This window comes from Pseudomonas sp. C7.1, from assembly GCF_056312395.1.
Window position 1 is genome coordinate 1 of sequence record NZ_JBWDTL010000001.1, and the last position, 111867, is coordinate 111867.

Annotated in this window: 116 protein-coding genes and 6 pseudogenes (1 of these 122 only partly in view); 63 read left to right on the top strand and 59 right to left on the bottom strand. The window is 54.6% G+C overall.

Going from position 1 to position 111867, the window contains the following annotated elements; translation table 11 throughout:
* Nucleotides 1-112 precede the first annotated feature (112 nt).
* From istA (AC0T4W_RS00005) to AC0T4W_RS00015, 3 genes are all read left to right on the top strand, one after another.
* The gene (istA, locus tag AC0T4W_RS00005) at nt 113-1612 is read left to right on the top strand and encodes an IS21 family transposase (RefSeq protein WP_476315011.1); all 1500 of its coding nucleotides are present in this window, start codon (nt 113-115) and stop codon (nt 1610-1612) included.
* Nucleotides 1605-2408, top strand: a complete 804-nt coding sequence (istB, locus tag AC0T4W_RS00010) for an IS21-like element ISPst3 family helper ATPase IstB (protein WP_476314408.1) — start codon at nt 1605-1607, stop codon at nt 2406-2408. Before istA (AC0T4W_RS00005) ends, istB (AC0T4W_RS00010) begins: the two co-directional genes overlap by 8 nt.
* A 433-nt stretch (nt 2409-2841) precedes the next feature.
* Nucleotides 2842-4383: a sigma-70 family RNA polymerase sigma factor gene (locus tag AC0T4W_RS00015; RefSeq protein WP_476314410.1), complete on the top strand. Its 1542-nt coding sequence runs from the start codon at nt 2842-2844 to the stop codon at nt 4381-4383.
* A 67-nt stretch (nt 4384-4450) separates the two neighbouring features.
* Here the strand turns inward: AC0T4W_RS00015 and AC0T4W_RS00020 are convergent, their stop codons facing one another.
* Nucleotides 4451-4912, bottom strand: a complete 462-nt coding sequence (locus AC0T4W_RS00020) for a hypothetical protein (protein ID WP_476314413.1) — start codon at nt 4910-4912, stop codon at nt 4451-4453.
* A gap of 82 nt (nt 4913-4994) precedes the next feature.
* On the opposite strand from AC0T4W_RS00020, the gene AC0T4W_RS00025 reads away from it, so the two are divergent.
* Nucleotides 4995-5534 (top strand): hypothetical protein, encoded by a 540-nt coding sequence (locus AC0T4W_RS00025; protein WP_476314415.1) that lies wholly within the window; start codon nt 4995-4997, stop codon nt 5532-5534.
* 60 nt (nt 5535-5594) lie between these two features.
* Nucleotides 5595-6599, top strand: a complete 1005-nt coding sequence (locus AC0T4W_RS00030; protein WP_476314418.1) for a twin-arginine translocation signal domain-containing protein — start codon at nt 5595-5597, stop codon at nt 6597-6599.
* A gap of 437 nt (nt 6600-7036) precedes the next feature.
* On the opposite strand, the gene AC0T4W_RS00035 is transcribed toward AC0T4W_RS00030, so the two are convergent.
* The 7 genes from AC0T4W_RS00035 to AC0T4W_RS00065 are packed head-to-tail and all read right to left on the bottom strand — an operon-like array spanning nt 7037 to nt 17500.
* Entirely contained in the window at nt 7037-7927 is an 891-nt protein-coding gene (locus tag AC0T4W_RS00035) for a chemotaxis protein CheB (protein ID WP_476314420.1), read from the bottom strand.
* A 47-nt stretch (nt 7928-7974) separates the two neighbouring features.
* Nucleotides 7975-12045, bottom strand: a complete 4071-nt coding sequence (locus AC0T4W_RS00040; RefSeq protein ID WP_476314423.1) for a hybrid sensor histidine kinase/response regulator — start codon at nt 12043-12045, stop codon at nt 7975-7977.
* Nucleotides 12014-13678: a FimL-related protein gene (locus AC0T4W_RS00045; protein WP_476314426.1), complete on the bottom strand. Its 1665-nt coding sequence runs from the start codon at nt 13676-13678 to the stop codon at nt 12014-12016. The genes AC0T4W_RS00040 and AC0T4W_RS00045 overlap by 32 nt, the downstream gene beginning before the upstream one ends.
* A 1-nt stretch (nt 13679) precedes the next feature.
* Nucleotides 13680-14405, bottom strand: a complete 726-nt coding sequence (locus AC0T4W_RS00050) for a CheR family methyltransferase (protein WP_476314429.1) — start codon at nt 14403-14405, stop codon at nt 13680-13682.
* A gap of 47 nt (nt 14406-14452) precedes the next feature.
* Nucleotides 14453-16450 carry a methyl-accepting chemotaxis protein gene (locus AC0T4W_RS00055; RefSeq protein ID WP_476314432.1) on the bottom strand — a complete coding sequence of 666 codons (1998 nt, stop codon included), beginning with the start codon at nt 16448-16450 and terminating at the stop codon, nt 14453-14455.
* 11 nt (nt 16451-16461) lie between these two features.
* Nucleotides 16462-16953 carry a chemotaxis protein CheW gene (locus tag AC0T4W_RS00060; RefSeq protein ID WP_476314434.1) on the bottom strand — a complete coding sequence of 164 codons (492 nt, stop codon included), beginning with the start codon at nt 16951-16953 and terminating at the stop codon, nt 16462-16464.
* On the bottom strand, nt 16943-17500 hold the full coding sequence (locus AC0T4W_RS00065; RefSeq protein ID WP_476314436.1) for a response regulator: 558 nt from the start codon (nt 17498-17500) through the stop codon (nt 16943-16945). The genes AC0T4W_RS00060 and AC0T4W_RS00065 overlap by 11 nt, the downstream gene beginning before the upstream one ends.
* Here AC0T4W_RS00065 and AC0T4W_RS00070 point away from each other — a divergent pair.
* The 7 genes and pseudogenes from AC0T4W_RS00070 to AC0T4W_RS00100 all read left to right on the top strand — a co-directional run bounded on the left by AC0T4W_RS00070 (nt 17499) and on the right by AC0T4W_RS00100 (nt 23521).
* On the top strand, nt 17499-18134 hold the full coding sequence (locus AC0T4W_RS00070; protein WP_476314439.1) for a hypothetical protein: 636 nt from the start codon (nt 17499-17501) through the stop codon (nt 18132-18134). The genes AC0T4W_RS00065 and AC0T4W_RS00070 overlap by 2 nt on opposite strands.
* 99 nt (nt 18135-18233) lie before the next feature.
* Nucleotides 18234-18623, top strand: a pseudogene (locus tag AC0T4W_RS00075) (ParB/RepB/Spo0J family partition protein); the annotation flags it as partial.
* Nucleotides 18624-18633: 10 nt separating this feature from the next.
* A pseudogene (locus AC0T4W_RS00080) lies at nt 18634-18828 on the top strand (ParB/RepB/Spo0J family partition protein); the annotation flags it as partial.
* A gap of 33 nt (nt 18829-18861) precedes the next feature.
* Entirely contained in the window at nt 18862-19101 is a 240-nt protein-coding gene (locus tag AC0T4W_RS00085) for a hypothetical protein (protein ID WP_476315020.1), read from the top strand.
* A gap of 93 nt (nt 19102-19194) precedes the next feature.
* Nucleotides 19195-21225: a coiled-coil domain-containing protein gene (locus tag AC0T4W_RS00090; RefSeq protein WP_476314442.1), complete on the top strand. Its 2031-nt coding sequence runs from the start codon at nt 19195-19197 to the stop codon at nt 21223-21225.
* 216 nt (nt 21226-21441) lie between these two features.
* Complete coding sequence (locus AC0T4W_RS00095; protein ID WP_476314444.1) at nt 21442-22305, top strand: ParA family protein; 864 nt, start codon at nt 21442-21444, stop codon at nt 22303-22305.
* A complete protein-coding gene (locus tag AC0T4W_RS00100; protein ID WP_476314447.1) occupies nt 22295-23521 on the top strand; it encodes a ParB/RepB/Spo0J family partition protein in 1227 nt (408 codons plus the stop codon). The genes AC0T4W_RS00095 and AC0T4W_RS00100 overlap by 11 nt, the downstream gene beginning before the upstream one ends.
* A gap of 310 nt (nt 23522-23831) precedes the next feature.
* Here AC0T4W_RS00100 and AC0T4W_RS00105 read toward each other — a convergent pair whose 3' ends face one another.
* Nucleotides 23832-24170 (bottom strand): hypothetical protein, encoded by a 339-nt coding sequence (locus AC0T4W_RS00105; protein WP_476314450.1) that lies wholly within the window; start codon nt 24168-24170, stop codon nt 23832-23834.
* A 257-nt stretch (nt 24171-24427) separates the two neighbouring features.
* Here AC0T4W_RS00105 and istA (AC0T4W_RS00110) point away from each other — a divergent pair.
* Nucleotides 24428-25165 (top strand): annotated as a pseudogene (gene istA, locus AC0T4W_RS00110) (IS21 family transposase); the annotation flags it as partial.
* Between the two features lie 194 nt (nt 25166-25359).
* Here the strand turns inward: istA (AC0T4W_RS00110) and istB (AC0T4W_RS00115) are convergent.
* Both istB (AC0T4W_RS00115) and istA (AC0T4W_RS00120) read right to left on the bottom strand, forming a co-directional pair.
* The gene (gene istB / locus AC0T4W_RS00115; protein ID WP_476314408.1) at nt 25360-26163 is read right to left on the bottom strand and encodes an IS21-like element ISPst3 family helper ATPase IstB; all 804 of its coding nucleotides are present in this window, start codon (nt 26161-26163) and stop codon (nt 25360-25362) included.
* A pseudogene (gene istA, locus AC0T4W_RS00120) lies at nt 26156-27654 on the bottom strand (IS21 family transposase). The gene istB (AC0T4W_RS00115) and the pseudogene istA (AC0T4W_RS00120) overlap by 8 nt, the downstream one beginning before the upstream one ends.
* A 113-nt stretch (nt 27655-27767) precedes the next feature.
* On the opposite strand from istA (AC0T4W_RS00120), the pseudogene AC0T4W_RS00125 reads away from it, so the two are divergent.
* From AC0T4W_RS00125 to istB (AC0T4W_RS00175), 11 genes and pseudogenes are all read left to right on the top strand, one after another.
* Nucleotides 27768-28538: pseudogene (locus AC0T4W_RS00125) on the top strand (Mu transposase domain-containing protein); the annotation flags it as partial.
* Nucleotides 28531-29334: an IS21-like element ISPst3 family helper ATPase IstB gene (gene istB, locus AC0T4W_RS00130; protein ID WP_476314408.1), complete on the top strand. Its 804-nt coding sequence runs from the start codon at nt 28531-28533 to the stop codon at nt 29332-29334. The pseudogene AC0T4W_RS00125 and the gene istB (AC0T4W_RS00130), both read left to right, overlap by 8 nt.
* A gap of 650 nt (nt 29335-29984) precedes the next feature.
* Nucleotides 29985-31205, top strand: a complete 1221-nt coding sequence (locus AC0T4W_RS00135) for a DUF7146 domain-containing protein (RefSeq protein ID WP_476314453.1) — start codon at nt 29985-29987, stop codon at nt 31203-31205.
* Nucleotides 31206-31640: 435 nt separating this feature from the next.
* The gene (locus AC0T4W_RS00140) at nt 31641-31781 is read left to right on the top strand and encodes a hypothetical protein (RefSeq protein WP_476314456.1); all 141 of its coding nucleotides are present in this window, start codon (nt 31641-31643) and stop codon (nt 31779-31781) included.
* Nucleotides 31782-31850: 69 nt separating this feature from the next.
* Entirely contained in the window at nt 31851-32786 is a 936-nt protein-coding gene (locus tag AC0T4W_RS00145) for a PD-(D/E)XK nuclease family protein (RefSeq protein WP_476314459.1), read from the top strand.
* A gap of 70 nt (nt 32787-32856) precedes the next feature.
* Nucleotides 32857-33399 (top strand): hypothetical protein, encoded by a 543-nt coding sequence (locus tag AC0T4W_RS00150; protein ID WP_476314462.1) that lies wholly within the window; start codon nt 32857-32859, stop codon nt 33397-33399.
* A gap of 136 nt (nt 33400-33535) precedes the next feature.
* Nucleotides 33536-33787 (top strand): hypothetical protein, encoded by a 252-nt coding sequence (locus AC0T4W_RS00155; protein WP_476314465.1) that lies wholly within the window; start codon nt 33536-33538, stop codon nt 33785-33787.
* Between the two features lie 221 nt (nt 33788-34008).
* Nucleotides 34009-34407, top strand: a complete 399-nt coding sequence (locus tag AC0T4W_RS00160) for a hypothetical protein (RefSeq protein ID WP_476314468.1) — start codon at nt 34009-34011, stop codon at nt 34405-34407.
* 166 nt (nt 34408-34573) lie between these two features.
* On the top strand, nt 34574-35674 hold the full coding sequence (locus AC0T4W_RS00165; protein WP_476314471.1) for an AAA family ATPase: 1101 nt from the start codon (nt 34574-34576) through the stop codon (nt 35672-35674).
* A 92-nt stretch (nt 35675-35766) separates the two neighbouring features.
* A complete protein-coding gene (gene istA / locus AC0T4W_RS00170; protein ID WP_476315011.1) occupies nt 35767-37266 on the top strand; it encodes an IS21 family transposase in 1500 nt (499 codons plus the stop codon).
* Nucleotides 37259-38062: an IS21-like element ISPst3 family helper ATPase IstB gene (gene istB / locus AC0T4W_RS00175; protein WP_476314408.1), complete on the top strand. Its 804-nt coding sequence runs from the start codon at nt 37259-37261 to the stop codon at nt 38060-38062. The genes istA (AC0T4W_RS00170) and istB (AC0T4W_RS00175) overlap by 8 nt, the downstream gene beginning before the upstream one ends.
* A 350-nt stretch (nt 38063-38412) precedes the next feature.
* Here the strand turns inward: istB (AC0T4W_RS00175) and AC0T4W_RS00180 are convergent, their stop codons facing one another.
* Both AC0T4W_RS00180 and AC0T4W_RS00185 read right to left on the bottom strand, forming a co-directional pair.
* Nucleotides 38413-38766, bottom strand: coding sequence for a hypothetical protein (locus AC0T4W_RS00180; RefSeq protein WP_476314474.1), 354 nt, complete (start codon nt 38764-38766; stop codon nt 38413-38415).
* An 8-nt stretch (nt 38767-38774) separates the two neighbouring features.
* A complete protein-coding gene (locus tag AC0T4W_RS00185; protein WP_476314477.1) occupies nt 38775-39905 on the bottom strand; it encodes an HD domain-containing protein in 1131 nt (376 codons plus the stop codon).
* Between the two features lie 133 nt (nt 39906-40038).
* On the opposite strand from AC0T4W_RS00185, the gene AC0T4W_RS00190 reads away from it, so the two are divergent.
* The 10 genes from AC0T4W_RS00190 to AC0T4W_RS00235 all read left to right on the top strand — a co-directional run bounded on the left by AC0T4W_RS00190 (nt 40039) and on the right by AC0T4W_RS00235 (nt 49884).
* Nucleotides 40039-40974: a hypothetical protein gene (locus tag AC0T4W_RS00190; protein ID WP_476314480.1), complete on the top strand. Its 936-nt coding sequence runs from the start codon at nt 40039-40041 to the stop codon at nt 40972-40974.
* A gap of 11 nt (nt 40975-40985) precedes the next feature.
* Nucleotides 40986-42680 carry a type II secretion system protein GspD gene (locus tag AC0T4W_RS00195; protein WP_476314483.1) on the top strand — a complete coding sequence of 565 codons (1695 nt, stop codon included), beginning with the start codon at nt 40986-40988 and terminating at the stop codon, nt 42678-42680.
* Nucleotides 42680-43624: a hypothetical protein gene (locus AC0T4W_RS00200; RefSeq protein ID WP_476314486.1), complete on the top strand. Its 945-nt coding sequence runs from the start codon at nt 42680-42682 to the stop codon at nt 43622-43624. Before AC0T4W_RS00195 ends, AC0T4W_RS00200 begins: the two co-directional genes overlap by 1 nt.
* Nucleotides 43611-44099, top strand: a complete 489-nt coding sequence (locus tag AC0T4W_RS00205; protein ID WP_476314489.1) for a hypothetical protein — start codon at nt 43611-43613, stop codon at nt 44097-44099. The genes AC0T4W_RS00200 and AC0T4W_RS00205 overlap by 14 nt, the downstream gene beginning before the upstream one ends.
* Before the next feature lie 4 nt (nt 44100-44103).
* Nucleotides 44104-44742, top strand: a complete 639-nt coding sequence (locus AC0T4W_RS00210; protein ID WP_476314491.1) for a hypothetical protein — start codon at nt 44104-44106, stop codon at nt 44740-44742.
* 2 nt (nt 44743-44744) lie between these two features.
* Nucleotides 44745-46559, top strand: coding sequence for a GspE/PulE family protein (locus tag AC0T4W_RS00215; RefSeq protein WP_476314494.1), 1815 nt, complete (start codon nt 44745-44747; stop codon nt 46557-46559).
* 15 nt (nt 46560-46574) lie between these two features.
* On the top strand, nt 46575-47033 hold the full coding sequence (locus AC0T4W_RS00220; RefSeq protein WP_476314497.1) for a prepilin-type N-terminal cleavage/methylation domain-containing protein: 459 nt from the start codon (nt 46575-46577) through the stop codon (nt 47031-47033).
* Between the two features lie 15 nt (nt 47034-47048).
* On the top strand, nt 47049-48209 hold the full coding sequence (locus tag AC0T4W_RS00225; RefSeq protein ID WP_476314500.1) for a type II secretion system F family protein: 1161 nt from the start codon (nt 47049-47051) through the stop codon (nt 48207-48209).
* A 5-nt stretch (nt 48210-48214) separates the two neighbouring features.
* The gene (locus tag AC0T4W_RS00230) at nt 48215-48739 is read left to right on the top strand and encodes a type II secretion system protein (RefSeq protein ID WP_476314503.1); all 525 of its coding nucleotides are present in this window, start codon (nt 48215-48217) and stop codon (nt 48737-48739) included.
* Between the two features lie 134 nt (nt 48740-48873).
* Entirely contained in the window at nt 48874-49884 is a 1011-nt protein-coding gene (locus tag AC0T4W_RS00235; protein ID WP_476315014.1) for an ATPase, T2SS/T4P/T4SS family, read from the top strand.
* Nucleotides 49885-50636: 752 nt separating this feature from the next.
* Here AC0T4W_RS00235 and AC0T4W_RS00240 read toward each other — a convergent pair.
* Entirely contained in the window at nt 50637-51407 is a 771-nt protein-coding gene (locus tag AC0T4W_RS00240; RefSeq protein WP_476314506.1) for an EAL domain-containing protein, read from the bottom strand.
* A gap of 186 nt (nt 51408-51593) precedes the next feature.
* Between AC0T4W_RS00240 and AC0T4W_RS00245 the strand changes: the two genes are divergently transcribed.
* The 4 genes and pseudogenes from AC0T4W_RS00245 (at nt 51594) to AC0T4W_RS00260 (ending at nt 59372) form a co-directional block, all read left to right on the top strand.
* Nucleotides 51594-54281 carry a PD-(D/E)XK nuclease family protein gene (locus AC0T4W_RS00245; protein WP_476314509.1) on the top strand — a complete coding sequence of 896 codons (2688 nt, stop codon included), beginning with the start codon at nt 51594-51596 and terminating at the stop codon, nt 54279-54281.
* A gap of 113 nt (nt 54282-54394) precedes the next feature.
* Entirely contained in the window at nt 54395-57730 is a 3336-nt protein-coding gene (locus tag AC0T4W_RS00250; RefSeq protein ID WP_476314512.1) for a UvrD-helicase domain-containing protein, read from the top strand.
* Nucleotides 57731-57861: 131 nt separating this feature from the next.
* Nucleotides 57862-58897, top strand: a pseudogene (gene recA, locus AC0T4W_RS00255) (recombinase RecA).
* A 91-nt stretch (nt 58898-58988) separates the two neighbouring features.
* On the top strand, nt 58989-59372 hold the full coding sequence (locus tag AC0T4W_RS00260) for a DUF6283 family protein (RefSeq protein ID WP_476314515.1): 384 nt from the start codon (nt 58989-58991) through the stop codon (nt 59370-59372).
* On the opposite strand, the gene AC0T4W_RS00265 is transcribed toward AC0T4W_RS00260, so the two are convergent.
* From AC0T4W_RS00265 to AC0T4W_RS00275, 3 genes are all read right to left on the bottom strand, one after another.
* Complete coding sequence (locus tag AC0T4W_RS00265; RefSeq protein ID WP_476314518.1) at nt 59373-59897, bottom strand: hypothetical protein; 525 nt, start codon at nt 59895-59897, stop codon at nt 59373-59375.
* 211 nt (nt 59898-60108) lie between these two features.
* Complete coding sequence (locus tag AC0T4W_RS00270; RefSeq protein WP_476314521.1) at nt 60109-60783, bottom strand: cyclic nucleotide-binding domain-containing protein; 675 nt, start codon at nt 60781-60783, stop codon at nt 60109-60111.
* Nucleotides 60780-61196 (bottom strand): 30S ribosomal protein S10, encoded by a 417-nt coding sequence (locus tag AC0T4W_RS00275; RefSeq protein ID WP_476314524.1) that lies wholly within the window; start codon nt 61194-61196, stop codon nt 60780-60782. The genes AC0T4W_RS00270 and AC0T4W_RS00275 overlap by 4 nt, the downstream gene beginning before the upstream one ends.
* A gap of 544 nt (nt 61197-61740) precedes the next feature.
* On the opposite strand from AC0T4W_RS00275, the gene AC0T4W_RS00280 reads away from it, so the two are divergent.
* Entirely contained in the window at nt 61741-62109 is a 369-nt protein-coding gene (locus tag AC0T4W_RS00280) for a PilZ domain-containing protein (RefSeq protein ID WP_476314527.1), read from the top strand.
* 248 nt (nt 62110-62357) lie between these two features.
* Here the strand turns inward: AC0T4W_RS00280 and AC0T4W_RS00285 are convergent, their stop codons facing one another.
* The 6 genes from AC0T4W_RS00285 to AC0T4W_RS00310 all read right to left on the bottom strand — a co-directional run bounded on the left by AC0T4W_RS00285 (nt 62358) and on the right by AC0T4W_RS00310 (nt 66740).
* Nucleotides 62358-63296 (bottom strand): hypothetical protein, encoded by a 939-nt coding sequence (locus tag AC0T4W_RS00285; RefSeq protein WP_476314529.1) that lies wholly within the window; start codon nt 63294-63296, stop codon nt 62358-62360.
* Nucleotides 63256-63630: a hypothetical protein gene (locus AC0T4W_RS00290; protein ID WP_476314532.1), complete on the bottom strand. Its 375-nt coding sequence runs from the start codon at nt 63628-63630 to the stop codon at nt 63256-63258. Before AC0T4W_RS00290 ends, AC0T4W_RS00285 begins: the two co-directional genes overlap by 41 nt.
* A gap of 1 nt (nt 63631) precedes the next feature.
* The gene (locus tag AC0T4W_RS00295; protein ID WP_476314535.1) at nt 63632-64762 is read right to left on the bottom strand and encodes a hypothetical protein; all 1131 of its coding nucleotides are present in this window, start codon (nt 64760-64762) and stop codon (nt 63632-63634) included.
* Between the two features lie 2 nt (nt 64763-64764).
* Nucleotides 64765-65316, bottom strand: coding sequence for an SEL1-like repeat protein (locus tag AC0T4W_RS00300; protein ID WP_476314537.1), 552 nt, complete (start codon nt 65314-65316; stop codon nt 64765-64767).
* Nucleotides 65309-66307 carry a DNA replication terminus site-binding protein gene (locus tag AC0T4W_RS00305; protein WP_476314540.1) on the bottom strand — a complete coding sequence of 333 codons (999 nt, stop codon included), beginning with the start codon at nt 66305-66307 and terminating at the stop codon, nt 65309-65311. The genes AC0T4W_RS00300 and AC0T4W_RS00305 overlap by 8 nt, the downstream gene beginning before the upstream one ends.
* A gap of 97 nt (nt 66308-66404) precedes the next feature.
* A complete protein-coding gene (locus AC0T4W_RS00310) occupies nt 66405-66740 on the bottom strand; it encodes a hypothetical protein (RefSeq protein WP_476314542.1) in 336 nt (111 codons plus the stop codon).
* Between the two features lie 285 nt (nt 66741-67025).
* On the opposite strand from AC0T4W_RS00310, the gene AC0T4W_RS00315 reads away from it, so the two are divergent.
* The 8 genes from AC0T4W_RS00315 (at nt 67026) to AC0T4W_RS00350 (ending at nt 73200) form a co-directional block, all read left to right on the top strand.
* Nucleotides 67026-67385, top strand: a complete 360-nt coding sequence (locus AC0T4W_RS00315; protein ID WP_476314545.1) for a hypothetical protein — start codon at nt 67026-67028, stop codon at nt 67383-67385.
* A gap of 300 nt (nt 67386-67685) precedes the next feature.
* Complete coding sequence (locus tag AC0T4W_RS00320; protein ID WP_476314548.1) at nt 67686-68165, top strand: hypothetical protein; 480 nt, start codon at nt 67686-67688, stop codon at nt 68163-68165.
* 100 nt (nt 68166-68265) lie between these two features.
* A complete protein-coding gene (locus AC0T4W_RS00325; protein WP_476314550.1) occupies nt 68266-69927 on the top strand; it encodes a tetratricopeptide repeat protein in 1662 nt (553 codons plus the stop codon).
* Nucleotides 69920-70507, top strand: coding sequence for a DUF922 domain-containing protein (locus AC0T4W_RS00330; RefSeq protein WP_476314553.1), 588 nt, complete (start codon nt 69920-69922; stop codon nt 70505-70507). Before AC0T4W_RS00325 ends, AC0T4W_RS00330 begins: the two co-directional genes overlap by 8 nt.
* 21 nt (nt 70508-70528) lie before the next feature.
* Nucleotides 70529-71650 (top strand): endonuclease/exonuclease/phosphatase family protein, encoded by a 1122-nt coding sequence (locus AC0T4W_RS00335; RefSeq protein ID WP_476314556.1) that lies wholly within the window; start codon nt 70529-70531, stop codon nt 71648-71650.
* A gap of 18 nt (nt 71651-71668) precedes the next feature.
* Entirely contained in the window at nt 71669-72487 is an 819-nt protein-coding gene (locus tag AC0T4W_RS00340; protein WP_476314559.1) for a hypothetical protein, read from the top strand.
* A gap of 132 nt (nt 72488-72619) precedes the next feature.
* Nucleotides 72620-72928 carry a hypothetical protein gene (locus AC0T4W_RS00345; protein ID WP_476314562.1) on the top strand — a complete coding sequence of 103 codons (309 nt, stop codon included), beginning with the start codon at nt 72620-72622 and terminating at the stop codon, nt 72926-72928.
* Nucleotides 72929-72936: 8 nt separating this feature from the next.
* Nucleotides 72937-73200, top strand: coding sequence for a hypothetical protein (locus AC0T4W_RS00350; RefSeq protein WP_476314565.1), 264 nt, complete (start codon nt 72937-72939; stop codon nt 73198-73200).
* 283 nt (nt 73201-73483) lie between these two features.
* Here the strand turns inward: AC0T4W_RS00350 and AC0T4W_RS00355 are convergent, their stop codons facing one another.
* The gene (locus AC0T4W_RS00355) at nt 73484-73759 is read right to left on the bottom strand and encodes a hypothetical protein (protein ID WP_476314568.1); all 276 of its coding nucleotides are present in this window, start codon (nt 73757-73759) and stop codon (nt 73484-73486) included.
* A gap of 7 nt (nt 73760-73766) precedes the next feature.
* Entirely contained in the window at nt 73767-74411 is a 645-nt protein-coding gene (locus tag AC0T4W_RS00360; protein WP_476314571.1) for a cyclic nucleotide-binding domain-containing protein, read from the bottom strand.
* Nucleotides 74412-74721: 310 nt separating this feature from the next.
* Between AC0T4W_RS00360 and AC0T4W_RS00365 the strand changes: the two genes are divergently transcribed.
* The 4 genes from AC0T4W_RS00365 (at nt 74722) to AC0T4W_RS00380 (ending at nt 80052) form a co-directional block, all read left to right on the top strand.
* On the top strand, nt 74722-77166 hold the full coding sequence (locus tag AC0T4W_RS00365; protein WP_476314574.1) for a DEAD/DEAH box helicase: 2445 nt from the start codon (nt 74722-74724) through the stop codon (nt 77164-77166).
* Nucleotides 77163-77435, top strand: a complete 273-nt coding sequence (locus AC0T4W_RS00370; RefSeq protein ID WP_476314577.1) for a hypothetical protein — start codon at nt 77163-77165, stop codon at nt 77433-77435. The genes AC0T4W_RS00365 and AC0T4W_RS00370 overlap by 4 nt, the downstream gene beginning before the upstream one ends.
* Before the next feature lie 468 nt (nt 77436-77903).
* The gene (locus AC0T4W_RS00375) at nt 77904-78425 is read left to right on the top strand and encodes a hypothetical protein (RefSeq protein ID WP_476314580.1); all 522 of its coding nucleotides are present in this window, start codon (nt 77904-77906) and stop codon (nt 78423-78425) included.
* A gap of 907 nt (nt 78426-79332) precedes the next feature.
* A complete protein-coding gene (locus tag AC0T4W_RS00380) occupies nt 79333-80052 on the top strand; it encodes a DUF1353 domain-containing protein (RefSeq protein WP_476314583.1) in 720 nt (239 codons plus the stop codon).
* Nucleotides 80053-80486: 434 nt separating this feature from the next.
* On the opposite strand, the gene AC0T4W_RS00385 is transcribed toward AC0T4W_RS00380, so the two are convergent.
* The 9 genes from AC0T4W_RS00385 to AC0T4W_RS00425 form a co-directional block, all read right to left on the bottom strand.
* Nucleotides 80487-81221 carry an NYN domain-containing protein gene (locus AC0T4W_RS00385; protein WP_476314586.1) on the bottom strand — a complete coding sequence of 245 codons (735 nt, stop codon included), beginning with the start codon at nt 81219-81221 and terminating at the stop codon, nt 80487-80489.
* A gap of 62 nt (nt 81222-81283) precedes the next feature.
* Nucleotides 81284-82108, bottom strand: coding sequence for an alpha/beta hydrolase (locus AC0T4W_RS00390; RefSeq protein WP_476314589.1), 825 nt, complete (start codon nt 82106-82108; stop codon nt 81284-81286).
* 77 nt (nt 82109-82185) lie between these two features.
* The gene (locus tag AC0T4W_RS00395) at nt 82186-84747 is read right to left on the bottom strand and encodes an autotransporter family protein (RefSeq protein WP_476314592.1); all 2562 of its coding nucleotides are present in this window, start codon (nt 84745-84747) and stop codon (nt 82186-82188) included.
* A gap of 260 nt (nt 84748-85007) precedes the next feature.
* Entirely contained in the window at nt 85008-85211 is a 204-nt protein-coding gene (locus AC0T4W_RS00400) for a hypothetical protein (RefSeq protein ID WP_476314595.1), read from the bottom strand.
* Nucleotides 85212-85690: 479 nt separating this feature from the next.
* Nucleotides 85691-86005, bottom strand: coding sequence for a hypothetical protein (locus AC0T4W_RS00405; protein WP_476314598.1), 315 nt, complete (start codon nt 86003-86005; stop codon nt 85691-85693).
* Entirely contained in the window at nt 86002-86565 is a 564-nt protein-coding gene (locus tag AC0T4W_RS00410; protein WP_476314600.1) for a DnaB-like helicase N-terminal domain-containing protein, read from the bottom strand. The genes AC0T4W_RS00405 and AC0T4W_RS00410 overlap by 4 nt, the downstream gene beginning before the upstream one ends.
* 70 nt (nt 86566-86635) lie before the next feature.
* Complete coding sequence (locus AC0T4W_RS00415) at nt 86636-87202, bottom strand: Arc family DNA-binding protein (RefSeq protein WP_476314603.1); 567 nt, start codon at nt 87200-87202, stop codon at nt 86636-86638.
* Complete coding sequence (locus tag AC0T4W_RS00420) at nt 87199-87912, bottom strand: ERCC4 domain-containing protein (protein WP_476314606.1); 714 nt, start codon at nt 87910-87912, stop codon at nt 87199-87201. Before AC0T4W_RS00420 ends, AC0T4W_RS00415 begins: the two co-directional genes overlap by 4 nt.
* Before the next feature lie 322 nt (nt 87913-88234).
* Nucleotides 88235-88567 (bottom strand): hypothetical protein, encoded by a 333-nt coding sequence (locus tag AC0T4W_RS00425; protein ID WP_476314609.1) that lies wholly within the window; start codon nt 88565-88567, stop codon nt 88235-88237.
* 177 nt (nt 88568-88744) lie between these two features.
* Here AC0T4W_RS00425 and AC0T4W_RS00430 point away from each other — a divergent pair, with 177 nt between their 5' ends.
* The 10 genes from AC0T4W_RS00430 (at nt 88745) to AC0T4W_RS00475 (ending at nt 93721) form a co-directional block, all read left to right on the top strand.
* On the top strand, nt 88745-89335 hold the full coding sequence (locus tag AC0T4W_RS00430; RefSeq protein WP_476314612.1) for a GNAT family N-acetyltransferase: 591 nt from the start codon (nt 88745-88747) through the stop codon (nt 89333-89335).
* Between the two features lie 72 nt (nt 89336-89407).
* A complete protein-coding gene (locus AC0T4W_RS00435) occupies nt 89408-89938 on the top strand; it encodes an N-acetyltransferase (RefSeq protein WP_476314615.1) in 531 nt (176 codons plus the stop codon).
* A 34-nt stretch (nt 89939-89972) separates the two neighbouring features.
* Complete coding sequence (locus AC0T4W_RS00440) at nt 89973-90149, top strand: hypothetical protein (protein ID WP_476314618.1); 177 nt, start codon at nt 89973-89975, stop codon at nt 90147-90149.
* Nucleotides 90150-91053: 904 nt separating this feature from the next.
* Nucleotides 91054-91233, top strand: coding sequence for a hypothetical protein (locus AC0T4W_RS00445; RefSeq protein ID WP_476314621.1), 180 nt, complete (start codon nt 91054-91056; stop codon nt 91231-91233).
* Nucleotides 91234-91241: 8 nt separating this feature from the next.
* Complete coding sequence (locus tag AC0T4W_RS00450; RefSeq protein WP_476314624.1) at nt 91242-91625, top strand: hypothetical protein; 384 nt, start codon at nt 91242-91244, stop codon at nt 91623-91625.
* A gap of 20 nt (nt 91626-91645) precedes the next feature.
* Entirely contained in the window at nt 91646-91840 is a 195-nt protein-coding gene (locus tag AC0T4W_RS00455; protein ID WP_476314627.1) for a hypothetical protein, read from the top strand.
* Nucleotides 91841-91849: 9 nt separating this feature from the next.
* Nucleotides 91850-92056: a hypothetical protein gene (locus AC0T4W_RS00460; RefSeq protein ID WP_476314630.1), complete on the top strand. Its 207-nt coding sequence runs from the start codon at nt 91850-91852 to the stop codon at nt 92054-92056.
* A gap of 8 nt (nt 92057-92064) precedes the next feature.
* Nucleotides 92065-92925 carry a hypothetical protein gene (locus AC0T4W_RS00465; RefSeq protein ID WP_476314632.1) on the top strand — a complete coding sequence of 287 codons (861 nt, stop codon included), beginning with the start codon at nt 92065-92067 and terminating at the stop codon, nt 92923-92925.
* A gap of 86 nt (nt 92926-93011) precedes the next feature.
* Nucleotides 93012-93437 (top strand): hypothetical protein, encoded by a 426-nt coding sequence (locus AC0T4W_RS00470; protein WP_476314635.1) that lies wholly within the window; start codon nt 93012-93014, stop codon nt 93435-93437.
* 11 nt (nt 93438-93448) lie between these two features.
* Nucleotides 93449-93721: a hypothetical protein gene (locus AC0T4W_RS00475; RefSeq protein WP_476314638.1), complete on the top strand. Its 273-nt coding sequence runs from the start codon at nt 93449-93451 to the stop codon at nt 93719-93721.
* A 183-nt stretch (nt 93722-93904) separates the two neighbouring features.
* Here the strand turns inward: AC0T4W_RS00475 and istB (AC0T4W_RS00480) are convergent, their stop codons facing one another.
* The 3 genes from istB (AC0T4W_RS00480) to AC0T4W_RS00490 all read right to left on the bottom strand — a co-directional run bounded on the left by istB (AC0T4W_RS00480) (nt 93905) and on the right by AC0T4W_RS00490 (nt 97477).
* Entirely contained in the window at nt 93905-94708 is an 804-nt protein-coding gene (gene istB / locus AC0T4W_RS00480) for an IS21-like element ISPst3 family helper ATPase IstB (protein WP_476314408.1), read from the bottom strand.
* Nucleotides 94701-96200 carry an IS21 family transposase gene (gene istA / locus AC0T4W_RS00485; protein ID WP_476315011.1) on the bottom strand — a complete coding sequence of 500 codons (1500 nt, stop codon included), beginning with the start codon at nt 96198-96200 and terminating at the stop codon, nt 94701-94703. Before istA (AC0T4W_RS00485) ends, istB (AC0T4W_RS00480) begins: the two co-directional genes overlap by 8 nt.
* A gap of 641 nt (nt 96201-96841) precedes the next feature.
* Entirely contained in the window at nt 96842-97477 is a 636-nt protein-coding gene (locus tag AC0T4W_RS00490) for a hypothetical protein (RefSeq protein ID WP_476314641.1), read from the bottom strand.
* A gap of 658 nt (nt 97478-98135) precedes the next feature.
* On the opposite strand from AC0T4W_RS00490, the gene AC0T4W_RS00495 reads away from it, so the two are divergent.
* On the top strand, nt 98136-98399 hold the full coding sequence (locus tag AC0T4W_RS00495; protein ID WP_476314644.1) for a hypothetical protein: 264 nt from the start codon (nt 98136-98138) through the stop codon (nt 98397-98399).
* Nucleotides 98400-98736: 337 nt separating this feature from the next.
* On the opposite strand, the gene AC0T4W_RS00500 is transcribed toward AC0T4W_RS00495, so the two are convergent.
* From AC0T4W_RS00500 to AC0T4W_RS00510, 3 genes are all read right to left on the bottom strand, one after another.
* Nucleotides 98737-99120: a hypothetical protein gene (locus AC0T4W_RS00500; protein WP_476314647.1), complete on the bottom strand. Its 384-nt coding sequence runs from the start codon at nt 99118-99120 to the stop codon at nt 98737-98739.
* Between the two features lie 1122 nt (nt 99121-100242).
* Nucleotides 100243-101439, bottom strand: coding sequence for a replication protein (locus AC0T4W_RS00505; RefSeq protein WP_476314650.1), 1197 nt, complete (start codon nt 101437-101439; stop codon nt 100243-100245).
* A gap of 171 nt (nt 101440-101610) precedes the next feature.
* Complete coding sequence (locus AC0T4W_RS00510; RefSeq protein WP_476314653.1) at nt 101611-102030, bottom strand: hypothetical protein; 420 nt, start codon at nt 102028-102030, stop codon at nt 101611-101613.
* A gap of 168 nt (nt 102031-102198) precedes the next feature.
* Here AC0T4W_RS00510 and AC0T4W_RS00515 point away from each other — a divergent pair, with 168 nt between their 5' ends.
* Nucleotides 102199-102555, top strand: a complete 357-nt coding sequence (locus AC0T4W_RS00515) for a hypothetical protein (RefSeq protein ID WP_476314656.1) — start codon at nt 102199-102201, stop codon at nt 102553-102555.
* 41 nt (nt 102556-102596) lie between these two features.
* Here AC0T4W_RS00515 and AC0T4W_RS00520 read toward each other — a convergent pair whose 3' ends face one another.
* The 19 genes from AC0T4W_RS00520 to istB (AC0T4W_RS00610) all read right to left on the bottom strand — a co-directional run.
* Nucleotides 102597-103103 (bottom strand): hypothetical protein, encoded by a 507-nt coding sequence (locus AC0T4W_RS00520; RefSeq protein WP_476314659.1) that lies wholly within the window; start codon nt 103101-103103, stop codon nt 102597-102599.
* A gap of 178 nt (nt 103104-103281) precedes the next feature.
* Nucleotides 103282-103764, bottom strand: coding sequence for a hypothetical protein (locus AC0T4W_RS00525; RefSeq protein ID WP_476314662.1), 483 nt, complete (start codon nt 103762-103764; stop codon nt 103282-103284).
* Nucleotides 103765-103771: 7 nt separating this feature from the next.
* Nucleotides 103772-104383, bottom strand: coding sequence for a hypothetical protein (locus AC0T4W_RS00530; protein ID WP_476314665.1), 612 nt, complete (start codon nt 104381-104383; stop codon nt 103772-103774).
* Complete coding sequence (locus AC0T4W_RS00535; protein WP_476314668.1) at nt 104383-104634, bottom strand: hypothetical protein; 252 nt, start codon at nt 104632-104634, stop codon at nt 104383-104385. The genes AC0T4W_RS00530 and AC0T4W_RS00535 overlap by 1 nt, the downstream gene beginning before the upstream one ends.
* Before the next feature lie 95 nt (nt 104635-104729).
* Complete coding sequence (locus AC0T4W_RS00540) at nt 104730-104930, bottom strand: hypothetical protein (RefSeq protein WP_476314671.1); 201 nt, start codon at nt 104928-104930, stop codon at nt 104730-104732.
* Between the two features lie 23 nt (nt 104931-104953).
* On the bottom strand, nt 104954-105331 hold the full coding sequence (locus AC0T4W_RS00545) for a helix-turn-helix domain-containing protein (protein WP_476314674.1): 378 nt from the start codon (nt 105329-105331) through the stop codon (nt 104954-104956).
* On the bottom strand, nt 105328-105450 hold the full coding sequence (locus AC0T4W_RS00550; RefSeq protein ID WP_476314677.1) for a hypothetical protein: 123 nt from the start codon (nt 105448-105450) through the stop codon (nt 105328-105330). The genes AC0T4W_RS00545 and AC0T4W_RS00550 overlap by 4 nt, the downstream gene beginning before the upstream one ends.
* The gene (locus tag AC0T4W_RS00555) at nt 105447-106127 is read right to left on the bottom strand and encodes a hypothetical protein (protein WP_476314680.1); all 681 of its coding nucleotides are present in this window, start codon (nt 106125-106127) and stop codon (nt 105447-105449) included. Before AC0T4W_RS00555 ends, AC0T4W_RS00550 begins: the two co-directional genes overlap by 4 nt.
* 133 nt (nt 106128-106260) lie before the next feature.
* Complete coding sequence (locus tag AC0T4W_RS00560; RefSeq protein ID WP_476314683.1) at nt 106261-106638, bottom strand: hypothetical protein; 378 nt, start codon at nt 106636-106638, stop codon at nt 106261-106263.
* A gap of 114 nt (nt 106639-106752) precedes the next feature.
* A complete protein-coding gene (locus AC0T4W_RS00565) occupies nt 106753-107331 on the bottom strand; it encodes a hypothetical protein (RefSeq protein WP_476314686.1) in 579 nt (192 codons plus the stop codon).
* A 32-nt stretch (nt 107332-107363) separates the two neighbouring features.
* Nucleotides 107364-107741, bottom strand: a complete 378-nt coding sequence (locus tag AC0T4W_RS00570; RefSeq protein ID WP_476314689.1) for a response regulator — start codon at nt 107739-107741, stop codon at nt 107364-107366.
* A gap of 88 nt (nt 107742-107829) precedes the next feature.
* A complete protein-coding gene (locus AC0T4W_RS00575; protein ID WP_476314692.1) occupies nt 107830-108105 on the bottom strand; it encodes a DUF7740 domain-containing protein in 276 nt (91 codons plus the stop codon).
* 19 nt (nt 108106-108124) lie between these two features.
* Nucleotides 108125-108469, bottom strand: coding sequence for a hypothetical protein (locus AC0T4W_RS00580; RefSeq protein ID WP_476314695.1), 345 nt, complete (start codon nt 108467-108469; stop codon nt 108125-108127).
* 61 nt (nt 108470-108530) lie between these two features.
* Nucleotides 108531-109298 (bottom strand): tetratricopeptide repeat protein, encoded by a 768-nt coding sequence (locus tag AC0T4W_RS00585; RefSeq protein WP_476314698.1) that lies wholly within the window; start codon nt 109296-109298, stop codon nt 108531-108533.
* A gap of 444 nt (nt 109299-109742) precedes the next feature.
* Nucleotides 109743-110060: a hypothetical protein gene (locus AC0T4W_RS00590; protein ID WP_476314701.1), complete on the bottom strand. Its 318-nt coding sequence runs from the start codon at nt 110058-110060 to the stop codon at nt 109743-109745.
* Between the two features lie 214 nt (nt 110061-110274).
* On the bottom strand, nt 110275-110430 hold the full coding sequence (locus AC0T4W_RS00595) for a hypothetical protein (RefSeq protein WP_476314703.1): 156 nt from the start codon (nt 110428-110430) through the stop codon (nt 110275-110277).
* A gap of 41 nt (nt 110431-110471) precedes the next feature.
* Nucleotides 110472-110720, bottom strand: coding sequence for a YheU family protein (locus AC0T4W_RS00600; protein ID WP_476314706.1), 249 nt, complete (start codon nt 110718-110720; stop codon nt 110472-110474).
* A gap of 56 nt (nt 110721-110776) precedes the next feature.
* The gene (locus tag AC0T4W_RS00605; RefSeq protein WP_476314709.1) at nt 110777-111127 is read right to left on the bottom strand and encodes a hypothetical protein; all 351 of its coding nucleotides are present in this window, start codon (nt 111125-111127) and stop codon (nt 110777-110779) included.
* A 234-nt stretch (nt 111128-111361) separates the two neighbouring features.
* Nucleotides 111362-111867, bottom strand: partial view of an IS21-like element ISPst3 family helper ATPase IstB gene (gene istB / locus AC0T4W_RS00610; RefSeq protein ID WP_476314408.1) — the 3' portion only. 298 nt of this gene lie beyond the right edge of the window; the window shows 506 of its 804 coding nt (coding positions 299-804); its start codon lies off the right edge, out of view; its stop codon occupies nt 111362-111364.

Below are 111867 nucleotides of genomic sequence, written 5' to 3' on the forward strand. Positions count from 1 at the left end.
TGCCGCTGACCGAAAACTGACCCAGTAGAGGCTGTTCTGCCGACTGAAAACTGACCCAGGTGTTCAACTGCTTCTGCTCAATTTCTGAGCAGGAGAACACAGGGTGATCAGTATGGAAATGATGGGCAAAATTCGCCGGATGTATTTTCGCGACAAGCTGTCGCTGCATGAGATAACCAAGCGCACCGGGTTGGCGCGCAACACCATTCGCAAATGGGTCAGAGCACCCGAGGCGAAGCAGCCGGCGTACCAGCGCCGGGCGGTATTCAACAAGCTCAGTGCTTTTCACGCCACGCTGGAGCAGGCGCTGAAGGCCGACTCGCTGCGTTCCAAGCAACAGCGGCGCAGTGCCAAGGCGCTGTTGGCGCAAATCAAGGCCGAGGGGTACGACGGTGGCTACAGCCAGCTCACCGCGTTTATCCGTGCCTGGCGCGGGGAGCAGGGCAAGGCGTTGCACGCCTTTGTGCCGCTGACCTTTGCGCTGGGCGAGGCGTTTCAGTTCGACTGGAGCGAAGAGGGTTTGCTGATCGGCGGCATTTACCGGCGTATGCAGGTGGCGCACCTGAAGCTCTGCGCCAGCCGTGCATTCTGGCTGGTGGCTTATCCGAGCCAAGGCCACGAGATGTTGTTCGACGCGCATACGCGCTCGTTCAGCGCCTTGGGCGGCGTGCCGCGCCGGGGTATTTACGACAACATGAAGACGGCCGTCGACAAGGTCAATAAGGGCAAAGGCCGCACGGTGAATGCGCGTTTCGCGGTGATGTGTGCGCACTACCTGTTCGACCCGGACTTCTGCAACGTCGCCTCGGGCTGGGAAAAGGGCATCGTCGAGAAGAACGTGCAAGACAGCCGGCGACGCATCTGGCTCGACGCCCAGGACGGCCAATTTCACTCCTTCGAAGAACTCAATGCCTGGCTCGGCCAGCGCTGCCGCGCACTCTGGAGCGAGCTGGCGCACCCGCAGTACGGCGGGCTCAGTGTGGCCGAGGTGCTGGAGTTGGAGCGGGCCGAAATGATGCCCATGCCCACGGCCTTCGACGGTTACGTCGAGCGTGCGGCGCGGGTTTCCAGTACCTGCCTGGTCAGCGTGGGGCGCAACCGCTACTCGGTGCCCTGTGAGCGCGCCGGCCGGTGGGTCAGCAGCCGCCTGTATCCGACCCGGATTGAGGTGGTGGCCGATGACCTGTTGATTGCCAGCCATGCGCGTTTACTGGATCGCGACCAGGTCAGCTATGACTGGCAGCACTACATCCCGCTGATTGAGCGCAAGCCCGGCGCGCTGCGCAACGGCGCGCCCTTTGCCGATCTGCCAGCGCCGCTGCGTCGGCTCAGGCACGGCCTGGGGCGGCATGCCGGCGGTGACCGGATCATGGCGCAAGTCCTGGCCGCCGTACCGGTCGCCGGGCTCGATGCGGTGCTGGTGGCTGTTGAGCTGGTGCTTGAGAGCGGCAGCCTGAGCGCCGAACACATCCTCAATGTCGTGGCGCGGCTGACATCGAGCGAACCGCCGCCCACCGTCGAAACCCACTTGCCGCTCAAGGAAGCCCCCGTCGCCAACACGGCGCGCTACGACCTCCTGCGTAGCCATGCCGAGGAAATCGGTCATGCGTGATCTTATGGCTGAACTCAAGGAACTGCGCCTGCACGGCATGGCCACTGCCTGGGCGGAGTTGATCGCCCAGGGCGAGTCGGCAACGGCGTCCTCCAGATGGTTGCTCGAACACCTGCTGCAACAGGAGCACACAGATCGCGCCATGCGCTCGGTGAGCCACCAGATGAACATGGCCAAGCTGCCGATGCACCGCGATCTGGCCGGCTTCGACTTCAGCTCCTCCAGCGCCGACGCACGCCTGATCAAAGAGCTGGCCAGCCTGGCCTTTACCGACACCGCCCAGAACCTGGTGCTGATCGGCGGACCGGGCACCGGCAAGACCCACCTGGCCACCGCGCTGGCCGTGTCCGGCATCACCCTGCACGGCAAGCGCGTGCGCTTCTACTCCACGGTTGACCTAGTCAATCTGCTGGAGCGCGAGAAGCACGACGGCAAGGCCGGGCGCATCGCCCAGGCACTGCTGCGCATGGATCTGATCATCCTCGACGAGCTAGGGTATCTGCCCTTCAGCCAGGCCGGTGGTGCTCTGCTGTTTCACCTGCTGTCCAAGCTGTACGAACACACCAGCGTGGTGATCACCACCAACCTGAGCTTCGCCGAATGGTCGAGTGTGTTCGGCGACGCCAAGATGACCACAGCCCTGCTGGATCGGCTGACCCACCACTGCCACATCGTCGAAACGGGCAACGAGTCCTACCGCTTGCAACACAGCAGCTTGGCGGCCCAGGCGAAGATCAAAGCACGCGAACGAAAACCTAAGGGCGACCAGCGGCCGGAGGACGACGAGCCGTTCTGAGCATGTCGAGAGGGTGACCTGCTGCATGACTGCATGTGGCAGGTCTTAAACAACTGAACTGGGCTATCGACGGAGGGGGGATTAAGAGCAGCTGCGCTGATAGACTTATCCACAGTTGCTGATGCAGAAATCAGCAATCCGCCCTGGGTCAAATTTCAATCGGCAGGGTGGGTCAATTTTCCATCAGCGCCAACATTATGCACACCATTTGTGGATAACTCTGTGCGTAGGTTCCCACCCACTGCCCCCCATCTAGCCTCAACTGAAATGATCATTCTTTAACCAGGTTTTGTTTTCGCATGCGAAAACAAAACCTGGGTTTGCTCGGCCCGGAAAAGCTACAGATTTCTGCGAAGCGAGGCATCTGACACCGCCTAAAGGGAATGAAGATAGGCCCATCGAATTCATTCCCGGATTGTCAGAGGGTTTCCAGATGAGCACTCAAGCACAAGCTTTTCAGCATCAGACTGATGCAGCAGCCAACCTCAAGCCTGTTGGTTTTGAAATGCCAGGCAGCATCCCTGGGCTGCCAGTCCTGGACCCAGCTCGGCCGCTCTTGAACCATGAACAAGAGATTGCGCTTGGATTCCGGATCAAGATGCTCAGCCTACGCCTACTTGGTGCAATGGCAGCGGATTGCGGCGTTGTAGAGCGACTGGCTCATAACATTCTGGCGGCGATCACCTCTTCCGATAATGCGGAACGATCGGCCCAGATGATTAACATGAACGGCCGCTGGATTCGGATCGGAACCGTTCCGAATCATGAGTTCGCAGCCGGCATTCGCGACAAGGTGAATAACATCCTTGCTTGCCTGGCTGACGTTCGAGCAAATGCCTCGTGCAACGCAGAAACCGATCTGTTTAATACATGCGCTATAGAGGCGCTGCGTTCAGCACTATGCGAAATTTTGCCTTACGACTACCTGTTGAACCAAGCATCCTCGGAGTTCAAGGCCCGTTGCGAAGAGATGAACAAGCGTTGCCGAGATTTGGTGCGATTCGTTGCCTCAGAACTACGAATCAAGCCTCGTGCTGCACATCGAGTGGTATGTTGGAACTGGGTCTCCCCTACCCTCTATGCGGCCTGCCTGCACGCTGGTGGCTATGAGGCTAGCCTGTTCCCCGCAAAAGCTCGCAAGGCCTTCCGCGAAGCGCTTATTGACCACCAGAAGGGACTCATTGAGCTAGCCAGCAATGCTGATGTGCCAGTGACTCAAATGCTCCAGTCTTGGGATGATTTCTGGCTGACGAATCGTGACCTGGATGCCAGTGTTGCGTCCTTTGCCGCCGCGAACGTCCGGATGGTTGAGACTATCGCTCGTGACTATCGTTTTGCTGATGATATGTCCGCAGTGCGATCTGCTGGGCAATTCGGGTTGATGAGGGCAATACAGCGATTTGCGCCCGACATGGGATTGCGATTCTCAACCTTCTCCACGACCTGGATTCGCCAAAGCATTTTGCGTGATCTGGCGAAACAAGACCTAATTCGCCTACCTGAGGGGTCGCATTCCCAGTTGGCGGCGATCAGGAGCTTGCTGCGAGAAACACCTAACGCGTCGCATGAAACCCTTTCAGCTGCCACCGGGCTCGGCTTGGAAGATGTCGCGAACCTGGTGTACTTCGTGAATTATCGAAATGCTGTGTCGATGGACAGTGCGTTCACTTCGGAATCAGGCGAAGCCGAAGGTATCCATGATCATGTCGCGGACGAGAATGGGGATTTTGTAGAAGACCTGATTGTTGAAGATACGGCTGCGTTTGTGAGCGATGCCATTGGTAAGGTGCTGAACGATCGCGAGAAAACGGTGTTGCTGCATCGCTACGGTATTGGTGGTGCTGAGCAGAAGACGCTCGTGGAGCTGTCAGAACAGTTCAGCGTCAGTATTGAGCGGGTCCGCCAGATCGAGTTGAAAGCCATCCAGAAACTACGGGAGAGCGATCTGGCCGACGCATTAGCGGACCTGTGGTAACTGCTTACACAAGCTGAGTGGTCTGCCACCTGGTTGAATGTACTCTGAGGGATAGCATGAGTTCTGATTACGCAGCTGTTGTCTGTCGAACCAGCTCTTTAGCTTTGATCTTTTGCCTCAAAGACGCCAGAGGGGATTCGAGCACAAGAGCAGCCACCTCCGTAACACCCTCGAAATCACCGACCATTGCCAGGTCTTGTGCAATAGAGAGATTCACTCCCGCCATTGGACAATCTTCCAATGGCGCCTCCAGAGTGGCAGGTGTTTCGGCACTGGCAGAAGAGGACTCAATTTCGTCTTGTAAATCTTCGATTGGTTCTTGAACCCGCCGAATAGCTGAGTCGGGGGCCCCAAGCTTCAAGTTATAGGGATTGAAGGCAAGACCTTCATTTTGGCCGGCATCCGGTTCGTTTGCCCCCTCATGATGGACCGCAATATTCGCTCGCTCTTGAAGCCGGCCAAACCAGAGAAGAAAAACTGCCCCAATGATGATAACGGCACCCAGCAGGCCCATCGTTACAGAACTCACTTGATCACTCCGGAAAAGAGAATCGGTGCTCTGACACAGACACCGAGAAATTATCTTATGACCATCTTAAAGGAGTTTGCAGATGGCTAACGCTCAAACGAGTGGCACTTTTAGTGTGCCCATAAATCTCAATGGTGTTCTTCAATTTGAACATATTCCAGGCTTATCGGTAGCAGATGCTCAGAGCCTCGTAATGCGAGCGTTCGAAATGGTGTTGAGCACTGGGCATCTGATCTCGGATTCCAGCGAGGCCAGGTTCCAGTTTCAGGGCGAACTCTGGCAGGACCAAGGCGCGGCAAATGTAGGTGATCTTCGTATCGAGGTTCAGCACAACCATTACGAGAGCATTTCAGGGGCATCGGTAGCAATTGCCCCTCCAGTTTCCGACATCGAGCACGCCAGTAAGCGCTGCCGGCTTACGGCATACGTAAGCCCAGATGGCGCCTACATCACTGCAAGATCACCGATCAACGAGAGTGAGCGGGTTGTTTGCATGGTGAACATTTCTGATGGAGACCTTGCTTGCCACGTGATGGACCCTACAACCCATGAGGGGCTGGCCGATGCGATGGAGCCGGCTATCAGTATCGCTTACCCCAATATGTGCATTTCGCTGAACTAACGCTAGTTTTGATGCCTTGCGCAGCACTATTAGGAGTATCAGGCCTTTAGGAATCACCACATGCAACTCAACTTGACTCGCCGTGGCTTCATGAAGCTATCCACGGCAGCTGCTATTGCCAGCGGGGCAGGCCTCGGCGTCAAAAGTGAGAAGGCAAGAGCCTTTGACGCCAGTATCGCGACCCTCTTGTCGATTGATCCTGCAACACTCGAATACAAAGTATTCAGCTCCTGTTGCTACTACTGCACCGACTATTACATTGTTTCCCACTATCAGCCGGTGGTCCTGTGCGAGGTCATTAAGGGCGGAGGTGATGCGGCGATGGGCAGCGACACGGGCAGCATTCTTTCTACAGGCACGGACAACAACGACTACACATCGATGCAGGTCAGGCTTTGGGAGATACCTGACTGGGCCGTGGATATGGCAATGATGTATCAGGGCTGCAAAATGTGCGGTGTTGATGCTGCGCGCCAAGAAGCGAATCCGAGTATGGATAGCAAGGGCGTCTGCGGCCAAGCGACAGACCAGATGATGCAGAAGGCCACGGACCAGCTTAACGAGAATCTTCCGGACTGTTTCCCCAAGCTGTTGTACACAACAGAAACTGATCCCACATGGAGCACGGGCTGTCGCGATATCACAAGAGCGTCCCAGCTATCAGCGGTCCAATGCAGTTCCTTTGCCTCTATGTTTCAAATGGACGGAAGCGAGACGTGTGTGGGCACAGAGTGGGGGCCGTTGTATCCGCGCCAGATGGCACACCACAACGACAACGCAGCAATCGCGGCCGGGGTAGCAGCCTACCGGGCTCTCCATGTCTCCCGCTTCGCAGTTGGAAGCCTGCCATTCGATGCGTCAATTTCAATTGGCAAGTTGCAGCAGACATCACCTCACGTCACAGTTGGTTTTGGCGCAGGGAGCGCAATGCTCAACAGCGGTGTTCGCATGGGAAACATGTCATTGGAGGAAATCTACACCTACGTCTGGTGGGTTCCTGTCGTTTGCTGCAAGACCTATGACGAAATCATGGGTATGTGTGAGCCGAGCATGCCTTGCTCTTGATGATTCCCCAAACGAAGAAAGGGCGCAATGCGCCCTTTTTCTTTGCATGGGTTTTCGCATGCGAAAACTTTTTAGGCCTCTGACACCAGTCAATCAGCAATATGATTTAACTGGTCTTCAAGAGGGTGAACCATGAGCAGCGTCCAAGTCTCAACGACAAATCTAATTCGTCAGTTCGCAACAACACTTGGCAATGGCTTGATAGAAGTAACCACCAAGCTCGGGCCTTCAACAGTTGGGCGGGCCTCATTTCATGAGGTTGAGTTCCCCAGAGACGAGGTGGCGCAAGCAAGATTCTTACGAGACCTGATGGATCGCAATTGCCCTGGGGCCTACGGAGTTCTCAGGGATAGCGCTGACAAATGCTTTATAGATCAGGCTGTTGCGGTGGCCAAGGCTATAGCAGAGTAGGGCAGGGCGCGGCCCTACCCGGTCTGTTACTTACTGCCATGACCATACATTCTGGCTAGCTCAGCTGCCAGTGCAACAGGGCTGCCTGACAGATTAACGCAACCGGTCGCCCGAGCTGCGTTAGGCATTGATGGTACAGCCGATGTTTCTGCATCTTGCGCCATCACAAAGGTAAGCTTGCTCTGGAGCTCCTTAACAGCAGCAGCTCCGTCATCTCCCATACCTGTGAGGATCATGACGCCAATCTTAGATTTGGTAGTTTTGTACAAGGTGCGGATCGTTGCATTTATCGAGGGATTGACGCTTTGTTGACTCGAATTGGGCATGGTGACTAACCGTCCGCCTACAACGCCGACCTGCATGTCTTGGGGTACAACAATGATGTTTCTCAGGTTGACCGCAATGCCTTCCTCCGCTGGCACCACCGTCCAAACAGAGGTAGCTTCACTCGTTCTGGCAACCAGAGAAGGAAAGGCAGCTAAGGCCATGTGCTGGACGAGGATGATGGTTATTGGCAATGACGGTAAATGCTCCAACAGTTCGCGCACAGCCTTTGGACCACCTGAGCTCGCACCGACAACCCAGATGTCATTCTTTCCAGCTTTAGAGTTGTCATCATCAGGCGAAGCAATCTTCTCAGCGAAGTCTGGAACGGCTTTGCGTATTTCTTCGACAATTTTCCTACGCCAACCACGTCTAGACCCTTCGCACATTGGTTGAAGCAGTTTGTCATTGAATATGCATACTGGCTCTTCCTGGCCGATGACCTCAGTGACTTCATCGGACTCCAATACAGCTGGATCGCAAAAATCCACAATGAGAATGTGAACCCTTGTTTTACTGAGCTCGCCACTCTCAATATGGCTCTCATCGTATGCAAGAACGTCCCCGAAAACAGGTTCAAGCAACGCAACCATAAGGTCTCGCTGACCGCTATTTGTGCTGATCACCCCAACGCGGACCTTCATACTGCTGCATCCAGGATGCGGCCGGGCAATGCTTTTGATACTGCTTCATCCAAGGCCTTAGAGTTGTAGGGCTTATTCAAGAAATAACTGACTCCAGCGTTGTAGGCACGTTCTTCCAACCCGGTTCTCGTCGTGAGCATGATGATGGGTACGATGTCGAATTCACGGCGTGCTCGAAGGGCTGTTGTAAGGCCAAACCCATCTAAGCGGGGCATTTCGAGATCGACGATTACCACGTCCGGCATGCGCTCCAGGGGCAGCATATCGAGGGCATTCTGACCATCTCGCGCAAGTGCCACGTTGAATCCACGGGCCTCAAAATGCTGAGAAAGCAATGTGCGGTAGCTGCTCGCATCATCAACAATGAACGCCAGGGGCTTCTGTTCACGACGCTGGCTCCTGATCCTGTTCAAGCGGACTTCGTATCCCTTGTCAGTCATCGTGAGGTTGTAGCGGGCCATCTCCATGACATCAAGGACCAGCACTGGCGAGCCGTCATGGATTTCAGTCTCGCCGATAACACCTTTCAGGCGCGAAAGGATACCGCCGAGCTTCTTCACATGAATCTCTGGCATCGAGCAGTCTTTATCAACTTCGATCGCGATCCGGGTATCACCATGTGAACAAAGCAGCAAAGTCGTAGAACCTGATGGCACGGACTGTAGTTTGAGATCGGGCATAGCGATCAAATCAGCCAGACTCACTACATTGTAGCCTTCACCGTCGTAATCAATGATGGCATGCCCTTTTTGGCGACGCTGTGCGTCAAGCGCGGAGCGATCCGAACTGATGATTTGAGTAATGGTGTAGCAAGGGATTGCAAACCACTGTGTGCCTGCCTTGCAGACCATCGCGCGGTTCGCCCCAATGGTGAATGGCAGTTCCATTGTAAATGTACTGCCCTTACCGACCACGGATTCGATTCGAAGTTGGCCGCCTACTTGTTCCACTGCGGCTTTGACGATATCCATGCCCACACCACGGCCACTGATCTGAGAAACTATCGTAGTGGTAGTGAAGCCACTCAAAGTGATCATATGAACCAGCTCACGATCGGTGTACTTGTCGTCGGGGCTAATCAGACCTTTCTCAAGTGCCTTCGCTCGGATTTTCTGAGGATCAATACCACGCCCGTCATCAGTAACTGTAATGCTCACAGTCTTGGCGCGGCGCAGAACCGACACTTCCAAACAACCTTGGGCTGGTTTACCAGCAGCCAGGCGTTCACTTTGAGTTTCAAACCCATGGTCGATAGCGTTCTTGAGCACATGGGTAAGCGGGTCACTTACGCGCTCCAACAGCACCTTGTCCATGATGGTGTCTGAGCCGTGGAACTCAATCTGCAATGGCTTACGGAGGGCTTGGGACGTGGTGTCAACCACCTTCTGTAATGCCTGCCGGATGTTCTTGAATGGTACGAGGCGTGAGTCCATAAGATCGCGCTGCAAGTTACCAACCAGCTGAGCCTGGTGCTTGAAGGAAGCAAGGATTGTTTGCCCTTGTTCGATAACCTCTTCGACTTCTTGAAGAATGGTTTCGATTTGAACCCCGTTCTGCACGTTCATGGCACTGAGGTGGTTGAAGCGCTCAAGCTGCAATTCCTCGCCATCGTTTTCCTGGCTAACAGTGGGGCGGTTGATGTAGCCACGCAGGGAAGAGGTGAACTTCTTCTGGCTCAGGTGGTGCAGCGATAGGCGCTCACGAATCGCCCATAGTGAAAGCATCAACTCTTCGTGCTGTGCCTGTTGCCGATGTCGAGTCGCACTTAACTCGCTTGCCATCTCAATGGAGTTTTCAAGAAGGCGTTGGTCAACTTTGATTTTCTCAGTTGTTACTCGCCGGCGTTGTGAGCTGCTTTCCTGCGTTGCATTTGCCTCTATGCGGGCAAGCATCGAGAGAACAGACGAACTGGTGATGTCTCGACGCTCTACCGAACTTTCTCGGTTCAACTGCTCTGCCAGGGTTATATTCTCTGCATTGAGCCCCGGCTTTGCCTCTGGCTCTTGGCGCTGACGTAACTCAACAACCTGGACTTTTGGCAGATCGATTGCCTTCGTGCTTACAGCTACAGGTTCTGGAGTGACTGGTACAGTTGCCTCGGGTTCAATGGCCATCGTTTCGATGTGAGGTTTTGCAACCGCTGCATTTTCCGGCAATGCCACTACATCCAAGGTTTGGCTAATTTCATCAGTAGTTTCAACTGATTCGCCGTCAGCTTGTGCCGCTCCAAGGGCTGCTTGATGCGCTTTGCGCAGGGCCTTACGGCGGCCACCTCGCGAACCTCTACGAACACCTGAACCAGTGCTCTCAGTACCGTCAGGCTGCGGATTCTCTGGCAGTGCCTTCTGCACCGTTTCTACGACCCGCGCACCAGGTGCGGCTGAGTTCGCCGCATCAAACTCAACATCTGGCTCAGATGCAGATGGGGCGGTAGGCATAGCGATTACTTCGTCTTCCTTGGAATGGCGAGCGTGAAGGTCGGTCAGATCAATCCGATTCAACTCGCAACATTCTTCGACGAAATCAATCAATACCGCAGGCCTGTTGTAGCCCCGATTAATACGGATATCTGCGGTCATGTGCTCAATCGCACTCAGGACCACACCAAGCAGGGTTGCGCAATCAGGGCCGGCCTCAATCAAGCCCGCCATTACCGCGTCAAACAACGATTCCATGTGGTGTGTCAGATCACGAATGGCATGTGCTTCTGCGATGCTCGCGGCCCCTTTGAGGGTATGCATGGAGCGCTTGATGCTTGCCAGTAACTCGGAGTCATCCAAGTTATCAAGGAATGATGCCGCGTTTGTGGAGAGGACAGGCAACACCTCACTTGCGTCATCGAGATAGTAGGTAGCCATCTCCAAGTCGTATTCAATTTCTGGCTCAGGTGCTACCGCCATGTGTGTCGGTTTAGGTGTGCTGACAAGCTGCTGAGAAGGCACCTGAGTGTTGGCATAACCAAGATCGGGCTCAGAAATTGTTTTCGCATGCGAAAACTGAGCTGCTTCCATTGGGGGTACATCTTCAACGTCCACATCAGTGCTGAAAGACGCCACGTTTGCATCCAGGCTGATACCTTGCTGGAGCATCGCCGGTGTCTTGCTAACGCCTATTGTTGAGGCTATCTGAACCCACGCATCCCCAAGCTCTGTTTCGGTAACCCAAGGGAATTCCTCCTGGTAGGCCTTAGTCTCCAAAAGTAGTTCGTGGAGCAGGGCTACATCGGCTGAGCTAAGGTGACTTTCGTTCGCCTTGTGGGCGAAAAGGTTCTGCTCAAGTGCACCAAAGACGCGGTGAAGAACTGAGCACTTCGTATAGCCTGAAACCCCGGTGAGCGTATGGACTGCAATGCATAGGGGCTCTGTCACGCAATGATCTGTGCCCACGCAGAAGTTGATCAGCGTTGCGAAGTGCTCGTCATAGTCCATTCGGGCTATGTTCATTAGCACAGGATCGCAACCTTCTGGATATTCTCGAACCGCTGGTTCCTCGATCAGGACAGATGCTTCAACCGGATCATCACGTTGGGTCGAAACCAAGGGGCCACAGACTTTAAGCAATTCATCAGTGACCGTCTTAGTGAACAGTGTGATGTCGCCTCGCGAGGCATATTCGTCCATGCAGCGCAAAACCATCTGGCACGCTTCACGAATAAGCTCTTGGGATTCGTGTTGGTTGAAGGACGGGTCGTTGACGTTGTTTGGGGCGACTTTGGCGTAGGCAGCCAAGGCTAGGCATAGCTTTACGAAATTTTGGAAGCCAACCAGTTCTGCGGCCATGGCAAGACGGGTTGAAGCTGTATGTAGGGCCTCATAGCGAGGGCGGTTATGCAGGTCAAGATTGCTCAGCACTGCATCAAAACTAGGCCGGAGCTCAAAAATCTCAATCAGAAGAGGTTCGCGAATGTCCTCTGTCTTTTGTTCCTGGGCCTGGTTGAATTTCGCCAGCAGCTCATGAGTGCTTACCTGCTGTACACGTTCAACAGTGACGCCCATATCGTGTAAAGCGGCCTCAGCCCTTTCTAGTAAGCCGGCATCAGGCGTCAGTTTTCTGATCCAGAGCGTCAAAGTACATTTCAATGGTTACAAGCGCACGAGCCGCAAGTTGCAATTGGTCGGTCTCTGCAAGCCGACCATTATCGACCAGGCCAACAAGCCCGTATGCCACACCAGAAATGAGATTCGCGATGTACTTGTTTCCCGCGAAATCGAAGGCGGAGGCTGTAGCGCTCAGGGCTTCAATACTGGTTTTCAACTGTAAATCGTTTGAGCCGCTACCAACGTGAATTGCAATCTGCTTGCGAACACCGATCAGTTCTTTCAGTGATTCCTTAACAACCGCCGTGATCACATCGGCTGACACACCCTGGATAGACAAAACGCGCGCAGCGTCATTTGCCTCCAACGAATCCAGGCGCTGATCAAGAAAAAGGATTTGGTTCTTCACTTTCTCCGTCAGATCAGTGGTGATGTCATTAGACGAATCCACAGATTTGAGTAGAGACAGCGTAAGGTTTGCGGCGGCAGCGAGTTCGTCTTCTTGAACCATTGAGAAGACATTGCCAATGACCCTCAAGGCAGTTCGACAGGCCGTAACTTGAGTGTCGAAACCGGCTGGGGTCTTAGCGCTCAAGGCTCGACCGAAGCTGATCATTGCGGTATCAAGCTGCGGTTTAAGCTCCGGTATCACATCACCCAGGTTTGCAGCATGTGTCGCATCCAGGCGCTCTTGAAGAGCTTTCAAGGCGTCTGAATCCACGTTCCTCCCAACGCCAAAGACTTTAAGTGCCGCTGTAACCGCCGCAGAGGACTGCGTAGTGATACTTAGGGCGTAGAGAATGGTACGGAAGCGTTCTACGCCAAGCGCGTCATGAGCAGCCTTCTCGCCGGCCGTAGCTTGCTTTTGAATAGCAACAGACAGCATTCGGATGTTGGACAGCGTAGTGCCGCTACTTCTGATCCCGCCCATGCCTATCACTTCAAGTAGGCACTCACCGACCCACCACGCGCAGCCGACCTCGATGTCACGAGTGACCTCTTGGAGGGAGCGGAGGGCTTTGCGCATTCGCGAAAGTGCATCTGGGCTTTGGCTACTGAGGTATTCGGCAAACCCTTGTTGGAATTCGGTAGAGGCGTTCGCAGTAATTCCGCTTACATCGAGGTCGGAGACATCGCGAAGTTGATGGGGCGGCGTGACGTATGCGAACGCGACGCTTGCAGGCAGAAGGTCTTCCCCCGCAAGCAAGGGTACTTTGCGCAGCTCGCGGATTTCGTTGATGTATTTCGCAAGGATACCTGGGCTATCTGGGGCGCCCCCAATCACCATGCCTAGATACCCAGGCAACATCATCAAGCCGCTTTGAACCGCGATTAGAGCTTGATCCTCAACTTCCGGACCAATAATCCCTTGGCGCATGTTTGAACAGACAATTTGCAGTTCCAAGGAAAGAGCAGAGCCACCAGGCGACTCTACGGTTGATAGCGCACAGTGGATTTGGTCGATGATGCCGGCCATTGCTTCGAAAGCTTCGACAGCATCATGCTTCCGATTTACAACCCACGATATTTCAGCCCCGGCCGGAGGATTGGCGTGCTCATGCCGTTTGGTTACATATGTCTCCATGGCCAGCTTTGCTTGGTCAACGGATTTGGCGATTGGAGGCCGAATCCAGGATATGTGGGCAATTCGTTGCTGGGCCATTTCAAACCTTCTGGAAAAGCGAAGCGTAGGGATTAGGAACGCGGTTGATACCGTGGGCCTTCCAGCCGGCGTCCTCTACAGGGCCAGTGATCAGGAAGCCACCAACCGGCAGCATGCTCGCGAGTCGAAAGAGGATCAGGTGCCTGGTTGGAACCTGGTAGTAAATGAGCATGTTCTGAGTAACGATAATGTCTGGCCGCGTAAAATCGAACGGGGCCTCACCAACGACATTGTGCTGCTCAAATGAAACCTTCTGGAGAATGTCGTCTCGGAATTTCACTTTACCGCCGCCTATGCAGACAGCTACGTCACTGCCAATCTCAGGATGTGGGGAATAAATACCGGCCTTCCCGTGCTGAATGCAGGTCTCTGAGATATCGGTGCCGTGAACAGCAAACCGGTCAATCCCAGCTCGTTTAAGCGATGTTGCAATGCTGTATGGCTCTTCGCCGGTAGAGCAACCGACTGAGACAATACGAGGTTCAGGCAGCACGGCGGCCAGGCTGACAATCAGGTTAATGGCGGGAATGTAGCGGAAGAACTTGGTTTCATGATTCGTTGCCAGATGCAGAAGCCGCCCCCAGGACGCCGCTGGAAGCTGCTGGCGAACCGCAAGCGCCATCAACGATTCGCTAGTCTCGCCTATTGACTTGGCAAAACTGCCAACCGCCATCTCAAAAGCATCGACACGACTTGCGTCGATTTCTATGAGGTAGCGGGCAGCCATAATGCCGGCCCAACCAGCTCGACGTTCAAGTTCAGCTACCAACGCCATTAGTTATGCAACTTCCACTGTGCAATGACGCGCGAGAGGTCTTGTGCGGTTTTGTTAACACCCTGAATTGCCGCTGCTGTTTGTTCGCTGGCAGCTGAGTTTTCGACGGCATACCGCTGAATCGTATTCATCGTGTTGTTCACCTCTTGAGACTGCTGGCGCAGGTCTTGGGTGTGATTACTTACCTCTTCAACACTGTTGTTCAGGGTCTGGGTTATCAGATTGATACTGCCCAGGGATTCTTGTGCTGTGTTCGAGCGATTGAGAAGGCTTTCGATCTCTCGCTGCGAATTATCAACAGCATGTTGAGTATCGCGGGCGGCGTCATTCATCGTGCGTAGAAGCAGTGCGATGTCGTTAACGGCGACCTTACTTTCGTTCGCAAGGCTGCTCATGGCCTCGGCAGATCGTGTGATACGTCGAGAGACCTCTGGATTGTCGATCTGCTCGGCAACCAAGTAGGCATTGTAAGAAACCAATCCCGACTTCTCGGCCACCGAGGAAACTACTTTGGCAATTCCCTCAAGGGCCTGGAAGCTTTCAATGAGGGCCTTACTCTGGTGTTGAATGCCCGAGTTATGCTGGTTGAGCAAGATGATGCCTTCGTGCACCTGGCTTACCGATTCGGTGCCGGACTGGACCTTGTGGGCCACCTCTAGAGAAACACCTTTGGTCTTGCTGATTAGGGTTTCAACATCAGAGGTGAATTGGCCAAGTTTCGTGAGCAGATCAACTACGTGCTCGATCGCCTGAAACTGTTCCGCCCTGCCACGGCCAACATCCTGGGCGGTCATTAGGGTCTGCTCAGCAGCAGCGGCCAAACCAACGATTGTGCTGTTTGCTTCATAAAGAATTTCGCGAATCCGGCCGAAAGCCGTGTTCAATTCAGAAGCAATTTCTTTGGTGGACTCCCGGTCATCCGTAAGCACTGTGGTGAGGTCACCTTTAGCCACGTGACGGATTTCGGTAACCAGTGTTTGTAGGGCATGGGTTCGATCACGCTGACTTGCCTGAATCGAATTTCCCTGGCTGTCGATGTTTTTTGCCCGTGAATCAGTCGCACGGATCACAACCACAAAGCTCATTAGCGCAACAATGATGGTGAGCAAGCCGGCACCGGCAACAACCAGAACAGAAATTGGTCGAGACTCCGACAGTGCGGTCACCGAAACTTGTAGTGCAGTTGATGCTGCGGTGATGCGATCCCGCATCTTCCAAATTTCACGTGCATGAGGGAGGTTTTCGACAGTGTTCGTTGACGACTCCAGGGTCTTCGCCAGCGCACGTTGTGTTGCCTGGGCAGCCCTATAGCTTTTCAGTAGGGGCTCTAGAATTGAGTTGTCACGAGGCAGGCTATTGCCAACGGCCGTCATGGTGCCGAGGTATTGGCCTATTGCAGTTTCAGCGGTACGAAGGCTGTCTGCGTTAACAGGTCCATTTCGGCTTATCAGATCAACTGCCTCAGACAAATCAGAATATGCCTCGCTGAGTTGTTCCTTGGCAGATTTGCTAACGCCAGAGTGCATCTGCACCAGGCGTTGGGCGTCAGTACCGTTAGCCATTGCAGTGGCAGCCTGACGCACGGTCTCTTGTACGTTCCTGGTGAAAACCTCTGTGTTGCTTTTGCTACCGGCGATTTTGGCAATGTTGGGAGTAACACTGTCCCATGACTCCTGGAACGTGCGCAAAGCGCCCTGAGCGGTCTCAGGCAGGCCAGGGATGCCTTTGACGCTATCCCCAGACCTCAACAAAGCCAGGCGTTTTTCTACTTCATCTTCAAATCCCACCATTTCCCGTGTGTACGAAGAATCTGTAGCCGCACGCTCTGATACATAAACGGCTTGTATAGCGGCTGAGTTCAGGGCGGCTGCTTCGGCCAGGTAGAAACGGTCGGCTTTCTCACCCTTGTAGTAGCTGTAACCGGCCCAACCGGAACCTGCCGCGCAAACCGCAAGAAGAATGGCCGTGATGGAAACAAATGTATTTTGGTTGCTCATTGTCAGTCCGATCAGGTCAGGTCGATTTTGTGAAGGTTTTGGTCGTTTGTAAGGGTGTACAGGTCAATCAGTGCCCAAACTCGATCAAGGGCTCGAACTGTCCCGCATAGACAAGAGCCAAATCCAAGGGGAACTGAAAACTCGGGGTCTTCCACATCACTGATGTCGCTGGTAGCAACAAACTTGACGATCTCATCGACCATCAACGCGATGCTGCCAACCTCCGGCACCTCCCGCAGAATAAGGACTGGAGCCTGTTTCTTGTTCTGGCTTTGAGTAGCAAGATTCGGAAGATTCAAGAAATGGGGGAGGTTGATATACGGGGTGAGTTCCTTGCCCAGCTTTGCAACACCCATGACCCAAGCCTTGGTTCCTGGGAGTTGAACAAGGTTGGTGGGAAGCTCAACAACCGCCTGGAGCGATGAAGAGGGGCTTAGGCAATAGGTGGCGCCGACCCTGTAGCCAACAAACCAGTTGTTTCCCAAGCTGGCATTATTCTGCATGCAATTCCTCCAGCTCGGAGATGGCCTCGGCCAGGATGTTTTGCTTGAAGGGTTTCGTCAGGTAAAGATTGGCGCCGGCAAGCAATCCTTTCTCGCGGTCAAAGGGTGAGCTCGCACTACTAAGTACAGCTATGGGCATGGTTTTGAACTTGGAGTTAGCCCGCAAAATGCTGACCAACTTTAGGCCGTCCAGCTCAGGCATTTCGATGTCAATGAAGCACGCATCAGGCTGATTGGTCTGGATTACACGAAGCGCTTCGTATCCATTGCTCGCAACGTGGACTGTCAAGCCGAGCGCTTCGAGCAGTGTCTTGCCGAGTTTCTGCATGCCCTTGGCGTCGTCTACAAGGCAGACGCTCTGGATTCGGTACATAGGGATTCCTCTTGAATAACCTAATAGTGAGAGCCGGGGCGGTGTTTTCGGCACTATTTCGAGAGGGGAGAAATTTTTATTTGGATCGTTATCTCTTTCAGCATGCGAAAACAGGAGCTGCTGCATGAGTAGGTCAAACCATCGTTCTGCATTTTCGAGCGATCCACGATTCATGGCTCGTATCGAGGCCCAGCAGCCTGACGAAGCTGGCCGGAACAAGTTGAAGCTTCCAAGCCCAGAACTGGCAAAACCTCAACCGAAGCAACCATCCAAGGCTATGACCCGACTCAAGAAGGTCCAGGCGAGGAACATGGAAAGTCGCTCCGACTCCCTTAGCTACGATGAGAAGACCGGAGCGCTAACTGTTGTACTGACAGGAGCATCATTGCTGGGTCTGAATGTAATGCTGAGAGTCTTTGACGCGAAGACAACTGGTTTGAAGAAGACCTGGCAAAAGCGGATTGAAGCTCTTCGATTGGAGAATCGCAGTACCTTTGCAGCGTGGAAGGGAGCCACAACGTGGCCGGTTTATGTTGAAGAGGTCTACGTGACCACTGAAAACCTTCTTTTAGATAACGAAAGCGTCGCGGCAGCGTGCAAACCGATTATCGACGCTTGTGTCAGGTCGGGTTTTTTACCGGACGATGATCCATCACACTTAGCTCACCCGGTGCCATTTACTGTCCGTGGAAAGGAGGGGGGCTTGATCCTCAGGTTCGTTCCCTGCAAAGAACACGGGCTGATCTCTAAGGAGGCATTGGAGTCAGCTACAACGCTCGGGCTTCAATTGCGTAGCGCATCTACTTGAACTGACTGCTTATTCCGTTAAGGTGTCGTGTATCCGATACACACCTCGGGTAATGATTCACGTGTATCCGTTTCGGGGAGCCGACCTTCTATGACATCAATGACCTTTACCCCAGAGAATGCACCGCTCCCTTGGACGGTCTTTAGCATTGACGAGGTTAAAACCGAGCTTCGTACTCTGGGCGTTGACCAGCTTGAGCCAGGCATTTGGCAGCACCGCAAACTGTTCAATAAAAGGGGCATGGACCAACTTGGCGCGAGCATGCGCAAGTCAAGGATCAATGCGATCCCGCTTGTCGTTGTCGCTAAACGTGATGGTACTGGCTACATGATCATCGCTGGAGAGCGGCGATGGCGAGCGGCCCAGAAGGCAGGTATTCACCAGCTGCGCTGCATCGTTGGTGACTACACACCTGAGCAAGCACGTTTTATTGCTGCGGCCGAAAACCTCCAACGTGAGGGGTTGAATCCCATAGAAGAGGCGAACTCTTACTTTGAAATTGCAAGAGACTGGGCTGACTCACGACCAAATTGCCGACCAATTTTCGAAATCACGTGGGCACATCAGCAATACAATTCGGCTACTTTCACTTGGCTTTGCAGTCCGCGAACTTATCGCCAATGGGAAACTATCCGGCACTCAAGCCCGGCCACTTTGCTCTCTTACCTGCACTGCGACACAACTCAAAATCGGCAGCGAGGCAGTTAAAAAGAACTGGAGCGTTCGTGTGATAGCCGCCGAGGTTGCTAAGCGCACGAAGAAGACAGTCCCGACAGTTTCCATCCCCAAAGACGATGCAGACGTTCGCCGGTTGAGTGATCTCATCTCAACGACTACGGGCTATCCATGTGTAATCCAGCGGAAGCCTAATGGCTCCTGGCAAATGGGCTTTGCAATGTCCAATGCTGACGAATTTGAAGGGATGCTTGCCCGTCTTGGTGTGAAAGTTAACGAGGGTATCGACTAAAGGGCTGATTTTGAGGGTGCCCTGCACACTATTTAGGCATAACCGCACTAGATGCCTTGAGAATCGGCCTTGGGCACCACTGGAATACTTCGTATGCGTAACCCATTTATCCCTAGCTTGCTGGCAATCGCGATAGCGCTTTCCGGGTGTGCGTCATCCACACCAGATGTACCGCTGCTGCCCAGCCAGAGCCAATACGATGATCGTATGCTCGATTCACTGGGTTCACAGCGTTACTCAGAATCTCAAATCATTTACAAACGGCAGCTGAACGAGTTCGAGGAACGCGTTCAGGACCTGGAAGAACAACGCCGGGCGCTAGAAGCCTCACTATCAGCCAATGCTCACGAACAGGGTATCGGGGGGCAATCGGGTGACGAGGCTGGCCGAATTGAAGCGTTTCAAGCCGCAACCTTGGCCTCCCAGGCCCGCGTCGCAGAGGAAGCTGCCCAGGCAGAAGCCAGAAGGTCATTGATTGAGAATCAACGGGACATGGCCTTGCTGCAAGCAGAAAGGAAGGCTGCGGACAGATTGTCTTTGGCTGAGCAGGCCTACATCAAACAGGAGGCCGAAGCCAAAAGTGCACAAGATCGTGCAGCTGCGGAAGCGGAGCGGGAGCGGGTTAAACGTGCCGTTGAGATTGAAAACGAACAGGACCGCCGAATAGCTGAGGCAGAAGCTAAAGCAGCACTGAGAATTGCAGATGTAAATGGTGCGGCCGCAATCGAACTCGGCCAGGTTGAAAGTAGTGCTCAGCAGGCTATTGCTGCAAAAAAGTCCTCAGACGCCCTCAGTCAGGAATTTCAAGCTACTGAGGCGTCACGTGTCCGCTCAGAAGAGTCCCGCATACTGGATGAGCAGCGCATGACGGTTGCGTTGGCAAGCGCTGATGCCGAGCGCAGAAACGCTGATGACATTGCCGAGCAACAATCCAAAATAGAGTCGTTTAGAGCGGAAACAGGCACGATACTCGCGGCTTTCGATGGCGAGATTGAAGCGAGGCAGCAACAGATTTCTGAACTTAATCGTCAGATCATGGTGTTTCAGGCTAAAGCTACAACTGCATCAATCGAGCGAGAAGCGCTTCTCGCCCCGCAGCTAGCTAAACTTGAACAGCTCAATGCGAACGCCATTCGCCTTGCAGATGTAACCCAAAAGCTAAAGTCAACCTCATTGACGCCCGTGCTATCCGTTCAGCATTCCGGACCTTCCTCAGATGCACTGCAATTCATTGCTCAGCAGGAATCCCAACTCACAATTTCTCGCGCCAATGTAGCTGTTCGCAAGGAACAACAGATTGCGGGCATCAAGAGCCAGCTTGCAACGGAGCTTGCCGCAATTCGATCATCCGCCAGAACCCAACTTGGGGCTTTAGAGCAAGCAGCAATAGCTAGCCACTCACCAGTAATAGACCCGAAGCTTGCAGCCGCAACAGAAATTTCGAAAAACAGGGATCAGGCGAGCATTAAGGCCGAACTCGATGCACAAAAGACGCACATCGTTGCGAAGGCGAGAACCGATTTAGCAGAAGTATCCGCCAAAGCAGAGATAACAAAAGCTGCGGTGGTCGGCCCAGTCGTGACTGGCAGGGAAGTCTACGCAGGCACCTTTGGAAAGAACCCAACGCCATATGCAAAACAGGTGCGGCCTACTGATAAGCCCCAGGTGCTGGTTGCAGCGAAGCCAGAGCAGAGGGTCAAGGCAGTTGATCCCAAGGTTCAAAGCGAAGGTGTCGCCGCACCACTCCAGATAGTTTCGACCTTTAAGCCGAAGTTGCCAGCTCCCAATTCCGGTTCCCCAGGCGAAATTGGCAGCGTTGTCATATCGACCTCGGCGCAATCAGCCGGTGGGTTACAGCCAATTGTGGTAGCCCCGCAAACCCGCACTGTCTTCAACGTCGTTTATGTCTACAAGGACAAGGCAAGCTTCGACCAATTCCAGAACTACCTCAAGGCCTATGGCATCAACGACTTTTCTGCAATTCACGTCGAAAAGAATGGCGAATACCACATTTATGCAGGCAAGTATTACGACAAGGCGAAAGCAGCTACTCGCGTCTCTTATCTGAACAAAACAACCCGTACAACCCACGCTAAGGTAATTCCGCAGGAGGTTCGTCTGTAGTACAGCCTGGCCTGGAATCTTTTCGCATGCGAAAACATTTGGCGGCGTATGCAAAACGGCTCGACACAACTTGGCGCCTTTGGGGGCGCTTTTTTTTGATGCTTAAAACGTACATGTGGCTCCACTAGGTGATCTTATTTCCGCATTGCGGGTAAAGTTTCTTGAAATGCCCCGCAATGCGGTTAAAGTGGGGTAGGTCTTCAAAGGAGCTTGCCCATGACCATTTCCGCACCAAGCAAAAAGAAACGTGACTGCACCGTGGTAACCATCACCAACCAGAAGGGGGGCGTCGGTAAAACCACTATCACCTTCCACCTCAGCGTTTTCCTTGCTGAGCTGGGCTACAAAACCTTGGTCATTGATCTTGACGGCCAGGGAAATATTTCAGGCCTGCTGTGTCCTGATCGCGGTGAAGGCCTGCACACACCAATGCTTTTCGAACATATGGCCACCCTTCCCAAACCACTTTCCTCTGAGTTCGGGGTTGATCTCGCTTATTGCGATGAAGGCGGGGACATGGCTGTCTATGAAATCGAAATGAAGCCAGAGGGTATCAATCAGGTTCAGCCGTTCTACCAACACATCAGTGCCTTGAGTGAGGAATACGACTTCATCATCTGTGACACGCCGCCAACGTATGGCGTGAAGATGATGGCTGCATGTATTTCGGCAAACTGCATTTTTGCACCTGTGGAACTGGCCGGCTTTGCTGTTGACGGCGTAAAAGCGCTCGATCGTTGCTTGCAGACGATCAGCAAGGTGGTAGGGACAGATATCACCCTTGATGGCTTGATCTGCAACAAGTTCGACATGCGCAACTCTGAACACGTCAATGCTCTGGAAATCATTCGCAGCCAGGCAGGAAAGATTGTGCTCAAGACTGTGCTGCGGGACGCCGCCCCGATTGACGCAGCCATCCTCAACCGGACGCCAGCCTGGCGCCGAAAGAAGACTGGGCACCAACGTGAATCCGCCAAGATGATGCTGGAGCTGATGACCGAGCTTTCTCTGCGGATCGGCGTGCCTAAGACAGCCATCAAATCATTTGAGGCAAAAAAGGGGACACGTCATGGCAGTTAAGAAACGCCCACCGCTGGACCTGTCGCAGCTGGCAAACAGAACATTGACCGGAATGGAAGCAAAAGCCTTAGAAGGGCAGGTGCTGCTGCTTCACCCTGATGAAATCGAAACCCCTAAACAGGTTCGAACTGTCTTCCGTAACATCGAGGCCCTTCGCGCAACCATTGATTCTGATGGCCAGGATTCGCCAGTAACAGTTGGCCCCAAAAACTCGCGCGGCAAATACCCTCTTTACAAGGGGGGGCGCCGGCACAAGGCGGCGTCGCTTGAGCCTAAAATTTTGCTGAAAGCGCTGATCGATCCAGACGCGAAGCCGGCAGACAAAGCCATTCTCTCCCAGGTAATCGAGAATGAGCAGCATGATGATCTTCTACCGCACGAGAAGGGTCGGGCTTATCTGGATGCAAAGGAGGCAGCAAAGGCAGAGGGCAAGACTCTAACGAATCGAGAGATTGCCCAATATACGGGTAAGTCTGACGCCTTCATTTCGATGCACATTGCTATTGCGGCAATTCCTGATTCGCTTGTAGAGCTCATCGAAACCGATATTACGCGCGATGCTGACCTGCTGAACTCAATGCGCATCTTGCACAGCACTAATATTCAGCTTTACGACATCTTGGTGGCCGAAGCTAAAGAGGCTGGCTCACTGGATCGTAAGGCTGTTCGTGAAGCAGTACGGGCCACAAAGAACCGGAACGACCAGGATGCACCGGGCGATCCGTCTAAGAACCAACAGGCATCCGGTGCGGCGGGGCAACAAGCCGGGGCTAGCTCAGGGGCGCCTGAGAGTTCATCAGCCCAGGCCCAGCCAGTCGCAGTAAGCCAGACAGCTGTGGCAGGAAACAGCACTGGGGCAGGCAGCGAAGAAAGCCAACTTGAAAAAGGGGGCGCAGAGTTTTCGCATGCTGAAACCTCAACTCAGAAGCCAGGCAATGACGCTCAACCACCTTCAAATGAAGGCGCGGCTCCAGCCAGTGACCTTCTTGATAAGGGCGCTCAGAAAAAGACAACACTGGTTTCTCCAGCTGACTTGATGATCTTTGTTGAAGTGGCATTCGATCAAGACGTTCGAAGCGGGCTTTTGATGATCGATCGGGTTTGCCCAGATGCCAGCAAACTGTGGGTAAACCTAGTTGACGGGAATGGTAACCAGAGCCCGAAACTGGTACAGGCTGACCAGGTTCAAATTGTGTCGATCAGCAAACGATCTTAAATGCATTTTGGTTGCAAAAGGGGAGCCCTAAAAAGCTCCCCTTTTTTTATTGTTTTGGGGACATCGTGGTCTTGTTTTTGGGGAGAGGAAAGGGCAATTTGGGGGCGTTTCAATGTGATCGCCTGTCCTGGATATCTTTTCCCTGACTGATCACGCCCCTTTCCAGATTGCTAATTTGCAGTTTGTTTTGGGTGTTGTTAGAGCTGTTGAACTTCAACTTCTCTTTCAGCTTCGTTTTACCGTTGTTTTGGAATGACGTACTTCGCCATTTCCAACTCAACATTCGTTGTTTTGGACTTGCCGGCTTGCCTCATTTCCGATCCAGCGATTGTTTTACCGTCCTGCGATTGCTTGCTCTATTGCTTTCGTCTGACGTTTTTTCGTCTTTCGACTGCCGATGCTTCTGAGCCTTGCTCTTTGACTGACCGCTTTCGATTGACCGCAATACCCCGTCCTGAATGCCACCGCATTTTTGACGAAAAGCTTTATTGCAATGCAGCTCTTTTACAACCTGGGACTCTTTGCTCTGCCGTCTTTCTTGACGACCGCGACCCTTCGCGTTTTGCCTGTAATTCACTTCGGTGATTTGCTTGTTAAATGTGTGCTGCCCCTCGGCTATGTCGTTGTTGTCTTGTGGATTGCTGTTCAAAGCGTTTCCTGACCCTTCTGGGCGACATTTATTGCCGCCCGCTGGGATGGGTAATGTGTCGCTTCATTCTCATGTCTGGAGTGACTTAAATGCGTAATTACCTTGTTCTCGTTGTGTTTTTTGCAGCTCTTGGCCTCTACCTTGTTGCCGCTGACCGAAAACTGACCCAGTAGAGGCTGTTCTGCCGACTGAAAACTGACCCAGGTGTTCAACTGCTTCTGCTCAATTTCTGAGCAGGAGAACACAGGGTGATCAGTATGGAAATGATGGGCAAAATTCGCCGGATGTATTTTCGCGACAAGCTGTCGCTGCATGAGATAACCAAGCGCACCGGGTTGGCGCGCAACACCATTCGCAAATGGGTCAGAGCACCCGAGGCGAAGCAGCCGGCGTACCAGCGCCGGGCGGTATTCAACAAGCTCAGTGCTTTTCACGCCACGCTGGAGCAGGCGCTGAAGGCCGACTCGCTGCGTTCCAAGCAACAGCGGCGCAGTGCCAAGGCGCTGTTGGCGCAAATCAAGGCCGAGGGGTACGACGGTGGCTACAGCCAGCTCACCGCGTTTATCCGTGCCTGGCGCGGGGAGCAGGGCAAGGCGTTGCACGCCTTTGTGCCGCTGACCTTTGCGCTGGGCGAGGCGTTTCAGTTCGACTGGAGCGAAGAGGGTTTGCTGATCGGCGGCATTTACCGGCGTATGCAGGTGGCGCACCTGAAGCTCTGCGCCAGCCGTGCATTCTGGCTGGTGGCTTATCCGAGCCAAGGCCACGAGATGTTGTTCGACGCGCATACGCGCTCGTTCAGCGCCTTGGGCGGCGTGCCGCGCCGGGGTATTTACGACAACATGAAGACGGCCGTCGACAAGGTCAATAAGGGCAAAGGCCGCACGGTGAATGCGCGTTTCGCGGTGATGTGTGCGCACTACCTGTTCGACCCGGACTTCTGCAACGTCGCCTCGGGCTGGGAAAAGGGCATCGTCGAGAAGAACGTGCAAGACAGTGTTGGCGCTGATGGAAAATTGACCCACCCTGCCGATTGAAATTTGACCCAGGGCGGATTGCTGATTTCTGCATCAGCAACTGTGGATAAGTCTATCAGCGCAGCTGCTCTTAATCCCCCCTCCGTCGATAGCCCAGTTCAGTTGTTTAAGACCTGCCACATGCAGTCATGCAGCAGGTCACCCTCTCGACATGCTCAGAACGGCTCGTCGTCCTCCGGCCGCTGGTCGCCCTTAGGTTTTCGTTCGCGTGCTTTGATCTTCGCCTGGGCCGCCAAGCTGCTGTGTTGCAAGCGGTAGGACTCGTTGCCCGTTTCGACGATGTGGCAGTGGTGGGTCAGCCGATCCAGCAGGGCTGTGGTCATCTTGGCGTCGCCGAACACACTCGACCATTCGGCGAAGCTCAGGTTGGTGGTGATCACCACGCTGGTGTGTTCGTACAGCTTGGACAGCAGGTGAAACAGCAGAGCACCACCGGCCTGGCTGAAGGGCAGATACCCTAGCTCGTCGAGGATGATCAGATCCATGCGCAGCAGTGCCTGGGCGATGCGCCCGGCCTTGCCGTCGTGCTTCTCGCGCTCCAGCAGATTGACTAGGTCAACCGTGGAGTAGAAGCGCACGCGCTTGCCGTGCAGGGTGATGCCGGACACGGCCAGCGCGGTGGCCAGGTGGGTCTTGCCGGTGCCCGGTCCGCCGATCAGCACCAGGTTCTGGGCGGTGTCGGTAAAGGCCAGGCTGGCCAGCTCTTTGATCAGGCGTGCGTCGGCGCTGGAGGAGCTGAAGTCGAAGCCGGCCAGATCGCGGTGCATCGGCAGCTTGGCCATGTTCATCTGGTGGCTCACCGAGCGCATGGCGCGATCTGTGTGCTCCTGTTGCAGCAGGTGTTCGAGCAACCATCTGGAGGACGCCGTTGCCGACTCGCCCTGGGCGATCAACTCCGCCCAGGCAGTGGCCATGCCGTGCAGGCGCAGTTCCTTGAGTTCAGCCATAAGATCACGCATGACCGATTTCCTCGGCATGGCTACGCAGGAGGTCGTAGCGCGCCGTGTTGGCGACGGGGGCTTCCTTGAGCGGCAAGTGGGTTTCGACGGTGGGCGGCGGTTCGCTCGATGTCAGCCGCGCCACGACATTGAGGATGTGTTCGGCGCTCAGGCTGCCGCTCTCAAGCACCAGCTCAACAGCCACCAGCACCGCATCGAGCCCGGCGACCGGTACGGCGGCCAGGACTTGCGCCATGATCCGGTCACCGCCGGCATGCCGCCCAGGCCGTGCCTGAGCCGACGCAGCGGCGCTGGCAGATCGGCAAAGGGCGCGCCGTTGCGCAGCGCGCCGGGCTTGCGCTCAATCAGCGGGATGTAGTGCTGCCAGTCATAGCTGACCTGGTCGCGATCCAGTAAACGCGCATGGCTGGCAATCAACAGGTCATCGGCCACCACCTCAATCCGGGTCGGATACAGGCGGCTGCTGACCCACCGGCCGGCGCGCTCACAGGGCACCGAGTAGCGGTTGCGCCCCACGCTGACCAGGCAGGTACTGGAAACCCGCGCCGCACGCTCGACGTAACCGTCGAAGGCCGTGGGCATGGGCATCATTTCGGCCCGCTCCAACTCCAGCACCTCGGCCACACTGAGCCCGCCGTACTGCGGGTGCGCCAGCTCGCTCCAGAGTGCGCGGCAGCGCTGGCCGAGCCAGGCATTGAGTTCTTCGAAGGAGTGAAATTGGCCGTCCTGGGCGTCGAGCCAGATGCGTCGCCGGCTGTCTTGCACGTTCTTCTCGACGATGCCCTTTTCCCAGCCCGAGGCGACGTTGCAGAAGTCCGGGTCGAACAGGTAGTGCGCACACATCACCGCGAAACGCGCATTCACCGTGCGGCCTTTGCCCTTATTGACCTTGTCGACGGCCGTCTTCATGTTGTCGTAAATACCCCGGCGCGGCACGCCGCCCAAGGCGCTGAACGAGCGCGTATGCGCGTCGAACAACATCTCGTGGCCTTGGCTCGGATAAGCCACCAGCCAGAATGCACGGCTGGCGCAGAGCTTCAGGTGCGCCACCTGCATACGCCGGTAAATGCCGCCGATCAGCAAACCCTCTTCGCTCCAGTCGAACTGAAACGCCTCGCCCAGCGCAAAGGTCAGCGGCACAAAGGCGTGCAACGCCTTGCCCTGCTCCCCGCGCCAGGCACGGATAAACGCGGTGAGCTGGCTGTAGCCACCGTCGTACCCCTCGGCCTTGATTTGCGCCAACAGCGCCTTGGCACTGCGCCGCTGTTGCTTGGAACGCAGCGAGTCGGCCTTCAGCGCCTGCTCCAGCGTGGCGTGAAAAGCACTGAGCTTGTTGAATACCGCCCGGCGCTGGTACGCCGGCTGCTTCGCCTCGGGTGCTCTGACCCATTTGCGAATGGTGTTGCGCGCCAACCCGGTGCGCTTGGTTATCTCATGCAGCGACAGCTTGTCGCGAAAATACATCCGGCGAATTTTGCCCATCATTTCCATACTGATCACCCTGTGTTCTCCTGCTCAGAAATTGAGCAGAAGCAGTTGAACACCTGGGTCAGTTTTCAGTCGGCAGAACAGCCTCTACTGGGTCAGTTTTCGGTCAGCGGCAACAAGACAGCCGGCGACGCATCTGGCTCGACGCCCAGGACGGCCAATTTCACTCCTTCGAAGAACTCAATGCCTGGCTCGGCCAGCGCTGCCGCGCACTCTGGAGCGAGCTGGCGCACCCGCAGTACGGCGGGCTCAGTGTGGCCGAGGTGCTGGAGTTGGAGCGGGCCGAAATGATGCCCATGCCCACGGCCTTCGACGGTTACGTCGAGCGTGCGGCGCGGGTTTCCAGTACCTGCCTGGTCAGCGTGGGGCGCAACCGCTACTCGGTGCCCTGTGAGCGCGCCGGCCGGTGGGTCAGCAGCCGCCTGTATCCGACCCGGATTGAGGTGGTGGCCGATGACCTGTTGATTGCCAGCCATGCGCGTTTACTGGATCGCGACCAGGTCAGCTATGACTGGCAGCACTACATCCCGCTGATTGAGCGCAAGCCCGGCGCGCTGCGCAACGGCGCGCCCTTTGCCGATCTGCCAGCGCCGCTGCGTCGGCTCAGGCACGGCCTGGGGCGGCATGCCGGCGGTGACCGGATCATGGCGCAAGTCCTGGCCGCCGTACCGGTCGCCGGGCTCGATGCGGTGCTGGTGGCTGTTGAGCTGGTGCTTGAGAGCGGCAGCCTGAGCGCCGAACACATCCTCAATGTCGTGGCGCGGCTGACATCGAGCGAACCGCCGCCCACCGTCGAAACCCACTTGCCGCTCAAGGAAGCCCCCGTCGCCAACACGGCGCGCTACGACCTCCTGCGTAGCCATGCCGAGGAAATCGGTCATGCGTGATCTTATGGCTGAACTCAAGGAACTGCGCCTGCACGGCATGGCCACTGCCTGGGCGGAGTTGATCGCCCAGGGCGAGTCGGCAACGGCGTCCTCCAGATGGTTGCTCGAACACCTGCTGCAACAGGAGCACACAGATCGCGCCATGCGCTCGGTGAGCCACCAGATGAACATGGCCAAGCTGCCGATGCACCGCGATCTGGCCGGCTTCGACTTCAGCTCCTCCAGCGCCGACGCACGCCTGATCAAAGAGCTGGCCAGCCTGGCCTTTACCGACACCGCCCAGAACCTGGTGCTGATCGGCGGACCGGGCACCGGCAAGACCCACCTGGCCACCGCGCTGGCCGTGTCCGGCATCACCCTGCACGGCAAGCGCGTGCGCTTCTACTCCACGGTTGACCTAGTCAATCTGCTGGAGCGCGAGAAGCACGACGGCAAGGCCGGGCGCATCGCCCAGGCACTGCTGCGCATGGATCTGATCATCCTCGACGAGCTAGGGTATCTGCCCTTCAGCCAGGCCGGTGGTGCTCTGCTGTTTCACCTGCTGTCCAAGCTGTACGAACACACCAGCGTGGTGATCACCACCAACCTGAGCTTCGCCGAATGGTCGAGTGTGTTCGGCGACGCCAAGATGACCACAGCCCTGCTGGATCGGCTGACCCACCACTGCCACATCGTCGAAACGGGCAACGAGTCCTACCGCTTGCAACACAGCAGCTTGGCGGCCCAGGCGAAGATCAAAGCACGCGAACGAAAACCTAAGGGCGACCAGCGGCCGGAGGACGACGAGCCGTTCTGAGCATGTCGAGAGGGTGACCTGCTGCATGACTGCATGTGGCAGGTCTTAAACAACTGAACTGGGCTATCGACGGAGGGGGGATTAAGAGCAGCTGCGCTGATAGACTTATCCACAGTTGCTGATGCAGAAATCAGCAATCCGCCCTGGGTCAAATTTCAATCGGCAGGGTGGGTCAATTTTCCATCAGCGCCAACATCTACCTGGCTGATGATGCGCAGACCTTCGCGACAAAGCAAAAAGATGATCGTTGTGCAGCTTTTGCCGCCGCGAACCTCGATTGCTAACGCAGCACGTACCCATGACATTTGTCTTTGGGTACACCTATGACGCCTAGCCAGGCGTCATAGGTGTACCCAAAGGCCACAAGAACCCGCCCCTCAGAAGGCGGGTTTTTTTGCGCCTCGGAAAAGGTGGTTTCTTTCTAAGGAATTGTGGACATGCAGGCCTTGATTTGGTCTGGCTGGACCGGATAGGTTGCAGGTGATCTTCCGGCTCCTGCGCACGCATACTTTGCTTGCAAAAGGTTCCAGAGATACCAGTCCTCGAAATTCTTGGTCTGGGCTCTTTTAAAACTTGCTTGAACACATACCACCCTATAGGGCTCTAAAACCCTATGGGTTTTGGTTGCCTTCGGTTAACTGGAGACAACCATGTCCAAGAAAAAGAAACTGGTCGAAGAAGTAAACGATCTGGTGAAGGATGCTGGTGGTTGGTTCAACGTCATTGCGCGTTTAACCAACACATTCGATTCTGCACTCGATCGCATCGGCACTAACGTGGATTGCCCTTTTGCAGCTCGACATCGTAATGGTGGCGGACTGTTGGGTTTTCGGTTTTCAGAGGATTCTCGCTTTGAAGGTCGTGCCATTTGTAGCTGCATGCAGGACAAAGGGGTTTCCCCAGTTGACCTGCTGATGATGGACGGTGTTGGCGGCGGCTCTTTTGTCGGCGTCATGCATGAAATCAAAAAGGCTTATGCCGGTGCTAATGCTCAGGAGTACAAGCGTCGTGAAACCACCCCGGTAATTCGACGCCCAGCTCCAATGACAAGGGAAAAGATGCTTCTTAGGAAGGAGAATTTGACGATCATAGCCAAGGGTCTGATTTCTCTATCCGATGTAGCAGCTCTTCCTGGTCGTGAGTATTTCCGTAAGCGCGGGATACCACTGGGCCCCTACCTTGCCGATGTTAAGTTTCACCCCAGCCTTGAGTATTTCGAAGAGCAGGGGAAAGGCAGAAACAAGGTCAAGGTGTCTAAGGGTTTTCACCCAGCAATCGTCAGTGCGTTTCGTGGCGTCAATGGTCGTGTGGTTAATTTCCACAGGATTTACATCACGGCAAACGGCGACAAGCTGGGCGGTGTGGATGAGGTCAAAAAGATCACATCCCCACTACCAGGCTTCAAAGGATCGTCCATTGCTGTCGCTACTGTTCCAGGTTGCAGGACTCTGCACGTAACTGAGGGAGTAGAGAAGGCATGGGCTATCCACCTGGCAACAGGTGAGTCTGTGAAAGCCGCGTATTCTTGCGGTGCTTTGAAAAGCCTTGTTGTGGACAAAGAACAGTACGATCGAGTGGTCATCTGGTCTGATAACGACCCAGCAATTCCGGGCCGAAATCGTGATTATGGTGACGGCCAATATTTCGCAGGCATGCTGTTTCAGCGTCTGCGTGATGAAGGCTTTGAAGTCGGGTTCATGCTGCCGCAGAAACCTCTTCCAGAAGGTCAAGCCGAGGGGCGCGACTGGGAGGACGTTATCGTCGGTGAGCTGATTCTTGATCTGGCTCAGAAGCACAGGTTTAACTCGCTCACGCAATACGCTGTTCGTGGTGGTGTGTTCCACGGCTTCGCTCTAAGCGTTGCCGCGTAAAAGCACTAGACCTCTTCCCCCATGCTTGCATGGGGGAGGGTGGTCATTACCCAGCCTTGGTTTTCGCATGCGAAAACATCTCAGAAATAACCCCCCAGTCGCTTGACGCCAAATCCCATTATCGCTACAAATGGTATGTCCTATTTGCGCTCACTTGTGAACGCATACCTGTTTGTTACGCCCCTGCATTTCAGAGGTGTTCTACAGGGTGTTATTTGATCCAGAACTTCTGGTGATCTGAGCACAGACATATTTGGAACCACTTGGCGCAGATTTCCATATCAGCGCCGCATCGAAGAGTCACCCACATCCCTTTTGGTAGATGTGGCCAGGAGACTCTTCACCCGGACACGTGCACTCACGAGTCCAGCTTCCATCCCCCTGCTCTGGGTAATCAATTTACCCATAGGTGCAGCTATGGGTATGGAGGTCAAAATGTCTGACGACATTCAACTTCTTTCTTCGCCTGATCCACTCGTTGAACTCAGCGAAGAAGACATAAAACGTCAACGTGCTGCCTACCTCGGTATTCAACTCGAAGACGAACTATCGGAACTGCCAGAAGCCCCCTTCTAGCGCTCCAAATTCCCTCAAGGGCAAACATGCCCTTGGGTAGCGTTTGCCAGTTAGGTGAGAGCAAACGCAATGACCTCAATCTTCTCTCCAACAACGGGCATCATCGAGCTGTCGCCGTCGCAAATTGCAATGGCACAGATTTGCATGAGAAAGCTCGCGTACTACCGTGCGCGTGTGAAGCCTCTAGCTACCTCTGTGAACCTTATGTTCGGCGTATGCCTGCACTGGGTCATCGAGGGCTATGTACGCGGTTTGTTCAGGGATGATGAATTGGGCGACCAGTTCCTCCGCAAGTTCAACGAGCTTCGGCTTGGAAAGCTTGTGGCCATGAGCAAGACCAAAACCAGCGCTGTATTTGAAGCAATCGGGAAGAACCTCTGTGATCAGTTCCCGGCGTTCTACGCCAATTTTGGGCTGAAACCAGTGGTTATCGAAGGCGCATTTAAGATCGACATCGGGAACGGTGTGATCATCAACCTGGTGATCGACTTTGTGGGTATTTGCACAAGGCCGATCTTCGATGCCCAGGGGAACAAACTTGCGGACGTTGGAGATACCGTAATCCTCGATTGGAAAACGGCCTCTACGCCCGAGGGAGCCCTGTTCGCACGGACCGGCTATCAACTGACTTACTACTGGCTGGCGGTGACGCTTGCTTGTGGAAAGCTGGGGATCAAGCCACCAAGGCTGTGTGGATACGCGGCGGGTCTGAAACCCAACATCACAAAGGAAGATTCGGAATCACTCAAGCGCGCAGTATGGCTTCCAGTTCACTGGACCAACCGCGAGCAGAGCGATATCGAAGAAGCAGTTGAGTTCGCCAAGGTAGTAGCAAATCGTTTGCGGATTGGTGAGTTTTTTCGCGCCCCGCATATGGCTTACGACAGCCCATGCGAAAGCAACAACGGCCGATGTGATTTTGTGGGGCCTTGCCTTATGGGCAGCCTCGAAGGACTTCAACTCTCGGGAAAAGCTGCGGGCTTAACCCTAATCGATTTGATCTAACCAAACCCAACCCATACAGGGGCTCAACATGCCCCTGCGGGGGAAGTGTGCGCCCAGGAGAAGCATAATGATGAGTGAAGCTCGCTATTGTGAATTCCAGGCTCAACGCGCGGTTGATCGTCGCCGAAAGCTTGAAGAAACAGATGGTGTTCAACGTAAGGTTGGCGCTGTGCTGGTTTCTGCGATGTTGGCGGAAGCTAAATTTGTTGAAGATGCCCTCAAGCATTTGAAACTCAACTTCTACGAGCGCATGCGCTATGTGGAGGATAACTCTGAATACATTTACGCCACTGATGGCGAAGAGGCTATTCAGGTCGTATGGATGAGTAACCGTCAGGTATGCGTTCATCGGCTAACTTCCCCGGAAATGCGGAGGGAGTTCAAGGCAACGGGCCTCGAAGCGGAGCAGGAAACTGCAAAGTGGGAACGGCATTACTTGGGGCACTGGGTGGATCACACTCATCCCAAGAATCGGGAGCGACTAAGAGCGATTCTTCGTAATCGTTTGGAAGGTCGCGTTCGGCGTCGCGAAGTAACTCGTTTGCAAAGTGTTTTGGACTTCGGTTCGAAGGCAACTGAGCAGACGGTATCGCACATTTATCCGCAGGGATAATAAGTGCACATCAGGATGGAGTGGCAGTCATGCCGGTATCAAAGAAACCAATACCGATATGACGCCCGCGTCGTTGGTATTGGGTTTATGGATGCAACACTGCAATAAATAACCAATATCAACGAGGTAATACATCATGAAGAGATTTATACAGGCTTTAGCCTTAGCAACAACATTAGCCATATTTGGTTCAACTTGGACTTCGTTAGTCCCAATGAGCCAAAAGCAGCAGCAAGTCGCTGCTGTAACGTCCTTTGCATTTATCGTAACAATGCTGTGGTTGGAAAACAGCAAAGCCGGTAAAGACAAGGACAAAGGCAAGCCGAAAGGCAAAAAGGGCAGCACTTCCAAACCAAGGTCTCGTAGAGGCCGAAGAAGAAAGAGGTAATGCCTAAATTAACCCTTCCCTTAACCAAGCGGAGCTTTAGCCATGGGATTCGCCACAACAATGGCCATTCTTGTGATAGCGCTTATTGTATGGCTGTATTGCCATTTCAGTGAGCAGAAGCACCAACGCTCGTAAGAGCACCCCAGCCACCGGCCGGACATTCATGTCCGGTTGGGCGTGAATGTTCGTTAAATCACGCCCTATAGAGGGCAGGAGGTTTTATGTTTGATGTAAGGGTAGTGCGTTCAATTCCAAGCATGTTCGGGTTCACCCCAGCGATGCTTGAAACGTCTCCGTGGGAAAGCGGTCGCCAAGCGGCCCGCGATCTCAGCGAGCGCACCGATAATCCGTTTGACAAAGAAACTGTCCCATTCATGGAGTGGGAGAAGGGCTTTGACCACGGTGTTTCGGAACAGCAATCCGCAGCAATGCATGTTGAGACGCTGCCAGAGCGTTCGTTCTGGGCAACGGTTAACAACATGGAAATACATAATTGCTGGTCTCGGCAGGAAACTGCCCAAAGACTAGGAATTAGTGTTTCCCTTCTAGAAGAGAAAATGTCGTTTTACGAGTTTTATGACGAAGACGGCATCTCGCTTTATGAAGTAGCAACTGCATAAATCCATGCCCTCGAATGAGGGCATCCTTGCTCTGTGAGTTGGAACTAAAAACCCAGCTCACGCTAGGTTTTTAGTTCGAGTTCATCGGGACTCACTTGAAACCTAGCTCCGCGACTAGGTTTAAATCTCTGTATAGCTCTGCGCGCGGCAGATGCGAGGATACAAAATGAATAACGTCAACAAACAACTCGAAGCAATCAAAGCCGAACTGGAAAGCATTGAAACCAAATTGGTCTATGTGCACGATCTATTCGGCTTTGACAAACCCCTCAAGGGGTTTGAAGAGCAAGTTAAAATTGCGGCCAATCCGCATCCACTTACTCCAGAGCTCGATCCTGATTATGAATTCACCCCATCGCTTGTTCGGCGCGCCATGCTCAGCATGGCCGCTGGTGAGTCGATAATGCTGACTGGTGATAAAGGAACTGGTAAGTCCAGTTTCGTTCAGCAATTGATGGCTCGATTGAACCGTCCGTTGCTGGCAATCAATGCTGGTCCAGGTGTAGACGAAACTGACCTGCTTGGGACGAAAACTATCCAAGGCGGCGATGTTAAATCTTTTGATGGCCTGCTCAGCTACGCAGTGCGCAAGGGTATTCCGATCCTGATTGATGAGCTCTGCACGCTTCGCCCTGGCGTTCTAGTTGCGATCAACGACATCCTCCAAGGGGACAAGGTGATCACTCTGAAACACCACGGGATTGACCCCGAAACTGATCCACGAGAACTGCGCAACTTGGCAGGCTCTATGTCGATCATGCGTCATCCGTCCTTCCGCATTTTTGCTACGGACAACACTGGTGGTAAGGCCAAGAAAGATGGCCGATTCGCTGGTGTGAACACTCAAAACTCCGCCGTTCGTTCCCGCTTAACTGGCCTCAAGGTTGTCTTCATGGCACCTGAGAAAGAGGTAGCGGCACTAACGCGGTATGTGGTTAAGCAACATGGCGAAGAGGCCATGGAATCTGATGTGTGTGGTCCGGAGGTAATTGATCTTATGGTCGAGTTTGCATTCCGTTTTCGCGCTGCTTTCGAGCAAGGCGAGGCCTACGACAACATCAGCATACGTGAGCTGAAACGCTGGGCTAACAAGCATGTCATGTACGGTGACTTGCATGAGTCGTTCATTGACGCCATTTACACAAACCTGGAGGAATCTGACCAACACCTCGCTGAAAAGCTCTTTGCGGAAACAACGGGAGCTGAACTGCGCATGACCGAGGAATACTTGGTTAATGCTCAAGTGTTGCCGCTGACCGAAAACTGACCCAGTAGAGGCTGTTCTGCCGACTGAAAACTGACCCAGGTGTTCAACTGCTTCTGCTCAATTTCTGAGCAGGAGAACACAGGGTGATCAGTATGGAAATGATGGGCAAAATTCGCCGGATGTATTTTCGCGACAAGCTGTCGCTGCATGAGATAACCAAGCGCACCGGGTTGGCGCGCAACACCATTCGCAAATGGGTCAGAGCACCCGAGGCGAAGCAGCCGGCGTACCAGCGCCGGGCGGTATTCAACAAGCTCAGTGCTTTTCACGCCACGCTGGAGCAGGCGCTGAAGGCCGACTCGCTGCGTTCCAAGCAACAGCGGCGCAGTGCCAAGGCGCTGTTGGCGCAAATCAAGGCCGAGGGGTACGACGGTGGCTACAGCCAGCTCACCGCGTTTATCCGTGCCTGGCGCGGGGAGCAGGGCAAGGCGTTGCACGCCTTTGTGCCGCTGACCTTTGCGCTGGGCGAGGCGTTTCAGTTCGACTGGAGCGAAGAGGGTTTGCTGATCGGCGGCATTTACCGGCGTATGCAGGTGGCGCACCTGAAGCTCTGCGCCAGCCGTGCATTCTGGCTGGTGGCTTATCCGAGCCAAGGCCACGAGATGTTGTTCGACGCGCATACGCGCTCGTTCAGCGCCTTGGGCGGCGTGCCGCGCCGGGGTATTTACGACAACATGAAGACGGCCGTCGACAAGGTCAATAAGGGCAAAGGCCGCACGGTGAATGCGCGTTTCGCGGTGATGTGTGCGCACTACCTGTTCGACCCGGACTTCTGCAACGTCGCCTCGGGCTGGGAAAAGGGCATCGTCGAGAAGAACGTGCAAGACAGCCGGCGACGCATCTGGCTCGACGCCCAGGACGGCCAATTTCACTCCTTCGAAGAACTCAATGCCTGGCTCGGCCAGCGCTGCCGCGCACTCTGGAGCGAGCTGGCGCACCCGCAGTACGGCGGGCTCAGTGTGGCCGAGGTGCTGGAGTTGGAGCGGGCCGAAATGATGCCCATGCCCACGGCCTTCGACGGTTACGTCGAGCGTGCGGCGCGGGTTTCCAGTACCTGCCTGGTCAGCGTGGGGCGCAACCGCTACTCGGTGCCCTGTGAGCGCGCCGGCCGGTGGGTCAGCAGCCGCCTGTATCCGACCCGGATTGAGGTGGTGGCCGATGACCTGTTGATTGCCAGCCATGCGCGTTTACTGGATCGCGACCAGGTCAGCTATGACTGGCAGCACTACATCCCGCTGATTGAGCGCAAGCCCGGCGCGCTGCGCAACGGCGCGCCCTTTGCCGATCTGCCAGCGCCGCTGCGTCGGCTCAGGCACGGCCTGGGGCGGCATGCCGGCGGTGACCGGATCATGGCGCAAGTCCTGGCCGCCGTACCGGTCGCCGGGCTCGATGCGGTGCTGGTGGCTGTTGAGCTGGTGCTTGAGAGCGGCAGCCTGAGCGCCGAACACATCCTCAATGTCGTGGCGCGGCTGACATCGAGCGAACCGCCGCCCACCGTCGAAACCCACTTGCCGCTCAAGGAAGCCCCCGTCGCCAACACGGCGCGCTACGACCTCCTGCGTAGCCATGCCGAGGAAATCGGTCATGCGTGATCTTATGGCTGAACTCAAGGAACTGCGCCTGCACGGCATGGCCACTGCCTGGGCGGAGTTGATCGCCCAGGGCGAGTCGGCAACGGCGTCCTCCAGATGGTTGCTCGAACACCTGCTGCAACAGGAGCACACAGATCGCGCCATGCGCTCGGTGAGCCACCAGATGAACATGGCCAAGCTGCCGATGCACCGCGATCTGGCCGGCTTCGACTTCAGCTCCTCCAGCGCCGACGCACGCCTGATCAAAGAGCTGGCCAGCCTGGCCTTTACCGACACCGCCCAGAACCTGGTGCTGATCGGCGGACCGGGCACCGGCAAGACCCACCTGGCCACCGCGCTGGCCGTGTCCGGCATCACCCTGCACGGCAAGCGCGTGCGCTTCTACTCCACGGTTGACCTAGTCAATCTGCTGGAGCGCGAGAAGCACGACGGCAAGGCCGGGCGCATCGCCCAGGCACTGCTGCGCATGGATCTGATCATCCTCGACGAGCTAGGGTATCTGCCCTTCAGCCAGGCCGGTGGTGCTCTGCTGTTTCACCTGCTGTCCAAGCTGTACGAACACACCAGCGTGGTGATCACCACCAACCTGAGCTTCGCCGAATGGTCGAGTGTGTTCGGCGACGCCAAGATGACCACAGCCCTGCTGGATCGGCTGACCCACCACTGCCACATCGTCGAAACGGGCAACGAGTCCTACCGCTTGCAACACAGCAGCTTGGCGGCCCAGGCGAAGATCAAAGCACGCGAACGAAAACCTAAGGGCGACCAGCGGCCGGAGGACGACGAGCCGTTCTGAGCATGTCGAGAGGGTGACCTGCTGCATGACTGCATGTGGCAGGTCTTAAACAACTGAACTGGGCTATCGACGGAGGGGGGATTAAGAGCAGCTGCGCTGATAGACTTATCCACAGTTGCTGATGCAGAAATCAGCAATCCGCCCTGGGTCAAATTTCAATCGGCAGGGTGGGTCAATTTTCCATCAGCGCCAACAAGGCAGGCTCGCTATCAGGATGCCTACAGCTGCTGGAACGACCTGGGTCACACTGATAGAGCTGATAGGGTGATACGGGTGGATTCAGCGATCAGGATTCTTGTGGATTAGTTTTCGCATGCGAAAACAAGAAGGGGCGCATTCGCGCCCCTTTTTTATTCTTCTGAATCATCGTCTTCGGCCAAGATACTCTCAGTTGGCTTTCGAATTTTGATCATGTACTTAGCCATGCCCCACTTGATGACGGTCGTTGGAAGCAATTCTTCGATTCGCTCTTTGTGGAGCAAGAGACACGCCGCAAATGGGACGGCGCCGATCTTCACATCGAACAAGCCACGGTCGGAGTGCATCTCTTTGTAGTCGTGCATCAATAGGCCCATGTCCTCAAGAGACTCCAGAAGAATGTCGATTGCAGGATGGTGAAAGCTGCGCGAATCAATGCTCACCTGGAGTTGTCGTGAAAGCTCGGCCGGTATGTGTGATCCGATATTTTCCAGAATCGCCGACATCGGAATGATCACGTACTCATAAGCAGCTTTGGTCCAACCACCGGCAAGGTTTCCCCCAGGTAACAGTTGATGTTCAACCCATTGATCGTGGCTATCAATCCCTCTTGCAGCTGGGTGGAGGTCCGATCCCCAGCCTTGGCTTTGGCGATGCCATCCTGCTTCTCATTGCGGGTTATGAAACCGTCAACAAATCGCAAAGAGTCAACAAGGCGCTCGACGCGCGGCCCGCAGTCGGAGGGGAGCATCTGAGGGTGATGGTAGTAACGTAGCGCTAAGGTCAAAACCCTTTTGTCGTCTTTATCCAACTCCTTAAATTCTGGTTGGTTAGAGGCGATATACGCACTGAATGTATTGTGGTGGGTACAGTCCTTGGTCTTGACCCAGCTATTCCCCTTCTTGGTGTATGCAAGAAGCTTATCCATGTCATGGGCTATACCCGCAACCCTTGCCAGAGGCTCTGGCCAACCCTTTTCCTGCATGCGCTCTACAAGTGCCTTAGATATTGCGAGCGAGTGGTTCAAGAGGGAAGTGTCCGCATGGTGTGCCCCAATGCTGGCAGGTACGTCGGGGTGCTCTGCAAGCATTGAATGAAGAGCGACGTATAGCTTTTCGATTGGAGTTACTGGCTGCCGGCTTAGGTTAAGCACTTTCCGTTGTATGCGGAAAAAGACCTGTCGGTAGGGTGTCTTGTCTATAAGGTCGGGCTCTTTGGTTCGCCCTTGTTTGTTCTGCCGGCCAGCAATCATGATCATGACTTCTGACCCGGCTATCTCCGCATCATATTCGCCGTTTGCGCGTGCACTGGTTGGATCTAGTTTCCCAGTGGGGCTTTTCTTTCCCTTAGTAAGGTAGCCAACAACCGCCGTCGTCGCAGCCCAAGCAATGATCGCGTAGAAAATCGAATGCACCACATGGAGAAGCACTGCCGTCAGTGTGCCTAGGAAACCGCCCTTTGCAATCAACCCGATTACAAAGCCAGGCTTCATGATCAGGATGTTTGGAGCCAATGCATCCGCTTGGTAATCAAGATGCTGCTGAGTGGATATTAGGTAATAGCTGTAACCAGCTATCAGAAGGCACGCCATCACAATCATCGAGAAGAAGCCGGACTGCTGGGGCGTTTTTGGGGCGGAGCTCATAGACAATTCCTGGGTTTGTATCTAGTCAGTGAGCATGCGGAAATTTTTTTAGAGGGGCCACCGAAAAAGGGCGAAAAAACGGGGGGTGTCTTTCCACTATTAGGGAAAGAACTTCTCAACTGAGGCGCCCCAAGTGAAAAAGAACATCCTCGCCATTGCGATCCTGCTCGCATCGCAACTCGCCAATGCGGGTTACAGCGATAGCTTGATGGCCAGCTCGGAAGCAATTTCTCCATTTGATCGCGCCTATGAAGCAGGCAAGGCGCAAAAAATGAGCGAGCCTGTGGATTATCGAAAGACGGAAGCCGTCCCAGCGGCCGTCATCGATCTTTCCGTTGATGAGCCCGTTATCTCTGTCGAAGAGACCGAAACCGAGCGACGTTACCGGGCCACCTTGGTTGAGTTGGAGCAAGTACGGAAGTCACTCGATACAGCACGAGCTGATCGTGAAATGAAGCTTCAATCTGCACAGGTATCTGCTGCCGAAGCAGACCAGCGTAGGGTCAACGCTCTTTTGGCACAGAAGGCGGAAATCGAAGAGCAGCGGAAGAGCATCGAAATTCAACGAGCTGCGGTCCGAGCCCAGGAGGATGCAGTTAAGAAAGCTCTGGCCAAGAATGACCAGGCGCTGGCTGACGCAGAGCAGATGAAGCTCGATCAACTTGTAGGCATCGAGCAGATTCGCGCAGAGAGCGCCCAGATTCTGATGATGGCCGAGCAAAGTGCAGAAGCGATCGAAACAGCTGCAAGCACCCGAGTGACACTGGAGCGCGTCGATCCCACCGTGGTTCTGAACGAGCCGATCAAAGCCGAATATCAGGCCGCGACCCTCAAGGAAATCGTCACCGGGCTCATGCCTATCGGTTGGCGGGTTCGCACCGACTTCTCGGTGCGTCCTGAGTTGGAAAATCGCCGATACGAGTTTGTTTCCACAGACCCTCGCGACCTAGCGCTGCGCAAGCTGACAGGCTCTGTGCGCGACGCAAAAGTCCGCTTTGCCTACTTCTGGGATTTAGAAGAGAACGGCAAGCCCTCCCCAATGATCCTGATTACTGATCGCCCCAACTAAGGCCAAGCTCAATGAAAAAGACCAAATTGGCAATTGCCCTCGCCACAGCTATCGGTCTGGCTGGTTGCGCGAGCACATTCGAGCACAGCGCAGAAGTTCGGAATAAAGAACTACTGCCTGGTCAAAAGGCGGCGATGCAGGCGGCGCGCGGCAATACGTTTGTGCGCGAAATCAAATCTGAGGATGTGGCTAAACAGCGGCCAATCTACCTGACATCTCAGAACAAAAGTCTACGGTCTGTGCTGCAACAAACCCTTCCAGGTTATTCCATTATCCCTCGCGGTAAGGTGGACCTGAACACCGCAATTGATATCGCTGCACGCGGTATGACGGTGGAAGAGCTGATCCAGTACATCGAAGGTACTCGTGATCTGCACATTGAAATCGAAGGTAACCGAATCTACGTCTCCAACTTCGAGACGCGTGAGTGGAACCTGGCTGCATTCGCCGCAACACGCTCGGTAACCACCCTGGTTACCTCCGCGCAAACAACTGGCGCTCGCGCCGGTGATGCCGAAGAAACAACGGCTGGTGGCACAGGCGAATCGACCGGCTCTTCGGTTGGTTACACGCTTACCGAAGATGAATGGCTGAAAATCATTGATGGTGCTCGAAAGATTCTGGATGCGCCAAGTGATTCGGCTGGCTCATCAAGCACTGCCGGCGTGGGTGGCCTGTCGAGCCTTGGCTCGGCGAGCATTCCCGGCGTTGAAGGTGCCCCAGAAGGTCTGAATTTCGACAGCATCGGCCCACTGGCTGCGCCTGCACCGAACGCCATGTTCACTGAAACCGTGCCATACGTTGAAGGCATTCGGTCTGTTGGCATCATCACAGCTGGTGGCTCACCTGCGAAAATGCGAGTCCTGGATCGGTTCCTGAAACGCGCGATTGCTGAAAGCACCAAGATCGTTAATGTCAGCGTTGAAGCGTATGACGTAGTTCTGAAAGACGACAAGCAAAAGGGTGTTGATTGGGGCGCTCTGATCAAGGGTTCGATCAACGGAAACGACTTCAACACAATCATTGGCAATACAGCAGGCGGACTAGGCCAGCTGGCAACCGACACCGCAGCAGCTGTAATGCCGGCAATTCCTGGGATCGACAGCCCATTATGGAACGTCGGTGGCACCTACACCGGGGATCGCGGGAACGGCAGATTCCTGCTCAAATTCCTTGAAGAATTCGGGCAAGTCGAGCTGAAAGACCAGCCCAATCTGACCGTTCGCAACGGCGTTCCCGCGCAGATTTATGCAGGTGAAGAGCTCACCTACATCGTGGACGTTGAGCAAAGTCAGGATGAGAACGGCAACATCACTGTCACCCCAAAACTCGGCCGCCTCAAAGTCGGTGTGACGCTGAGCGTTACCGTGCGGGTTCTTGATGACGACCAGTTGCTGGTGGACATCATGCCTGTCATCTCGAATCTGAATGCACCAGACCTGATAACTCTGGGTGACTACGAGTTCGAAACCCCACGAGTCGCGCTGAAAGAGTTCTCTACGCAGCTGATCACTACATCTGGCCGATCTGTTCACTTGGGCGGATTGATCACTGAACGTCTGTCAAAGGCAATGGAACAATTGCCGTGGCAGAACCTCGTGACCAAGGCAGTTCTGAACCCAATCACTCAGAACATCAACAACCAGCTTGAGCGCCGTGAATTGGTGCTCGTAGTCACCCCGACTCTGATCGAAGGTGTCTTCTGATGGAGCCGATCCCACTCGGCGTACCGGTACGGATCGCTGGCCAAGAGGTGATCATTTTCCGCGACATGATTGGCGCGGAAGCACTGAACAAGACCAGGGAAACCGAGATTTTTACCGTCATCGAGCCGCAAGGCTCTGACGGTAGACCGGCCATTTACATCGACGAGAACAGCCTTCGGGCTGCTCGGGATGACTATCCGGGTATCAAGGTATACGGCCTCTGGCAGCTGCTGTTCCACAACAACAAAGTCCAGCTCGGTACTGAGGCTGTCATCTATCCAGTTGGCGAGCGAGAAGGCTTTTACCTCCGCCTTGACCGGAATGGTGACCTTAACGATCCAGCTTCGATTATTTCGTCGTCGGAATATGTTGATAACTTCATCTCCGAGTTGATGGATGTTGACCTGAGCCAGTCGGTTCGGATCGAAGTCGATATCGAAGACCTGGTGTTGCCCAAGAATCCGGCTTACACCCGGATGGAACTCAATGAACGCCAGCGGCATGAAGAAACCAAGCGGTGGTATCTCATCGGGGTTGTTGCCGCCTGCATGATTGTGGCGACCGGTGTACTGAACTGGGGCATGCACACCGTTTACAAGATGAAGATGGCCGACTACCAAGCTAAGCAGTCTTTGATCAGTGACTTGGACAATCGAATTGCTGACCTGAAAACAGAGCGTCTTGCGGTTCGGCCCAATGACTCTGATGTGCTGGACCGGCTATTCACACTGTTCCAATACGACCCCTACATAACCACTCCAATTTCAGGTGAAGACCAGGTTGGGTTTGCGACAGAACATCGCCTGCTTTCTTCCCCAGGCCTTACCTATGAATTGCCAAAGGTAGTGGATGGCGTGGCTGCAAATCTCGATATCGAGTTGCGCTACGACATGCGAATTCTTCCTGGAACCCAAGGCGTGGAGGCGGGTGATGAAGCTGAGTAAATCGAGACCCACTTTGGGTGGCGGAATGAATACGGCCGGCTTTACCGGCCTAATGTGGTTCGTTCTGGTTTTAGCTGCCGGAGCATGCGTTCACTTCACCATGCAGTTGGAGAAGATTCGCAAGTTGCCCGACGACTACGCCATGCAAGACGGGTTAATTCGCGAAAGCGAAGTGATGATCGATGATCTGAACTCTGTCCCTGTTTTGCCACCACTCCCTCAGTCCTGGAAGGGCGTGAACGCTTCCGCAGAACTCTCAGGAGTTCAAATGGAAGTAGTTGAGAACACAGGTGACGCTCAGTACGGCAATACCTACTCAGGCCCGTTGAAGAACTGGATGGGCTCCCTGTCCGGCCCGGCTTCACGCGTAGTGGCACTGACCAAATCCCTCCAGCAGGAATATCCGATGTTCCTATACGACTACACAGTTGTCGGTGGGGTCATGAAAATCAACTTCGTAGTCGTAGGAACCTGAAATCATGAAGAAGTATGTCCCCCTCTTCGTAATTCAATTGGCTATGGTGGCCACCACTCAAGCCTTTGCCGCAGATAGCGACGAGGTGCTGGCTCGTAGCAAAAAGATTCAATCCATGGAACACCGCGACGGTGAATTGAAGCTCCAGGCCTCCATGGCCGACTCTTACCGCAAAATGGCAGATGCAGGCTTTGTCGTAGACGATCAGGGCATGCCAGTAGGTGTGAAATCCCTTCAAGCGCTGGGCGACGAAGTACGCGCCAAAGGCGGTGCGCCTATGCCGATGGGCGGCGCTCCATTCAACATGGACGGTCTTGCCGGTCCGGGCGCAACCCCATTCGTGCTCGAACAACCAACAGCCAGCGCAGGTCTGCCAGGGTTCCAAACACGTGGCGCCCAGGCAGGCGGTGCTCAGCAACCACCTGCCGAGAAACCAAAGCAAAGTCTCCAGCTGGCCGAGGTCCGGGCGAACTCGGTAATCGTCATGACTGATGATGGCCTCAGCGAAGTCAAAGTTGGGCAAAAGGTCTACGACCTCAAGCTCAAAAGCTTTGATATTGATACGGCTTACTTTGAAGGCCCGAATGGCTCACGCATCGTCAAGATCGACTGGACTCAGCCAACTGCGATGAGTGGCCAGTAAACATGTCCGATCAAATAAGGAAAGCTCATCGGGGCATTCTGGACGAGCTGGTAAAAGCCCAGAAGGTCACCCAGAAAACCGCTGACGCGCAGCCAATCCCGGAAAGCATGGCTGCGATCATTCCGGACATTGGTCGTATCTGCAAAGATGAAGAGGCGCTTGCAGCGGCGGTGGCCGCTGCCGCAGGCCGCCCACTGTTTGATTGCAAAGAAGATGGCGAGGATGTTTTCCAAGAGGAAGGCGCTTCGGGCTGGATTGGATATGCAGGCGTTCTGTATCTGGTCAACCTCTATGACCAGTTCTCTCAAGAAGCTGCTTTATCTCATGCGCGAAAAGAAAGCTGGAAGGTTAAAGGTCTAGGCGTAATTAGCCACGGGAAGCTGGAAGGCTTGCAGCGCTTTGAACAGCTTGATGACGACTCAGACGTAAACAACGAAAGCACCAAAATGCGTGTTCATAAACGCATCGAGTCGCTGATTAAGGAAGCTGCGAGCCTTGATGCATCTGACATTCACCTGCAACCCACCCAAGGTGATTCGATCGCAATCCGGTTTCGCGTGGACGGGGAATTGGTTACCAAGGGCCACTACAAACGATCCGGGCACGATGCCATTACGCGTGTCATTCTGGAAAACATGTGCTCGCTGAAACCGAATATTTCGATTCCGCAGGATGGCCAATTCGAACAACATGTAACCGCGAACAAGAAAGTTGGTCTCCGGGTATCGTCAATGCCGGTGACAACAGGGGCTGAAAAGTCCTTAAAGATTGTCATGCGTATTCTCGGCAACAACGTGAATCTGGCGAATCTTGACCGCTTGAACATGAGCGCCGAGAACCTGGCCATTATTAGGCGCCTGTCAGATGTCCCGTTCGGGATGTTCATTCTTACTGGCCCAACCGGGTCGGGTAAAACAACAACTCTCAATGCAATCCTGCTCGACATGCAGGGTCGTGATCCAAATAAGAATTACCACACGCTTGAAGACCCTGTGGAAATTCAGCACGAGGGTATGTCACACACTGAATGTGGCGCCCAAGTGTCATTTCCAGATGGCCTGCGTGCAATTCTTCGCCAAGACCCCGATGTGGTCCTGGTAGGTGAAATGCGCGACAACGAGACAGCCGAGTTGGGCTTTAAAGCGGCACAGACAGGTCACCTTGTACTGAGCACCTTGCACACCAACAACGCTCACGAATCGTTGACACGCCTTTCGCGGATGAATATTCCGGACGACCTTGCCGCGACTCTGACCACTGCATTTATCGCGCAGCGCCTGGTTAAGAGCCTCTGCAAGTCCTGCAAGATTTCCTACGAGCTACGCACAAATCCCGAACAGCTGAGCCTGTATGGAAACAACCGGGTCTTCGGTACTGACCCTGGGTCAACGATTGTCTATCGAGCGAATCCAGCCGGTTGCAAAGAATGCAAGCTCACTGAACACCACCACTCAGGCGGCCTGCGCGGGCGTCGCGGCATCATCGAAATATTGGAGATGACGCCAGATGCTCAAAACACCGTACTCGAAGGTGAGCACCCTACCCTGATGCGTCGTCGCCAGATCAAGGACGGCACATTCTTTGACCTTTGGGATGACGGCCTTCGGCTTGTCCTGGAGGGGGTTGTTGGCTTCGAGCAACTTGAAAAGGCGCTCAAGCCATACATGACGGATCGAGTCACATCATCCAGAAGCGAAACCACCAAAGCAGCACATCCAGAACACAAAGGAAGCGTTGCCCAACTTGTCCCAGCGGCAAAGCCAGTCCCAAGCGAAGAGCCTCGGATTGAACGCGTCGATAACCTGCACACACTGTAATACCGAGGGGTAGCCATGAAAAACCTGCGTAACTTCAAACGTAAATCCATCCGCCAATCGGGCTTCACCCTGATTGAAATCGTCATTGCAATTGCAATCGTTGCAGTGCTTACCGCTTGGCTGCTGCCAGGCTTCTTGCAACAGCGCGACGACGCGAAGTTCAGCACTGCGCTGACCATTCTCCAGAAGGACTTCCCATCTGCGATCACTCGCCAAGTAAGCCGCACCAATACGTGCCTCGGCATGACCAAGACCGACCTGTCCTCTCGTGGCCTCCCAGACCTGACTGTCTGGAACCAAGCATGGACTCTGGACTCGGCAACTGCGAACACCGTGACGATCGGTTATCCGGTGGATAGCAGCGACGCTAGCACTGTTGCCGACCTGAAAGTCGCCCTCGACAAGAGCAACAACGTCAAGACCACGACTGCGACAGGCAACACCAAGATCACTGTCGCTTATCGCTGCTCCTAAGGGAACCTCTGAGCAATGGCTTACTTTAAAATTACCTATCTAGGTCAGGCCGGCAACGTCGAAGCGATGAGCCGTGCTGCCGAAACCCGAGAGCAGGCCATTGCTCAGAGTGGTCTGCCACAACAGATCATCGTTAGCGTGCGACTTGACCCATTCGGTGCAATTCGTGCGCTGTTCGTAAAACGGTTTCCGCTTGTCGAACAAGCGCTGGTGCTCACGGCCATTGCGTCCAAGTTGAACAGCGGCAAGACCTTTTCCAAGGCGGTAGTTGAGTCGGTTGCTTACACAAGGATCGGTATCAACAAGTCTGAGGTTGAGAGCTGCCAGACACCCCAGGAGTACCTGACACTTTTTCGTTTTGATGAAACGGCGACGTTGCTTGCTGATGCAGGTGAAAAGTCGGGCAAGCTCGCAGAGGCACTTCTACGCGCTGCGGCCGCGATAAAAGAGCGGGAACAAGCCCGCAAAGAATTCGGAAAGGCTATGACCCAGGGCGTGATTTATAGCGTCCTTGGCTTGTTGTTCATGATTGGGATTCCATTGTGGGCCGGTAACTCAATCATCGACTTTATCGAGGTGCAGCGCCTCCAGCTGAACCTCAACAATTTCAGCAAGGTCATTCTCTTCCTGCACAAGGTTTACACCCAGTTCAGCATCCCGCTTTTTGCAGTGATAGGGGTGATCTACTTCTTCCGAGTCCGAATCTGGGACATGACGAAGAACTGGCCACTTATCAGGGTGATCAACGAGCGCGCTAAGGTCCGGAGAGGTCTTGATTTTGTTCAGACCTACCAGCTGCTGTTAAGCAGTGGCTACACCAACCCACAGTGCTTCAAGTTTCTTTGCCTAAGGTCCAAGGGGCTTGCGCACAGTCTTTACAAGGACGCCCTTGATCGACTGGCGGAAGGCCGAGAGCTCAGTGAGATATTCGTCGGTGACGATTGGCCGCCAATCATTCACCAGAACCTGCATGGGTTTGACATGCAGTCGCCCTCCGGCCGGGACAATGTGCTTAGTAACCTGGCGAATGCGCTAAAGGAGTATTACCTACAGTATTCCGGTCAGGTATCACGCCTTTGCTTAGCCATGGGCTTCGGCATGATCCTGATAACCATCGTCCTGTTTGCTGTCGGCTTCTACATGCCGCTGGTGAACATCAGCCAGAATATGGGCTAAGTATGATGCAGGCCCATCGTAAACAGGTCGGCTTCACCCTGATAGAGATCGTCATCGCGCTGGCGATCTCCGCCATCCTGGTGCTTATGATGCTGCCCAACATCATGTCTCAGATGGAGAGCGCCAAGATCGATGCTGCCATCGGCCAAGCAAAAAACATCTTACAAGTCTGCGAAATCGCTCGGCGCAAAGTGACCTCAAGCAGTACCGCTGCCAACTTAAAGGTCACCCATACCTACAACTCGCTTGCGGCCTGGTCCTCTACTGCCACCCTGCAAAGCCAGCTGGGTCAGGACTACAACCTCCCAGACACCAATGCGTTCGGTAAAGCAATTCTTGTCCGCTACGACGCGGCTCGATGCTACGTAGCTGTTGACCTCGATTTCATCCAGAACAATGTGGCGGGGTATCCAACCTCAACAGTTGGCGGGGTCACTCGGGTCACCCTCAGCTCACGCCCAAAGATAGGCACTGACACAAACTGGGTTAGTCATCAGAAGCGAATTCTTCACGACGAAACAACGCGCTAAATGGAACTAGGCCGGTTGGCATTGCCCCGCTTCTACACCTGAACGATATCGCTTTCCGCATGCATTGGAAGCTTGAGTTCGTCATGCACCCATCCATGCCGTATCAAATCTGAAAGGAGACTCCTTTGACCGCAATGCTGCCTACTTCGCACGATCAGATGAAGCATTACGACAATGCCACAAACATCTATCTGACCCAGACCTACATCGAAGCCACTGATAACTTCGGCAAATTCTTGCGCGGGAAGATTGAAGGTAAATGGCTCGACTTCTTTCAGACGCAAGTCGCTGAGAAGATGAAAATAACCAAAACGAAGTCGGCGGACTTCACCGAGAAGTTTGATGGCCATCGCTACCGCTGCTGTCTGGCAAACTCCCACGACGGTTTTGGCATCTCTATGCGACGCCTGCCGTCCAGTGTTCCGTCTATTGCCGAAGACTTGAAGCTTGACTGGTCCGTAATTGCACCACTCATGCGTGGCACCGGCATGACTCTGTTCGCCGGCATCATGGGCTCCGGCAAATCAACAACAATGTATGCCTCCATTGCGAAAATGGATCAGCGTGAGCGTGGCCAGCTCTCCACGATTGAAGACCCGATCGAGATGTTGTTTCCAGGCCCAGGTGTAATTCAAAGAGAGCTTGGCACCCACGTAGAGTCATTTCCAGCGGCTATTCGGGACTGTGTACGTCAGAACCGGCGCACCATCGTTGTGTCCGAAATTCGCGACCCGGATACAGCGAACGCAGCATTGTTGGCGGCATCTACAGGCCATAGCGTATTTGCGACCATCCATGCTGATAGCGCTCTGGATATCGTGCCGCGCATGTTGGCACTTGTGGATAACAAGTACGAACGGTTGTTGCCTCGGACACTACGCGGTCTTTGGTGGCAGCACGTTCTGCGCTTCTCCGACCAAAGCCGTCAGCCAGTGCCTATTTACGAATCCCTGGAGGTGACTGCACCGGTGCGCCAGATTCTTGAAGCCGGCATGGAGCATCTTCCAAAGCTGGCCCAGGAGATGAAGACGCAAGGGCGCAAAAGCATGGCCGAATCCGCCATGCATCTTGTTGGCCGTGGACAGGTCAAGCGTGATGAGGTCCGCGACTTCACTGAGCGTCGAGGACGTATCAACGACAACTAAAAGAAAGCCCGGCATATGCCGGGCTTTTTTATGGTGCGCCAGGCATGGCGCGTAGCGCCGTGACTGGCGCTGTTCGGGTCACTGTGGTGGTGAGTCGGACGACTTGGAGGTGAAAGTCCTCTACACACCCGGCAAGGGGAAGTGTTAGCCAGAGGCAAGGGTGTCGCGGGTGACTGCGAATCTGAAGGAAGCCCGAGGCAAAATGCTGGCCTGACGTACAGGAAGCGGATAGAGGCGGCGTAGCGGGGTAAGACGGCCATAATCGTCAAAGCCCAATACTTGCACGGAACGCTGCGACGTATATCCGACAGGCATAAGCAGGAAGGTCGCGCGAATTACCCTGGGAGATCTGTTTAGCCTGCCAAGTGCTACCGGCGTCGTGAGATGACGGGATGGGCGACAGAAGTCAGCAGAGGCCGTAGTAGCTGCTCGAAACCGGAGCAATGAAGGGCTGAACCTGCCATGAGTGGATAGTCGGGTGTGATCTCTGTTGGAGCGTAAAGCAGAAACTCCGCATAGCGGGGGTCGAGACCATCAGGAGGTAGGAGCCGGAAGCTCCGAGGGCCGGTCTGGGCGCTTAGATACCACAGGCGACACATCAACGGAACCAAGCTCGCTGACGTTGTTTATCAGTAGGCAGGAACCGCCGTATACGGAACCGTACGTACGGTGGTGTGAGAGGACGGCGGATGTGAATCCGCCTCCTACTCGATGATCAGATATCCAGGAAATCCTGCCGCGCAAAACCCCAGCTAAGGAACTGAGAGGGTGCCGCCAATGACGGGCAATGTGTCGAGTCGGGTGGGCGGCGAGAACAGGAACCCCTGGCATAGCTCAATACCGCAATCAATAGCCATGCCCAGCTCAGTGCGGGTTTCGATACCCTCGATCACAAGTGTCTTACCTGCACGCCGGCACCACAGGCTTAAATCTTCCACGGCCTTTCGTGTGGTGTTGTCTTTAGTCATTTGCACAGTGGTGTTGCGCGATAGCTTGCAGCCAGCAACGGCATATGAATCCAGAAGTGCACGCTTGGCGAAGCCGTCGTGAATGTCGTCCAGGACGACGGCCACCGACTGAGCATGCAGCTTTTGAATGTTCCTGCGCAGCGCATTGATTTCGCCATCAGCTGATTCCGTCATCTCAAGCGTTAGCCTGTTGGTTATGCCGAGACGAGTAGCCGCGTCGATGATCGCGCCAACAAATGCGGTATTCGACATGGAAATCTGAGAGGTATTTACCCAGACATGGAGTGAGGGGTCAGCCACAACCACCTTGCAAACCTGGTTGAAGACCCAGGTGTCCACTTCGACGATGGAGTGGTCCTCTTCTGCGGTCGCTATCAAATGGGCAAGGGTCTGGCCGCACCAGGGGCTACCTACACGCAGGAAGGACTCGAAGGCTACGATCTCCAAGGCGGAGCCGCCAGCGCGCACAACGGGCTGGAAGGCTACCTCACACCCCTCCCAGTGAGCGTTTGGCAATTCCGGAGCGATTGCTTTCCGGAGACTCAGGTTGTTCATCTTCGTAGCCGAGTGTGGTTTGTTTACTTAATAGTGTTTTTCCCTCCTTGGTTTTCCCGCCTTTTTCTGGAAACCCATTTCTTTTTATCGGCCGAATGTGATCTCGAACTCTTTTTGACAGGGGCCTATGACACAGGCAGACGGGCGTTATGTTGGTTGCCATCTTTGGAACAACTGGTGACGCCCATGAGCTTCATGAAAGAGCTACAGCAACTGACGGATAAGACCCTCGTGCTCGCATCGACGGAGCGTGTTGCCCGCTACCTCAAGTTGCAGGCCGCTTTGCTGCAATCAGTGAGCGGCAAGCGGACCTGGTTCGCCAAGGGCGAAATTAAGACCGTCTCTGCTTGGTTGGAAAATGCATGGCAGGAGCTGATGCCTGATGAGCAATTACTTTTCCCGGTGCAGGAACTGGCCGTGGTGAAGTCTATAGCCGACCGCTCTGGGCTCTTGCCTGACACCCAGATTTCATCCACCAGCACCGCTCGACGGATCAACCAAGCGTACTCGCTTGTGAACAAGTTCCAGTTGCCAATGGATCGAGATCGCTTTGCCTTCAAGAAGGAGTTTGAGTGCTTCTTTGCCTGGTACGAAATGATCAAGGCGGAGTCAGACAAGAACGGCTATGTCTTCCGTTCGGAAATTCCGCGGCGATTGCTGGATGCAATTCAGCAAGGTCGCATTGAGGTGCCTGAGCGGATCGTAATCGTTGGCATCATCAGCATGAACCCAGCGGAGCGTTCCGTGTTTGAGGCTTTGCAGGAGCGCGGTGCGGAGCTTATCGAGTACGCAGAACCAGAGTTCACAGCTGTACCGAGTCTCGTGCGTGCCAATACTCAAGCTGACGAGTTCTCGAAAATCGCCACGTGGGTCAATGACACCCTAAAGCCTTACACCGCTACGCCGCATGCGGCGCCATCAGTCGCAATCTTGGTGCCTGAAATGCGCACTTATCAGGCCCCGCTTGTGGAAGCACTGACCCTGGTTGTCAGCCCTTCATCCCTATTGCCATCGCAGGACGGCCAAGAGGCGCGGGAGCCATGGGACATATCCAGTGGTGCAACACTTGGCTCCCGGCCGATGATCCGCGCTGCTATGGATATCCTGTCGATTACCAGCCACAAAGCTGACTCTGAGACGTTCAGTCGGGTGCTGCGATCCCGTTGGGTTGGTGGTTCCGATCACGAGTGGGCAAGCCGCGCCACCATGGACGTATGGCTTCGCGATAACACAGGCCTTTCGATGGCAGGTAAGGATTTCCGGCGTGCACTTACCAAGAATGGTCAGACTGGCTGCCCTGACTTCCTCAAACGCTTAGATGCACTGCTGGATGCCCAAGACGCCATCACCGCTGGCCTGTACCCCTCAGAGTGGGCTGAACAATACGAAGAGATGTTGAAGCTCATGGGCTGGCCTGAGACGCGCGAGCTTTCCAGTGCAAACTATCAAACGCTCAATGCTTGGGCCGAGGCCCTAGCGATGTTCCGGACCCTGGACTATCAACTCGGCCCTTGTGAGTACGAGCGGGCATTCATGTGGTTGCGTGAGATCGTTGACACCCGCCAATTCCAACCACGTATCAGCCATGTAGCACCGGTGTCGATCATGTCCTATGAGGATGCTATTGGCTTGACCTTCGATAAGGTGTGGGTGGTCGGTGCTTCAAACTCAGCGCTACCTCTGCCTGCTGAGCCAAATCCATTTATCCCGGTTGATCTCCAGGCTGCTGCGGGCATTCCTGAGTCATCCAGCGAGCTTTCATTGGCACGCGCACAGAAGATCGCAGCGGCCCTGCTGAGCACAAGCCAGGTCGTCAATGTCTCATGCCCTGCGCACAGTGATAGCGGCAGCTCCATTGGCCCAAGCGAGCTGATGGGCTCATGGCCAAAAACAGAGCATTCGGCCAATGAACCAGGTTCATTCGTGCAAAAGCAGATCAACCTGTTGGATCGCACTCAGGTGATTTCTGAGGTCGTGCCGCCTGTTTCGCAGGATGAGTTGTCTACTGTGAAAGGTGGTGTTCGCATCTTCCAAGACTATGCTGAGGCACCGTTTTTCTCGTTCGCACGAAACCGATTGGGCGCAACAGAATTCCCAGTGCCGGTGATAGGACTCGACCCGCGCATCCAGGGCACCATGCTCCACCTTGTTCTTGAGTTGTTCTGGAAGGAGGTTAAAACCTCCCAGAATTTGAAGGCGCAAACCCCAGAAACTCGCCATACCCTAGTAAACGCGAAGGTCGCTGAGGCGAGCGACAAACTGCTCAATCGTCTTACTTGGCGTTACGGCAATCGATTGATCGCCCTTGAGCAAAAACGACTTGTTGAGCTGGTGATGGACTGGCTGGCATACCAGGCAACTCGCACGCTTGAGTTTGAAGTTGTAGCAACAGAAGAGAAACATGACATTGAGGTAGGCGGAATTCCGCTAAGCATTAAGCTCGACTACCGTGAACGCGTTTACGCCACCGAAGAGACTTGGTACACAATGCTGAGCGACTACAAGAGTGGCAAAGAAAGCCGACATACAGGCCTGAATGCAGATCGCTTGCTGGAGCCGCAGCTACCCATTTATGCCACCCATATTTCGCCTGAGAAGATCAATGAGAAGAGCGTGGACGGTATTACCTTGGCTCAGGTGAACATTCAGAACATCAGCATGCACACTCGTAGCTCATTCAGTGCCGCCCTTGTTGAGCGTAAGGCGAAGAATAGCGATGTAGATAGTGAGTTGGCCTGGGAGTCCCAATGCAACGCTTGGAAGCAAGCGCTCGACGATATGAGCAATGGCTTCCTGCAAGGTAACGCGACCCTAAGTGACCCAGGGAAGGCGTTTCCAATGGGATACGAGTTTCTAGCCCCGCTTACGCGGTAGTACAACAAAGCCGGCCACGTGCCGGCTTTTTCGTGCGCAACTATTTTTCCGTCAGGGGCTCCTGACACGCGTCTGGGTCGTTAAAAGTGGTAGCACCTAAACAGGAGCCACCCATGACCGCCTTCGAACGTATCCCAGCACTGCCGCACCTTGACCCCATCTTTGCTGGCATTGCTGCTGCCAATGAACATGACGGCGCTGTTCGCGCAATGTCGATCGATCCGCGCCGTTCGTTAGTGCTATTGGCGCCGGCTGGCTCTGGCAAGACCACACAACTCCTGTATCGCCTTCTGGCATGCCTAACAGTTGCGCAGCGACCGGAAGAGATACTTGCCATCACCTTCACCAACAAAGCAGCTGCTGAGATCGTTGAGCGTGTAATGGGCGCCCTGAACCAAGCCGCAGCCGGCGTACCTCCCACCGAGGTGCATGAGCTACCGCTATACCGTCTCAGCCTTCTGGTACTTGAGCGGGACAGTGCGCTTGGTTGGAATCTTCTGCTGAATCCGTCGCGGATGCGGATCATGACCTTTGACTCATTCTGCGCATATCTGGCTGCAAAGACGCCAGTGATGTCCGGACTCGGGGGTGGTCGTACCTCGGACGATCCAAGCCTCATATACCGTCAGGCTATTCTGGAGACCCTTGGTTCGGTGAACGACGAGGGTATTTCCGACGACTTACGCGCCGCGCTTGAAGCGGTCCTGACTTTTGCCAAGAACCGTTTTGAGCTGCTAGTGCCGATGTTCGCTGCCTTATTGGCTAAGCGTGACCAGTGGGTGGGGGAGGTCTTGAACCTCGACATCCCAACCATGGCCGAGGCACTGAGCGGGATGATCTCGAACAGTGCTGAAAGCGGCGTGGAGGCAATTCGTTGCTCAGACTTGAACCCCGCGATTGAGTTGCTGCGACAAGCTTCCGGCGAGCTGGAAGGGTTTGAGTGGGCGGCTTCCCCAGTGCTTGATGGCAGCGAAGCTGGCCTGGCATACCTACGTGATTTCTCTACCTACATGCTGACAACCAAAGGTGAGTTGCGCTCCCGCGTGAACGCCACAAACGGTATGCCTGCCCGGCATCCAATCACGACAGCAATGAACGGTCTACTCACCAACCTGAAAGAGGCTGGCCCGGAGCTGGGGGCTGCGCTGTTCACGCTCAAGACCCTGCCTGATGTCAGTTATCCGGAGCGCTCGGCTGAGATGGCCAAGCATCTGACCATTATCCTCCGCTACCTGATGGGCAACTTGATGCTGGCCTTCGACGCCAACGCAACGGTGGATTTTCCTGAGGTAGCGCAGCGCGCGATCATGTCTCTGGGTGCAGGCGGCGAGGTAGGCGATGCTTTGCTGGACGAAGACCGTATTTGCCACCTGCTGGTAGACGAGTATCAAGACACCTCACCAAGTCAGACCCTATTGCTGAGCAAGTTGGTCGAACACTGGGAGCAGGACGACCATCGCTCTGTCTTCTTCTGTGGCGACGCGGGACAGTCCATCTACCTTTTCCGTGGGGCCACTGTTGAATCGTTCATTCAGCTGGTGCGTGAGCGCCAGTTCGGCCCGAAGCAATTGGAGGTGATGAACCTGGTAGTCAATTTCCGTTCTCTACCTGGCGTGGTCGAGTGGAACAACGATACCTACGAGAAGGTGTTTGCTGGCACCGATACGACCTTCGTTCGGTCTGTTCCATTTCGGAAGGGTGAAGGCGGCGTGTCGATAATGCCGATCACTTCTGGCCCGCTGGGCGAAGCTGCCAAAGTTGTTGAGATCATCCAGACCGAGTACGAAAAAGACCCAGAGCAGTCGATTGCCATCTTGGTTCGAAGCCGCTCGCATCTGAAAGACATTTTGCCGGCATTGAAAGCTGCGGGTATCAGTGCCAGTGGCACCGATATCGACCCAATTTCTGAATCGCTTCCGGTATCAGAAGTAATCAGCCTGATTCGCTCACTCTGGCATGCTGCTGACCGTACAGCCTGGCTGGCGCTGTTGCGCGCTGCGTTTGTCGGTCTGAGCTGGGCAGACACCCTGGTGGTATCGCAAGGACACCGGGTCATTCCAACGGCTCTTCGCATGGAAGCCGTGCAAGAACGTCTCAGTGAGGATGGACTGGCACGCGTGCAGCGGCTTGTGACGGTCCTTGACGGCATCCAATCGTCAAGCCGTGGTGATGAGTTGGTATGGGCTGCAAAATCAGCCTGGGTGGCCCTGGGTGGCGTCTCAACTGTTGATCACATCGAGATGGGTGATGTGAATACCGTCTTCAAGTTGCTTTTGCAGCACACAAGCACCGGTGACCTTGTTGACCCTCAGGCGTTCTTCAACGCATTGGACCGGCTGTATGCAACGCCGAAAGCCGGTCAGGTGCAGGTGATGACACTGCACAAAAGCAAGGGTCTTGAGTTCGATGTCGTGATCATCCCAGCCTTACAGAAGGGCAGCGCCACCGATGAGACGCCTCTTTTCTACTGGCGCCGCGTTGGCCAAACATTCGCTTTGGCTCCCAATCTTGGGGATCAAGATACGTCCTCCCCAGAGAGCCGCCTATTCCGCTACCTCGGGAAAATGGTGAAAGACGACGTTCGTCTTGAAGTCTCCCGGCTCGGCTATGTGGGCACAACCCGCGCCAAGTGCAATGCATACCTCCTGGGATGCATCAACGCTTCAAACGAAGATGACGACGTGAATGCCCCCGTTGGTTCGCTGATGAGCTGCTTGTGGCCATCCTTGGAGGAAAGCTTTGGTAATGCTGAGCAAACTCCAACGGTTGAGCGTGAGGTAGTGAGTGGGGTTCCATCCAAGGCACGCCTGGATTCGACCTTCACCGTTGAACTTCCAACGGATTGCTTCATTCCTGCGGCAACTAACGATGCGCTGCCGACTGAAAACGAACTTGAAGACGATCTGCGTGAGAGCGAAGGCAGTGACTACCGGGCCAAGGTGCGTGGGATCGTCTATCACCGTGTGGTCGAGCTGATCGGTAAGGAAGGCGTTCACACCTGGTCAATTGACCGCCTTGACACCAAGAGCCAAGCAATCGCGTCCATGTTGCGCCGCGAGGGTTACCCCATTCGCGAAGTGCCACAGGCCACGCGTCAGGTTCGCGATTTGGTGGCAACAACGCTCAGCAGCACCTCAGGTCAGTGGCTGCTCAAGAAGCGTGTTAACGGTGGTCAGGAAGTGCAGGTCAGCGGTTACCAGAACGGCCGTTGGGTTCACCGAATCCTTGACCGGCCTTTCGAAGATGAGGGCTTCTATTGGGTTACCGACTGGAAGACCTCTGCACCGGCCGAAGGAATGTGCGTTGAAGCCTTCATTTCACGGGAAGTGGCCAAGTATTCCGCAAAGATGAAGGAGTACAAGCGGGCGGTGATCGATGCCGGCATATCCCTGCCAGTTCGTCTTGGCCTGTATTTTCCAGCCATAGACCGCTTCGTAGAGATCGAATGACGAAACTCCCGCCGATCCCCGAGCAGTGGCTTGGCCACCCACTGCACCAAGCGGGCATCTGACACAGGCTGACAGGTTTTACTGTTGATCTACTCCCCAGCAAAGGGCCGGGGCCATAGAAGGAGCTTCACATGAGTGATGACAACCGCAAGAAAGCCTTGGCCGCCGCGCTGGGTCAGATTGAAAAGCAGTTTGGCAAGGGCGCCGTCATGCGTATGGGCGATTCGGACCGACAACAGATAGCCGCTATCTCAACTGGATCGCTTGGGCTCGATGTTGCCCTTGGCATTGGTGGCTTGCCTCGCGGCCGAGTTGTCGAAATCTACTATCTACGGTCCAGAATCCTCTGGCAAAACCACTCTGACGCTTTCGGTGATCGCCCAAGCCCAGAAGCTCGGGGCAACGTGCGCATTCGTTGATGCTGAACATGCCCTGGACCCGGAATACGCCGGCAAGCTGGGCGTCAATGTTGACGACCTGCTGGTGTCGCAGCCGGACACCGGCGAGCAGGCCCTGGAAATCACTGACATGCTGGTGCGCTCCAATGCAGTTGACGTGATCATCATCGATTCCGTTGCTGCCCTGGTGCCGAAAGCGGAAATTGAAGGGGAAATGGGGGATCAGCATGTTGGGCAAAGTAGACTTATGAGCCAGGCGTTGCGCAAGCTCACGGGCAACATTAAGAACGCCAACTGCCTGGTGATCTTCATCAACCAGATTCGCATGAAAATCGGCGTCATGTTCGGTAGCCCAGAAACCACTACTGGCGGTAATGCCCTCAAGTTTTATGCCTCGGTCCGCCTGGATATTCGCCGCACTGGCGCTGTGAAAGATGGCGATGAAACCATCGGGAGCGAAACGCGGGTCAAGGTCGTTAAGAACAAGGTGGCGCCGCCATTCCGCCAAGCTGAGTTCCAGATCATCTACGGCCAGGGGATTAATAACTTCGGTGAGATTCTGGATATGGGTGTCGCCCTGGGCTTGATCGAGAAGTCCGGTGCGTGGTTCAGCTACGGCTCGAAAATTGGTCAGGGCAAAGCCAATGCATGCCAATTCCTGAAAGAAAATGAACAGGCCTGCAAAGAGATCGACGCCGGCATCCGGGCAGCGACGATGAAACCCGTGGCCATCGCGGTCAACGAAGAGGTGCTGGAAGAAGCAAGCTAGTGAGCGGGGAAGGGCGCCTATGGCGCCCTGTCACCCTGACATTGGTACAATTCTCAGCTCACCATTCCCCACTAACGAATCGAGGCCGGACATGAAGAAATGCGCTGATCAGCCATGCCCGACGTGCCCATGGCGCCTATCATCGACTGCCGGAGGCGAGGATATTCCAGGGTTTAGCCTAGAGTTGATGCGCAGCCTTGTCTCAACAGTGCCACCACGCGGTAGCAAGGCAGATGGCCTTTACAGGGTCATGGCCTGTCACCACAGCAAACCAGGCGAGGAATTCGCGTGCGCGGGCTATATCGAACGGCACGGGATGCAGAACATTAATGTTCGGTTGATGATGTTCAAAGGCGAAATCAACACGTCAAAGGTAAGTGAGCGCACTCAGGGGATCGAGCTATACCCCGATTTCTACAGCATGCTCGATGCCTATGAGGCTGTGCATGCGCAGTCGGAGCAGACTGCCGACTGATCAGGCCAGCCTGATGTGACGATTCAGTCTCAGCACATTCATTCGCTTCTGGAGGGGTACGGCGTTCAGGAGCTTCTTCTGTTTGAACGAGCCCAACATCTCAGGCTTGAGCGCGACCAGGGCGTCAAAGACCTCCTGATCGAATGTGATCTGCACCCGCCCATCTGCATATGCAAGAACACCCTGCACTGAGCAACCGGAGTGGTCAGCCCTGACCAGCCCCATGTAGATCATTGTCTGGAAGAACTCGTAGGGGCTCACGCGCCCTCTGAACTTTCGGCTCTTGTACTCTCCGATAACGACAATGCGACCGTTGCGAGAAAGGAACCGTGCATCGGGCTCTCCAGCTACACCAAAGCCGCGTAACAGCTTTCTTGGCGCCGCATTCCCAAGATCGGAGCTCACGAGAGTGTAGGCTCCAGGCGAGAGGCCGAAGGTGCGGAATATATCTGTTGACGCCGTGCCCTTCTGAAACAGGAAAACAATGGCAAGGAAAAGCGCAATGAGGACGCCGGCGAGAATCAAAGCTGAATCACTCCAAATTTCCAGAGTAGCCAGACGGCCACCAAACCGATCACTACAAAAATGGGAAGACTGGGCCCCTTACCTATAGAGGCATGCGCCCTATTGCCGTAGCGCAATGCCGCTTTATTCATTGGCTTGGGCTTGATTACTGAGATGGGGTCTGCTGCGTATTGCGCAAGCTTGCTTGCTCCAACACTCTTCGATGTGTGGCTCATGCGCTACCACCCGTGAAGTAGACCCGCTTGTAGCCGTTGAACATGACGACGCCGGCCTGTTCAAGATTCTGGAAAGCTCTGGTCGCCGATCGCTTGTGCACGCCTGCCAAGGTTCGGATTTCATCCTTGCTGGCCTCGATCTCACGACCCGCCGCTGTCGGGTGGGATTCAGGGTGTTGAGCCAGTATTTCTATAACCCGCAGGATTTTCCCTTGGTCTCGGAGAGTGGTGGCTTGTGCTGCTGCCGCGTAAATCCTGGCCAACTCTACTTCTAGCGCTAGAAGAAGCTTCCCTGAAAGCCCAGTGTCGGCCTCGAACTCGCCCATGCGCGCCGCAGGCACTGTCAAGAGAATGGTGGGAGAGCGAGCTTTAAGGCTGACTTGAATAGTGTTGCTGATGACCGGGGTGACCATCTCACCGCGCTTTAACACACCAAGGAAAACCGGGCTTGCGTCCTCATCAGAGGCAGGGGAGGTGGCAACAACACAACCACGGATGATGAAGAACAGGGCACCAGGTGATGCCTGTATTTCGTCCCCACGAGAGTAGTTCGTGATCTTTCCCAACCTGCTGGCGCTGATCAGGCACTTGGCCCATGCACTCATGAATGCCGGGCTTTCGGCTATCCAGCCAGGCGCCGGCAGGTCTAATGCGGTAACCGGCGTCTTCATACCAAGTCATCCTTTAACTCGAACTGCCCCTGGTAGAGCTCAATCTTGACGTTGACTGACTTGGGGAGGGGGAGGGCTATCAAATTGGCTATGGAGCTGGAGGTCGGTTTGATAACGAGAAGGACGTTTCGGAATCGTTTGGGCTTCGATAGGTACATTGGTTTGCCGTGTTGGCCTTTCATTTCACGCATTACCATGTGCCGGCGACGCTCAGTGGGCAGAGCGAGAGGGCCACGCACCCTGACCTCGGGATCGGCCAGAATTGATTGCTTGATACGCTGGGCGGTTGAGCGTGCTGCGTCGGAGGTGATGCTGTCGATGATCACGTAGAAGCTTGCAGAGGTGAACCGAACCCGCATTGACTTCGGATCGGCTAAGTCCCAGGCGGGTAATTCTTTCGCAGAGTTATACATAGGGGCTCAGTCACCAACGCACTATTTGTCCTAATAGTGCAAATGGGAGCCCGTTTTTCAGGTCTTTTTCAGGGTGTGAATCACTTTGACACCTGGCTTAGGTGGTAAATCGCTCGTTCAAGCGAAGCTACTTGCGATCGGGCCCGAAGGATGGCGAATACCGAATCATCAGGAGAAAGCTGTGCAGCCTGCCGTTGGGTGAAGCGAAACAGCTCACCAATGTCCTCGACTTCTAGAGCTTGGACAGCCGGCCAACAAACCTGGAGCCTGGTGGTAAGTTTTTGCGTAGTACGGGCTTTCCAGTTTGATAACGCAGCCAACATCGGGGAATTCCTTGGGAAATCGGGGGGGGAGCCATTCAGTTTCTGGAGTTGTCGTTTTTGACCACCAATTCGGTGGAAGCGCCCTTGCGCCTCTATAAACTCGCAGCAAGTAGGTAGCGCGTTTGCGGTACTAACGTAGCGATGATGTACAGAATAATGATTTCTCGAAGCGTAGCGCACCGGATTGCTGGTCAATTCCGCTTCGATCATGAGGATGCAGTATGAGTGAAGCCGATCGCCGATTTAAGCGTTACGTAGTTCCGGAAGGCGCAATGGCCAGCCAGGGAATTCGTGGCAAGACCTTTATTGCCAAACTAACCGGATGGACGAAGTGCCGGATAAAGGACTTGTCCAGAGCTGGGGCAATGGTACTAACGGAGAAGAATCTGAGCATCGGCGACAGCATCGAGTTCAAGATGGTCGAGAAGGAAGGCCAAGAGATGCTTTTCGATGGTACGGTCGCGAACATTGCCAAGGACCATAAGCTGGGCATGTACAAGGTGGGTGTCGCGATAAACGTCCCGGCGACTGCAAGTCTCGAATTGACCTTCTTGGAAACGCTCAGTGATCGCTTCAAGGAAGCAATCTAGCGAAACCAGAAAACATGGCCGAAAAAAAGCCCCGCAAGAGCGGGGCTTTTTTGTAGGACGGGGAATCGCGGTGCACCACAGACAGGTTAGAGGGGGGTGAGTTAGGAGATGAGGCCTATTGCGATTCCCCAAAAATTGTAAGTCATCAAAAGCTAGATCATTTCAGTGACAAGCGCCAGTGAGACCTGATGAACTAATGATGCAGATATTTTACGCTCCACGCCAGTCCATCTAGTATCTTTTTACTATCACTTTGTCGGTTTCCACCACAAATGTAGGCTTTCCCTACAAGAGAACAGAAGCAGGCAGAGACAGAAACCTGACACACATAGAGCTAAAGCATAGAGCATGCCATGACTGGCAAAGGGCCATACCCGGCTTGCTGAGTGCATATTTTTTACAGAGCCCGTGACAGAATTCCCGCTGATGGCTTTGAAATACAGGTTTTCCCTCAGCGCATCTGCCATCAAGGCAAGTTCTGGTGACTCGGCGATGTCTATGTTGGTGAAGACAGCGCGTGTCAGAAAGCGATCTTCTTCCAGGCGTTCCGCCTCGGAAATGACTGAGCCAATGGCGCTATCAAGCAATGCGTCAGGCAGTGCGGCCTTCACTGGGGCAGTAAGGCTGAGCCAGCCGGCCGTATTCGACTGGTGCAGAACTGATTTGACCGCGTATGCGTCGGCGTTCTTGCGCAGCGCGGCCTGAACAGCCAGTTTGAATCGCTCAGCGATGATCTTTCCTACGGCTGACGGGAGTACATCTCGACCTGGGATCGCGACTAGCACTTCGAGAACTCCCTCGCCATTGCCCCCCACCTCGACAGTACGTGGTTCAGTTTTAGCAGTTGCTTTCGGCGAAGCTGCCCTCTTGATTGGGCTACCCAGTGGCCGGGTGCTTGCGATCGAGGCAACTAGACGTTGCAGATTCAACCCCGAGGTCGGACCAACCACTACAAGGTTGATGTTCGCTTGAGTGTAAAGCCGATCGTATGCTTCTTGAGTTTTCGCATGCGAAAACAATCTCAGAGGTTGAGGGTCAGGGGGGCACGGTGCTGGTGCGCCATAGTTCGCTGCAAAGGTCTCGAAGTAGTGAGGCTCACTGCGATAGTCCTCCTGCTGGCCCAGCTCGCGCAGGATCGCCTTAACCTCACGTTCGGTGGAGTTCAGTAGGCAGCTCCCGGCGCCCAAGGATTGCAGCCATTAACTGCTCCATGCTCTCCCCAGCAGCAGCATGGCCAACCAGAGTGAACTCGGTGAAGTCCTGGCGTGTGATAGCCGATACTTGAACGCCGAGGCGGTTTGCTGCGAGAACAAGATCAGCCGGGGTTGTGCCGAACTGAGTTTCAGAGAGCAATAGGTGCTCAATGAGATGCGGCGTTTCGCGAGTTCCGCAGGAGTCGTACATGCCTGCATTGACCTCTGCGCGCACCACCAGTTGCCCTGGCCGTTCGATGTGCTGGTATTCAAGGCACATTGCAGCAGGACTCAATGCAAGCAGTATTACGACGGCGGGGAACCGCATGTCAGCCTCGTTTCTTGGAGAAGTTGGTTCCTATGATATTGCCACCAGCAGGGGTGTCATCAGGGATCAGGTCCATCGCGGCGTAACGAAGCCCGGTCTCAGCTGAGTGGTATGCGTACTGCATCTTGTTGCGCTTGGTGCCGATGTACGGGGCTGCCCCTACCAAGACTGAATCCATCTCAAGGTCTGAGGTTTCGAGGTTACGGTCGAAATCAAAAACCATTCGAACACCGAATCGATCCCAAAGCTCGGAGTTAGGGGCAAGCTGAGTAAGCACCACATTGATGCCAACGCTTTTCGCTAATGCTAAAGCGTGGTCGATATCGGCAATGTCGTGATCAATCTCTACGCCATCGATGATGAGTGCACGACCGGCCGGCGAACGTCGGCTGAGAGCATTGAGGTGTGCCGAAACCAGTGCCGACAACTTGTACGTTCTGGCCGGAACAATCGATACGAAGGTGTCTGTTGTTTCATCTGCCGCACCCAAAAGAATAGAGCTGTGGTTTTCTTGAAGCGCCCCGCGATACACGCGCATTGTGTTCAGGTACAGGTTCAGCCAGCCATCCCCGTTGGGGTTGGTACGCACTATGGCCACACGAGTCCCGGTCTTAGGGTTCAGTGCGACTTCCTGATTGATGTAGCGGGAAAGGGTGCCGCTATCGGTATGGATAAGTAGAGCGTTCTCATAAAAGCCTCGACCCAGGATCACCTGGATTGGCGCGTAGTAGCCATAACGAACCCGAAACTTTTCAAGCATCTCAGGCTGGACGCTGGAGGGGTCAACTGGATCATTGCGCGCGTAATTCACCAAGGCATCAAAGTTCTGGAAGCCCCACATGGTCGATACCAACACCTTCTCACCAATACCCTTGCGAACATCCCCAAGGCCCGGTAGAGACAGGTTTACCGCCATCCGAAGGAACTCCATCATCTGGTGAGAGCTGTCCTCTTTGAGTAGGGCAGAGGGTTCGCTGATGGGCTGCAAGCCTGTTACAGATGGGCCGAGCTTTCCTGTAGCGGGGTCATAGGACTCACGGCCATAGGCGCGCGCAAGGATCGAGCTGGCTTCGCTGTCGGAAAGATTTAAGGGCAAGCTAGAGACGAGTCGCTTGAACTGAGTTTCGTACATGATCAGGAATCCAGGAGATCGAGATGTTTGAAGTTTTCGCAAAAGAGCTTGAATGTCTCGCCGGCAGCAACCCCCGCACCGGGCTCAGCCGCTCTGTTCGCGAGGTGACGGTAAATCGCTTTCCGGGCAGCTTGTTCGTATGGCGGCCGGTTGCACAGTTGTAAAAGGTCGGTCATCGCAAATTTGTGGCCTTTGGCTTCCGCTTTAACCAGTAGGTCGATTCCCAGGTGCGGATAGGACAAATCAAGCTCCCTATGAATATGGGCCAAGCCATATTCATAGACGGCAATGCACGAGGCTGACTCACAGTTTGCGGCTAATTCCAGCCACTGATGCCCCGCTTGCCGATCTTCATCAACACCACGGCCAACAATGAGGCAACGGGCAACGTACAACATTGCTTCTGGATGCCTATTCGTCGCGAGGGAGACCAGTTCGGCGAACGCCTCTGACCGTGCGGCTTCGTTGTCGGTGGCCAACATTGCCTTCAAGTGACCGATGCACTGAAAGGTTTGAGGGTCAACAGAGTGCGGGGTGTCGGTGGAGTTATTCATTTGGCTGAGCCTTAATCTTGCGCTGATGCCGCTCGGGTTTTTTGGCCTTTGCCTCATCCTCAGTATCAGTAATCGGCACTCGATGCTCTTTGAGATAGCGGTGGAGAAAAAGCTTTTCGCAAAATGGCTCCACTTGAACCTTTGCCCGCATGGAGCGGGGTGAATCAGCCTTGGCCTTAGGGTCGTATGCGTCTAGCTTCTTGATGGCTGGCGCTTTTGACGTGGCAATGTCGTAAACGAACGGTGTTGATGTGGCGGTAATGTAAACGCCATCGCCATCATGGACCCTTGCCCGCACGTGAGGCTGGCCTGGGCGATATATCGCAATAGGTTCGCTCGCTTCGAGGTCAATAAGCACATCGCGAGCGAAAGCGTACTTCCGGTATGCATCGGTTTCGTGCAGAGACACCAAGCTGACATCAGCGCTGCCGTGTGCACCTTCAAGAATGGTCTTGTAGGTTTTCAACAGATCACCAGCAGCTGAGCGCTTGATGGATACGCTTTTGTCCCAGTAAAACCGGACAGCAAGGGGGTCATTCAGAATTGGCGTAATGCGCTGAGTCTGTAGAGCCGATATGAATTTCTCTCGCTCCCAGATTTTGGTGCGCTCAGCTTGCGTGAGAGGGGCCATGATCGCGATCAGTTCAGCTCGAAGGTCATTTGTTGCCCGCACCTGATCAAGAAGTTGTGAAGGCATTCCGATGACGCCTGGGCCCCTTTGTGTTTCCCGATTGCTTTGGCCGATGCTCAGCCAAATGTTTGTCAGCACCGAGATGGCAAAGGAAGCAGCCTCAATTCCGGTTAGCTCAATCGGTGTGATTACTGCGTCCGCGTCAACTGTTTTGGTATTTCGGAGTGGAATGCTCCAAATCGCGTCCACCCGTATATCGCCCCCGTGCCTCCGCAAATCGGCAGCAAGGGCTTTTAGCTCGGTATCTAGGCGCGAAATAATCTCTTTCGCACCCTGAAAAGCGTTGAGGTGGATGCTCAATTGCACGGTTCCTTTGTGGGGGCTGTTGTCCACTGTAACGACTTAATCAGTCGTTTACAGATCACCCGCACATGACTGGTCAGCCTGGCGCGTGAGACTAGGCACCTTCCCTCGAAGACGGCACGAAAAGAGTGTCGGCGCCGATATAAACGGCATCCGGGGCTTCTGGCCATTCGCGCCGCAATGTTTCAAATTCACCTTCATTCCACAACCGTAGAAATGCCAGAGGCTCTTCGGTTTCCAGGACGAATGCGATAGTCGCGCTCGATGCATCATCGAATGGCTCATGATTGATGCGGTGCGTCAGGTCTTCAAGCGACGCAATTTGAGCCTCGACTGAGGCACGAATTGAGGAATCTGGAATGGTGATAGATACAGCTTTCAAACCAGAGACAGCAATTTCGAGGGCGGATGCGATGATGTCTAGATTCACGTGGAAGCTCCAGTGTCAGGGTAGGAATCAAGCCTACCCTGTGCAGCATCTGTGCTCATTCGATTGGGGGTTCAAAACAGTTAGGTAACCAGGACGGCCTGGCTATCCTTTCGCTTTCGATGAGTCCAGTCGCCTATCACTAATCGCATTTTCGCCTGTTTTGGGAGCATGCCGTTCTGAGGCTGTGGGAGAATTGCATATGGGGTTGGGATTTGTTGCGGGGTCGTTATCCTGCCATCGGAACCCCCGGCACGTCAGGTGCCGAAGCATCTAAAGGAATCGACTATGAATACTATTGAAGGTAACAAGACAGCTTGCAGTGCAAAGACGTTCGTGAACGGAATTCGCCCATGGTGGTCCAGCGAGTTTGTGCCTTCTATGAAGGGGTTTCTGTGGGTTCAGTTTCTGATTTTTTCGGCTATTGCCATACTTTTCGTTATTGTTCAGGCGCTATTTCTGGTTGGCGCAACGATTGGAAATTCGATTCCATTTTTCAGCTCCGGGATTGAATCGCTGTTTGTAATCAGAAATTCAGTCGATGTGGTTTATCCCTACGCCGCAATCGGTGCCGCGCCATTCTTTGCCGTAGCGATTATCTACATGTGGGCGCGCAAGGTTTGCAGCTTAGGAGGACAACAGGTTTGAAGATTTTTGGTGTCGAGGTCAAACATCCTTCGCCGAGCCAGCTGGGGCTAGCCACAACTATTATCGTGAGTTTCTTCCTGATAAATGTGGCAGCAGCCTATTTTGATGGGCGAGCAATAAATACAGCCTTCCCTATGGTTGCGGCGGTTTCAGCAGGAATAATTTCGGCCGCGTGTGGTATTAGTCCTGTTGGGGGTTGGCGTGCTTGTACGTTGCTGTTCGTATTATCACTTGTATCCTATATAGCTGTCTTAGTAATCACCGGGCAGCTTGAATTGCCGAGTAGTTAAGGATTAAACAATGAGCGGTCCAAGACAGCACACAGTACAAATAGACGGTGAGAATTTTATTGTTTCAGTCGAAAAAGGTAATTCGGCATTCCCATACCGAGCAAGGGCAAACTTTCGCGGTAAATCAGTTAAGGCACGCGGTGAAACTGAATCCAGTGCATTGAGCAAGTGGCAGGAAGATGCCAGAAACCTTGCGGCTAAAATGCCCCTGAGAGGTCAATCCTTTGAAAGGATGTCAGAGCCAGTGAAAGCTAGCCTGGTCCGGATAATTGGCGGCTTCGCTTATATTCTAAAGTGGTCAGTGATTTTTCTAGGATGTTTCGCTGGGCTATTGACTATAGTTATAGTGTTTTTAAATAACGGATTGCCGACTGGATACTCTCCAGCTGAAACCTACTTTATATACTTTGGTTTAGCCTGCATCTGCCTTGGGATTGTGTACATGGCGTGGTACGTCGGGGGTATGAAACGTAGCCAAGAAAATCCCTGATCTGGCGCTCCCTGATTCCCCGGTGCGGAAATACACCCCCATTCGGTTGCGACTACCCCCGAGGTCGGCAAACTAGCCCCAAACCTGTTGGGGACCGGATGTGAACCTAAGCAATGCCTTCCTGAAAGCGCGCAACCTTGGCGACGTGACTGCTGCATGGCTCAAGTACATGCAGTCAGAAATCAATGCCCGAAATATTCAAAGCAATGTTCGCCTTACCGCTGGGGACTGCGCCTCACTTATGGCCCCCGCCTCCTTGATTGCCAAGGCGCTATTGGGCCTCGGAGTCGAAACAGCGGGTAAGACCACGCGCGTCCTGATCCTCGGAAGTGACCCAATCACCCGAATGGATCGCGCAATGTGGGCTCCATTCGCTGGCGACTTCCTCGGCAATGGTGCCGTGATCGAAGTCTTCCAAACTCAAGATGAAAGCCCCTACAGCACCCTGTACCCACTGGGGGAGCAGATTGGGCTTAGACCCTCTACGGTAGTCAGTCACACAGACTTCCAGGCCGGCAGTGAGCCTGCAATTGATGCAGTGGTATGGATTCACCCCGCAACTGAAACCAAAGAAGACCCCGATAGCTTCCAAACGGCCAAATGCTTGGCCCGGTCTGGCGTTCCAGTGATCGCTTGCGCCTACAACGAACTCGATCTGCACATCCAGAACTACATGATCTGCAACCATGGTTGGCAGCTTGAACTTCTCGGCGGCCGGCTGGCGCGGGGCACTGTCGCAGTTAACAACTTCGGCATTTCGAGCAAAGACCTCGGGGTGGACGGTGGGTGGGGCGCACTGCTGTGCCGACTTGCACCAACCACAAAGTCCATTCAGCCCCTCGACGTAGCCACCGTGAGAGCTGCCGTTGGTTTGGTTCGAATTGAAGCGGCCAGCCTCAATCCATGGACCTTTGGCTCCCGTATCAATGGAGTGGCCTTCAACCGGATTATTCCGGTTGGGCTTCTCGGCAATATGGCGGTAGACCAGGTAACGGGGTTTGTACTCTCCGAGGTCGATCAGCCGCGCGTACTACAGGTGGTTGCGCAACTGTGGGATGCCCTTAGAGCCAGCATGCCGGGGACTAGTTTTGAGTTGGTCTTGTGGGCGGCCCGAGTGCGGTTGGCTTTCAACACAGGATTGCCCAAAGAACCAAAGAAGCGTGACGAAGTGATTGAGCTCTTGACCGAGGCATTTGAAGCCGGGGTGCTGGATGCTGGTATTGCTTTGGCGCGAGGGTATGAAAGCAGGGTCAGTGGTACTACAAGGCCAAAGGCAGTGGCCATCTACCAAGACATCGCAACACGCCATCCACTTTCTGCCTACGCCCTTGGTCATGAAGCCATCGCGCAGGGTGACAGTTCCGAAGCGCTCAACTTCCTCAAAGCAGCCGCCGAATTTGGATATCCGCCAGCCATCACCGACTACGGGATTTTGCTGTTGCAGATGGGGCAGCCAGGGAAGGGGCTTGCACTGATCCAGAAGGCTTCGGACTTGCACGATCCACAGGCAAACTTCCTCACAGCAGAAGCGCAGATCGAGGGCGGCGATTACATGAAAGCCGTCCAGACCCTTCGTAGTGCCTGGGCGACCGGTCACGCCAAAGCGTTGGAGGTAGCCGACTGGCTAGTTACCCAGATGATGGAAAGAAACCTAGGGAAACGAGTCATCCTCAAACAAGAGAGGCGCGACATTGATGGGTTCATGAAGAAACGCGCTCGCCTGGAAGATCAGGTGCAGAAGGCCTTGCAAGCTGATGCGTAGGATCGGCGTCTGCCTGATAGCGCTGGTGCTGCTATCAGGACATGCAACTGCAAACCCGCAGCCCATCGTCAAATTTGATCTCCAGTATTACCCGGTGGATGGCGAGACCATCATCGACATCAACACTTCAATGTTCTCCCGAACCCCAATAAGAACCGCTGGGGGGCCATTTGCCGCCGTCACGGAGAGTGGAATCCGAGCTACATACGATTTACTCAATGAAGCTGATGGCGGATGCAGCGTCCGGAATCCGGTTGTTCACCTGGAAACCAAAATGATCCTGCCAAAGCTGTCGCCTGGGCAGCGCCGGCCGAATGTCAACGCAGAATGGACCCGGTTCATAGGAGCGCTTCGAGCGCATGAGTTGATGCACGCTCAGAACGGTTTAGCCATATCCAAGACGGTTTTGAAGCGCATTACCGGTTTCAGAACATCGCTGTCTTGTGCCGAGACAAGCGGGCGCCTAAATGCAGCTATCCAGCAGCTGATCGGGAAGATGAACGAGTACGACAAGCACCTGGACAAGACCACCAATCACGGTGAGACGCAGGGCACCAAATTGAACATACGGATTCGCTGATTCGGCGGACAGGGGGGGTGCGTGAGGAAGTGGATAGTCGCTTTAGCGATCGCTACGAGCATTTGTTTCTCAGGTGCAGTATCTGCGGTCAGCCTGGCGAGCTGGAACGTCAAAAGACTCGGGCACGGTAATCAGACGAGTTACAAGGCTTTGGCCTTTGTGGCAGCTAAAGCTGACTTGATTGCATTGCAGGAGGTCATGTCTGAGGAAGGGGTTACCAGGCTAAGGATTGAGCTTGAAAAGGTGACCGGTGAAGGGTGGGGCGCGCTGAGTAGCCACCTTATTGGAAGTCGGAACTACAAGGAGATGTACACTTTTTTATACCGGAAAAGCACAATTGCATACGAGGACGGCGCGGTAGTTTTTGCCGACATGAATCGGGAATTCATCCGCGAGCCATTTTCAGCACGTTTCAGGTCGCTATCTGATAACACTGTTTTCGCGGTGGCCACAGTGCACATCCTCTATGGGGATTCGACGGAGGACCGCCTTCCTGAAATTAAGGCCCTGGCCTCGTATTGGGAATGGCTAAGCACAGACGCTTACCCAAATACGCCCCTTCTGTTGACCGGCGATTTCAATCTACCGCCATCACACCCGGCATGGCGTGATCTGTTGGTTCATGCGAGCCCGCTGATCAGGAATGGGGCTACAACGCTCTCCAGCGTTGAAGGGCGCATGGCCAATCTCTTTGACAACATCTGGGTTAGTCGCCAAACACACAGCGCGCTGGGGCTTACATCGGCGGGAATCATCGACTATCCGAAATTGATCGGCTGGAACCACGAGAAAAGCAGGGCTCACGTTTCAGACCATGCGCCTGTATTCGTCACCTTTGGCTCTACTCGCTTGCCGGCAGGGGTGCCAACCGTCACAGCAGCGCAAAGCCAATCATCCACCGGAACGCCGATAAAGCCAGCAACCGCGCCTGCGTTAACCCCTGCTGGAATCCTTGCCTCTGCAAAAGCCAGGGTCGGTATTGAGGCTGGTGCTGGTGCTGTTCGAGGCAACCGCAATTCGTTGATTTTTCACCGGTCAGACTGCCCCTCGTATGAGCACGTTGGCATCAATAACCGCGTTGACTTCGCAAGTGCTGACCAGGCCCACAAGGCTGGCTACAGGCTCGCGGGTAACTGCAACTAGAAAACGGAGTTCCAGCTTGTGAACGACCTTAACGACCAGAGCCCTCAAATGATTGGCAAACGAGACTTCAACATCCGAATCGCGTTGTTTTTGGGTGCAGCGCTTTTTTATGCCCTGGACATCGGGTGGGTGGGAATAATTTTTCTCACCCTAGGTGTGGCCTCAGTTTTCCAGCATATGACCACTGTAATTCGGTTGAAAGCGATCAACTCCGTGCTATCTCAGGTCGATGTATTCCGACATGGGTATCGGATTAAAGGCGCCGATGCCATCGCCGTTCGCACCACCAACGGTGCTCCTTCTCACAGCCCGCACTATCAGAATTTAACTCAGGTCGCCCGGACGAGCGATGGACTGTGGTTTTTGGTGCGTTTCCAAGTGCGGAACCTAGTGCCCAGGGCAGAAATCACCGAAATTCAACTGGCTGATGATGCGGACATCAAGCTTCGCCTACAAGATGAACCCCATCTCTATGAAAAATGGTTTGCTGGTGAACGGTCTGCCCCGATCGCCGGTAACACAAGCCCTGGCCATGAGCTGTTTGAAGGAAGCTCGATCCGCACATTTGCCTGCTCCAACGAGTCCTGGAAGGACAGCGCCTATCCGCTGAAATTAATCACTGTTCAGGCTCAAGGTACACGCCACACCGAGCGCTCGGCCTTGATTGGTGCACTTGAGGATGCCCTTGATCACCTCCGTGCTGGAGACCTCGCCGGCGAGCATAGCGATGACGACTATGGCTACCGGTTTGAGGTAGCTGAAAACATGCCGGTCACGATTTTCGCTGATCCAGCTAGTCAATCAGAAACCGGTGACCATCCTATCGCGCAGGCATAACCGATATCTGACGGGAAGGTATGTATTGGGGCGTGATACAGCTGCTGACACACGAGGATTGCTGTGATCATGGTTGTGCGCTCCATAACCAAAGAGACGCCGAGCCCCTTACGATTGACGAGAGAACAATCAATGAAAAATCAGCGACCGGCCTATGAGGCACTGGACACGAATGGCTCGCCCTATTGGCGCGAGGCGCGTGTGGTGGGGGAATTGCCGTTGTCGGACCGCCGCCCGGCGCTTGACGAAGCTCTGGCCCAGGTCAGTAATGCGCTTGGCATTCCTGCGGTCAAAACGCTGAGCTCTGGTCTACCGGTATTCGAGTCCTTTGGACTGAACCACCGGGAAGCTGGCCGCCATGACCATGCCAATTTGCTGCTGACACAAGGCACAGATTTGAGCCTCGATTTTGTTCCGACATTCAGATCTGCAACCGGCTAGGAAGCCCGATGGCCCTCATCACAGTAATCAGGAAGGAACATGCCCAGGCACTCAGCAATCGAGTAGTAATCAGCCTTACTGCTTGCTTGATTATCGCCAGCCTGTTGATGGTCGTTACGACCGTATGCGTGCTGGTTGAAGCCGGCTACTTGTGGTTAGCGGCTTTTGTCGTGCCGCCGCTGGGGACAGGATTGGGCCACTACTGTGTGGTCACAACCCGGTACTGCCGGCCGGCATGGTTCAAGCCTGTGCTCGATGTTGAATCTGAATAGGTAAGCGACCATGCGTTACACGCTGAGCGTCATAAAGCACTACCTTGCGGGGAAGCTCACAACAGGCCACGCAATTTACGCTCTGCGCGTTAGGCCAGTAGCCGTCGTCAGCAAGGGTAAAACCTGGGTTATCGACCCTGACCTCATACTCTGAGATCACTCAGCAAGCTAGTGTCCGTAGGGGGTTAATTGAGGGCGGGAGCAGCGGCCGACCAAATGGCCCTCCCAAGGTAGGGAGAGGCCATTCGGTGGTGAAGAGGTCTAAGGCGCGATCGCGGCGCTGCTAAACAGCCAAGTAGATGATCAAGGCGGTGATGATGATGCCCAGCAACGTCGCCACGCTTGATTGGAGGCCGTCTACCCGTAGAGCGGACCCAAATGAATATGCGTAGAAGGCAACCCACGTCCAAAAGCCTGTAATGACAACGCCAACCATGTCTGTTTCGGCCTGCGGTACAACCATAATTCGAAAAAGAACCGCCAGCAGAGCAACAGCCGGGGCGGTCAGATGATGGCTGAAAGGGATTGGTTCGAGCGAAAGACTAGATATGTTGAACATGCGATAGCTACCGTGTGCCGAGTACGACGATTGAGTGCCCTGCGACCTCAATGAAGCCTTGCAGGGCAAGTTCCTTAATGGCGCGGCCAGCGGTCTCCCGCGAGCAGTTAGTCATTCTTGCCAGCTCCTGCCGAGAAACCTTTATCTGCATGCCATTAGGGTGGGTCATGGCTTCCCCGTGACGGCAGAGCTCTCTCAGCTCGATCAGAATGTGCTGAGCAATTTCAAGGAAGGCTAGGCAGGTCAGCTTGTTGGTGGTGGCCTGCAAGCGGTTCGCCAGCCGCTGGCATATGGTGATGAGCAACAGCGGGTGCTGCTCGATAAGACCTTGGAAACGGCTATGGGGAATGGATGCGATTTCGCAGTTGCTTCGAGCAATCACGTGCGGAGTATTCGGTTGTCGCCGGGTGTTGGGGAAGATGCCATCTTCACCAAAAATGTCGCCTGGTGTGAGGTGGTTGAGGATCAACGTGGTGCCATCCTCATCATTGATGGCAAGACTCATCGTGCCGCTAATAACCATGTAAATCGCACCGCCACGCGCGGGGTCGAGACTAAGTTCTTCCTTCCGCTTGAGCTTCTGCTTCCGGCCATGTTCCACGAACAGGTGGAGACCCGGTTCCAGCACTTGATTTGCGAATGCCAATGTCATTGGCGATTTCCCTCCAGGAACCCAGCGGCAGGTTGCGCACAGCGCATACCTGACGCCCTTATATGATTTCGCATATAGCGATGAGAGGACGATACAAAGAATTGCGATTCAACGTAACCGAATGGGGTGGTAAAACCGCGCGGCACAGGGAATCGAAAGCCGAGTCCAGTGGCATAGCGCTCCTTCGGGATGAAAGGGCAAGGCCTCGCAGATTGCGCGTCAGTTTTACGCATGGGTTCGGTGGCGCCGGTTACCGGCTGGCTGCAACATTGCACAATTACTAAGTTGTGCGCCGCGAGGGCCAGTCACCGTGTCCAACCAAGAGAACAAGCTGCCGCCAATCACTCATCCGGATAAGCAAGGGCCTCTGGTGGGTCTCCTGTCGTCCCTGCTGAGCAGCGGCATGGACTTGCTGGGGGCAATGCATCCCCTCTCATATAACCACGGGCTAAGAGCTGGCCACCGAGACTCTGGTGCACAGCCAGTCCGGATGGCCAAGCCAAGAACTGTTGAAAAAGAAACAGTGGTCGGGTTGAAGATCACAGATTCACGAGATGCAGAATTCAGGCGGCCGGCCACAGATAACTACCTCTTTGACGAGGAACGCCTTGTCATTTCTCCGGAGTGCAAGCAGCGCTTTGTCCAGGATGCTCAACGGTTGCTTGCCGAGGATCACCAGCCTACTAAAGAACAGTGGCGGGCCATCCTCTCTAACACCTTGGCCACATGCGCAGTAGGAATCGCCGGCACTGGAAAAACCTATGTCATGGCCATGAGAGTCATATTCCTCAACAAGTACCTTGAGGTGCCGCTGGAGGAAATCACAGTCCTGTGCCTGACCAAAGATTGCAGGCTAGATGTAATCGCTCTTGTTACTGACCTCTTCGCACAATGGGGGACGTTCCTCAGTGATGAGCAGGGTGCTGAACTGGTGAAGACGCCACGTGGTGCATTGCTCAACCAGGTGCGGGAGCTGTTTGATATGGAGGAGACCCAGCCATTCGATTTGTTCACGGAGTCAGCTATTGATGATGTGGACGGAAGGCCGTTCGATATGCGGCTCACCAATAAGCAGATCGCAGTGCTGAATGAGGCATACCAGCTTGCCTACCTCAAGAACCCTGAGTTCGGGGCCGCTGTTCGCCGCCTTTACCGCAGCAGCTCGCTTCTCCCGCTGCTGGAGCCTGATGACCCGGTAGTTCAGAAGCGAGCGTCGCAAGCCTGGCAACAAGTCTCCATTGACCTGGAACTGACAGAAAAGATGTCGAGCATCTGGGAGGCTGCCGGTGTCTGGCCACTCCCTGGGATCAAGGCGGAGATTTCACCGGTGACGATCCGCCACAAAGAGTTTTTCTACAACGGCTATGTACCTGAGCTGGATGCCTTCGTGGTCCTTGGTTTCGACCGTAGCGAGAAGAAGACTCAGACCCGAAACCCAGACGTTCAGCTTGAGCTTTACAAAGAATGCGCAATCAAGCGGACCATGCTGCAAGCCTACAGCCCGAAGCCCATCATTTACCTTGAGTCCTATGAGCAGGCCCGCGCGCTTTCCACAGCAGTTGAGTTCCTGAGCCACAAAGCACCGGCGTTCTCTTGTACGTTGAAAGGTGAGCCCCGGCCACAGCCAATAGCAGAAGCGCTGTATCACATCGGCACCCTCATGGAGACGCTTGGGCTGAATCTGCCCAAGTCGATCGGCACCATGAATTTCATGCCTGACGATCCAGATTGCGACTTCTTTCATGCCCTGGCCATGTTCTGGCCGGCGTTTGAGTCTTATCTGCTGGCAATGCAACCAGCCTCATTTACGTTTAATAGGCTATTCCTGATGTTCGGGATTGAGGGCCAGGAAAACATGAAGGCGCTTCCTGAATCAGCGTTGCGCGGTATGCGCCACGTCTTGATCGATGAAGTGCAAGACCTGACGGACCCAATCGCTGGCTGGATGAAGGCCTGCCTGCTGGAAAATAGGCGTCGGAATCTGCGGGCCGCTGCGCGCGGTGAGCACCGAATGTCCTGCACACTCTTTGTCGCCGGCGACGATTTCCAAACTGCGCATGGCTCTCAAGGGGCGAGCCCTCGCTACCTTCTGGATTACGAAGCGCAATTCCGATGCGCTGAATCCACAAAGGTCTTGCTTGGCGCGAATTTCAGATCACACCAAGGGATCATCAATGCTGCCCATTCCATGGTCATGGGTATCCCGGCCGTAAACGGAATGGCGCCAGTGAGTGTGGGGGAGGCCGGCCGGGCAGCCCAAGAGCCAGTCATGGTGCATCACCTCGACCCAGCATTGCTGACCAGCTTGATTGATCACCATTACGACCTGGGTGAGGACATTTTAATTCTTGCGGCAAACCAGGAAGACTTCAAAGCCATGGAGCCCTTTCTGGCGAATGTGCTGGAGCGAGACAAGGGCAACGAGAAGCGCCGGGTGCGGGTGAGGGCTTGTCAGCGATCCAAGGGGCTTGAAGCTGAGGCCGTGTTTATCATCGGTGATTTCACCGCGCCGCTGTCCTCGTGGAGCAAGAACCAGATTTACCGAATGGCTAATGGCCAAGCCAACAACGACCAATCCCCATTCGACACTATCCAGCTCCATGAACTGTACCGGCTCGCCCATATAGGGATCACGCGCGCGCGGAGGCATTGTCACTGGTTAATCCGCCCAGAGGCTGCTGGTGAACCAACCCAAATGCGTGCCTCGATCCGAATTAAGGCTGACAGCCACTACTTGGTGGACAAACGCACATGATCAAGGTGACCACGGAAGAGCACACGCTAGAGCAGTTTGGTCCACGAAACATAGCCTGGCGGCCAGTGTCTGGAGACCTGTTCCAGGAGAGCCGTCGCTTGGCCTACTTAGGGCGGGGCTTAGAAGCGATTCTTGAAGCAGAAGATGCATGGATAAAACATCACGGTAATATGCATGGCATCAGGTTCCGCCTGCGATCAGTTGCTACGACCTTACTCGGCAAGGGTACAGCAGCAAACGTGACATGCACCGATGAATCACAGGTTTGACGCCACCAACACGTTCTGGTCATTTCTAAGGTTGAGTTTCACCCTTAGACCGTTATCCAATCGTCTATTGAAACGCTAAACCACCTAGCGGTTCCGCAGGAGAAGAACAATGCCACCCTCGCAGACTCAACCGAACGCACGGGACACCATGCTGCCGAAGTTGGTGATTGCATTCGCAAATACCCTGATCACGGGCTTGGTGGTTGTGATGCAAATCTATCTACCCCATCTGATTAGTGGCGGGCCGTCAGATGCGATGAGGTTTTTCGCAAACCTAGTGCAGTTCGCAGGAACTGGGGCATCAATATGGGCATGGATGATTGTGATTGAGAGTTATTTGAAAAGCCGCCAGGGGATTATTAAGAATAGTATTTAACAGATGGAGCCGAAGCACTTTGTAGATGATTGGCGTTTCGTAAGACTTGTTTTGTTAACGAGCACAGTTTTTTATTTGCATCAGGAATAGATATGAAGTCCCCGCTACCACTTTTTATTTTCATGCCCATACCGCCAATTCTTTTGTGTGGCGCCAGCTATTTTATGGATGCCTCGCTTGAGACATCTTCAATATATGTGGCATTAGCGCTTATGGTAATTGGATGGGGCGGAGCAGCTTATATCTTCTCTACGACTAAGAAACTAATAAGCAATCGGGTAACTGTAGATATTAAGCCAAGCCGCATTGAAACATCAGACGGTTGGAGCGAAGAATCCTGCTATTCTAGTAAAACGCATTTCTTTGCGGACTTCGAGAATTTTGAAACGGCATTGAACAATGTCATGAATCGAGCATTTGCAGATTCAAAAAGCATTATTGCGCGGCGAGAATCAGCACATGTCCGCGTTTGGCCAGGCGAGCTTGGCCTTTCAAAGTTAGAAAGTGACGCTCTGGTTGACCTTATAGAGGCATCATTCGTTGACCCATTGATTGAAGTAGTACCGTTGTGCGAAGAGAGTGAGCTGATAAAACCTATGACTATGAAAGTATGACAACTCGGACCAGCGAATCGCCAGATATCGAACTGGAAGCGCTACGTCGCAACTCTGCTCGGTGGAAATACTACGCGTCACGTGTCGCTACGATGGTGGGAGTGACCCTTGAGGAAATGGAGCGCGAGGTTGATGAGGCGATGGAAGCTGAAAGTGCCGGCCCTCTTGGGGAAAATGGTTAACGCAATCATGGCCAACCGGAAGCCAATCCAATACTTGATCGGTGCCGCCGCTGTTGCCGTTTGCCTTGGGGCTTATGCGCTTCACACACCCCATCAGGGGCCTGATTACGTCTTCTGCGATCTCAAAGGATTTGCCTATGCGGAGGTAAACGCCATGGAAAGCATACCTTGGGTCGCCACTGACTCCGGCCCGCTGCGAGGTGATCAGCCTGGAGCCTCGTTGGGCCATCAGATGACCTGTGATGAGGCCCGTAGAGCGTTCGGCTTATAGCGGTTGGGGATTCGACACAAGCTTGTCATGTTCTGGATCGGCGCATGCCAATGATGGTCCCCGCCCCAGGCTCATCGAACTCAGGGGCATATCCTTCAAGAATGTAACCCAGCAAATTGCCGAGAAGCTGAGTCCGAATGCCCCCCTTCATGAAGGTTGAGCCCCTCCGGCTCTGGCGCAGTCAGCGTCTTAACCCCCCCCGATTTGTCAGCGATTGATCAAACTGCGAGCTTCCTAAGCACAGCACACTGTTGTTGGTCAGAGCCGGCGTGAGCTCTGTGTGGTGTGGCTTGGTTAAGGCCTTCAAGTGTCGTGAGAAGGGAAGCGCGCACGCATCCTCCGCATAACCTGGAGAGGCGAGTTTTGAGCTGCTATACAGAATGTGCAACCAACAGCTGCCACAGCACTGTAATTCTTGTTTGACCTCAAAACATAACCGGTAAGGGGAATGCGTATGGGCAGGAAGCTTGTTTTATTGATAGCTCTTCTAGGTGTGTTCGCTCAAGTCAGCGCCAGTGAATTTAGCGGTGAGCTAAAGCTTGTTCCAGAAGGGTGCCAGAACACCAACCCAAGAATCTGCCAGCTTGATTCGTTGCTGACCTTCAAATCGAGAGATGGCCTAGTCTGGCAAACCGACGTTTGGAAGGATGGGGATGGTGAATCCGGAACAACGGACGGCGCCTCGATACCCAAGTGGGCGCAGCCAGTGATTGGCGATGCGTATGACGAATCATATTTAAAGGCAGCAATTGTTCACGACCACTATTGCTATAAAGAAAATCACGTCCGCAGCTGGCGCAAGACCCACCGGATGTTCTATGACGCCCTTGTTGATCTGGGTATCAATAAAGTTAAAGCAAAAACAATGTACTTTGCAGTTTATGCGTTCGGGCCTCGTTGGGTGAAATTAGTACCGGGGGAGAATTGCGGTGATAACTGCATTAAAACTGTTGAGCCTTCTGGAGTCAGGATGGACGCGGACCAGCTTATATCCAAAGGTGCGCAGGAAGAAATTGACACGTTCATGGAAAAGGCCGAACAGGACGAGAATATGACACTCTCCCAAATCGAAGCATATGCAAAGTCGATTAGGCCAAATGATTTCTATCTAAACCACGGCGATACCTATACACCAACAAGCGATAAAGACCCGAACCTTTTCCCGGCGTATTAGAATGAAGCCCAGCGTGACGTTCTGTACCTCGCGCACCAGGCGAACTGCCGTCATGGATACCCCGAATGTGCAGGCCACACTGGGTCATTAATAGGCTATAGGCAACTAAACTATGATCATCGAGCTAAAGGTAAGTCTTCATCAAAGTGGGAACCGCACGCTTATGGAGCGGAAGCCGGGGGATAGCACATGGAGTGATGTCATGGAACCCAAGGGCGTGTTGGCTAATAATGATCCGACGACTTTCTATCGAGTTACCGCTAACTACATCAGCACTCTCTCGCTGGCCGGCAACGAGGTCAGGTTACAAGACACTAAACTTGACTAGGCATTCCTCGACACTGTGCAACCACGAGGCACTGGGGCGTCGAAAGAATCGCTCCGGCGCCAACCCCGATCTGTGGAACTTACCGGAGGCGCGAATAACATTAAACCTAAGCAATGTCGGTGAAGGCACCTAGGCCTGTGCCACCATTCCAGCCGATGATCCGACCCGGATAGAAGCGCCGGGAGTCGTACATTTCTTGGGTCGCCGGTAGCTCTTCACGAACCCAGGCTGCGTCTTCAAGCGTGAGGGTTTTTGGAGGCCCACTTAGGTACTCGACAGTTAGCCGCTTGGCTGTCAGGTCGAAGTAAACGACACGGCACACTCGCTTGAAAGTCACGTCTGGTGAGTAATGCACCCCCGGTATGATCAGGGGGTTGATGTACTGGTCACAGGACTTGATCAGCGCCTGGGAAACATTCTGGTACGCAGCTACATCCACCCAGATTCCACGGTCTCGCAAGGCCTCGACCAGTCTGACGAAATCCCCATCCCCAGTCATAAGCACCACTCGATCCAGCCGATCCCACCTCAGGGCAACATCTACCGCTAGGTCGATGTCCATGTTGGCCTTTTTCGTAGTGTTGCCCTCACCATCCTGATAGAACTTTTGGGTCTTCTGGTGCAGTACAAAGCCAGCACGCTCCATACGCTCCCGGCAGCCACGGCGCCAGGCCGCGTACTTTGGGTTATCGAGTTCCTGGTTTTCATCAAAGCAGAGGTAGGCGTGCATTTGGCTAACCGGCCCCACTCCCTCAAAGTGCCGGCGCAGGGGCGGGTAGATCATGCTCCCAAGGCCATTGCTGGCGAGGTTATCGAAATCGACAAATATTCCAGTCCGCATCCCTGAATCCGCATGGTCTGTAAAGTTGCCATTGTAACGTGCGGCGACAGCAGTGGTGTGGGTCAGGGGGCGTCCGGCCGGCACTCAATCGGTTGGTTGCTCAGATAAGCCCAGGACGAATCAAAACCTGCGTTGTGGGTCGCCTCGACACGAACCACTTGGACGCAGCGCCCGCCGAGCTTATCCAGGTATGAGTCGATCACCTGACGGGGAACAACCTTGTCATTGAGCCCAACGATGTGCCGCTGAGGCATTTCGGTTAGTTGCGGTGCTACGTCGGCAGGGTTCAATGAGCCCTCAAGCGGCGCGAATCCTCGGACCTTGGCCCAGGCATCGGTATCAACATTGCCGGCGATGGTTTGGACGGCAGCAATGTCGTGCCGACTGGCCGCGAGTAAAAGTGCGATCGCCGCGCCCCCTGAGTATCCAACCAGCTCGAACTCCGAGGTCTGGTATTGAGCTTTGACCAGATCGAGAGCAGCACTGTAGGAACGAATGACCTCCTGGCTGAATCGGCGATCAGTCCAGAGCACCTGGTTGCAGCCTTCGACCAACAGGTACTGGCAGGGCCTGGCCAGGTAAATCGCCGGGGCCCGGTCCAAAGAGGCGTATCGGGCAACCAGACTTGTCCTTGGTGTCGGGTCTGTACTTGGCTGGCTGCTGGTAGCCCAGGCATGCCCATCACCCTCAATGTAGACCCGTATGCGCGGCAGCGAGCCAGGGGATGGCGCCAGTGCCATTAAGGGGAATGGGGTGCTGGTGATGACTCGCGGCTCAAGAGTTGAGCCGGCGCTGACCTCAGCAAGGTTCACGCGCTGAACGGAGCAACCAGCAACAGCCACGAGCGCGAGGCAGAGGCCAATCACACGCATCAGGAGGCGGGGCATAGTTTTCTCCGTATGGAAATCGGGGGAAGGTAGAAAAAAACAGCCCGCACAATGGCGGGCTGTTTACGCAACGACTATCAGAAGTCGTAACGGGCTTTCAGACTGAATGCATCAGCGTGGAAGTCGGCTTTGCGGGTGTAGTCATAAGCTGCGCCGAAGGTCACGTTGCCCATGCTGTAGTCCAGGCCCAGGCCACCTTCGTAGGTTGCCTTGGTCGGGGCCGCGCCGGAGCTGACGAAAGTCGAACCGCCAAGGACATACGAGCTGGTGGTGCTGGTTTCGTCTTGCACGAAGTCGTGATAAGCCATCAAGCGGGCTTGCGGCTTGAGGGTGCCATTACCCAGAGCATAAGAGCCCTCGGCGCGAACACCAAAGCCCAGCTCAGCTACTTCGAGACGCTGGTCGCCAGTAGACAGGGCGGCGCTGCTGCCCTTTTCAGTGAAGCCGTCGATCTGGATGTTGCTGTAGCGAGCAGCGACCATCGGCTCAATGATCAGGTTCTTATCCAGGGCGATGCTGTAACCAGCAGTCACGTCCAGCGCGAACAGATCGGAGTCATAGTCGCCTTCGGCAATGGTGGTGCCGATATGACGCTTGCTCTCGTTGTTGCTTTTACCGTAGGAAACGGAGCCATTCACGTTGACCGGACCATTCTCCCAGCCTGCATAGCCAGTGATGGTGTGGGAGTCCACATCAGTGGAGTTGCCGTTATCGGAATCAACATCGGACTTGATGAAGCTGTACGCGACACCGAGGGTGGTGCTGTCGTTGACCTTGCCGTCAGCACCGATGATCAGACCGCTGCTGTTTGCGTCATAACCAGAGATGCTGCTGCGAGTACCTTGCTCCGCATTTGCGTCCAGAACCTTGATCCAGGCGCCGGTTTCTTGCAGCACATCACCGGAGTTGGCACCTACGGAGCGCGAGCGTTCGAAAGTGGCGCCGCTGGCGAGACCAGCAGCATTCTGCGCTGCCACCACCGCACCGCCATTTACGTCGGGGGTCAGCTGTTCGGCAAGGCGGGCCAGAGTTTGTTCGTCAGCGTTGACGTATTGCTGGTACAGCGGATCGCTTTCATCGAGCTGAGTCAAAACAGAGTCGGTGAATGGGGAGATCGCATTGACTGCGTTGTTGGTGCCGCCCAATGACTTGACCAGGTTGCCAGCTGCCGCGCCGTCGATACCGGAAACCACCGCAGTGATCTTGCCGCCATCCACTGTGAACTGCTTGACCTGCATCAGAGCAGAGCCAGCGGTTACGGTAAGGCCGTTGTCTACGATCTGGCTTGCGCCCACGAGGGTGTATTCAACGCCATCCAAGCTTTTGAAGTCGCCGGCCTTAGAGCTAACGGTGATCTTGGAACCGGACTCAAAAGTGGCAACACCGGAGACCGAGGCAATTGGGGCGGTCGGATCAGTGCTATCGCTTACACGCAGTTCCAGTGCAGCCAGGCTGCGAACGGTCAGATCATTGGTGAGATTGGTGGCGAGGCGAGCCAGGTACAACTTGCCACTTTGCACATCAACCATCACGGCATCGATCTCGCTACCGTCGAATGCCGCCTTACCATTGACGTTAAGGGCTTTCAGACCGGCCATGTCACCACTGACGGTGCCACCGCTCAGGTTGAAGTTGGTCTGGCCATTGCCGGAAATCGAGAGATTGCCGCCTTTGAGCAGCCCGGCATTCTGGGTCACGGTGTAGATGTTGTCGGGATTGCTGGTGCCGCCCACGCCACTGCTTGTGCCGGCGTTGTCGATCTCGATACCGATGCCGTCTGCTGCAATGATGCCGGAGTTCACGATACCTGCGCCGGCCAGGGCACTTTGCGGACCGAAGGAATCACGAATCTTGATACCAACCGAGTCAACACCGGTGGCGCTCAGGATGCCGGTATTCTGGATCGAGGAATAGTTGGTGCGATCCAGGCGCAGACCGATCGAATCATCGCCGACGACAGCGATGGTGCCCGAGTTGATCAAATCGTTGCCGAATGCGATCTGCTGGAGGTGGATGCCACGGCTATCAGCGCCGGTGACCTTGATCGTGCCGGCGTTGATCACGTCGCCCGCAATCGAGCTGCCAGACGGGCTGTAGGCACCGATGCCTTCGGCATTTTGGTAGGTAACGTCGATGGTGCCGTGGTTTTCGAGGTTGCCGCGCAGCTTGGCGTCAGCCATATCAATGCCGCGAACAGTTTCTTCAATACCGACATCATTGCCGCCGACGACCTTGATGGTGCCTTTGTTGATCAGGTTCAGAACTTCGGTGCCGTCGAGCACCAGACCCAGCGCGCTTGGCCCATTGGCCGACAGATTGCCGTTGTTGATGATGCTGCCGGTGATGACGGTCGGGGTGTAGTTCATGTCATCGGAACGGTCGAATTCCAGAGCATCGACCACGCCGCCGCTAACACTGATGTTGGCATTGTTGATCACATCGCCGACGACATTGGCACCTTGGAAGTCAACGCCATCTTGATCACCCTCACGGGTTGCACCACCTGTCAGCGTGACTTGGCTATGGTTGCCGCTAACGGACTGATAGTCCTTGCCGGCAACGACGATTGTGGTCGCATGAGCTGCTTGGGCCGCTGCTGCAATTGATAAAGCGAGGATTGTTTTACGGATGTTAGCCACGTTATGGATTCCTTACTGATTTTCCTGGTTTTTTCCCAAGCAGCATGTGGCGACGTGCTCGGCACTTCTCTAGCGCTGGGCATCATAACGGCTGTAAACGCAGTATCTAGGTCAATTGAGAGTTATTTTTGACGCTCGAATTATTGGCGCAGGTTTTTCAAAGTGGACAGGGGCCGACTTGCCGCTTTCAGAGCGTCGAGACGCGCGCGAGGTTGATCCCGCGTAATGGTGGTGGGGCTTGTAAGGGGAGTTGTAGGGGCTTAAACCTGACGTGCCACGGCGTGGAAGCCGTAGACTTCGTGACCGATGTCATCACGGTCTGCATGCTGCCACTCAGCGTCATCTTCGTGCCAAAGGAGATCGCCAGAACGAACAACGCCCCCGCTGTTTTCAGGGATGAGCGAATAGCCGTCTGGCAGTGCTCTGGCCATATGCTCGTTTGGCGTTGTGTCTTGAGTAGCCATGTTTATTCCTGATCGGGCAGTGGAAGGGCTGACGGAGTGTGGGTAGACCGCCAAAGTCTAAGCGTTGGTAGAGGTCTTTGCTCAACAAGGGGGGAAGGAGGGGAGTGGGCACTAGCCGTGCTCCATCAGGCAATGGGTTCACTTCCTAGCACTCGGGAATAGGGATGCCTGCGGGTTTTTGGGATCAGCCTTTGGCGCATTCATTGGATGCCCCAGTTGCCGCCGAACCTCGCGCAACCATGCTTTGTAAGGCGAGTTCGCTCGCTCGCCAAAGGGGTACGCCTCGATCAGGGCTTTTCGTAGAGCTACAGCATCTGTGCGACCAACACGCTGGATGACTTCGGCCACAATTGGTGCCGCATGATCTGCCCAGGACATGACATTTCCTCCGATATATGGGGAGGCAAGATAACGGTCGCCCAGAGCTTCTAAAGCCCTTTCAAAGCCACGGCTTTAATATCTGGAGTGTGAGTGGCGGTCTACTTGGAATCGGACGGTTTTTTCTTGGCTGCCCAAGCGGCCCACAGTCGTTTACCGCGTGGGATAGTAGAGAGAAACATCACCGCGACTTGAAGAGCTACAGTCAGCCCCACGATGCCTATTAACATTCGGCCGCTGATCTCCATGAGGTCTTTCAGGTTTCCAGAAGAGGCGCTGTAGATGGCTCTGGCGCCTGTCAGATGCCAAAGTCCCCACAGGAATGAGACGAAAAGAACAATCACAATTAGATGGAAAAGCCACGAGAATATCTTGGCCCCGCCATCGGTACTTTCCTGCTTAGGTTGTGTGCTCATTGCGGGGTGGCCTCTGTATCTATGAAGCAGTTTGTAACCCAAACCATAGCCTCGGGGTCGAAGTCCCCAAGAACCAAATCACCTTTACTTTGAAGGCGCTTACCTGGGGATCGCCAGGCCTTGCCATGCAACCAACCATTCTCGACAGCCATGGAAAGCGGAACAATCACACGCTCTCCATCTGCTCTTCCCATGGCATATCGCATAAGCGCAAAGCCTTTCAGAACCTGCGCGAGAGCCTGAGGGTGAACATCCGGCGAGCTGGCCGCCATAGCAGCGACGCCACCAACTCCGCCGACGACATCAAGAATTCCTACTCCCTCCAGTGCTTCGCAGAGGGTGTGTGCATCAACTGGCTTCCCGGCAGCATCGAGCGATAGCATCACCAGGTAAACGCTAAGTGCCTCCACGGAAGAGAACATGCCCGGCTCAATTTGGGTGGCTGAGCTTTCAAGTCCGTTGATCATGAGCAAACCAAGCAGATCATCTTCTGCCTGCCTCGCTACGTCGGCATACCACTCAGGAAGCCGGGGCATCGGAACTAGTCGTAACGCTGACATCAGGCCCTCCCAAGCAGGCAATAGATTTGCAACATATGACGCGGGGAAAACGGTAATTTATCGTTTCGGGTTAGCCAGTTGGCGCACCCGAATGCCCGATCAAGCCCTGATCCAACCCTATGGAAGCACTCAACAGTGCAAAGTTTTGACGTTGGAACCTGACCCAAGCAACCAAGGCATCCAGGAACCATTGGTTCATAGATTCTTGGTGGAAGCCTTCTATGCTGCCAGAGGCATCATTTATGCCGTCTCGAACCCTTGCACGGACATTCTCGGGGAATCGCACGACGGATTTTGCTGGCTTGGTACAGGCAGCCAGGTCGAAAGCTGGAACAGCTGCCAGAACCGCCTGTGAAAGTTCTTCACCAAGGTGAGTAATGAGTACGCGTTGCAATGCTCTTGAGCGAACGTGGTTATCTAAAGCTTCAAGTACGCCAGCAACCATTTCGGAGTTTTTTGAACGGCCATGGTGGAGCCCAATACCAGCGAGCTCGCTAAATAAATCCGAACTGCCTCTGATTACGAACTTATCAGCGAACCTACTACGCATTGGAGGGCGCGGCTTTGGAGGGTGTTGTGAGACATTGAGCGCGCGTAGATAAGCTGCGCGCGCCAAAGGGCTCATGATCTGATTCAAAGTGATGGCTCGCTTTCTTGTGGTACTGGGTCGGCAAACATAGAACCGAGGTCGGTGACATTTTCACCCGCTGGCAGCTCGTAGTGAATGCTCGCATGTATACGCTCGGCCTTTTTCCGCCCAAGGCCAGGCACCGCCATAAGCTCATTGACCGAAGCATTTATGAATCGATGCATGGACCGGAAATGCATGAGCACCTTTGCAGCTGATACGGGACCGATCGAAGGCGCTGAACTCACCATAAAAAGCGACTCAGCCTTACCTTGGGTCATTTTGCCGCGCCGGAAAGCTGTCTCATAGCCCTGGCCGTTTTGAGCGTGCTTAGCCATCCGGTAAATAAGGTCTGCTGCATTCCGTGGGTTTCGGACGTGGAGGATGCTGACGCCCTGAATGCTCACCAGGTGCGCAAGAGCACCATCTATGGCATCACGGCCGATGTGGAGGCCAGTCGAGTAAAGGTCACCCTGGACAAGAAGAATCGGCTTTTCGAAGGAAAGCATCACTTTGATCATCTGGTTTGCAAGGCGGCCATCAATTATCCCGGACACCAGGGCTTCCGCACTTTTGCGGAGCACAACGCACGTGGCCGAGAGAACATAGTCGCCGGCGTCCAAATCTCCAGCCCGCACAATGGCGCCAAGCTCGGATAGTCGTTCCAGAACCCCAGATTGGGATTCGCGGTTGTCGCAGAGCACGGTTACTTCGGACACGGCCTTCTCCAGAGGCAGACCCAAGGTTGGACTTGGGATAGGGGCAGGGTGGTGGTGCTTGGATCAGGATAACGACCTGGCCCCGAAATCCAACCGAATGACCTGTCACAACCACAATGGGAAGACTTGCCCAAGTTGCAGGGAGATAAACGTCGAAGGGAGAACACGCAGCATTTGGAACCAATGGCTTGTTCCTATTATGACTGTAATAGGAACAATCGGCTATATGGCTGAGCGTTTCAATGCGAATATGGAATATATGCCGGAGACGCCAAACAAACAAAGGGCCCTGATGGGCCCTTTGTTTATTCGAGGTGGTTGATCAATTTGGGAGTAAATCACCGCCGTAGGTTTCCTGGTCCTCGGCGAGAGCATTGCTTTGCTGCTTGGTGATGCCGACACGGGTTTCGCAGTCGTTGAAGAGGTTTGCCATCTCTGTAACGCCTGCCAAGGTGTAAACGTGACCATTGGCGCTGCGCGCGTTCAGGATAGGCACAATGCTCTCGGCCGGGATGCCGCCCTTAATCAGCTTTCCGATTCGTTCCAGGGTACTTCCAGCCCTTGATGCGGGAGATGCGACTTTATCAAAACCATCCACGACTGCTGTTGAAGCTGTCTGGGTGATTTCCTCAACCATGTCTGCAATTTTCTTCATTGCCGGTTCTCCTGGCGGTCCTGTTGTCTGGCAGCGTTGCCTGACCCAAAACAAATAGCCCAGGCTCGGCCTGGGCATCAAGAAATTTATGGATTTTCCGCTGTCCGGTTGAAATGCCCTGGTCGAGCCCCCTACCCTTGCTGCTTTAATGCGGGCTAAATAATGGGGCTTTCGCCGATGTTACAGCCACAAACTGAGCAACAGCTTTTCGACATGTATGTGCCAACGATCCTGGAGAACGATGCCAAAGGTATCCTCTCTGATCTGCTCGCGCAGCCGGCGCTAGCTCTCCACTTCATGGGGTTCTCGGAGGATCAGACACACAGGGCGATCGCCCACGTGAAGGGCATTCTTGATGAGTGCTATCGCGCTGGGAACCTCAAAGTGATGATTAGCCATGAAAATGGAACGCTCTATGGCTACGCCCTGCTCTTCATCCATCCAGACCCGTCGATAGCTCGTTATTGCCACAAGATTTTCGTCTATGAGCAGTTTCGGGGCCACGGGATCGGAAGCCAGATGTTGCAAGGTCTGCTCGCAGAAAGCCGCACGACTTGCCTCCTTTGCCCCCATGACCTGGTGGAGTTTTACGAGAAAGCCGGAATGGAGTTCTTGGGAAGCTACACGGCGCCGACAGCTCAACAAGGTTTTGCTTTCACTCGGGACATGTACAGAGACCTGGTGCTTATGGGTACAGCTGGCGCCACCTCTTCTTGCCCCGTCTTCATGCTTAATGACAATGACATTCATGCCCTCATGGTGATCTGACACCAGGGTGGGTGCCCTACTCTGTGATCCCGGCTTTAGCTGGGATAACTGACAATCTGCCAAGGACAGTCTGTGGCCCAATTTAACAGCTTGAAGTACCAGGTCTTTCGATCGACCGCTATGTCGCAAGCTCTCGCCTCATTTTCAGCCGACCCATACGTTTTGGATGCGGGCTTGCAGGTAGATCAGGTTCGATTGGAGCCGATTACACGTGAAGCTCTTGAGGCGTCCGCACTTTGGGGTGAGGCTGCCACCCTCTTCCCATGGGATTCCGTCCCTCAGTGGAAGGCAAAAGACCGGAAGGGCTTTGACATCTCCCTGTGGTTCGGCCCCGAGTTGTGTGGCTTGTGCTATGCATCGCCTCGAAAGAGCACTATCTGCATCAAGGTGATACTGCTGGAGGGGAAGCCCGATGAAACCCATCCGCTAAAGGGCTACGTGTTGGCCCTTGCGATGACTGCGATAGGGAACTACGGTAGAGCCCTTGGCCTCGAAACGATTGAGGTTGAAGCCCCCTCGCAAGGCGCGATCACCCATTACAAAGACTTCGGATTCGACTTTGACGACGAGGGTCAGCTTGTGATTTCACTTGCAGACGCCTAACATGACTCCATCCACATATGGCACAGAGGTGTCTATGCGTAAGAAAGAATCGATTAAGCCGGCAATGATTGAGCTTTTCAAAGCCGAAGCGCTTAGCCTGATGGGCGGCACTACTGATGGCCAGCGCCGGATGTTCCGCATTGCCGCGACGCGCGGCCGTGATCAGGAGCCAGCAGGACCTATGGCCGGGGCCCGCGCTCGCGCCTGCTAAAACAAAGCTGCAAGAAACCGCCTGAATAGGCGGTTTTTTTATGGTGCGCCAGGCATGGCGCGTAGCGCCGTGACTGGCGCTGTTCGGGTCACTGTGGTGGTGAGTCGGACGACTTGGAGGTGAAAGTCCTCTACACACCCGGCAAGGGGAAGTGTTAGCCAGAGGCAAGGGTGTCGCGGGTGACTGCGAATCTGAAGGAAGCCCGAGGCAAAATGCTGGCCTGACGTACAGGAAGCGGATAGAGGCGGCGTAGCGGGGTAAGACGGCCATAATCGTCAAAGCCCAATACTTGCACGGAACGCTGCGACGTATATCCGACAGGCATAAGCAGGAAGGTCGCGCGAATTACCCTGGGAGATCTGTTTAGCCTGCCAAGTGCTACCGGCGTCGTGAGATGACGGGATGGGCGACAGAAGTCAGCAGAGGCCGTAGTAGCTGCTCGAAACCGGAGCAATGAAGGGCTGAACCTGCCATGAGTGGATAGTCGGGTGTGATCTCTGTTGGAGCGTAAAGCAGAAACTCCGCATAGCGGGGGTCGAGACCATCAGGAGGTAGGAGCCGGAAGCTCCGAGGGCCGGTCTGGGCGCTTAGATACCACAGGCGACACATCAACGGAACCAAGCTCGCTGACGTTGTTTATCAGTAGGCAGGAACCGCCGTATACGGAACCGTACGTACGGTGGTGTGAGAGGACGGCGGATGTGAATCCGCCTCCTACTCGATCCTGCAATTCTGGGCCTTACAGCTTTGCGAAGCATTCAGTGATACCGACTAGGGCTTGCATGGTGCCGCGAGATGGAAAAACCCCCGAATCGGGTTGGTATTCAAAGGGAGGTCGTTATCATCGAGGGGTAACCATCAATGGCTTAAATCAAAACCAGTTCCTAGTTCGAGGTATTCAAGCATGAAACATGGCGCCAACTGGCCTGCCCTTTTTTTTACCATGGCCCTGGCTTCCGTCTTGGTCGTTTTCATCAGCGTCGAATTTAAAGAGCCAAAAGGCCTGTATTACGGATTTATGGCTGCGCTTTTTACAAGCTTCATGTTCATGCGCACCTCTTTGATCTATTTCAAGACTAAGTAGCTAAACCCATGAGCATAGAGCCGGACAAGCCTCAAACCATTGTCAACGCCCGTAAGAAAATCGCTCAATTGGCGGACGCCGCCGACCTGGGCGACCTGACCCGCCGAGAAGGTGTGGCTTCGGGCTGGCTGGCAGCGCTGCGCCTGGAAGGGCTACTGAGCGCGCCGGTATTTGCCGAGCTGTCGGACGATTTGCTAGCGGCCTTTCGCAACACACGCGACGCCCTGTCGGCAGACTCCGCCACTTTCACAGTGGAAGAATCGGAAGCACTGCCTCTGCAAAACGGGTGCTACTGGTATCTCGGAGTTACTAGGCCGTGTTCAAAGTGCAGCGTTGGAATAGTAACGATGATGGTCCCTAATCAGTTGCGCATATGCCCTGCGTGCCTGTAATGATTTGAGGGAAATCACCCATGCGAAACTGTCTGGCATACATCGCAGTATCATCCACCGGCTATGTCGAAGGAGCCTGCCTCATCGACTCGGAAGACAGTCAGGCATGGGTAGTGGAAATGGAAAGCGCCGGAATGGCAATTCAGCAAGTCTCTTCGGTTGAGGCGAAGAACATGCTTTTTGCCCAGACCCCACAAGCAATTCTTGAGGCATAGGAAACCGCCATGCGCTATCAGACGACCAGCAAGATCATCGAGAACGATATTGTGATGCGAGAGCTGAAATTCCGAGGGGTCAAGTTCCTCCCTCGACAAGCCTTGCGCCGTGCATATCGCCAGCAAGCATTGTATGAGTCCAAGATGAAAGGCCTACGCCGCCTAACCGAGGATGAGTTGGAGCATGGAATCCAACTCAACGACTTAGCGAGTTAAGGGGAAACATGCCTATTAAAAACATGATTGCAAAGAAAACAGATACTAACCAAGGGTTCATCATGGGACGGGTTCGGGCGGCGGTAAGCCGCATCCTGAGCGGCCAAAAGGCCGGAGCAAGCCGCCCCTTCTTTGGTCGGTATGTTCATCAGGCCATGTTGGGTGGAGCGACGATTGCGCCAATGATGCCGCTCTATGGTCTGGTGGTTTGCGCCGTAAACGACTATGAAGGTTTGCGCCACTTCCTAGTTACGGCGACCAGCGCCGACATGAGCTATGTAGTGTTATCGCTGATTGTTGCGGGCTTCGTCATGGGTGGCTTAATCCAATGTCTCATCGCCGCGACAACCCCAAGCCTTGCCGCACACGCATGCCAACATGAAGGCCTTAAAGGGGGCGCAGCCGAAGGATGGTACTGGGCTCAACAGCCGGAAGGCCGTGAGTTGGCCATTCGCGAAGTCACGACTGCGCGTTGCTCGCCAAACGCGGATGCTCGCTGGGCCATGGATGATCTAATCAAGGAGCTTGAGCGGCCCGAGAACCAAGCCGGTTCTGACCTGCTCGACCACAAAGTCATGAAACTGCTCGGCATGCAGTCGCAGGTGCTGAAACCAACGCAAAGGCTAGAGGACGCCAACCGTCTGCTTACGATCCGCTATCGGGGCATGCAGTCTCGGTATGAGTGGGACGCCAAGACTGAACAGCTAGTGTCTGGCTTCAAGGCTTTCATTACCGTGCGCGTGCCGGCAAAAAGTCCGGAGGTGGAACCGCTGCCCTGGCAACGCTGCTTGGTTACGGACGGTCCATCCGAGGCCATGGCCATCACCATCGCCGCGATGACACGCGAAACCTGGACATTCACTACTTAATGTTCGTTATCGCGCGACTCGGGATATTGAGCTTGGCAAGCATCCCGCAAATTTGTCATGAAATTAGATAGCTAAAGGAAAGCGACATGAAGTCAACAACAGCAGTTCTGCTATCTGTCCTGGCCAGCGGGCTGGCGCATGCCAATGATAATTCCCTGTACATGCCGACAGCCGCAATGATCCCAATTGTATTCACGTCAATCGGTGATCTATCTACCGGGCGTGTCCAGAAATCGGAGTCTTTGACAGGGGGCGAGGCGGCGTTCGATCGGCCCTGGGTTGTGGAGCTTGAGCGGCGAGAATGCCGCTTGATCATCCCGACGAAGCAGAGCACAAGCGGCGCCAGGTTTTATGCTTCGTCAGCACTGATGAATTGTGTTGATAAGAAGAGTGGAAGCCGGCAGGTGTCGCTGGACGGAAGCCTTGTGGGTTCCGACAGAATGTCCGGTGTGAGTGAAATGAGCCCCGGAGCAAAGGCATTCTTCCTGCTTTCAAAGGGCGTCAATTACTAAGGGTTGGGATAATGAAGAACGTCATTTTTGTCCTGGGAGCACTAGCCATCATATCCGGGTGCGACGCTGTTGATGAAGTTGGCCCTGTGCCGCTGGCACAGCGTTTCATGTCTGAGTTCTATGGCGCTAATCAGGACGATGTAACAGTGGTGCCTATATCGAGACTCAAACCTGGTGAGCGTGGAGAGGCGGATTTCATTGCAGCTTCTGCTGAGTTCTCTTGCAGAATCGAGTTGATTCCAGCTCCAGATTCTCGCTATGGGTGGTTTGTCTGTTGGCGCTGATGGAAAATTGACCCACCCTGCCGATTGAAATTTGACCCAGGGCGGATTGCTGATTTCTGCATCAGCAACTGTGGATAAGTCTATCAGCGCAGCTGCTCTTAATCCCCCCTCCGTCGATAGCCCAGTTCAGTTGTTTAAGACCTGCCACATGCAGTCATGCAGCAGGTCACCCTCTCGACATGCTCAGAACGGCTCGTCGTCCTCCGGCCGCTGGTCGCCCTTAGGTTTTCGTTCGCGTGCTTTGATCTTCGCCTGGGCCGCCAAGCTGCTGTGTTGCAAGCGGTAGGACTCGTTGCCCGTTTCGACGATGTGGCAGTGGTGGGTCAGCCGATCCAGCAGGGCTGTGGTCATCTTGGCGTCGCCGAACACACTCGACCATTCGGCGAAGCTCAGGTTGGTGGTGATCACCACGCTGGTGTGTTCGTACAGCTTGGACAGCAGGTGAAACAGCAGAGCACCACCGGCCTGGCTGAAGGGCAGATACCCTAGCTCGTCGAGGATGATCAGATCCATGCGCAGCAGTGCCTGGGCGATGCGCCCGGCCTTGCCGTCGTGCTTCTCGCGCTCCAGCAGATTGACTAGGTCAACCGTGGAGTAGAAGCGCACGCGCTTGCCGTGCAGGGTGATGCCGGACACGGCCAGCGCGGTGGCCAGGTGGGTCTTGCCGGTGCCCGGTCCGCCGATCAGCACCAGGTTCTGGGCGGTGTCGGTAAAGGCCAGGCTGGCCAGCTCTTTGATCAGGCGTGCGTCGGCGCTGGAGGAGCTGAAGTCGAAGCCGGCCAGATCGCGGTGCATCGGCAGCTTGGCCATGTTCATCTGGTGGCTCACCGAGCGCATGGCGCGATCTGTGTGCTCCTGTTGCAGCAGGTGTTCGAGCAACCATCTGGAGGACGCCGTTGCCGACTCGCCCTGGGCGATCAACTCCGCCCAGGCAGTGGCCATGCCGTGCAGGCGCAGTTCCTTGAGTTCAGCCATAAGATCACGCATGACCGATTTCCTCGGCATGGCTACGCAGGAGGTCGTAGCGCGCCGTGTTGGCGACGGGGGCTTCCTTGAGCGGCAAGTGGGTTTCGACGGTGGGCGGCGGTTCGCTCGATGTCAGCCGCGCCACGACATTGAGGATGTGTTCGGCGCTCAGGCTGCCGCTCTCAAGCACCAGCTCAACAGCCACCAGCACCGCATCGAGCCCGGCGACCGGTACGGCGGCCAGGACTTGCGCCATGATCCGGTCACCGCCGGCATGCCGCCCCAGGCCGTGCCTGAGCCGACGCAGCGGCGCTGGCAGATCGGCAAAGGGCGCGCCGTTGCGCAGCGCGCCGGGCTTGCGCTCAATCAGCGGGATGTAGTGCTGCCAGTCATAGCTGACCTGGTCGCGATCCAGTAAACGCGCATGGCTGGCAATCAACAGGTCATCGGCCACCACCTCAATCCGGGTCGGATACAGGCGGCTGCTGACCCACCGGCCGGCGCGCTCACAGGGCACCGAGTAGCGGTTGCGCCCCACGCTGACCAGGCAGGTACTGGAAACCCGCGCCGCACGCTCGACGTAACCGTCGAAGGCCGTGGGCATGGGCATCATTTCGGCCCGCTCCAACTCCAGCACCTCGGCCACACTGAGCCCGCCGTACTGCGGGTGCGCCAGCTCGCTCCAGAGTGCGCGGCAGCGCTGGCCGAGCCAGGCATTGAGTTCTTCGAAGGAGTGAAATTGGCCGTCCTGGGCGTCGAGCCAGATGCGTCGCCGGCTGTCTTGCACGTTCTTCTCGACGATGCCCTTTTCCCAGCCCGAGGCGACGTTGCAGAAGTCCGGGTCGAACAGGTAGTGCGCACACATCACCGCGAAACGCGCATTCACCGTGCGGCCTTTGCCCTTATTGACCTTGTCGACGGCCGTCTTCATGTTGTCGTAAATACCCCGGCGCGGCACGCCGCCCAAGGCGCTGAACGAGCGCGTATGCGCGTCGAACAACATCTCGTGGCCTTGGCTCGGATAAGCCACCAGCCAGAATGCACGGCTGGCGCAGAGCTTCAGGTGCGCCACCTGCATACGCCGGTAAATGCCGCCGATCAGCAAACCCTCTTCGCTCCAGTCGAACTGAAACGCCTCGCCCAGCGCAAAGGTCAGCGGCACAAAGGCGTGCAACGCCTTGCCCTGCTCCCCGCGCCAGGCACGGATAAACGCGGTGAGCTGGCTGTAGCCACCGTCGTACCCCTCGGCCTTGATTTGCGCCAACAGCGCCTTGGCACTGCGCCGCTGTTGCTTGGAACGCAGCGAGTCGGCCTTCAGCGCCTGCTCCAGCGTGGCGTGAAAAGCACTGAGCTTGTTGAATACCGCCCGGCGCTGGTACGCCGGCTGCTTCGCCTCGGGTGCTCTGACCCATTTGCGAATGGTGTTGCGCGCCAACCCGGTGCGCTTGGTTATCTCATGCAGCGACAGCTTGTCGCGAAAATACATCCGGCGAATTTTGCCCATCATTTCCATACTGATCACCCTGTGTTCTCCTGCTCAGAAATTGAGCAGAAGCAGTTGAACACCTGGGTCAGTTTTCAGTCGGCAGAACAGCCTCTACTGGGTCAGTTTTCGGTCAGCGGCAACATCGTGCACAGCTGCGTCGTATCGATGGGACGTGCGCAGGTCGATTTGATTGCGCTTATCGTCCAAGTCGTAGCGAAATTTGACTGGCTCATTGGAGCCCTGGACAACTGTCACTTCCAACACTGGTGTTGCGTGTGCAGCACCTGCAACTAATGCAAGGATTAAAGGGAGGTAACGCATTTCTTATGTGTCCTCTTGCAGCTCGTTAGAGAATTTGTTCATCAGCCGGCGAGCATGTGGGTCCGAGTAGGAGGTGTGGTCGAGGCGGTTGAGGGGGGTAGGGCAAATGTCAATTGCCCTAAGGTCCATGACGATACCTGCCGTACCTGGTGTGCTGGTTTCCACCGCATAGCCCTCGCTAAGGACTGTGTAAATGAACTGGGCTTTATCGTTGCCAGGGTACTTGGTGGCTCTACCTGGACGGAGCCCACCGTAGTAACCAAGTAGATATCCAATGAGTTCACGAGTCGTGTCCTCTGTGAACTCAAGCACCAGTGTGGGCATCCCATCCAGAGCGAGAAGTGTTTTCATTGAACCTGGGCTTCGATAACCAAAGTAGATGGTTCGTCGCTGCCAAAAGTGAAACTTTGTGGTTCCCCAGCTTTGGCCTTGAATGGGATCACTATGCGATCAAGTCGAACCGTTGGATCAACCGCGCCGTTGAGGTCGGTTGTAGGGACATACATGCGATCGATGCCTAGGCAGACCAGAAGATCGTTTTCGATAATGTTGGGCTGGCTTGCACGAACGAAGAATCCTTCCGGATAGTAGAAATGCTCTCCTTGCTTCACTAAGCCGTTCTCGTCAACGCCCAGGATGAAACTGCGACTGATTTGAAAGTCTTTCATGAGGACCGATTCGCCAACCTGGTTGGGAACGACAACACTGATGTCTTGATCAGCGGTCCCGTTTGCTGACGCCATGATTGTCAGTTCAAGGTTGTATATGGCGCTTTTGCGGAGCCCATTGGGCACAAAGGCATCACCCTCTCGCCAGTCAGCCAGACACTCAGGTGGCGTCTGTTGCAGCAAAGTCTCGTGCACGCTAACCGTGCCTGAGTGTTCTTCGGACGTGTAGGTGTACTCGTTGATGGTCGGGGGGGTAGTGGAGCAACCCGCGAGCATCGCAGCAGCAATTGCAGCGCCCAAGGCGAAATTTCGCATTCTGATACCTGGCTTTAATCGGACTTAGCGGCAGCTTTGCTGACTCAGCAAACCCACCGCGTTCTTGGCCGAGTCCAAGGTAAGCGGTTCAACGACAGTCACAATGGGGCCATCCAACACCCGTTTTCCCACGCTGGATATAGGCGCTCGCAGCTGGATGACTGGGAGCCTTTGATCACCGGCCTCGTATTCACGGAGCGCAAAGATCATGTCGTTGGTGCTAACACCTGAAAACTCAGACACGATGATGATGTCCAGGCTCTCCGTACCGATGCAACCGATTGCGTGGTCAATTCCGTTCACGCAGAGAGAGTCATACCCCAGTGAAAGCATTATTTGCTGGATTCGGAACGCATGGCTAACGGACTCCGAGAGGATCAAACACTTCTTCACGCTGAAATGGCCGGCTGGAGTGCTGTAACTGATTCAACCGGAAACCCTGAGCCAATACCTTGGGAATTGGTCATCAACCACGTTAAAGGCCCACGGACAGTGATGTATTGCATAGGGCTTCCTAAGGGTTAGCAATGCCTTGAATAGGCGACGTGTAACGTCTGAGCATACCGATTCCACTGGGGTGACCGTTTTGCACTCCTGAACCGATACCGGTGAAGAATGCAATCGGTTCAAATGCTTGATCTATTCCAGGATCAAAGCAATGAGCGATTTAGACGTAGAACCATCCCTCACTTGGCCCGTTCCTGTCCTAACGCGCTCAGCTGCTGATCGGGGACGCGTTGCGAGACTTTCTGGGCTCCCTGAGGCTTTGCGTCGAAAGGCATGGAGTGAGATCAATCAGCTGAATCCGGCATTGGCAACGCTGCTTAAAGACCCGACGATCAAGGAAATCATGGAAGTCTTTGATGCCGAGTTGTTCATCGATGCCGAGTTTGCCCCGTCTCTTCCACCAGAGCGCCTGTAAGGCGCTAAGCCTGCTCAAAAGGGCCATTGGCCTGCCCTTAGGCTGTCAAATCGCTTGCGCTTGTCCTCTGGGCTCAACGGAGGCGCCTGTGAGGGTTCCTCAGCAACAAGCGGCCCACAGTCGATCAATCCTATGCTTGGGGGCTCTGGCAGGTTAATCACCAGCTCCACACCAGGAATGGCAGAAACCAGTAGGTCAATTACAGCCCGTAGTTCATCCCGTCTTTCAGCCGCGCAGGGTTGAGCGAGCAGATGGCATGTGTTCTCGATCGAAACCTGAATTTCTTCTGAGGACGGCTTCTCTGATGAAAGCCAGGCTTGTGCCTCTTGAAGAGGGCTCACTCGGTACGCCCCAATGAATTGCCGAATTGGCTTTTCAGCTGCTGGAATCGAGCTCGCTTTTCGTCTTCATTCAGGACTTCTGGCACCCCATCCGCGATAAGTGGACTTGTATCTAAAGCCGGTTGAGAGGTTGTGTCCGCTTGACCGCGAACGGCTGAGGGCTGGGTGGGTTCACTGAGTAGATCGTCAAGCTGCCCCCCAGCGCTGACATACCCGGTAGCGAGCACTTCCAGAGTTGCTTCCGCCTCCGAAATGTCGGCAACAGTTTCAGCATCAATTTTTGCCTGCATGGCGTTGAATGCATCCTTGATCACCATAAGCGCGCGTGGCTCAGAGTTAAGCCATGTGGATGCGCGCTGTGAAAGGGTAGGGGTTGGCATTGGATTGGCTCCTTAAATTGACAGAACCATTTGAACGTCCAAGGGCGCGTGTCACCACCCCTAAAATGACAAGAGAAAATAAACGTAGATAGAAGAAAAAGAAGAAAGAAGAAGAGATGCATGGAACCCAGTAAACATGCGGCTTTGAGGTGTAGCTTGACTCACGCTACCCAAGTGATCTGACTCGGCAAACCCCACATCTGTGGATAACTCCGGCACCTTGCAAAGCAGTTGAGCTCTCCGAACCCCACTACTTAGGAATGTTCTGCTCACTGAACCCCAGTACATCCCATGCACCTGACTCGCTATACCCCACCATGGCCGTTCTGGATTTCACCCAGGATGCGTGCAGATGGCGTACAGAAAATGAACTACTCGCCATACCCCAGCAGGAAAACTCGGTAAACCCTACTGAACCGGCTCTTCAAACCCCAGTACCGGGATTTAGAACAAAGCATCGGTTGAGAGGCCATTGTGGCCCACCCAGATGGTGATGCCCGCTGAACCATAGAGCCAACTCATCAAACCCCAGTAAGAAAACTCGCCATACCCTACTAGAGGCGATCATCGTGACCATGGTGCTGTAGCTGCAACTGGTCATTCCCTTCCAGTTAGATGCTCCCCTATGCCCAATGCCGATATCGAAACCGGGATGTGGCTTTGATGAGCGCCAGCTCGCCATACCCCAGTATTAATTGGCGCTACTTGCCGACGCCTCGCTATACCCCACTGGATAACTCACCAAACCCCACTACATTTGGGTCCACTCCGACCATCTGCCTGTCTCGCAGGAGGCTGCTTCGCCACATCCAGGCTGGTTCTTTACTGGGGTATGTCGAGCCAGGTTAGTGGGGTTTGATGAGTCACCTGGTGCAGAAGCCAATGCATTTGCATGCTTGTCATGCCTGAACACCTGTAGATCACGTTTTTAGTTCTTGGTGGGCACTGACGCGCGGCTGCACAAAAGTCGCCACTGTGGGGCAGGGGAATTTAGTGGGGTATGCCGAGTCAAGAAGCGAATGAAACGACAGAGCTATCCTTGCGATAGGCCTGTTGGAAGTTGGTGCCGCTTGCTTTAGAGGCGCGACCCGATTCGATGTGGCAAATGTGGGCGGACGCTGTTTATGCGTCTGAACTCAGTCGAGCCGGGCGAACAAGTCGTCGCTTGGCCGCTCCAGTCGATGCCTGGATCACAGAGGACACAAATCGATTTGTCGGATAGAACGAAAAGAGATAGTCAGCATAGCCGTTGCCTTTCGACGCCTTTACAGCGGATATCTCAGGGCTTGGTTTGAGGATACGGTGCGCTACAAGCTCCTTCACTGCTTCATCGAGCTTTCGATAGTCGTTGTGCAAACGACTCGCCGGCTCACGAGCCAGAATGTTCTTGATGAAGTCCATCAAGCTAAGGCGAAATGCTACATCCTCACTGGCGTTCGTCCACACCAGGGACAGATGTCGCAGAAGATGGCGTGAATAGACCGATGCGAGACTCATATCAATTCCATATTGATAAAGCCTGAATTGGCCCTGACTGATCTTGAGGCTGATGAGGGGGTGTAATTCCACCTGACAGCGAGCCTGATCTGTTCCGGCCATCTCTGGCCTGTAATAAGGGCTCTTCTTGCTGGGGCTGCGTATGTCGAGGCTGTTAAGGTAGCCGCTGGTCATATCGATGGTCGCACCGTCTCGATCGGCAGTAACTATCTGGATACGAGAGTGGGTGAGAATGTGCAGCGCCTCGCGAATCTCCGTGTACTTGTAATCATGACCAAACTCCGCAAGCTCCTTCTTGAGCTCATAGAGAGTGAACGAAACTACGCAGCGCCCGGCACTCTGCACTGAGCTGTGAGTGGATATTTTCCGTATGGCCTTTTCGACAAATTCTTCGCGAACACCAGGGAAAATACCAACCGTTTTAGTTTGAGAGATTCGACCTTCCTCTCCCTTGAGCTTCATCACCTTTTGTAGCGTGGCAGCTGTCACGGTTACCTGGTAACTCACGTCCCGGATGGAACCGTTACAGGTACGTACCATCGCGTCAAAATGACCGTCCGGAACCATCTTCTGATCAAAGAACCGTGGCACGGCGTCAAACGTATCGACGAGGTTGCCCAGGAACTGTTCATTGTCAGGAATTAGGTACGAAGTATGCGGCCCCCTTTCTGTCGATTGCGTCAGAAGCGCCGGCTCACTTACGACCTTGATCTCTCGCAACGCAGGGCTTCTTGCTGGTCCTTTTCGAGTCCGTGGTTTCTGCGGCTTAACCGATACCGGATGTCCGAGAAGATCGGTTTCTTCCATACCGAGGGCTGTCATGATGAAACCTTTACAGAGTGCGGTTGACGGCAGTGGATGCGCGATCCTGGTAGGCATTTCACCAATGCCAAGGGCCGATAGAATTTGACGGTATGCTCCGGGTGGCCATCCCGAGCCTTGACGACAAAGAGTGGCAGGGGATTAGTAGCCCAGAGCGCGGGCGCTCCCATATCAATGCGCAGGCTGAGCATTTTTCACCAGTGCTTCGAGCACGCGGTACTGGCAATCGGTAATCCCAAGGTCGCTCTCCAGAAGGCCGTTCATTTGCGTGATCAGTTGATGTCGCTGGGACAGTTTGTTCTGGAATTCGGGGATATCTAGGTATTGCTGCGATTCGATTTCCACCTGGTTACTGCAAACCGAAAAGCCTCCCTCCAGCTTGAATGCGCCAAGTGCCCTAGCGGCGCCGGTGATGGAGAAAGCGGCTGGGTCTGAAAGGTGACTGTTCATCAGACCTGCCTTAAACCGCTCAATATCATCAAAAGTGGTGGGCATGCTTTCGTGCCTAATCTTCGAATAGCCCGCAACGGCGACTGCCAGTAGAGCGATCGCTGCTATGCCGGTGATCAACAGGGTTGGGGCGTTACGCATAACTCACCTCAGAAAACATGAACACACAGCATATCGACCAAAAAAACGATCCAACCGAATTGGGGTGCGAAAACGAGCAGTACGTTTTCGCACCCCCAATCGGTGGTGATCATTGGCCTCGCTAGCTAAGGTGGATGGCCACACGTTTCCGATGGGAGAGACCAGATCATGCGTATAAATCGACAGCTTGGGCTTGTTCCAATCGCAGTAGCAGCAATGGCCTTGGCCGCCTGTTCTGAGCGATGGATTCAGGAGCCAAGCCCCCAGGTGAAGAGCTTGGTCAACGATCTTCAACTTGAAGGCTATGAATGCACAGCGCGGACTTCGGACATAAAGTGCGTCCAGGCGGAGCCGAATCGAGAGCGACAGTCGGCCAAATGCGACTCCAAAAATGGTTGCGTGGCGCAGGCTGATCATCTGCTTTTCAACATCTACTACCTCAAGCAGGCAGGAAATGGCATTCCTGAAATCAAGCACGAGGTTGATCGGCGCGTTGACAACAAGTTCTTCGGCATGTCGAAGTAATTTCGACTCAAGCCGCCTCGTAACAGCCTGGTCCCGAACTGTCATGCCGCGATCAACTGTTGTAGCGATGCATCGCTAGGCAGTTGTTCAATCACAGGGGTTTGTGAACCAAAAAGTTGAACCGAGCGCTCAACGCCGAGCAGGGTCGAGGTGTTTGATCCCCCCCCGATGGGCGCCAGGGTCAGGAGAATGCTGAGGCACTTGATCCCTGCAACGCTGCCCATCTCGTTGTTGCAGCTATATCGAATGGAGACTCGATTTGGGGCCGCAGGGGTAAGCGCCCCAGAGTAGGCCTTGCCGAGCTGTTTTGACGTAATCTCAAAAACTGGAGTCGCAACTGCGGCGATCCATGAAGCAGCTGCGCGGTGCCGCGAGTCGATAGTGCTCAGATGGTATTCAGCAAGGCTCAGTCGCGTAGCCAGCCGATCACTTGGACTCACCTGGTTGGCTTGCTTGAGCCTGGCGATCTTGGCCGCCAACTGGGTAGCTTCTGCATCCCGCGCGGCAAGACTCTCCTGATATGCAGAGAGCAAGGTCGAAATCTTCATAGTCCCCTCAATGCAGCTTTCGCTGCGTACAGACCGAGCCCAATCGGGTCACCACCTGCATAGTTACTCAGCGCTCTTTGACGCTAAGGAAAACGGCGAACGCCCCATTTGGGGCGCCTGACAGTCATATTCTTCCTACTCATAGCTCGCTGCAATACAGCGATCGTCGATGTGTGCCTTATTGCTTACCAGTGGGCTCTGCCTCCTGCTCAGTACGGGCAGCCATCTGCTCAAAATGCTTACTCAGCCCCGGTAAGGCTAGTAGAGGCGCATACGTCTTTCTTTGCAGCGCCGGATGCTGGAATTCTCCGTAAACCATCATTGAATTAGACGGCTTCCAGCTGTTAGCAAAAACAGTCACGGATGTAACCATCACCGCATATTCGGCCGGTTGAATCGAGCAAGCCCCGTTGCTTTTAACAACGTCAAACATGCGCTCAAAAAATGCTGTTGGCTCTGTGCTCTCAGGAGGTTGAGTGGTCTTTACAAACCTTGTGGACTCGTAGAGCAAGAACAGTGATTCTGGATTCGAGCAGATGACGGTATTTGGCAGCAGTGAGGTAGAAATTGGCTCATCAAAAACAACAACCTCCGCTGCGAATGTCGCTGTGCTACATGCTGTGGCAGTGAGTAATGCAACGACCTTTAACAAGTTTTTCATGGGGTTCTCAGATGAGTGGTAAGCCGCATGTCGGCTTGAATGCAACGAATTGGCCTGAGGTGCAGCGATACACCGTGGTCAGAACGTCATGCTCTTCCAGTGCCTGATCTGCGGCAACGAAAGGACTATTCGAAATTGGCAGGCGCAACCATTCATGTCCGGACCCACTTCTCCGCCAAACCTTCACAGACTTTGATATCTGTTGATCGTCTTCGAAGTACACGAGGATTGCGGAGTAAAACTTGCCGGCCAGGCCTGCCATGTGTGTTTCGGCTGATGTGTTTAGGACGATGCTTCGGTAACCAGGATCGCCAAGCTTGGCTATGGATTCAACGATCAAATGACCGCTGGCCCCGGATGGAAAGAACAAAAGCTGATCTGGCTCTGACGGGGCTTTCAGATCGTATGGCGTCAAGCCGGACGGCAATGCGAGTTGGAATGGGAGCAGCGAATCACCGTTGAATGGTGGCGCGAGCGGCCGGCAAAATAAGGTGAGCAAACCAGAATCAACTGCAAGTTCCAATCGCGTCCATCCGTTTTGTTGGCCTGCTATTGCTGGGTGAAGGCCTGAATCGGCCAGCAGCCCAAGCAGGGTCTCAACTGAACTACATTTTTCCATTAGGAATAGTCCTCAGCATCGGTAGCCAATGTGTTTTTGGCCAACAACACAGATGTAATGTCGGAGCTCGTTTCAGCAATTTTGGTTAAAGCCCCACGCAAGGCTTCGATTCTGCCTTCATCAAAGTCAGATGTTCGGTCTGCTGAGGCCGATGCGGCGGCTGAAACCGCCGCAATAACTTCACCGATCGGCAGAGTTTCAGGCAGTTCATGGCAATCGAGATGTCTCTTCAAAAATTCCTTTGCGTTCACTGTTGGTCGATTCCGTGGGCTACAAGCAAGCAGGGTATTCCCCCGGCTAGGCAATTCAACTCCTGGGGGGGAAAAACTGAGCTTTGATCCATTTATCAATGGATGCAGATCAGGCCGGCTGTCTCGCTCGTTTCGAGGTCAATTACTTCAAAGCCGATGCCATGGTTTGACGCTGCATCCTCAACAGCATGCACGTGGTAACCCGATAGGTGGTCCAGGGCATATTGGATAACAGCTACACAGATATCACCTTGATACTGAACGGTAGGGGCCTTTGGATGGCTGAGGGTGTGCATAGAAACCTCGGTGAGTTGAGTTGTTACCACGTTGATGTATGTCGAACTACAAGCCCTCTGAGGGCCAGGCCTGCCCAGGCAGGAGGTTCACCTGCCTCGTATCTCCCAATAGTTGCGCGCGATACATTGAGAGCTTCTGCAAGTTCTTCCTGAGAAATGCCCAGTGCCTTCCTTATCCGGATCATGTCAGCGGCAGTGAGTGGGTTAACTGCGCCATCTACAACCATGGAAAGCGCAAACCCATGGCAGGCAAGTCCAGCCCACGCCGGGGGACTTTTCTCCCAGACTCTGTAAGTGGTCTCTGAAACTCCGAATACCTCGGCGATAGCATTCTGGGAAAGCTTCAAGCGTTTACGAAACCCATGGAGCGGGGATTTTAGTGGGGCCTGGCGCTTCTTCATTCGGAACGCTCCTGCAAAGTTTGCAGGGGCAGGCTGAAATGCCCGGTTTGTTGACTTACAGCTTTTGGCGCGAAGAAATTATCTTGCGTCAGAATCGGAATCATCAGGCGCCGGCTCATGCTGAGAGCTCCTGAACTCCAGAAATAACGCGTAATGCAAGCTTCACAGCCATTCCAGCTTGTGCCTTACTTACTGGAATGGGGTTTGTGGAGCTGGCTTGGGCCGACGCAACCATTAATGCCAGAGATGCCCCAAGCTTCTTTACGTCCCCGTCACTGTCGTCAGCAAAACGGAATGCCGAGTATTCCGCCTTGATGTCCATCTTCCCGGTCGTGCTCTCCAGGATGATCAACAGGCCTGTCTTACTTGGCTTAACTGTGATGGCGAGATCAGCCACCTTGGTCGCGGCGGTAAGTTTGTCGATGGACTTCCTCGACAATTTTTCAGCCCCGATTTCCAGTGTTCGTGTCTTTATGTACTCGGCGCCTCGATCAGGGAGCAAAGGAATTGGGGCGTAGCGGTATCCAGGTCGGCGGAGTCCCTGTCTGGAGTTTTCGCTATTGAAGAGTTCGACATGCCCCATCGAGAGGGCGCGATCAATGACAGCCTTCCAATTGGTCATACCCATGGAGAAAACTCGGTCATCGACAATGCGTTCGGACAGTGCTTGTCCTGCGTCGCGCCGGCGTACCTGTGGGCGAGGTTTTACTCCCGAGGTTCCGTTAAGGGTATTGCGATCGAAAGTCGCCGGCGCTGCCGGCAGTGAAAATAGATGGAGTTGATTGGTCTGGTTCATGGATGACTCCTTCGTTTGATGGAGTCAGTTAAAAGCCGGTCAGGGGTGTGTCAGATGCCCCTCAGGAAGAAAGGATGCCGTGCAGCATCCAGGTTGGGATTTGATGTCGGCTTATCGCCGGTGTCACGAAAGACTAATTCATTGCCGATTCAGGCTTCCCGCCCAGGTGGTCCAGGATGAAAAGCGCACGTAACGCTTCTGCTGTTGTTTGATCGTTGCTATATGCCCGCATAAACGACTCGATCAAAGTTCTCAAAAGGAAACCTGTGTCCTGATTCTTGATAATTGTCATCGAGCAAAAGGATTCAAGGAGGGGAGCGGGGACCAGTTCCAAAAAATCTGTGCCAACCTGGTCCGCAACACTGTTGAGAACAATGGTTAACGCGTCGAACTCATCATCGTCCTCGTCTGCCAGGTCAGGAGGATATACATGCATTTCTGTGGCATCGGCAGCACGAAGCTCAGCAATAATCTTGCCGATCCTCAGCTTGCGGGCTTCCGGGGTAGTCATAGGCACGTACTCTTCTGGCCGCCACTGGACTGAGGCGAACGGGGAATCAGATGGATTCCCTATTTTAAGCCATACAACAAAGACTCGTGGCATTACTGATGCAACGGGTTGGGACTATGTTGTTGCCCAGGTTTGAATAGCTGCCCGCTGGATGTCTGTTAAGGCGGCCCATGCGGAGCGTGCATCTGTCCCTTGCAGCATGTCAGGCCGGCATAAAGCCAACCCAATCATGCACGAGCTGGTGAGGCTGCCACCAAAGAGTGAAGGGTCCAGTGAGGCAGCTTGGATGAGTCTCACGTTGCTTTCTATATCGCTCTGATCAAAGGCGTGAGCCACCCCATGCTGGCGCGCACCATACATTTCCCAGGTCGGTGGGAAATAGAAGCCTGGGTTTGTATGGGGGTTAAGAACATCTGAAACATGAGCGATTCGGCCGCAATGGATGGTGATCCAGTGAATTTGCACCTGCGCGCCGCCAATTTCCTTCGCCCAGATTCGCATTGCGCCACTGCCATCTTGTGTAACGAATGAGAACTGACAACCATGCTCATGGCGGTGCAGTGCCCCCTCACCATCAAAATGGTAAGTAAACCCTGACTCACCACCATCATCTGCCATCCAGACTCTGGATTTCAGATCAGCAGGGATAGAAGGGCATTGATCATGGAAAGTGACTTGGGTGTCCTGCGGCATGAAAAAGTCCTTGGCTCTCTGAGCAAGATGTTTCATCTGGCGTAGAGTTTGATCGCGTCGTGAATAACGTCCTTCGAGAACGGTTTGGTGATGTACTGAGTTGCCCCAACCGCTTCGCCACGAGCGATGTCAAACATACCGTCCTTGCTTGAAAGCAGAATGATCGGCGTTTCCTTAAATTGGGGTTTATTGCGAATCAGTTGGATTGTTTGGTAGCCGTTAAGTCGCGGCATCATGATGTCAATCAGAAACAACTGCGGATTGAAATCCAAGGCCTGCGCAATGCAGTCAAAACCATCGGTGCAGCATTTGACTTCGCACCCGGCCTCAACGAGGTAATCCGATCCGGCTTTGCGTATAGAGGTTGAATCGTCAACGAGCATTACTCGTAACGAGGGGAGGGAGGACATGGTGGTTAGCCTCGGAAGAATGAACTGACGGTTTACCAGTGTCCGTCAGACCATGCCACCGATTGGGCTGATAAAACTGCTTTCCTGTTCAAGCACGATCTTCTTCGGCAAGCGCTTGGGTATGGCGGTCGGTCAAGCCAGAGCGCGCTTGCTCGCCCAGAAGGCCGGAGGCATATTTCAGTGGACTGGGTGCTGATATGATCTGGTAGATCATATGCCGCTCATTGCGGGCTATGGTCTTTACCATCTTTTTGCACAACGCGGTCACAGCTTTATCGGTGCCCTTTAGTTCAACACATAGGGCCAGGCAGGTCGTGAAGTGGTGGAAGGGCTTGTCGTGGCGAAGTGGCTTGTGCTTTTTCATGGGAGAACCTGTGCGGCTGTCAGCCAAAAATGCGCTGTTGTGCGGAGCACGAAGTCCAGCGCATGCTGACTTGGCCAAGCTTACCCTGCGCCATATCAATCGACCCGCTGATCAAATGATCCAATGGGATTTCGTTTTTCTCGCAAACCCTTGCCACCAGGGCCGGTAAAATTCGGTCGATAAAGCGTTCTGTTCCACAGCTGCTGTAGCGGACCATTTTAAAGCGGTTGTCGCACCCTGCGGGCTCAACCACTTCTGCCCAATTGTGCTCGGGCCAGCCGGTTAGCTGGACCATCGTGCAGGGAGAGAAGCGGTGGGCTGGAATAGCGGAACGGAAGTTGGGATAGAGGACATTGGAGAGCATGGGTGTTTCCTGCTGAAAGCTGATGTCTCTATGCTGATCCAAGTCATGCCGTGTCACATGTCTAGCGACTCACGACCTCAACGATATCGGCAATGCACTTGTCCATACGTCCTGGGGCAGCGCGATCAGAAATAACTCTTGCTCCCTCCAAGCTTCGCACCTCTGCCCTTGCCTTGGTCAGCCCCAGTTGCGCAGCAGCGCTGTACCAGCAATACGATTCGAACTCTGGCTCTACAGACGGAAATTTTCGAGTAGAGACCTTTAACGCGTAGGTGAAAATAGCTTCAAGGTCTCCTTGGAAGGCTTGTGTCTTGGTTGCCTCTGCCGAAAGGTCCGCTTTTGATCCCTGGCGTGAAGGCGTTGGGCTCGATGCCGAAGCAGGGTTCATAGCTATGGCCTGCTGCGCAACTGCTTGGGCATCTGCATGGTTGCCTTGCCTCGCGAGCAGTGTAGCTAGAGCATTTGATGATTCAGCATCACCCATCGCAGAGGCGCGCCGCAGTATCTGCTCTCCTTTTGCAGGATCATTGAGGTAGGGCTTGCGGAGGTTGGATAGGAGTTGGCCGTATTCGCGCATGGCGCGGACGCTTGTCTCAGAGGCCTGCTCTAGCAATAAAATTCCGTACTCGCGTTCTTCGGTGACCCCATTCCCTGTCAGGTACATCAAGCCCAACACACGAGCTGACTCCATATGTCCTAGACCATGGGCCATTGTGAGGTACACAACGGCTTGTTCTGTGCTTTGGGGGAGCAGCGAGCCTTCCTGGTACACCTTGGCCATCTCATACAAGGCATCCCCACTGCCCATCCTACCGGCTTGTTCCAGCATGCCGACCTTCCCCGGTCCATCTCCGGCCGATCCCAAACGCATTGCTTCGTCAAAGGCCAGGTCAGCCTCCCTTTTTTCAGGCTTTGGTGGAGTGGATGTCGCTATGTCAACGGGTTGGATACTGATCAGTGGGGGGGGGGTGGTCACACCAATAGCAATCGCACTGAGTTCTGAGCTCGGCGGGGGAGTCGGCTTGATCGGTGTAGCCTGCTCAGTGGGCCGTGGACTACTGACACCGAGTTGTCGCGGTTTGCTATGCCCGGTGGTGGATGTGTCATCGAACGGGTTTCTGGTTGGCACCTCAGGCGAAGTTGAGCAGCCTGCAAGTACCAGTGAGAGGGCGAGTGAGATTACATAAACCGGTTGCATGGGAGTTCCTAGCATTTGAACTCCCACAGGATTGCAGAAACCCTCTGAGCCGCAACCGCTTACGGGGGCAAAAAGCTATTCCCGGTCGATCCGCGATTTGCTAGGGCGGTAATCTTTGACGCTTTGAGTAAGACCTGGATATTCATCAAGGCTCTCCGCCGGCGCCGAAGGCTGACCGCAATTGGTAGCAACATCGCCGTCCGTTGCCAGCAGCTTGGCAACTTCTTCTTGATAGGCATCGCTGCGCTTTTTAGGCCGGTACTTCCGTCGTTCGGGAAGCGGCTCAGCGGCGTACAGAATTGGGAGGTCGGGGCTTTGCTTTAGCGTGCGCTCGTACACTTCTTCAAGTTGGGCGCGGAGCTCTGCTTTGGTCGGCGATCCGTTGTTTGCCATCGGTATGTACAGTTCCTCTATGGAATAGGCTTAACTAGGTTGGTTCGGAGATGGTTGTGGCTCAAATCTCATCTGGCAGCAGAATAGTTGTTACCTGGTGGCCAGGGTCTGTTTTGATCAAAACGCGAGCGGTAGAGTCACCTGGCAATGCCACGTCGTATCGCCCATAAACAGCTTCTTTACGCGCCACAGCCGCTTCGTTCCTTTCCTTGTCTTAATCATCAAGGATGCCCCAATCACGAGCAATAAAGCGTGTCAACAACTCCATAGCTCGGGTCAAGGCAACATCCTTGGACTGGTATAGCTCCATGTATCCGTGGGAAAGCATCAGTTGCCCGGTCTGGACATCCTTTTGGGTTGCTCTTGCCATGACGGCCCCTCCTATTTTCATTTTAAAGGCAGACACGAAACTCAGTTGCCATCCCCTAGCCAGTCTCGAATATCGGACTCACCGACTTCGTGACGGGCGACCAAGCAGCAACACTGGTGCTCTACGTTGAAGGTTACGAAAATCTTCTTCTCGTTGAGCAGCCTCCGGACTTGCTGAACACGCTGTGCCTCCGTGAGATCGCAACCATTATCGGTTCCATCACGAGAGGCAAAGTCCTCAAGTAGGTTCTGGAGGGTGCTTGGGTCGAGTTGGTCATGCGGAATCAGCATTTGGGATGGCCACCAGCTTATTGTGTGGTGACCATCTTCCACTCGGTGTCGGGGTGTCAGATGCCCCGGCAATGGTTCAGGAATGACTGGATCATGTCATGGTCTTTCCGGGCATCAACCAGGAAGCCAAAAAAAGCGCCGGCTTCCTTCGGATGATAAGCAAACCCAATCTGGTCAGCCTGTTCCAAGGCATTAATCAGCGGAGGGGTAGGGCTAATGCGAGCAAGGATGTAATCGCCTTGAACCTGTGGGCGCGCACGCAGTTGCGGGGATGTAATCGGGATGAATTTGTTATCAATCCTCAGAGAATAACTGACCGCATCAGCCGCAATTCGATCGGTGTTGGTCCCCGCATCGTAGAGTGCAGAAAGACTTGCCGTTCCACCTTTGGCACACGAGACCAGCACCTTTCCTGTGCCGAGCCAGGTTTCCTGCTGGCCCTTTAATGTTGGCGCTGATGGAAAATTGACCCACCCTGCCGATTGAAATTTGACCCAGGGCGGATTGCTGATTTCTGCATCAGCAACTGTGGATAAGTCTATCAGCGCAGCTGCTCTTAATCCCCCCTCCGTCGATAGCCCAGTTCAGTTGTTTAAGACCTGCCACATGCAGTCATGCAGCAGGTCACCCTCTCGACATGCTCAGAACGGCTCGTCGTCCTCCGGCCGCTGGTCGCCCTTAGGTTTTCGTTCGCGTGCTTTGATCTTCGCCTGGGCCGCCAAGCTGCTGTGTTGCAAGCGGTAGGACTCGTTGCCCGTTTCGACGATGTGGCAGTGGTGGGTCAGCCGATCCAGCAGGGCTGTGGTCATCTTGGCGTCGCCGAACACACTCGACCATTCGGCGAAGCTCAGGTTGGTGGTGATCACCACGCTGGTGTGTTCGTACAGCTTGGACAGCAGGTGAAACAGCAGAGCACCACCGGCCTGGCTGAAGGGCAGATACCCTAGCTCGTCGAGGATGATCAGATCCATGCGCAGCAGTGCCTGGGCGATGCGCCCGGCCTTGCCGTCGTGCTTCTCGCGCTCCAGCAGATTGACTAGGTCAACCGTGGAGTAGAAGCGCACGCGCTTGCCGTGCAGGGTGATGCCGGACACGGCCAGCGCGGTGGCCAGGTGGGTCTTGCCGGTGCCCGGTCCGCCGATCAGCA

What these genes read in the sequence shown, in the direction of transcription:
- istA (WP_476315011.1), top strand. Translation starts at nt 113, where the DNA reads ATGGAAATGATGGGCAAAATTCGCCGGATGTATTTTCGCGACAAGCTG.
- istB (WP_476314408.1), top strand. Translation starts at nt 1,605, where the DNA reads ATGCGTGATCTTATGGCTGAACTCAAGGAACTGCGCCTGCACGGCATG.
- AC0T4W_RS00015 (WP_476314410.1), top strand. Translation starts at nt 2,842, where the DNA reads ATGAGCACTCAAGCACAAGCTTTTCAGCATCAGACTGATGCAGCAGCC.
- AC0T4W_RS00025 (WP_476314415.1), top strand. Translation starts at nt 4,995, where the DNA reads ATGGCTAACGCTCAAACGAGTGGCACTTTTAGTGTGCCCATAAATCTC.
- AC0T4W_RS00030 (WP_476314418.1), top strand. Translation starts at nt 5,595, where the DNA reads ATGCAACTCAACTTGACTCGCCGTGGCTTCATGAAGCTATCCACGGCA.
- AC0T4W_RS00035 (WP_476314420.1), bottom strand. Translation starts at nt 7,927, where the DNA reads ATGGTTGCGTTGCTTGAACCTGTTTTCGGGGACGTTCTTGCATACGAT.
- AC0T4W_RS00045 (WP_476314426.1), bottom strand. Translation starts at nt 13,678, where the DNA reads ATGGCCCAGCAACGAATTGCCCACATATCCTGGATTCGGCCTCCAATC.
- AC0T4W_RS00050 (WP_476314429.1), bottom strand. Translation starts at nt 14,405, where the DNA reads ATGGCTGCCCGCTACCTCATAGAAATCGACGCAAGTCGTGTCGATGCT.
- AC0T4W_RS00055 (WP_476314432.1), bottom strand. Translation starts at nt 16,450, where the DNA reads ATGAGCAACCAAAATACATTTGTTTCCATCACGGCCATTCTTCTTGCG.
- AC0T4W_RS00060 (WP_476314434.1), bottom strand. Translation starts at nt 16,953, where the DNA reads ATGCAGAATAATGCCAGCTTGGGAAACAACTGGTTTGTTGGCTACAGG.
- AC0T4W_RS00070 (WP_476314439.1), top strand. Translation starts at nt 17,499, where the DNA reads ATGGCTCGTATCGAGGCCCAGCAGCCTGACGAAGCTGGCCGGAACAAG.
- AC0T4W_RS00065 (WP_476314436.1), bottom strand. Translation starts at nt 17,500, where the DNA reads ATGAATCGTGGATCGCTCGAAAATGCAGAACGATGGTTTGACCTACTC.
- AC0T4W_RS00090 (WP_476314442.1), top strand. Translation starts at nt 19,195, where the DNA reads ATGCGTAACCCATTTATCCCTAGCTTGCTGGCAATCGCGATAGCGCTT.
- AC0T4W_RS00095 (WP_476314444.1), top strand. Translation starts at nt 21,442, where the DNA reads ATGACCATTTCCGCACCAAGCAAAAAGAAACGTGACTGCACCGTGGTA.
- AC0T4W_RS00100 (WP_476314447.1), top strand. Translation starts at nt 22,295, where the DNA reads ATGGCAGTTAAGAAACGCCCACCGCTGGACCTGTCGCAGCTGGCAAAC.
- istB (WP_476314408.1), bottom strand. Translation starts at nt 26,163, where the DNA reads ATGCGTGATCTTATGGCTGAACTCAAGGAACTGCGCCTGCACGGCATG.
- istB (WP_476314408.1), top strand. Translation starts at nt 28,531, where the DNA reads ATGCGTGATCTTATGGCTGAACTCAAGGAACTGCGCCTGCACGGCATG.
- AC0T4W_RS00135 (WP_476314453.1), top strand. Translation starts at nt 29,985, where the DNA reads ATGTCCAAGAAAAAGAAACTGGTCGAAGAAGTAAACGATCTGGTGAAG.
- AC0T4W_RS00140 (WP_476314456.1), top strand. Translation starts at nt 31,641, where the DNA reads ATGTCTGACGACATTCAACTTCTTTCTTCGCCTGATCCACTCGTTGAA.
- AC0T4W_RS00145 (WP_476314459.1), top strand. Translation starts at nt 31,851, where the DNA reads ATGACCTCAATCTTCTCTCCAACAACGGGCATCATCGAGCTGTCGCCG.
- AC0T4W_RS00150 (WP_476314462.1), top strand. Translation starts at nt 32,857, where the DNA reads ATGAGTGAAGCTCGCTATTGTGAATTCCAGGCTCAACGCGCGGTTGAT.
- AC0T4W_RS00155 (WP_476314465.1), top strand. Translation starts at nt 33,536, where the DNA reads ATGAAGAGATTTATACAGGCTTTAGCCTTAGCAACAACATTAGCCATA.
- AC0T4W_RS00160 (WP_476314468.1), top strand. Translation starts at nt 34,009, where the DNA reads ATGTTTGATGTAAGGGTAGTGCGTTCAATTCCAAGCATGTTCGGGTTC.
- AC0T4W_RS00165 (WP_476314471.1), top strand. Translation starts at nt 34,574, where the DNA reads ATGAATAACGTCAACAAACAACTCGAAGCAATCAAAGCCGAACTGGAA.
- istA (WP_476315011.1), top strand. Translation starts at nt 35,767, where the DNA reads ATGGAAATGATGGGCAAAATTCGCCGGATGTATTTTCGCGACAAGCTG.
- istB (WP_476314408.1), top strand. Translation starts at nt 37,259, where the DNA reads ATGCGTGATCTTATGGCTGAACTCAAGGAACTGCGCCTGCACGGCATG.
- AC0T4W_RS00180 (WP_476314474.1), bottom strand. Translation starts at nt 38,766, where the DNA reads ATGTCGGCGATTCTGGAAAATATCGGATCACACATACCGGCCGAGCTT.
- AC0T4W_RS00185 (WP_476314477.1), bottom strand. Translation starts at nt 39,905, where the DNA reads ATGAGCTCCGCCCCAAAAACGCCCCAGCAGTCCGGCTTCTTCTCGATG.
- AC0T4W_RS00195 (WP_476314483.1), top strand. Translation starts at nt 40,986, where the DNA reads ATGAAAAAGACCAAATTGGCAATTGCCCTCGCCACAGCTATCGGTCTG.
- AC0T4W_RS00200 (WP_476314486.1), top strand. Translation starts at nt 42,680, where the DNA reads ATGGAGCCGATCCCACTCGGCGTACCGGTACGGATCGCTGGCCAAGAG.
- AC0T4W_RS00205 (WP_476314489.1), top strand. Translation starts at nt 43,611, where the DNA reads ATGAAGCTGAGTAAATCGAGACCCACTTTGGGTGGCGGAATGAATACG.
- AC0T4W_RS00210 (WP_476314491.1), top strand. Translation starts at nt 44,104, where the DNA reads ATGAAGAAGTATGTCCCCCTCTTCGTAATTCAATTGGCTATGGTGGCC.
- AC0T4W_RS00215 (WP_476314494.1), top strand. Translation starts at nt 44,745, where the DNA reads ATGTCCGATCAAATAAGGAAAGCTCATCGGGGCATTCTGGACGAGCTG.
- AC0T4W_RS00220 (WP_476314497.1), top strand. Translation starts at nt 46,575, where the DNA reads ATGAAAAACCTGCGTAACTTCAAACGTAAATCCATCCGCCAATCGGGC.
- AC0T4W_RS00225 (WP_476314500.1), top strand. Translation starts at nt 47,049, where the DNA reads ATGGCTTACTTTAAAATTACCTATCTAGGTCAGGCCGGCAACGTCGAA.
- AC0T4W_RS00230 (WP_476314503.1), top strand. Translation starts at nt 48,215, where the DNA reads ATGCAGGCCCATCGTAAACAGGTCGGCTTCACCCTGATAGAGATCGTC.
- AC0T4W_RS00235 (WP_476315014.1), top strand. Translation starts at nt 48,874, where the DNA reads ATGCTGCCTACTTCGCACGATCAGATGAAGCATTACGACAATGCCACA.
- AC0T4W_RS00240 (WP_476314506.1), bottom strand. Translation starts at nt 51,407, where the DNA reads ATGAACAACCTGAGTCTCCGGAAAGCAATCGCTCCGGAATTGCCAAAC.
- AC0T4W_RS00245 (WP_476314509.1), top strand. Translation starts at nt 51,594, where the DNA reads ATGAGCTTCATGAAAGAGCTACAGCAACTGACGGATAAGACCCTCGTG.
- AC0T4W_RS00250 (WP_476314512.1), top strand. Translation starts at nt 54,395, where the DNA reads ATGACCGCCTTCGAACGTATCCCAGCACTGCCGCACCTTGACCCCATC.
- AC0T4W_RS00260 (WP_476314515.1), top strand. Translation starts at nt 58,989, where the DNA reads ATGAAGAAATGCGCTGATCAGCCATGCCCGACGTGCCCATGGCGCCTA.
- AC0T4W_RS00270 (WP_476314521.1), bottom strand. Translation starts at nt 60,783, where the DNA reads ATGAAGACGCCGGTTACCGCATTAGACCTGCCGGCGCCTGGCTGGATA.
- AC0T4W_RS00275 (WP_476314524.1), bottom strand. Translation starts at nt 61,196, where the DNA reads ATGTATAACTCTGCGAAAGAATTACCCGCCTGGGACTTAGCCGATCCG.
- AC0T4W_RS00280 (WP_476314527.1), top strand. Translation starts at nt 61,741, where the DNA reads ATGAGTGAAGCCGATCGCCGATTTAAGCGTTACGTAGTTCCGGAAGGC.
- AC0T4W_RS00290 (WP_476314532.1), bottom strand. Translation starts at nt 63,630, where the DNA reads ATGCGGTTCCCCGCCGTCGTAATACTGCTTGCATTGAGTCCTGCTGCA.
- AC0T4W_RS00295 (WP_476314535.1), bottom strand. Translation starts at nt 64,762, where the DNA reads ATGTACGAAACTCAGTTCAAGCGACTCGTCTCTAGCTTGCCCTTAAAT.
- AC0T4W_RS00300 (WP_476314537.1), bottom strand. Translation starts at nt 65,316, where the DNA reads ATGAATAACTCCACCGACACCCCGCACTCTGTTGACCCTCAAACCTTT.
- AC0T4W_RS00315 (WP_476314545.1), top strand. Translation starts at nt 67,026, where the DNA reads ATGAATACTATTGAAGGTAACAAGACAGCTTGCAGTGCAAAGACGTTC.
- AC0T4W_RS00320 (WP_476314548.1), top strand. Translation starts at nt 67,686, where the DNA reads ATGAGCGGTCCAAGACAGCACACAGTACAAATAGACGGTGAGAATTTT.
- AC0T4W_RS00330 (WP_476314553.1), top strand. Translation starts at nt 69,920, where the DNA reads ATGCGTAGGATCGGCGTCTGCCTGATAGCGCTGGTGCTGCTATCAGGA.
- AC0T4W_RS00345 (WP_476314562.1), top strand. Translation starts at nt 72,620, where the DNA reads ATGAAAAATCAGCGACCGGCCTATGAGGCACTGGACACGAATGGCTCG.
- AC0T4W_RS00350 (WP_476314565.1), top strand. Translation starts at nt 72,937, where the DNA reads ATGGCCCTCATCACAGTAATCAGGAAGGAACATGCCCAGGCACTCAGC.
- AC0T4W_RS00355 (WP_476314568.1), bottom strand. Translation starts at nt 73,759, where the DNA reads ATGTTCAACATATCTAGTCTTTCGCTCGAACCAATCCCTTTCAGCCAT.
- AC0T4W_RS00360 (WP_476314571.1), bottom strand. Translation starts at nt 74,411, where the DNA reads ATGACATTGGCATTCGCAAATCAAGTGCTGGAACCGGGTCTCCACCTG.
- AC0T4W_RS00370 (WP_476314577.1), top strand. Translation starts at nt 77,163, where the DNA reads ATGATCAAGGTGACCACGGAAGAGCACACGCTAGAGCAGTTTGGTCCA.
- AC0T4W_RS00375 (WP_476314580.1), top strand. Translation starts at nt 77,904, where the DNA reads ATGAAGTCCCCGCTACCACTTTTTATTTTCATGCCCATACCGCCAATT.
- AC0T4W_RS00380 (WP_476314583.1), top strand. Translation starts at nt 79,333, where the DNA reads ATGGGCAGGAAGCTTGTTTTATTGATAGCTCTTCTAGGTGTGTTCGCT.
- AC0T4W_RS00385 (WP_476314586.1), bottom strand. Translation starts at nt 81,221, where the DNA reads ATGCGGACTGGAATATTTGTCGATTTCGATAACCTCGCCAGCAATGGC.
- AC0T4W_RS00390 (WP_476314589.1), bottom strand. Translation starts at nt 82,108, where the DNA reads ATGCCCCGCCTCCTGATGCGTGTGATTGGCCTCTGCCTCGCGCTCGTG.
- AC0T4W_RS00400 (WP_476314595.1), bottom strand. Translation starts at nt 85,211, where the DNA reads ATGGCTACTCAAGACACAACGCCAAACGAGCATATGGCCAGAGCACTG.
- AC0T4W_RS00405 (WP_476314598.1), bottom strand. Translation starts at nt 86,005, where the DNA reads ATGAGCACACAACCTAAGCAGGAAAGTACCGATGGCGGGGCCAAGATA.
- AC0T4W_RS00410 (WP_476314600.1), bottom strand. Translation starts at nt 86,565, where the DNA reads ATGTCAGCGTTACGACTAGTTCCGATGCCCCGGCTTCCTGAGTGGTAT.
- AC0T4W_RS00425 (WP_476314609.1), bottom strand. Translation starts at nt 88,567, where the DNA reads ATGAAGAAAATTGCAGACATGGTTGAGGAAATCACCCAGACAGCTTCA.
- AC0T4W_RS00430 (WP_476314612.1), top strand. Translation starts at nt 88,745, where the DNA reads ATGTTACAGCCACAAACTGAGCAACAGCTTTTCGACATGTATGTGCCA.
- AC0T4W_RS00440 (WP_476314618.1), top strand. Translation starts at nt 89,973, where the DNA reads ATGCGTAAGAAAGAATCGATTAAGCCGGCAATGATTGAGCTTTTCAAA.
- AC0T4W_RS00445 (WP_476314621.1), top strand. Translation starts at nt 91,054, where the DNA reads ATGAAACATGGCGCCAACTGGCCTGCCCTTTTTTTTACCATGGCCCTG.
- AC0T4W_RS00450 (WP_476314624.1), top strand. Translation starts at nt 91,242, where the DNA reads ATGAGCATAGAGCCGGACAAGCCTCAAACCATTGTCAACGCCCGTAAG.
- AC0T4W_RS00455 (WP_476314627.1), top strand. Translation starts at nt 91,646, where the DNA reads ATGCGAAACTGTCTGGCATACATCGCAGTATCATCCACCGGCTATGTC.
- AC0T4W_RS00460 (WP_476314630.1), top strand. Translation starts at nt 91,850, where the DNA reads ATGCGCTATCAGACGACCAGCAAGATCATCGAGAACGATATTGTGATG.
- AC0T4W_RS00465 (WP_476314632.1), top strand. Translation starts at nt 92,065, where the DNA reads ATGCCTATTAAAAACATGATTGCAAAGAAAACAGATACTAACCAAGGG.
- AC0T4W_RS00470 (WP_476314635.1), top strand. Translation starts at nt 93,012, where the DNA reads ATGAAGTCAACAACAGCAGTTCTGCTATCTGTCCTGGCCAGCGGGCTG.
- AC0T4W_RS00475 (WP_476314638.1), top strand. Translation starts at nt 93,449, where the DNA reads ATGAAGAACGTCATTTTTGTCCTGGGAGCACTAGCCATCATATCCGGG.
- istB (WP_476314408.1), bottom strand. Translation starts at nt 94,708, where the DNA reads ATGCGTGATCTTATGGCTGAACTCAAGGAACTGCGCCTGCACGGCATG.
- istA (WP_476315011.1), bottom strand. Translation starts at nt 96,200, where the DNA reads ATGGAAATGATGGGCAAAATTCGCCGGATGTATTTTCGCGACAAGCTG.
- AC0T4W_RS00490 (WP_476314641.1), bottom strand. Translation starts at nt 97,477, where the DNA reads ATGCGAAATTTCGCCTTGGGCGCTGCAATTGCTGCTGCGATGCTCGCG.
- AC0T4W_RS00495 (WP_476314644.1), top strand. Translation starts at nt 98,136, where the DNA reads ATGAGCGATTTAGACGTAGAACCATCCCTCACTTGGCCCGTTCCTGTC.
- AC0T4W_RS00500 (WP_476314647.1), bottom strand. Translation starts at nt 99,120, where the DNA reads ATGCCAACCCCTACCCTTTCACAGCGCGCATCCACATGGCTTAACTCT.
- AC0T4W_RS00505 (WP_476314650.1), bottom strand. Translation starts at nt 101,439, where the DNA reads ATGACAGCCCTCGGTATGGAAGAAACCGATCTTCTCGGACATCCGGTA.
- AC0T4W_RS00510 (WP_476314653.1), bottom strand. Translation starts at nt 102,030, where the DNA reads ATGCGTAACGCCCCAACCCTGTTGATCACCGGCATAGCAGCGATCGCT.
- AC0T4W_RS00515 (WP_476314656.1), top strand. Translation starts at nt 102,199, where the DNA reads ATGCGTATAAATCGACAGCTTGGGCTTGTTCCAATCGCAGTAGCAGCA.
- AC0T4W_RS00520 (WP_476314659.1), bottom strand. Translation starts at nt 103,103, where the DNA reads ATGAAGATTTCGACCTTGCTCTCTGCATATCAGGAGAGTCTTGCCGCG.
- AC0T4W_RS00525 (WP_476314662.1), bottom strand. Translation starts at nt 103,764, where the DNA reads ATGAAAAACTTGTTAAAGGTCGTTGCATTACTCACTGCCACAGCATGT.
- AC0T4W_RS00530 (WP_476314665.1), bottom strand. Translation starts at nt 104,383, where the DNA reads ATGGAAAAATGTAGTTCAGTTGAGACCCTGCTTGGGCTGCTGGCCGAT.
- AC0T4W_RS00540 (WP_476314671.1), bottom strand. Translation starts at nt 104,930, where the DNA reads ATGCACACCCTCAGCCATCCAAAGGCCCCTACCGTTCAGTATCAAGGT.
- AC0T4W_RS00545 (WP_476314674.1), bottom strand. Translation starts at nt 105,331, where the DNA reads ATGAAGAAGCGCCAGGCCCCACTAAAATCCCCGCTCCATGGGTTTCGT.
- AC0T4W_RS00550 (WP_476314677.1), bottom strand. Translation starts at nt 105,450, where the DNA reads ATGAGCCGGCGCCTGATGATTCCGATTCTGACGCAAGATAATTTCTTC.
- AC0T4W_RS00555 (WP_476314680.1), bottom strand. Translation starts at nt 106,127, where the DNA reads ATGAACCAGACCAATCAACTCCATCTATTTTCACTGCCGGCAGCGCCG.
- AC0T4W_RS00560 (WP_476314683.1), bottom strand. Translation starts at nt 106,638, where the DNA reads ATGACTACCCCGGAAGCCCGCAAGCTGAGGATCGGCAAGATTATTGCT.
- AC0T4W_RS00565 (WP_476314686.1), bottom strand. Translation starts at nt 107,331, where the DNA reads ATGCCGCAGGACACCCAAGTCACTTTCCATGATCAATGCCCTTCTATC.
- AC0T4W_RS00570 (WP_476314689.1), bottom strand. Translation starts at nt 107,741, where the DNA reads ATGTCCTCCCTCCCCTCGTTACGAGTAATGCTCGTTGACGATTCAACC.
- AC0T4W_RS00575 (WP_476314692.1), bottom strand. Translation starts at nt 108,105, where the DNA reads ATGAAAAAGCACAAGCCACTTCGCCACGACAAGCCCTTCCACCACTTC.
- AC0T4W_RS00580 (WP_476314695.1), bottom strand. Translation starts at nt 108,469, where the DNA reads ATGCTCTCCAATGTCCTCTATCCCAACTTCCGTTCCGCTATTCCAGCC.
- AC0T4W_RS00585 (WP_476314698.1), bottom strand. Translation starts at nt 109,298, where the DNA reads ATGCTGGAACAAGCCGGTAGGATGGGCAGTGGGGATGCCTTGTATGAG.
- AC0T4W_RS00590 (WP_476314701.1), bottom strand. Translation starts at nt 110,060, where the DNA reads ATGGCAAACAACGGATCGCCGACCAAAGCAGAGCTCCGCGCCCAACTT.
- AC0T4W_RS00595 (WP_476314703.1), bottom strand. Translation starts at nt 110,430, where the DNA reads ATGGCAAGAGCAACCCAAAAGGATGTCCAGACCGGGCAACTGATGCTT.
- AC0T4W_RS00600 (WP_476314706.1), bottom strand. Translation starts at nt 110,720, where the DNA reads ATGCTGATTCCGCATGACCAACTCGACCCAAGCACCCTCCAGAACCTA.